The sequence below is a fragment of the Verrucosispora sp. WMMA2121 genome (genome assembly GCF_027460185.1).
Taxonomy (GTDB): domain Bacteria; phylum Actinomycetota; class Actinomycetes; order Mycobacteriales; family Micromonosporaceae; genus Micromonospora; species Micromonospora palythoicola.
On the sequence record NZ_JAPZBH010000004.1, the window covers coordinates 172,793 to 288,135 of the forward strand.

The following is a 115,343-nucleotide window of genomic DNA, read 5'->3' on the forward strand; positions in this document are numbered from 1 at the left end:
GCCAACCGCGCCTTCCTGCGCCGCGCCGTGCAGTTCCTCACCGACGCCGGCATCCGGCAGTTCCTGGACATCGGTTCCGGCATCCCCACCGTGGGCAACGTGCACGAGATCGCGCAACGGCACGCCCCCGACTCGCGGGTGGTCTACGTCGACGTCGACCCGGTCGCCGTGGCGCACAGCCGCGAGATCCTGGCCGGCAACGACCGTACGGCGGTGATCCAGGAGGACCTGCGCCATCCCGACCGGATCCTGGCCCATCCCGACGTGCGCGCGATGCTCGACTTCTCCCAGCCGATGGCGGTGCTGGTGGTGGCGGTGCTGCACTTCGTCTCCGACGACGACCGGCCGGCCGAGGTGCTGCGGACGCTGCGGGCGGCACTTGCCCCCGGCAGCTACCTGGTCCTGTCGCAGGCCAGCGACGACGGCCGGGACGAGGCCGAGCGGGCCGAGGCCGAGGAGGTCTACCGGCGCACCGACAACCCGCTGTGGATACGCAGCCGGGCCGAGCTGACCGGGTTCTTCGACGGCTTCGAGTTGGTCGAGCCCGGCGTGGTGTGGGTGCCGCAGTGGCGTCCGGAGACGCCGGAGAGCGCCGAGGACGCCGAACGGGCGGTCTTCCTCGGCGGGGTCGGGCGCCTCGGTGGGTAAGCCCGCGGACGGCCGGCCCTGCGTCGGCGTGTTCGCCCGCGCCTGGGCGAAGGCGGTATCGGGCACCAGCTATCTGCCGATGACCCACGCCCAGCTCGAGGTGCTGCTGCAACGGCTCACCGACCTGCTCGCCGAGGCGCTGCGGGCGGAGCCGCTCGACCTGCGGGTCGGGCACCGGGTCGCCGACGAGCTGGTCGCCGCGCACATCGTTTCCGCCGAGGCCCTCGGGCGGACCGTCGAGGTGATCCAGCTTCGACTGGTCCGCGACCTCGACCTGGTCGCCGACGACATCGAGGACCGGATGGCCCGCCTGCTGGGCGCGGTCGCCACCGGTTACGCCCGGGCGCTGCGGGACCGGACCCTCGACGAGCAGGAGTCCATCCGGCGGGCCGCGATGACCGCCCGCGCCGAGGCGGAGCAGGCTCTCCGGGCCAGCGAGGCCCGCTTCCGGCACCAGGCCACCCACGATCCGCTGACCGACCTGCCGAACCGCACGCTCTTCGCCGAACGCCTCGCCGCCGCCGTCGACGCGTCGGCCGGCAGCGGCCGCCGGGTCGGGTTGTGCTTTCTCGACCTCGACCGGTTCAAGCGGGTCAACGACTCCTTCGGACACCAGATCGGCGACCGCGCCCTGGTGGCGGCGGCGCGGCGACTGCGGCGGGCGGTCGAGCCGCACCTGGTCGCGCGGCTCGGCGGGGACGCCTTCGTCGTTCTCGTCGAACGGTCCACCGGCACCGGAGACGTGGTCGCCGTCGCCGAGGCGGCACTGGCCGCGCTCTCCGAGCCGGTGGTGGTCGACGGGCACGACGTGACCGTCACGGCGAGCGTGGGCATCGTGGAGCGACGGGTCGCCGGCACCTCACCCGACGACCTGATGCGGGCCGCGGGCAGCACGCTGCACTGGGCCAAGTCGGCCGGGGGCGCGGGATGGGCCCTGTACGACGCGGAGCGCGACGGCCGGGAACAGGCCCGCCAGGAGCTGTGCGCGGCCATCCCGGCGGGGCTGGAACGGGGTGAGTTCTTCCTCGACTACCAGCCGTTGACCTCGTTGCACGACGGTTCGCTGCTGGGCGTCGAGGCGCTGGTCCGGTGGCGCCACCCACGGCTCGGGGTGCTGCGCCCGGACAAGTTCATCGGTCTCGCCGAGGAGACCGGGTTGATCGTGCCGCTCGGCGGCTGGGTGCTCGCGGAGGCGTGCCGCGAGGCGGTCGGCTGGACGTCCACCTCGGGTGAGCCGCCGTACGTCAGCGTCAACCTGGCGGTGCGGCAGGTCCGCCGCCCCGGTCTGGTGCAGGAGGTGCGGGCCCTGCTGCGACGTACCGGCCTGCCGCCGAACCGGCTCCAACTGGAGATCACCGAGAGCACGATGATGACCACCTCCGAGGAGCCGGTACGCGCCCTTCGCGCCCTCGCCGACCTGGGCATCCGGATCGCCATCGACGACTTCGGTACCGGCTACAGCAACCTGGCCTATCTGCGGGACCTGCCGGTGACCGAGTTGAAGGTGGCCGGTGAGTTCGTGCGGGGCCTGCGCACCCCGGAGGCCCGCGCCGACGAGCGGATCCTGGCCTCGCTGGTCTCGCTGGCACACGCGCTGGACCTGACCGTGACCGCCGAGGGGGTGGAGACCGGCGGCCAGGCCGAGCGGCTGCGGGCGATCGGCTGCGACGCCGGTCAGGGCTGGCACTTCGGCCGCCCCGCCTCCCCCGACCACATCCTCGCCCGCATCCGCTGAGCCCGCCACCACACGGCAGCTGTTCGGCGGTCCGGACAGTGAGCCGTTACTCAGCCGTCGAGCAGCGTCGCCAGGCGTCGGGCCTGCGTCTCCCAGCGCCACTCCCGCTCCACCCAGGCGCGGCCGGCGGTGCCGAACTGCCGGGCCAGGTCCCGGTCGGCCAGCAGGGTGGCCACCCGGTCGGCGAGTTCGGCGAGATCCCGACCGTCCACCACGTAGCCCGTCTCGCCCTGGCGCACCGCGTCCGGGGCACCGCCGGAGTCGCCGGCGACCACCGGCAGACCGGTCGCCGACGCCTCCAGGTAGACGATGCCGAGCCCTTCGACGTCCAGGCCCCGGTTGCGGGTGCGGCACGGCATGGCGTACACGTCGCCGGCCGCGTAGTGGGCCGGCAGTTCTGCCGAGGGCACCGAACCGGTGAAGACCACGTCCCGCTCCACCCCCGACTGCCGGGCCAGCCGGGCCAGCGTGGTCCGGTACGGTCCACCGCCGACCACCAGCAACGCGGCGTCGGGCACCCGGCGGCGGATCAGCGGCATCGCCCGGATCAGCATGTCCTGGCCCTTGCGGGGCACCAGCCGCGACACGCAGACCACCACCGGCCGGTCGGCCAGGCCGAGCCGGTGCCGCACCGCGCCACCGTCGACCGACGGGTGGTAGACGTCGGTGTCCACGCCGGGCGCGAGCCGCCGCAGTTCGGTCAGGCCGTCCACCGCCCGGGCCAGCCGGGTGCGGGTGTACTCCCCCAGGTAGGTCACCACGTCGGTGTCCCGGGCGATGCGCCGCAGCGCCGTCCGGGCCATCGGCAACGCCGCCCAGCCGACCTCGTGACCGTGGGTCAGGGCGACCACCCGCCGGATCCCGGCCCGTCGGCGCAGCCCGGCGGCGAGCAGGCCGAGCGGAGCCGCCGCACCGAACCAGACCGTGTCGCAGCCGTACGACCGGGCCAGTCGGGCGGCCCGGCGCGCCACGAGGGGGGTGGGCAGCAACACCTTGGTGCGCTCCCGCACCACCTCGAACGGCTGGTCGGCGTCGAACTTGTCCGCCCCGGCCCAGCGTGACGCGTACACCACCACCGAACCGGCCGGCTGACGCACCGCGAGGTTGTGCACGAACGACTGGATGCCGCCCGGCCGGGGCGGAAAATCGTTCGTCACCAGCAACGTGCGGCTCACCGGGAAACCTTTCGGGCGTACGCGCGGGCGGCGGCGATCCGCTCCACGGTGGACGGGTGGGACGCCGAGTAGAGGTACTCCCAGCGGGGCGGGTCGGGGTCGGAGAGGTTGACCGCGGACAACCGCCGCTGCATCGACTCGAACGCGGCCGGGTCGCCGGTCAACGCCAGCGCGTGTGCGTCGGCGCGGGCCTCGACCCGCCGCGACATCAGCGCCTGCACCGGGGCGAAGACCAGCCCGGCCACCGTGACCAGGGCGAGCAACAGCGCAAACGCGCGGGGTTGCGCCACCGAGTCGACCCCGGCCAGGCGCAGCAGCGGCGGCCAGGAGCCGATCAGGTAGAGCGCCACCACCGCGGCGGCGGCGCCGAGCGCGCCGGTGAGCGTGCCGACCGGTACGTCCCGGTCCCGGGCATGGCCCAGTTCGTGCGCCACCACCGCGGTCACCTCGGCCGGCGTCGCCTCGCGCAGCAGATTGTCGTAGACCACCACCCGGCGGGTCGGTCCCAACCCGGAAACGTACGCGTTGACCGCCCGGGTGCGCCGGGAGGCGTCGGCGACCAGCACGTCGCGTACCGGCACTCCGTCCCGTTCGGCCAGCTCCATGAGCTGGCTGCGCAGCGGGGACGGCTCCATCGGACGGAACCGGTTGAAGACCGGCTCGACAAGCACCGGCAGCACGAAGGACAGCAGCGCCACCAGGGTGGCGGCACCGGCCGCGCCGAAGGCCCACCACCAGCGGGGGGCGAGTCGCACGACGGTGTAGAAGCCGAGCAGCGCCACCGCACCGATGACGGCGCTCACCGCGTACGACTTGAGCAGGTCCACCGCCCAGCCGCCCCAGCCGTTGGTGGCCAGCCCGTAACGGGTGAGCACGCTGTGCCGCCAGGCCGAGAACGGCAGGGTCACCAGGTCGGCGACCAGCACCACGGCCAGACCACCGAGGATCGCCTGTGCGATCCAGTGCCCGCCGAAGGGCCGCCCGGCCAACTCCACCAGTCGGCTGCCCAGCGGGGTCAACCCGAGTGCCAGGGCCACCAGCAGCCCGACGCCGAGCGCCGCCCACCCGCCGGGACGCAGCGCGGACCGGAACTGCCGGGCCCGCTCCACCTGCTCGGTCGGCAGATCACGCAGGGCGGCGAGCTGGTCCGCCCGGGGGGCCGGTGGACGCTGCCACGGGATCAGCACCAGCGCCGCCACGACCAGGGCGACACCCAGTCCGGCCAGGGTCAGCAGCGCCCATCCTCGCGGGCTCACCACGCCGTCCCGTCCGGCACCGGCGATCCGCCGCGGCGAACGCGAACCGTTCCGTCGCCCGCCGTGCGCCTCATGCCTGCCGCTCCTGTCGCCATGGGCGCCCATCCTATGTCCCGGGGTGGGTCCGCCCCACGCCCGTCGACCCACCGCAGGGCCGGCTCAGGACCACCGCGGCCGGGCTCAGGACCGCGACAGCCGGCGCACCAGCGAATCCGCCCCCAGCGGGTACGCGCCGTGCCGGCGTACCCCGTCGGCCACCTCGCGGTCGGAGGACACCACCACCACGGGACGGCCCGGTGGTTCGGCCCGCACCAGTCGGCGGATCAGCTCGTCGGCGGTCTCACCCTTGCGGGAGAACAGCACCCGCACGCCACGCGGGGTGGGTGGCAGGCCGTGCACCCGTTCGGCGCCGTCGAAGACCACCGTGACCTCGTCACCGGTCTGCGCGGCGATCCCGCCGAGGCCGCTCACCAGCCGCTTGCGCTGCTGTTCGAGCGACATCTCCCCGAAACCGCGTTTGGTCACGTTGTAGCCGTCGACCACCAGGTGCGCCCGGGGCAGCGCCAGGAGCTGGTCCAGCCGGGCCGGGTCGTCGGTGTCCTGGGCCCGGGCGGCGGCCCCGGTGGCGGCGGTGGGGGCATCGGTGAAGGAGTCGGCCACGAAGTCGGCGGGCAGCTTGTCGACCGGATCCAGGGCCAGCTCCCGGCGCAGCCCGACGGCGGCCTGACCGATCGTCTCCAGCAGCAGCCACAGTCGCGCGTCGTCGACCGAGCGCGCCTCCTTGGCGCTGCTGCGGGCCGCACCGGCCGCGGCCTCCGCCTCGGCCAGCCGGGCCCGGACCCGGCGCAGTTCAGCGTCCGCGTCGGCGGCGGCCCGGGTGGCCCGGCCGCGCTCGGTGGCCAGCAGCTCGTTGGTCCGACGCTCCCGGGCCTGGCTCTCCCGCAGCGTACGAGTCAGTTGCCGGGCCTCCTCGCGCAGTTGGCCCAGTTCCTCGCGTACCCGGGCCAGTTCGTCGCGCAGCTTGTCGGCCTCCACCCGGGCGACCGCCCGGTCGTGCTCGGCCCGGGTGGCCCGCTGTTCGGCCTGCCGGACCAGTTCGGCCACCACCGCCGTGTCCGCCTCGGCGCGAACCGCCGCCCCGCTGGCGTCGATCAGCTCCCGCCAGCCGCGCGGACGGGCCAGGTAGGCCAGGGCCGCCACCTCGACCGGATCGGCGGCGGCGGGCGCGGTGCCCTCCACCACGGCGGTGCCCAGGTCACCGGCGTCGGCCAGCACCCGTGCGGTGACCCGCTGCCGGAACAGCGGATCGGCGGTGAGTTGGGCGGCGATCGCCGGCGCGCCGAGCCGGGCGCGCCGATTCGGGGCGAACTTGGCGACCCGGCGCAGCGGCACGGGCACCTCGTCGGCGGGCAGACCGGGCAGCACGGCGGCGGTGAGCGAGACGATCCGCTGTCGCACCGGCTCGGGCAGGATCGGCTCCGGCTCCGGCTGCCCCGGGTCCGCCGGCCCGGGGTCCGGTGTCGGGTCGTCAGTGGCACCGTCACCGGCCGCGGGCACCGCGACGACCTGCTCCTCCTGCGGGAGGTTGTCGTCGTGCGGCTCGGTGAGGGGCATGTGGCAAGTCTCCCACCGGGACCGGGCCCACCGCCCGGTGAGTGAGCCGATCTCTCATCCTAGACCGGTGGTGACGTCTGGGGCCGGTGGGGCGCGAGTGTCGGACCGGACCGTTACGGTGCCGCGGATGGCAGCACAGGAGTTCCGGCAACCGCCGCTGGCCGGCCTCGACCCGACCGTCGACGGTGTCGACCCGGCGCTGCCGCTGTACGCGACGACGTTCGTGGTGGTCGACCTCGAGACCACCGGCGGCGCGCCCGACGGCGGCGGCATCACCGAGATCGGCGCGGTCAAGGTGCGCGGCGGCGAGGAGCTGGGGGTGCTGGCCACCCTGGTCAACCCCGGGGTGCCGATCCCACCCTTCATCACCGTGCTGACCGGCATCACCCAGGCGATGCTGCTGCCGGCGCCGCCGATCGAGCAGGTGCTGCCGAGCTTCCTGGAGTTCGTCGCGGACGCCGTGCTGGTCGCCCACAACGCGCCGTACGACGTCGGCTTCCTCAAGGCGGCCTGCGCGAAGCACGGCTACCGCTGGCCGAACCCACGGGTGCTGGACACCGCGGCGCTGGCCCGACGGGTGCTGCTGCGCGACGAGGTGCCCAACCGTAAGCTCGGCACGCTCGCCGCGTACTTCCGGGCGGCCACGCAGCCGACCCACCGGGCCCTGGACGACGCCCGGGCGACCGTGGACGTGCTGCACGGGCTGATCGGCCGCCTCGGCGGGCACCGGGTCGACACCATCGGCGACGCCATCGAGTTCGCCCGCGCGGTCACCCCGACGCAGCGTCGCAAGCGGCATCTGGCCGACGGCCTGCCCCGCTCCCCCGGGGTCTACATCTTCCGGGCCGCCGACGAGCGGCCACTCTACGTCGGCACCTCCCGGGACATCGCCACCCGGGTACGCAGCTACTTCACCGCCGCGGAGAAACGCGCCCGGATCTCGGAGATGCTGGCCGCCGCCGAACGGGTGGAGGCGGTGGAGTGTGCGCACTCGTTGGAGGCCGAGGTGCGTGAGCTGCGGCTGATCGCGGCGCACGCGCCGCCGTACAACCGACGGTCGAAGTACCCGGAGCGGGTGGTCTGGCTGAAGCTGACCGACGGGCCGTACCCCAGGTTGTCGGTGGTCCGGGAGATCTCCCCGGGTGACCGCGCCTACCTCGGCCCGTTCACCTCGCGGCGGGCCGCCGAGCTGGCCGCCGCCGGCTTCCACGACGCGGTGCCGCTACGGCAGTGCACCCACCGGTTGTCGCTGCGTACCGTCACGCCGGCCTGCGCGCTGGCCGAGCTGGGCCGCTGCCCGGCACCCTGCGAGCACCGGATCTCACCCGAGGAGTACGACGCCCGGGCGGTCACGCCGTTCGCCACCGCCACCACCGGCGACCCGCAGCCGGTGGTGGACGCCCTGCTCGCACGGATCGAGGCGCTCTCGGCCGGCCAGCGCTACGAGGAGGCGGCCGTGCTGCGCTCCCGCCTCGCGGCGGTGCTGCGGGCCGCCGTACGCATGCAGCGCCTCGCCGCGTTGAGTGGGCTCGCCGAGGTGGCCGCCGCGCACCCCGCGGCCGGCGGCGGCTGGGAGCTGGCGCTGGTACGTCACGGCCGGCTCGCCGGTGCCGGCGTGTCACCGCCCGGGGTCCATCCCCGACCGACGTTGACCGCCATCCGGGCCACCGCCGAGACGGTGCCGGCCGGGCACGGCCCGGTCCCGGCGGCCAGCCCGGAGGAGTCGGAGCGGATCCTGTCCTGGTTGGAGCGACCGGAGACCCGACTGGTCGAGATGTCCGCCGGTTGGTCCTCGCCGGTGGCCGGCGCGGCACGGTTCCGCGACCTGTTGACCAAGGCGGAGAGCGCGGCGTCCCGGCAACTCTGGTCCGAACGCTCATGAGCAACTGTCCGATCGGACTACGTCGACTCACTTACTCTGTTAAGGAAGTGCAGTCCTGCCCGTTTCGAGGGTCTGCTCCCGCTTGCCGGATTCCGGTGGTGGTGCAGCAGGCGTGAGGGGGTGTCCCAGGTGGACGTCAACGCCGGCCACGGCGGCGCCCTGGGCGGTGCGCTCCCGACACAGCCCGGCGAGCTGCCCCTGACCAGACGACTCCGATCGCTGCTGACCTGGCCGACCACCGAGACCGAGCCGGTCGGCCAACTGGTACGCACCCACCGCGCCATCCACTCCGGTGCCGACCCGGCGGTGCTGCGCCGGGCGTACACCATCGCCGACAACATGCACCGGGGGCAGTTCCGCAAGAGCGGGGAACCGTTCATCACCCACCCGCTGGCGGTCGCCCAGATCTGCGCGGAACTCGGCATGGACACCACCACTCTGGTCGCGGCGCTGCTGCACGACACGGTGGAGGACACCCGCTACACGTTGCAGGCCCTCGCGGAGGACTTCGGCCACGAGGTCGCCCACCTGGTCGACGGGGTGACCAAGTTCGACAAGGCGTTCTACGGGCAGGCCGCCGAGGCGGAGACCATCCGCAAGATGATCATCGCGGCCGGCAAGGACGTCCGGGTGCTGATCATCAAGCTCGCCGACCGGCTGCACAACATGCGCACCCTGGGCGTGCGCTCGGCCGCCTCCCGCGAGCGGATCGCCCGCAAGACCCAGGAGGTGCTGGTACCGCTCTGCGACCGGCTGGGTATCCAGACCCTCAAACGGGAGCTGGACGACGTGGTGCTGCTGCACCTCGAGCCCGACGAGCACGCCCGCATCGCGCGACACGTGCACGACCGGCCCGGCTGGGACAGCTACCTCGCCGAGGTGGTCGCCCAGGCCAGGGTGGCGCTACGGCGCAGCCGGGTCGACGCGGAGGTGAACCCACGTCCCCGGCACCTCTACTCGATCTGGAAGGACACCGTGGCCGGCGGCCACACCGCCCCGTTCGACCTGCCCCGGATCACCATCGTGGTCGACGGTCCGCCGACCGACTGTTACGCGGCGCTCGGTGCCGTGCACGGCCTCTGGCGGCCGGTGCCGGGCCGGTTCAAGGACTTCATCGCCTCACCGAAGAACAACCTCTACCGGTCGCTGCACACGAGCGTCTGCGGACCGAAGAACCGCACCGTCGAGGTGCTGATCCGCACCACGGAGATGCACCGCGCGGCCGAGTACGGGGTGGCGGCCGACTTCCGCTTCCCCCGCTCCGGCGGGGCCACGGCCCGCTCGGGGCAGCTCGACTGGCTGCGCCGGGTGCTGGACTGGGAGCAGGATGCCGCCGACCCGGCCCAGTTCCTGCACTCGCTGCGCTGCGACCTGTCCGAGGCGCAGATCCAGGTGGTCGCCGAGGGGCGGCAGATCGTGCTGCCGGCCGGTGCCACCCCCGTCGACCTGGCCTATGAGCTGGGTACCGATCGGGGTGACCGGTGTCTGGCGGCCCGGATCAACGGTCGGCTGGTCCCGCTCTCCTCCGAGCTCGAGGAGGGTGACGTGGTGGAGATCTTCACCGAGACCGACGAGGAGAGCAGCCTCGACGCCGAGGTGGCCCCGCGTGGGCCGCGTCGTGAGTGGCTGGGGTTCGTCAAGTCACCACACGCCCAGATGCAGATCAACAGGTGGTTCGCCGAGCACAGCGAGCCGGGGATCTCGATCAGCGACAAGGTCCGCCTGGGCCGAGCCACCATCGGGCTGGCCCTGCGCCAGCACAACCGGGGGCTGGCCAGCGATCTGCCGCTGCTGCGCCTGTCGGAGGAACTCGGCTACCCGGACCTGGAAACCCTGCTGGTCGCGGTCTTCGACCGGGTCATCGAGCCGGACGCCGTGGTGCGTCAACTCATCGACCTCGTCGACCACCGTCAGTGACCGACCCGGCTCCGCCCGGTACTCGGCGTGGTCCTCGTGGCGCGGGCGAGCCGCACGGCCACTAGCCTGGAGTCATGATCCCCCGTACCCGCCGCACCGGTCGCGCCGTCGCGTACCAGGTCTTCTACCGGCTGCCGCTGCCGGTCCGACGCCGGCTGGTCCGGATGGCCGTGCCGAAGTACATCGTCGGTGCCGTCACCCTGCTCCGCGACAGTGAGGCGTCGGGCGCGGGCCGGTTGCTGCTGCTGCGGCAGCCGCCGGGCCGGGGGTGGACCCTGCCGGCGGGCTTGCTGCAACGCGGCGAGAACCCGGCGGTCGGCGCCGCCCGTGAGTTGTACGAGGAGACCGGGGTCCGGCTCTCCCCGGCCCGACTCACCCCGGCGGCACCCAACGCCATCGTGCACGCCAAGGGATGGGTGGACGTGGTGTTCACCGCCGAGGTGCCGGCCTCGCGCACCGAGCTGACCGTCGACGGTGCCGAGGTCTTCGAGGCCGCCTGGCATCCGCTGGACGACCTGCCGAAGCTGACCTGGCCGACCGCCCGCCTGCTGGCCTACTACGACATCGGTCCGCTGGCCGGGCAGTTCCCGCCGCCGCTGCCCGACACGACGCCGTGACCCGGCCCGAGGGCGCGGCAGGCGACAGTCGGCCCACCGCGCCCGCTGACGGCATCTGCGCGGTGGTGCTCGCCGCCGGCGAGGGCACCCGGCTGCGTCCACTCACCGAACGGGTACCCAAGGCGCTCTGCCCGGTGGGCAACGTGCCGCTGCTGGACCGGGCGCTGGCCCGGCTCGCCGGTCTCGGCCTGACCGGCCCGGCCTCGGTCGCGGTGAACGCCTGCTACCTGGGCGACCAGGTGGTGCGGCGGGTGGGTGCGCGGGCGCACCTGTCGGTGGAGCCGGGCAGCCCGCTCGGCACCGCGGGCGGCGTGGGGCGGCTGCGGGACTGGATCGACGGCCGCGGCGTGCTGGTCGGCAACGCCGACGCCTACCTGTCCGACCCGGCGACCCCACCCGGCCCCGACATCGCCGCGCTGCTGGCCGGCTGGGACGGCGAGTCGGTGCGCCTGCTCGGGCAGCCGGCCGCCGACCCGAAAGCGCCGGGCACCTTCGACGGGCACGTCTTCACCGGTTTCTCCCTGTTGCCGTGGCGGCTGGTCCGCGACCTGCCCGCCACCTTCGGCGACCTGGTACGCGCGGTGTGGCGTCCGGCCGAGGCCGCCGGCCGGCTGACCGTGGTCGGCTACCGGGGCACCTTCATCGACACGGGCACCCCGGCCGACTACCTCGCCGCGAACCTGCACGCCGCGGGCGACGGCTGCCTGATCGATCCGACGGCCACCGTCACCGGTCACAGTCGCCGGTCCGTCGTCGGCGCGGGCGCCACCGTCAGGGGAACGGTCACCCGCTGCGTGATCTGGCCGGACGCCCTCGTCGACAGCGACGAGGACCTGCGCGACGTGATCCGTGTCGACGCCGACCTGACCGTCCCGGCGGCCTGATCCGGCAGATCAACCACCGGACGTCACCGTGGGTAAGGATCAGGCCGGTCGCCCCCTTCTCCCCCGCCGCCTTTGCTCTGCTTCACCATACGCAAAAGTCACCCTCCGCAAACCGGCGGCAGCGATCATGGCAACGTCGTGTTGATGTCGCCGCTGCAAGACGGCCATTGCGTCGGTTGAAGCAGAGCAAAGCGTCGGCATAGGAGACTGGTCGGGTGGCGTCGGACAGGAACCACCGTCACTCTACGTACTAGTCACCGAGAGTTGTCGTCCCCGATGGAGCGACGGATCGCCACAGCGCACCGCATCGGCACCGCACGACTAGCATGGGCTGCGAAGCCGACGAACGGAGAACCCTCCAGTGATCACCGCGATCGTGCTGATCGACTGCGCCACCGACTCGATCCCCGAGGTGGCCGAGGCACTGGCCAACCTGCCGGGGGTGAGCGAGGTCTACTCGGTGGCCGGGCACGTCGACCTGATCGCCATGGTCCGGGTCCGCGAGTTCGAGGAGATCGCCCAGATCATCGCGGGCAGCATCTCGAAGGTGCCCGGCGTGCTCAACACCGAGTCGCACATCGCCTTCCGCGCGTACTCCCGGCACGACCTGGAGGAAGCCTTCGCCATCGGGCTGGGCAGCACCGACTGAGCCGGCCCACCCCAACCGGGGTGGACCGGCTCGGCTCGTACCGCCGGGTCAGCTCTGCTGCGGCACCGGGGTCTCGGTGACGGTGCCACCGGGGACCGGCGCCTCCTCGGTGAAGGTCTCACCCGGGGTCGGCGTGGTGCCGCCCGGAGCCGGGACGGTGCCACCCGGGCTGGCCGTGCCGCTCGGGCTGGTCTCCGGGACCGGGATGCCGAGTTCCTCGGCCAGCATCACCAGGGCGTCGTAGTGCGCCTGCAGGACCGGCAGCGCGGTCTGCGCGAGCTGGACCACCTGCGGCTCGGTGCCCTGCGAGATCTCCGTCTGGGTCGCCTGGATGGCCTGGACGTGGCCGGCCAGTTCCTGGGTCACCCAGAGCCGGTCGAACTCCTCACCGCTGGCGTTGTTGAGCTGGTCGAGACCGGCCTGCTGTTCCGTGGTGGGTTCGCTCGGCAGGTCGACGTTCAGCTGTCCGGCCAGCTCCTGCACCGACTGGTCCAGTTCGGTGTGGTCCGTGACGAACTGCTGCCCCAGCTCCTTGACCTGCTGGTTCTGGCCCTTCTCCTGGGCCAGTTCACCGGCGGCGATCTCGTACAGGTTGACCTGGTGGACCGCCTGCAGGTACTGGGTGTCCTGTTCCGACGGCTGCGCCGCCGCCTGCGCCGCCGCGGCGGGTGCGACCCCCACCAGCACCAGCGCGGCCAGCAGGCCGAGGCGTTTGATACCCAACATGCTTCCTCCCCGTTGAGACGTTGGACCGCACGGATACCCGGCTGACCGGGGTTATTCCTGCGATCCGCGACGGCGGGGAAGCGGTGACGACGTCCGGATGCGGTGAAACGGGCGTGGCGCCCGCCGGAGCAGGTCCGACGGGCGCCACGTCACGTTGCGACGGATCAGGGGCGGGTGTCCCCGCTGGTGATCTCCTCCCGCTCCGGCCGCGGCTCGACCGGGGGGTGCCCCGGCGAGACCGGTGCCTCGGCCGGCCGCTCGATCGGGTAGAAGAAGCCCCGGATGGCCGGGCCGAGGGCACCGAGCCGGTTCATCTTCTTCGGTACCACCCAACCGGCGTAATCCAGCTCGCCGTGCCCGTCGGACCCGCCGAGCGGCTGGTGCACCTCGACGAACCGCCCGTCCGGCAGCCGCCGGATGATGCCGGTCTCCACGCCGTGCGCGAGGACCTCCCGGTCGTGCTGTTGCAGGCCGAGACAGATCCGGTAGGTGACGTAGTAGGCCAGCGGCGGCAGCAGCAGCAGACCTATCCGGCCGGCCCAGGTCATCGCGTTCAGGCTGATCTGGAACTTGTCGGCGATGACGTCGTTCGCGCCCGACAGGGTCAGGATCACGTAGAACGTGAGGGCCATGACGCCCAGGCCGGTGCGGAACGGGACGTCGCGGGGACGCTGGAGCAGGTTGTGGCTGCGGTAGTCCTTCAGGTGGCGGGCCTCCATGAAGGGATAGAGCAGGGATATCGCCACCAGGATGCCGGGTAGCACCACTGTCGGCCAGAACAGCGGCGGGATCACGTAACCCTCACCGATGGGTATGGTGATCTCCCAGTCGGGCATCAACCGGGTCGAGCCGTCGAGGAACATGACGTACCAGTCGGGCTGGCTGGCGGCCGAGACCACCCACGCCTCGTACGGACCGAACAGCCAGACCGGGTTGATCTGGAACAGACCGCCCATCAGCGCGATCACGCCGAAGACGACCATGAAGAAGCCGCCCTGCTTGATCGCGTAGCGCGGGAACATCCGCTCGCCGACCACGTTGCCGTTGGTCCGGCCCGGCCCCGGCCACTGGGTGTGCTTCTGCTTGAACACCAGGCCCAGGTGGACGGTGATCAACGCGACAAGCAGACCCGGGATGAGCAGCACGTGGGCGATGAAGAACCGGCTGATGATGATCGTGCCGGGGAACTCGCCGTTGAAGACCGCCGCGGTCACCCAGGAACCGATCACCGGGATGGACAGCATGATCGCCGAGGCGATCCGCAGGCCGGTGCCGGACAGACCGTCGTCCGGCAGCGAGTAACCGGTGAAGCCGGCCAGGAAGCCGACCCAGAACAGCAGCGAGCCGATGATCCAGTTGGTCTCCCGCGGCTTGCGGAACGCGCCGGTGAAGAAGACCCGCAGCATGTGCACCACGATCGCGGCCATGAACAGCAGCGCCGCCCAGTGGTGCATCTGGCGCATGATCAGGCCGCCGCGGACGTCGAAGGAGATGTCCAGCGTCGAGGCGTACGCGGCCGACATCGGCGTGCCCCGCAGCGGGGCGTAGCTGCCGTTGTAGATGACCTCCGTCATCGCCGGCTCGAAGAAGAAGGTCAGGAAGACCCCGGTCAGCAGCAGGACGATGAACGAGAAGAGCGCGATCTCGCCGAGCAGGAAGGACCAGTGGTCCGGAAAGACCTTGTTGAGCAGTCGGCGCAGCGGGGTCGCCACCTGGAAGCGGTCGTCGACCGCTCGGGCGGTGTTGCCCGGCACCGCTGCCACGTCAAACTTTCGCCGCTTCACGGCCGCTCCCAGAAGTCGGGCCCGACAGCCTCGGTGTAGTCGGACGTCGCCACGAAGTAACCCTCAGCGTCCACCTCGATGGGCAGTTGAGGCAACCGCCGGCTGGCCGGACCGAAGATCGGCTTGGCGTTGTCGGTGATCAGGAACTGTGACTGGTGGCACGGGCAGAGCAGCCGGTTGGTCTGCTGCTCGTACAGGCTCGCCGGGCAGCCGGCGTGCGTGCAGACCTTCGAGTAGGCGGCGTAGTTGCCCCACATGTAGCCACCGTGTCCGGCCCGCTCGTTGTTGCGCCGCGATTCCACGGCGTCGTCCTCGCGCAGGTGGATCAGCAGGGTGGGCGAGTCGGCGTACCGGTTGCTCACCCCGTGCTCCACGCCCGGGAAGACGGTGATCTGACCACCGGCGCTGATGTCGGCCGGCCGGATCGGCCGACCGTCCTCGCGGACCAGGCGGATCTTCTGACCGTCCCGGGGGGCGAACCCGGTGGTCAACATCTGGTCGTCCTTGTGCGGGTCGGAGATCAGCCCGCCGACCAGCGGCGCGGCGGCGACGGCACCGACGGGCAGCAGACCGGCCAGCAGCGAGACGCCGAGCAGCGGCCGACGCTTCACGCCCAGCTCGTCGGCCATGTACGCCATGGTCTCGCCGGTGATCCGCTGGTCCTCGGCGGGCGGGGCACCCTCGTGCCGATCCTGGATCGACACCTCCTTGGGCAGCAGCTTCTTGCCCCAGGTGAGGATGCCGAAGCCGATGCCGAGCAGGGCGACGCCGAGGGTGACGCCGAGCAGCGGGGTGTAGAGCTTGTCGCCGCCGCGACCCGGCTCGTACTCCCAGGGCCACCAGATGTAGATCGCCAGGAAGGCCGTCGCCGCCAGCCCGGTCAGCAGGAAGAAGCCCGCGACCGTGCGGACCAGTCGCCGTTCGGCCTTGGTGCCCGGGGCCACCTGCGGCTCGTAGTGGACGATCTCGATGTCGTCGCGCCGAGCGCCTTCCCGGACGATGTCGAACCGGCTGAGCCGGGGGTCGTTCACGTCGAGCGGTTCCCCGCCCGGCAGCGTCGGCTGCCCGGTCTGGCTGCTCATGGTCCCCCCGCTCACGACTTGCCCGCGATCCACAGGCTGGCGAAGACCAGCGCGACGATACCGACGAGGAAGATCGCCACCCCCTCGGTGGAGGGTCCGTACCGGCCGAGGTTGAACAGGCCGCCCGGGTCGCCGTCGTCCTTCAGCGTCTGCTGGATGTAGGCGATGATGTCCGCCTTCTGCTCCGGCGTGATCTGGTTGTCACCGAAGACCGGCATGTTCTGCGGACCGCTGAGCATCGCCGCGTAGATCTGCCGGTCGGTGGCCGGCCGCAGGCTCGGCGCGTACTTGCCGGAGGAGAGGGCACCGCCGCCACCGCTGAACGCGTGACACTGCGAGCAGTTGATCCGGTAGAGCTCGCCGCCGATCGCGACGTTGCCGTCGGCGTGCAGGTTGTCGCCGGCCGGCACCACCGGGCCACCGCCGAGTTCCTGGACGTACGCCGCGAGCTGGTCGATCTCGTCGCGGGTGAACACCTCGGGCTTGCGCGCCGCCTGGGCCTCCTGCCGCGCCATCGGCATCCGACCGGTGCTCACCTGGAACTCCACCGAGGCGGCACCGACGCCGATGAGGCTCGGCCCGCGCCCCTCGACTCCCTGCGCGTTGCGACCGTGGCAGCTCACACAGCTCACGTCGAACAGCGCCTTGCCGTCGGCGGCGGCGCTGCTCAGCGGCGGGTTCTCCTGGGCGGCGGCGCCGGGGGCGAGCACGGTGTAGGCGCCGCCGGCCAGCATCAGCGCGGCGACCAGCCGGACCGCAGCACCCAGCCGGCGGCGGCCCCTGCTGGGCGCCCCGGGCCGCCCGCGCAGCCGCGCGAACAGACCGCGTCGGCGGTCGTTGTGAGAAGTCATGACCTGTGTCCTTAACCGGTTGGACCTTGTGTTGCGGGGGGTGGAGCAGCGGCAAGGCGGCTGGTGCGCGCCAAGATCACTGAAGCCAGTAGATCATGGCGTAAAGCGCGATCCACACGACGTCGACGAAGTGCCAGTAGTACGACACCACGATCGCCGAGGTGGCCTGAGCCGGGGTGAACCGGCCCATGGTGGTGCGGATCATGAAGATCACGAAGGCGATCAGACCACCGGTGACGTGCAAGCCGTGGAAGCCGGTGGTCAGGTAGAACATCGACCCGTAGCCGTCGCTGTTGATTTTGACGCCGTGGTGCACCAGCTCGCGGTACTCGTTGAGCTGGCCGAGCACGAAGATCAGGCCCATCACGAAGGTGATCGTGAACCAGCGCCGCAGCGCGTGGACGTCACCCTTCTCGGCGGCGAACACGCCGAGCTGGCAGGTCACCGAGGACAACACCAGGATCACCGTGAAGGTGGTCGCGTACGGGATGTTGAGGACCTCGGTGTGCTCCGCCCACTGCTCCGGTGCCGCCGCGCGGATGGAGAAGTACATCGCGAACAGCGCCGCGAAGAACATGAGTTCGCTGGAGAGCCAGACGATCGTCCCGACGCTGACCATGTTCGGCCGCGTCAGAGAGTGGATCCGGCTCTTGTCAATGGCTGGGGCCGCAGTCACGCGGTCATTATTGCCGTTCACCACGGCCGGCGATCAGCGGGGGGTGAAACCCGGGTCGGTAGTGGCCCGATCGGTACCGTCCGGTTCGCCTGACCTAGGCTGATTGGTGTGCTGCACGTCGATCCGATCTCCCTGGCCGCCGCGACCGCGCCGCTGCTCACCACGGCCGCGACCGGCTCGGCCGCCACCGAGGTGACGACGAGCGCCGGGAGTCTGGCGGCCCCGGCCACTGTGCCGCCGTTCTCCATCACCGCCGTGTTCACCGAGGCGCGGCTGGACAGCTGGCTCGCCGTCGGCCTGGTCCTCGCGGCCGGCCTCTACCTCTACGGGGTGTACCGGCTGCGGCTGCGTGGGGACCGCTGGCCGATCACCCGGACCATCTTCTTCCTCGGCCCCGGCCTCGGCGGCATCGCCTCGGTGACGGTCAGCGGGCTGGAGACGTACGACACCACGCTGCTGTCGGTGCACATGGTGCAGCACATGGTGCTGTCCATGGTCGCGCCGATCTTCCTGGCCCTGGGCGCGCCGGTGACCCTGGCCCTGCGCACCGTGCCTTCCGGCCCCCGCAAGCGGCTGCTCGCGGTGGTGCACAGTCGCATCGCCCGGATCTACACCTTCCCGCTGGTGGCGTTCGCCATCTTCGTGGTGAACCCGTTCGCGCTCTACTTCACCGATCTGTACCGCTACACGCTCGAACACGCCTGGGCGCACGAACTGGTGCACGCGCACTTCATCATGACCGGCTGCGTCTTCTTCTGGCCGCTGCTCGGGCTGGATCCGCTGCCCGGACGCTGGCCGTACCCCGGGCGGGCGCTGCTGATGCTGCTGTCGGTGCCGTTCCACACCGTGCTCGGGCTGACCATCATGCAGAGCACCACCCTCTTCGGCGGCGACTGGTACCCCTCGCTCGGGCTGAGCTGGGCCGACCCCTGGGAGGACCAGGTGCTCGCCGGCGGCATCCTGTGGGCCGGCGGCGAGTTCGTCAGCGTGACGATGCTCGCGGTCCTGGTCGTGCAGTGGATGCGGCAGGCCGAGCGGGAGGCCCGCCGGATCGACCGCGAGCTGGACCGCCAGGAGGCCCGCCGACGGGCGGAGTCCACCGCCTGAGACCAGCCCGGCGGACCGGCCGGGGCGGCGTGTCACGGGCACCACACCGGCCGGTACGATCGGCCACGCAGCTAGGAAGTGGGAGCCGTTGGGAGCCATGAGCGAGCACAGCGAGCGGGTCACGCTCGGTGCGATGGCACCTCAGGACGGCACGAGGCGAAGCGGAGTGTCGGCATGAGTGACCGTCTGTGCACCGTCCTGCTCTACAGCGACGACCCGCAGGTACGGGACCGGATGCGGCTCGCCGTCGGCACCCGACCCGCGGCCGACCTGCGAGTCGAGTTCGTCGAGGCGTCCAGCTACGCCGAGTGCATCCGACTGGTCGACGACTACGAGATCGACCTGATGCTGCTCGACGGTGAGGCCACCCCCGGCGGCGGCATCGGCATCGCCCGGCAGATCAAGGACGACCGCGACGACGCCCCGCCGACCTGCGTGGTGATCGCCCGCGCCGCCGACCGCTGGCTGGCGTCCTTCGCCGAGGTCGACGCCACCCTGGTGCACCCGCTCGACCCGGTCACCACCGCCGCCACGGTGACCGAGCTGCTGCGCACGAGCGCACCCGCCTGACGTCCCACTCCGGCACCGCCACGGCGCCGGGCGAGCCGGCGCCGGTCCCGTCCCACCCGTAACCGTCTGCTCGGGAGGCCCGCCATGGGCGATCGGACCTGGCCACACCTGCTCACCGCGCTGCTGCGTGGCGAGGAACTGTCCGCCGCCGACACCGCCTGGGCGATGGGCGAGATCATGTCCGGGTCGGCCGCGCCGGCCCAGATCGCCGGCTTCGCCGTCGCGCTGCGGGCCAAGGGCGAGACCCCGGCCGAGGTGACCGGGCTGGTCGAGGCGATGCTGAGCCGGGCCGTCCCGGTCGAGCTGCCCGAGGAGGTACGCGCCGAGGCGCTCGACGTGGTCGGCACCGGTGGCGACCTCGCCCACACGGTGAACATCTCCACGATGACGGCGCTGGTCGTGGCCGGGGCCGGCGTACGCGTGGTCAAGCACGGCAACCGGGCCGCCTCGTCCTCCTGCGGCACCGCCGATCTGCTGGAGTTCCTCGGCATCCCACTTGATCTCGGGCCCGAGCAGGTGGCCCGGTGCGTCGCCGAGGCCGGCATCGGCTTCTGCTTCGCCGCCCGGTTCCACCCCGGCATGCGCCACGCCGGTCCGGTCCGCCGGGAGCTGGGGGTGCCGACCGCGTTCAACTTCCTCGGCCCGCTGACCAATCCCGGCCGCCCCCGCTCCGGAGCCGTCGGCTGCTTCGACGCGACGATGGCGCCGGTGATGGCGGCCGTCTTCGCGGCCCGGGGCGACTCGGTGCTGGTGATGCGCGGCGAGGACGGGCTGGACGAGTTCACCACCGCCGCCGCGACCCGGTTCTGGATCGCCCAGAACGGGGCCGTCAGGGAGACCGTGGTGGACGCGGTCGACCTCGGCGTACCCCGGGCCACCCTCGCTGAACTGCGTGGCGGCGACGCGGCCCACAACGCCGACGTGGCCCGACGCCTGCTCGCCGGCGAGCCGGGGCCGGTGCGCGACGCCGTCCTGGTCAACGCGGCGGCGGCGCTGGCCACCCAGGGTCCGCTGGACGGCGACCTGACCGAGGCGCTCCGCGCCGGTCTGGGCCGGGCCGCCGAGTCGATCGACTCCGGCGCGGCCGCCCGCACCCTCGACCGCTGGATCGAGGTCACCCGCACCGCCTGACCTCGCCCGTGCCGCGCGGCGCGGCACGTCGGAGGGTCGTGGGAAACTACAACCGAGTAGTTCCGGCGATGTCCGACGATCGGCCGCCCCGAGCGAAAGGAGAGGTCCGTGTCGGAGCGCGAGCTTCACTGCGACATCTGCGGCAGCATCCAGCCGTTCGAGGCACCGCCCTGTGTCGACGGCCACGGCGCCGACTGCCCCGAACGAGCCTGCGCCGGCTGCGGCGCGGCGATCATGATGTTCGTCAGCACCGCACCGCGCCGGTCGACCCGCCGCCGGGCGGCCGTCCACCACCGCGCCGCCTGAACCAACCCCGCCCACTCCACGACGACAGGGCCCGCCCCGGTGGGGGCGGGCCCTGTCGCGTTGCGAGGCTCAGTGCTCGGCGGTACGCCGAGTGCCGCTGTAGTACTCGAACAGCAGGCCGCAGGCGGCCAGGATCACGGCCACCGCACCGAGGCCGAGCAGCCAGAACTGCCAGAACACCAGGCCCAGGCCGGCGATCGCGGCGGCCAGGGCCAGGCCGAACGGCCAGTAGCTGCCCGGGCTGAAGAAGCCGATCTCACCCGCTCCGTCGGCGATCTCGGCGTCCGGGCGGTCCTCCGGGCGCAGGTCGATGCGGCGGGAGACGAACCAGAAGAAGCCGCCGCACATCGCGCAGAGCAGGAACGACAGCAGCAGGGCCACGGTGCCGATCCACTCGACCCGACCGTCCGAGTCGGCCCACGTCCAGCCGCCGTAGAGGACGGTCGCGAAGAGCAGGAACCCGGCGATGATCAGGAAGATACGCCACTCGGTCTTCATGCCGGTTGCCTCAGCTTCCCGTGCCGGCCGGAGCGGTGTCCGGGTTGAAGTTGCTCTCGTCACGCCGCGTCTCGAACGGCCTCGTGGTGACCGCGTACGGCTCCTCGCCGATGGAGGTCAACGCCTCCTGGGTCGAGGCGCCGCCCTGCTTGGCGGCGAGGAAGCGGTCGAAGTTCTCCGGCGAGACGACCCGCAGCTCGAAGTTCATGAAGGCGTGGTAGCTGCCGCACAGCTCGGCGCAGCGCCCCACGTAGGCCCCCTCGGTCTCCAGCGAGGAGACCTCGAACACGTTACGGATGCTGCCGGGGAAGACGTCCCGCTTGAACAGCATCTCCGGCACCCAGAAGGAGTGGATGACGTCGCGGCTGGTCTCCTCGAACCGGATGGACCGGTCGGTCGGCAGCACCAGGATCGGGATGACCTCGCTGGTGCCGAGCACCGACGCGGTGGTCTCGGCGTCGACGCCCTGGCCGTCGCGGTAGTTGAACTGCCAGTTCCACTTGAAGGCCACCACCTCGACGGTCACGTCGGGGTTGTTGGTGGTCTTCACCACGTCGGTCTGCACCACGGCGGTGTAGTAGAAGAGCACCGAGACGATCAGCACCGGCGCGATGGTGTAGAGGAACTCCATCGGCAGGTTGTAGCGGGTCTGCACCGGCAGTTCGTTGCCGCGCTTGCGGTAGCGCACGATGCACCAGAAGATCAGGCCCCAGACGAAGAAGCCGACCGCGAGCGCCGCGACGCACGAGGCGATCCACAGGTCGTACATCCGTCGGGCCTCGGGAGTGATGCCGCCCTGCGGCCAGCCGAAGCCGCCGAACGCCGCTCCGACGTCACAGCCCGTGAGCAGGACCAGCAGCGCCGCCCCACTGAATCCGAGCCCGGCGAGACGCCCGGCACGCCGCCCCCGCCGCCCACCGGCTCGCGAGGATGCGCTGTGCCGTACGGCCGTCGGCCGTACCTCCGAACTCCTTGCGACCACCTGGTCCTGCCTCCCTAGCGCGCCGCGGTGTCCTCGTTTCGGCCGGCTCCGCCGAGCGGAGCCGCCGCACCGGCGGCAAAGGCGTCACCGACGGTCGCAGATTACTCGACCATGACGGGCTGGACCCGGTTGGGGTCGTTGTCCGCACCCGACGGGGGATCGGGTGCCGACCGGGGCGCTAGCGTGGGCAGACGTGACTGCCTCCCCCGTCTACCTGGACGCGGCCACCGCCGCGCCGCTGCATCCGGTCGCCCGGCAGGCGCTGCTGGCCGCGCTCGACGACGGCTGGGCCGACCCGGACCGGCTCTACTCGCCGGCCCGCCGCGCGCGTCAGTTGCTCGACGCCGCGCGCGAGGCCACGGCCGAGACGCTCGGCGTACGCCCCGACGAGCTGTCCTTCACCGCCAACGGCACCACCGCCGCGCACGCCGCCGTGCTCGGTGGCCTGCGGGGACGCCGGCGGGCCGGCCGGGTGCTGGTGCACTCGGCGATCGAACACTCGGCCGTGCTGCACGCCGCCGAGCAGCACGTCGCCGGCGGCGGCACGGCCGTCGAGGTGCCGGTCGACCGCCTCGGCCGGCTGGACCTGGACGCCTGGTCGACGGCGGTCGCCGGGGCCGAGGTGGCGTCGGCCGCGCTGATCGCGGCCAGTCACGAGGTGGGCACCGTGCAGCCGGTCGAGGCCGCCGCCGCGGCCTGCGCCCGGGTCGGCGTGCCGCTCTACGTCGACGCCGCGCAGGTGGTGGGCCGGGTGCCGGTGCCGCCCGGCTGGTCGGTGCTGACCGCGAGTGCCCGCAAATGGGGCGGTCCGCCCGGCGTGGGACTGCTCGTGGTGCGCAAGGGCACCCGCTGGGAGTCGCCCTGGCCGACCGACGAGCGGGAATCGGGGCGTACGCCGGGCACGCTCAACCTACCGGCGGTGGTCGCGGCGGCGGCGAGCCTGCGGGCGGTGGCGGCCGACGCGGCGGCCCAGGCGGCGCGGCTGTCCGCGCTGGTGGACCGGATCCGGGCCCGGGTGGCGGCCGAGGTGCCGGACGTGGAGGTGGTCGGCGATCCCGAGCGCCGGCTACCGCATCTGGTCACCTTCTCCTGCCTGTACGTCGACGGGGAGGCGCTGCTGCACGCGCTGGACCGGCGGGGTTTCGCCGTCTCGTCGGGCTCGTCCTGCACCTCGTCCACCCTGCGCCCGTCGCACGTGCTGGAGGCGATGGGGGTGCTCTCGCACGGCAACGTCCGGGTCTCGCTGCACCCCGGCAGCACCGAGGCCGACGTGGAGCGTTTCCTCACCGAGCTGCCCGGCATCGTCGCCGACCTGCGGGAACAGGCGGGGGTGGTGGGGCTGTGACCATCCCCGACGACCAGCCCGACGAGGTGCTCGACTGCCTCGGCCAGCGCTGCCCGCTACCGGTGATCGCCCTGGCCCGCCGGCTGCCGGAGCTGCCGGTGGGCTCGGTGGTCCGGGTGCTCGCCGACGATCCGGCGGCGGCGGTCGACATCCCGGCCTGGTGCCGCATGCGCCAGCAGGAGTTTCTGGGCGACGCCCCCGGACCCGGCTACGACGTGCGCCGCTCCCGTTGACCGACCGGCACGGCAGTGGTGTGGGTGTCGAGCTGACAGCGCAGCCGGGTCACGGCCGGTGGGCAGTCAGCTGAGCAGGTGGGGGCGGATCTCGTCGGCGGCGTGGTCGCCGTAGGACTCGGCGAGGCGCTTGACGAAGGCGTCCCGGCGCACCTGGTACTCCTGGGTGCCGACGGTTTCCAGCACCAGCGTGGCGAGCAGCGAGCCCACCTGCGCGGCCCGCTCCAGCCCGACCCCCCAGGACAGCGCGGTGAAGAAGCCGGCGCGGAAGCCGTCGCCGACGCCGGTCGGATCGACCGCCTGGGTCTCCCGGGCGATCGGCACGTGAATCGTCTCGATCTCCCGCCCAGCGATCTCCACCCCGTGCTTGCCCAGCGTGGTGACCCGGATCTTCACCCGGTCCAGCAGCTGCGCGTCGGAGAGGCCGGCCTTGCTCTGCAACAGCGACTTCTCGTAGTCGTTGGTCATCAGGTAGTCGGCACCGTCGATCAGGGCCACCACGTCCTCGCCGGGCATCCGGGCGAGCTGCTGCGACGGGTCGGCGGCGAACGGGTAGCCACGCTCACGGCACTCGGCGGAGTGGCGCAGCATCGCCTCCGGGTCGTTGGCGCCGACCAGCACCAGGTCCAGCCCGCCGAGACGCCGGGCGACCGGGTGCAGCTCGATGTTGCGGGCCTCGCTCATCGCCCCGGCGTAGAACGAGGCGATCTGGCACATGTCGGTGTCGGTGGTGCACACGAAGCGGGCGGTGTGCGCGATCTCGCTGACGTGCACCGAGTCGCAGTCCACGCCGTGCCGCTCCAACCAGGATCGGTAGTCGGCGAAGTCGGCACCGACGGCGCCGAGCAGCACCGGTTGGAGACCGAGCTGACCCATGCCGAACGCGATGTTGGCCGCCACCCCGCCCCGGCGCAGCACCAGATCGTCCACCAGGAAGGAGAGCGAGACCTTGTGCAGCTGGTCGGCGATGAGCTGGTCGGCGAACCGACCGGGGAAGCTCATCAGATGGTCGGTGGCGATCGAGCCGGTCACGGCGATCTTCATGGCAACCCTCGGATTCGGCGGCGGAGCCCGGTCAGCCTACCGGCACCGCGATCCCCCGAGCGACCACCCGACGCCATCCCGCCCGCCCCACCCACCGACCCCACCCCGCACAGATGATCAAGAAGTTCTGGCCGCGCCGCTGCGCGTGTCGCGACCAGAACTTCTTGATCAACGCCGTTGGGCGCGGCGGCCGGAAGCGGAGACGCGGACGGCGGTACGGCCGTGAGGCCGTACCGCCGTCCGCGTGGCGAACCGGGGCTCAGCTGAAGGAGTCTCCGCAGGCGCAGGAGTTGCCCGCGTTGGGGTTGTCGATCGTGAAGCCCTGGGCGTCGATCCGGTCGGCGAAGTCGATGGTGGCGCCGGCCAGGTAGGGGGCGCTCATCCGGTCGACGACGACCTCGACACCGTCGTAGTCGGTGACGATGTCACCGTCGAGCGAACGCTCGTCGAAGAAGAGCTGGTACCGCAGGCCGGAGCAGCCGCCCGGCTGCACGGCGACCCGGAGTCGCAGGTCGTCGCGGCCCTCCTGCTCGATCAGGGCCTTGACCTTCTGCGCCGCGACGTCGGTGAGGACGACGGACGTGGGGGCCTTGGCCTCGGTCGACTCGGTCTGCGCTGGCGTGGTCACGTGGAATTCTCCCTGCGGCGCGTCGGTGTGGTCCTCCCCTGGCCAACGTCAGCCGCCGGTCAGCGATTCCCACAGTGGTCCAGTTTCTGATTGTAGGCCGCCGGTGGCCGCGGCACCCGGCGGCGTGACCAGGCACTCGGCGCGAACCGGGTCAGCGGCTCCACTGCCGGGCCAGCCGGGCGCCGAGCTCACGCAGCCCCTGCGCCGGGCGCTCCAGCGCGGCGGCCAACCCGCCGCGCTCCTCACCGCCGAAGTGCTCCACCAGGCTGTACGCGTCGGTCACCCCGACCGACGCCGCCTCGCGCCGCCCGGTGCTGACCTGCCCGGCGAGCACGACACAGGGTACGCCCCGGTCGCGCGCGGCCCCGGCCACTCCGGCCACCACCTTGCCGCGCAGCGACTGATGGTCGAATCGGCCCTCCCCGGTGACCACCAGATCGACCTCGTCGAGCACGGTGTCCAGTTCGACGGCCCGGCTGACCAGCCCGATGCCGGACTCGCACCGCCCGCCCAGGGCGAGCAGCCCGGCACCGACACCGCCGGCGGCGCCACCACCGGGCAGTGCGCCCAGCCCACTGGGGCAGCCGGGCAGGTCCCGCTCCAGCACCTCGGCCCAGCGCCCGAGCGCGGCATCGAGCAGCAGCACGTCGGCCCGGTCGGCGCCCTTCTGCGGGCCGAAGACGTTGCTCGCGCCGTGCAGCCCGAGCAGCGGGTTGTCGACGTCGGTCGCCGCGATCAGCCGGGCGTCCCGCAACCGGGGCGTCCCGTCGAGTTTCGCCGCCGCGGTCAGCGCCGCACCGCCGTACGGCAGGGCCGCGCCGGTGCCGTCCAACACCACCGCGCCAAGGGCGGTGAACATTCCCGCGCCACCGTCGTTCGTCGCCGAGCCGCCGAGCCCGACCACCACCGTGCGTGCGCCGGCCTCCACCGCGGCGGCGATCAACAGACCCAGGCCGTACGACGTGGTGGCCAGCGGGTCGCGCTCGGCGGCGGAGAGCAGGTGCAGCCCGCAGGCCTGCGCGCTCTCCAGCCAGGCGACCGCGCCCCCGTCGGTGAGCAGCATCTCACCGGTGACCGGGCGGCCCAGTGGATCTGTCGTCGGCACCGGCACCCGCTGGCCGGGCAGCGCCTCGGCGAGCACGTCGAGGAAGCCCGGCCCTCCGTCGGCCAACGGCCTGACCAGCAGGTCGTCGCCGGGTGCCACCTCCCGCCAGCCCTCCGCCACGGCGGCGGCGACCTGCGGGGCCGGGAGCGTACCGGCGAACTTGTCCGGGCAGAGCAGTACGCGCATGCCTGGCAGTGTGGCAGCCCACACCGGCACGGGCGGCAGGGCGGTCGTGCTGTGGGACCATGGAGGGCGTGACGTCGACCTGGGTTGAGCCCTCCAACACCGCCACTGCGCTGCTGCTCCTCGGCCGCGGCAGCGACCCCGCCACCGAACGTGGCGTGGAGTGTCCGGGTGACCTGCCGGCACCGAGCGATCCCGACCTGGTGGCCCGCGCGACGGCGGCCAAGGCCGCCCTCGGTGACCGGGTCTTCGTGCTGGGCCACCACTACCAGCGCGACGAGGTGATCCAGTTCGCCGACGTGACCGGCGACTCGTTCAAGCTGGCCCGCGAGGCCGCGGCCCGGCCGCAGGCCGAGTTCATCGTCTTCTGCGGCGTGCACTTCATGGCCGAGAGCGCGGACATCCTCACCTCGGACGCGCAGCAGGTGGTACTGCCCGACCTGGCCGCCGGCTGCTCGATGGCGGACATGGCCGCGCTGCCACAGGTCGAGAACGCCTGGGAGGTGCTCACCGAGCTGGGCCTGGCGGAGCACACCGTCCCGGTCACCTACATGAACTCCTCGGCGGACATCAAGGGCTTCGTCGGGCGCAACGGTGGGGTGGTCTGCACCTCGTCGAACGCGAAGCGGGCCCTGGAGTGGGCGTACCAGCAGGGCGAGAAGGTGCTCTTCCTGCCCGACCAGCACCTGGGCCGCAACACCGCCGTGCTGGAGATGGGCTTCTCCCTCGACGACTGCGTGCTGTACGACCCGCACAAGCCGGGCGGCGGGCTCACCGCCGAGCAGCTGCGCGAGGCGAAGATGATCCTCTGGCGCGGGCACTGCTCGGTGCACGGCCGGTTCACCCTCGACAGCGTCAACGACGTCCGGCAGCGGGTGCCCGGGGTGACCGTGCTGGTGCACCCCGAGTGCCGGCACGAGGTGGTGCAGGCGGCCGACCTGGTCGGGTCGACGGAGTACATCATCAGGACCATCGAGGCCGCCCCGGCCGGCTCCGCGTGGGCCGTCGGGACCGAGCTGAACCTGGTCCGCCGGCTCGCGCTGGCGCACCCCGACAAGCAGATCATGTTTCTGGACCGGGCGGTCTGCTACTGCTCGACGATGAACCGCATCGATCTGCCGCACCTGGTCTGGGCCCTGGAGGAGCTGGTCGCCGGGCGGGTGGTCAACCGGATCACGGTCGACCCCGACACCGCGCACCACGCCCGGGTGGCGCTGGACCAGATGCTCGCGCTACCCGGAGCCTGACCTCGACCGGGCCTCACGCTCAGTGACGTCCGGTGTACGCGAAAGTGCCGGATCACCGATAAATGCCCTCCGAGGCGGTGTGACCGGATCCATTCTCATCACGGAGGGCTATGCTGCCGGGCGACGACACACGTGGGCGCGGGCGTTTGCGCGCGGTCCCACCCCGGGTAGCGAGACCGGTGGTGTCCATCCATCGAAACGGCAGCACGCACGCGCTGGAGGTTGCGTTGACCGACGACATCCTGGTCGTACACGGAGGCACGCCGCTGCAAGGGCGGATCCGCGTGCGCGGCGCGAAGAACCTGGTCTCCAAGGCGATGGTCGCCGCCCTGCTCGGCGACAGTCCGAGCCGGCTGTTCGACGTGCCGAAGATCCGCGATGTCGAGGTCGTCCGGGGTCTGCTCGGGCTGCACGGTGTCAAGGTCACCGACGGCGACGAGGATGGCGAGCTGGTCTTCGACCCGGCCAACGTGGAGAGCGCCAGCACCGACCAGATCAACGTGCACGCCGGCTCCAGCCGGATCCCGATCCTGTTCTGCGGGCCACTGCTGCACCGCCTCGGGCACGCCTTCATTCCGGACCTGGGCGGCTGCCACATCGGGCCCCGGCCGATCGACTTCCACCTGCAGGCGCTGCGGGAGTTCGGTGCCACCGTCGAGAAGACCCCCGAAGGGCTGCACCTGTCCGCACCGAACGGGCTGCACGGCACCAAGTTCGCGCTGCCCTACCCGAGTGTGGGCGCGACCGAGCAGGTGCTGCTGACCGCGGTGATGGCCGAGGGCGTCACCGAGCTGCGCAACGCGGCAGTGGAGCCGGAGATCGTCGATCTGATCTGCGTCCTGCAGAAGATGGGCGCGATCATCAAGGTGCACACCGACCGGGTGATCGAGATCCAGGGCGTCCCGAAACTGCACGGCTACACCCACCGGCCGATCCCGGACCGGATCGAGGCGGCGAGCTGGGCGGCTGCGGCACTTGCCACCCGGGGTCACGTCGAGGTGCTCGGCGCCGAGCAGGCCGACATGATGACCTTCCTGAACGTCTTCCGTTCGGTCGGCGGCGAGTACGAGGTGACCGACACCCGTCCCCCTCGGCTGGGACAGCCGGGGCAGGAGGGCGGCATCCGCTTCTGGCACCCGGGCGGCGAACTCCAGGCCACCGCGCTGGAGACCGACGTGCACCCGGGGTTCATGACCGACTGGCAGCAACCGCTGGTGGTCGCCCTGACCCAGGCTCGCGGCCTGTCCATCGTCCACGAGACGGTCTACGAGCAGCGACTCGGCTACACCGAGGCGCTGAACTCGATGGGCGCGAACATCCAGGTCTACCGCGACTGCCTGGGCGGCACCCCGTGCCGCTTCGGCCGACGCAACTTCAAGCACTCCGCGGTGATCGCCGGCCCGAGCAAGTTGCACGCCGCCGACCTGGTCATTCCCGACCTGCGGGCGGGCTTCAGCCACCTGATCGCCGCGCTGGCCGCCGAGGGCACCTCCCGGGTCTACGGCGTCGACCTGATCAACCGGGGCTACGAGGACTTCGAGGCCAAGCTCGCCGACCTCGGCGCGCACGTGGAACGACCGTAGTCGGCCCGAGGCGCCACCCGCCGCGCGTTCGCCGCACCGCGATGTGCGGCGGGCGCGCGGCGTTGGCTACCCTTGCCGCGTGCCGTCGCTGTTTCGTCGCAAGTCCGCCGACCTCGCCGATCCCGCCACCGAGCCGCTGACCCCGGCGCAGGAGGAGGCGGCCGAGGCGGCTCGGTCCCGTGCCTACACCCCGGCCAAGGGCCGGGAGACGCCCAAGCGGCCCGTGACCGGGCGTCGACCCGCCGGGGCGACGAAGCCGCTGAGCAAGGACGAGGCGAAGGCGGTACGCCGGCAGCGTCGAGCCGAGGCGGCCGCGGAGTTCCGGCGGGAGGGTGGCCCACGCGACCGGGGGCCGGAGCGGCTGCTGGCCCGCAACGTGGTCGACTCCCGGCGTACCGTCGGCACCTGGTTCTTCGGTGGCGCGCTGGTGGTGCTGATCGGCTCGAACCAGGCGATGCCCCCGGTGATCCGGCTGGCCTCCAACCTGCTCTGGGGTGCGCTGGCGCTGGGCGTGGTCGTCGACTCGGTGCTCATCTCGCGCAAGATCAAGAAGCTGGTCCGCGAGCGGTTCCCGAAGTCCACCCAGCGGATGGGTTCGCTGTACCTCTACGCGATCATGCGGGCGATCACCTTCCGCAAGCTGCGTTCGCCGGAGCCACGGGTCGCCATCGGCGATCAGGTCTGACCGCGGGTCCGGCCCGCGCCGTACGCCCGGCCCGGCGACGAGCGGCTGACGGTGGGTGTGGCAGCGTCGGAAGTCCGATACCGGCATAGGGATAAATGTCCGGATCAATAGGATAACGTTTGGGTTGACGAGGGTGCCGCAGTGGCGGTGACCGAGCCCGCGCCGTTACCCTCCATGCGCAGCCATCCGGTGCCCGGACAAGCGATTTTGTCGGCCTCCGGGGTGCCCAGCGCGACCATTTCCGACGAGGTGACATCGCCGTGAGCGAGCGGACGCGAGCCGACCACCGGGGCGCGACCGTGAGCGGGCGGGCGCCGGCCCTGGGCTCCGGCACGGGCCGTGGTGCACGGCTCGGTCGTCGCGGTTCCGTCGGACGGGCTCCCGCGCCGCGTGTCGCGACATGCGGCGCCTGCCCGCGGCGTCCCGTCCGCAGCGACAGGTCCGAAGGATGAGTCGCGGCTACGCCGACCGGTGGCACGATCCCGCCGAGCCGTCCTGGGTCGTCGAGCCGACGAGCGAATGGCAGCCGCAGTTCCCCGGCCAGCGTTACCCGGGTGACATCGGTGTCGAGCACCAGCCACCGCCCCCACGAGGTCGGGCGAGCGCCGTCGGACGCGCCGAGGTGCCGCCGCTCGCGCCGACCCGGCCCGACGGCACCTACGTCGGCCGGTCCTGGGACGACGAGCCGGACGGCTGGCCGGGCCGGCACGACGTCCCCGACCGTCGACCCACCGGGAGCCCGAACGGTGCGCAACCGTACGAGCGGTCGGTGCCACCCGGCTCCCGGTCCGAGGGGCGGCGTTCGTACGACGATGCTCCCCGCAGCCGTGACGGGGTCGTCTGGTCGGACTTCGGGCCGCAGGCCTCGGGCGCCGGCGCGCCGCCGCGCCGCGACCGGCGTGACCCGGACCGGTACGTGGATCGCCGGGACCCGCGCGAGTCCGACCGACGCGACCCGGACCGCGCCCGCGACCAGCGCGATCCCGACCGGTACGCGCGACGCGACCCGCAGCGGTACGCCGGCCGGGAGCCCGAACGACGTGACCCGGATCGGCGCGACGACCGGTACCCGCGACCCGAACCGGAGCGACGGGGCCAGCGCGAGCCCGAGTCGTACCCGGATCGGCCGCGCCGCCGCGCCGAACCGACCGGCCGCGACGAGTACCGGCGTGGGACACCGGTGTCCCCGGCCGCCCGCCCGGAGCCCGGCTGGGTGGCGGAGACGGACGAGGAGCGTCGGCCCGCCGCCGCACACCGCCCGGCCGACGGCGTCGACCGCCGGCCGCCCGGGGACGTCTCCCAACGTCCCCGCTACCAGTGGAGTCACCACCCCGGGCAGCCGGCCCGCGCCGACGGCCCGGTGGTCGACGGTTACCGCGGTGACTTCGTCGGCGGCGGCGACCCGGACGCCGCGCCGTACCCGGACGGCTACGTCGACGACGAACCGGTCCGCACCGCGTCCGACGAGTGGGCCCGCCCGGACCGCAACCGCCGGTGGGGTGGCCCGCAGCCGTCGACGTCGGATCCGCAGGAGTACGGCGCTCCGCCGCGCGGCGACCTGCCCTGGCCGGCGCCCGGACCCTTGCGGCCGAGCAGCGGTCGGGACCATCGCGAGTACCAGCGGCCGACTCCGCAGGAGCGGGATGCCGACCGGCGGGCGGGCGGCCCACCGGACGGCCCCGAACCGGAGCGGTTCGTCGACCGGCCAGCCGCCGCGCTGCCCGACCCCGAGCGCCCGGTCTCCGGGGCACCCGACCAGGATCCGCGCCGCCGTCACCTGTCGGTGGTGCCGGACCATCCCGTCTCTCCCGCCCCGGAGCGGGACCGTCCCGTCTCACCCGCAGCCGGCCGGGCCCGGCCCGTCTCCCCCGCTCCGCAGCACCTTCAGCCGGGGGTCGACCCCGCGCCACACCGTCGTGCTGCCGCACCGGTCGAAGACCTGAAGCCGGACCGGGCACCGGTCGGCCGCCCCGACCGCAACCGGACCGACCTTCCCGGCCAGGACCGGGAACGGCCGGCGGCCGCCGCCGCTGCCGACCGGGCACCGACGGGGGACGCCGTCCGACCGGCACCGCTGCACCAGCACGAGGTACGTCCCGCGCCGTTGCACGAGCACCAGGTACGTCCCGCTCCCCTGCACGATCAGCCGGTCGTCGCCTCGCCACCACCGACACCGGCACCCTCGGTGGCCGCCGTACCACCCGTCGCTCCGCCCCCGGCCCGTCCGGTCTCCGCACCACCAACTCACCGACCGGTCTCCGCACCACCCACCCAGCCACCCGTACCCGCACCACCCAGCCACCGACCGGTCTCCGCACCACCCAGCCACCCCGCTGTGCCCGCACCGTCGGGGCGGATGTCCGGGGCCGTCGCCGATCCGGCACCGGTGGGACCGCCGCCGGGGGTGCGACCCGATCTCGCCGGCAGCTCTTCCGAGGTGCCGACCGCACCGCCGGCCCGCCAGCCCACCCGGTACGTTCCGCCAGCGCCCGAGCCGTCGACGCCCGGACCCACCCGTCCCCCCGCCGATGGTCCGCAGAGCTGGTTCGGGCCCACCACCGAGCCGCCCGCCGCGACGCAGGCCTCGTCCACCGCAGCGCCGCCAAGGGCGGAGCCCGCACCACCCGGCCCCGAGCCGCTCGCCGAACCCGTGTCGGCACCACCCGGCCCCGAGCGGCTCGCCGAACCCGTGTCGGCACCAGGCGGCTACGCCGCGCCGGACCGGCCGGTGCCACCCCACCTCGTACCGCCCGACGTCGCGGCGTCCGCGCCGCCGGTCTCGGCCCCTCCGGGCCCGGCACCGTCCGCACCGCCACCGCCCGATCGCCCGGCCGCCACACCACCGGCACCGGCGACCCCGGTCTCGGCACCGCCCGCGTCGCCACCGCCGGTCCCGGAGCCGCCGGTCTCCGCACCCGCCGCCGTCTCGCAGCCACCGGTCACCACGCCGGCTGCCGGGACACCGCCCACGGCGCCCCCGGTGTCGGCGCCGCCGGTCTCCGGGGCTCCCGGCGGGCCCGACCTCGGTGCGCCGGTCTCGGCCGTGCCGGTGTCGACGCCGCCGGCTCCCCCTCCGACCGGTGACCCTGAGCCAGCGGACGACCAGGCTCAGCTCGGTTACCCCACCGGGCCCACCGGCGCGGCGGACGGTGACACCCGGCGCTCCGGCGAGGCCGTCGAGGGTGCTGCCGGCACCGCGTCGGATGACGTCGGCAATGGCAGCGGCCCGGTCGACGCGATGCTCGACCCCTCGGCCGACTCCGGGCTCCCGGCCGCCGACGAGCCGGACGCCGCGGACGCGACCGACGACGAGCCGGCACCGGAACCACCGGCCGATCCCGAACAGGTGCTGGCCCGCTTCCGCTGGCGTCTCGACCCGGTGACCCTGCGGGAGACCGTCGACGACCCGGCGGAGCTGCGCGAGGTCCGGGAGCGGCTCACCGAGAAACTCGCCTCGGCGCTGGACAACCGGTCCCGCGCCCGGCTGCTGAGCCTGCGCGCGGTCGCCTCGCGGGTCCTCAACGACCTGGACGACGCGCTGGCCGACGGCCGGATGGCGCTGACCTACGCCGAGGCGACCGGTGAGTTGCGCCGGGCCGCGCTCGCCCAGGCCCGGCTGGCCCACGTCCTGCGCTGGCGGGGCGAATTCGCCGAGGCCGACCGGCTGTTCGCGGAGGCCAACTCGATCGAGCTGCCCGACCGGCTCCGCGCGGCGCTGCACGAGCACGCCGCCCGCTGCTGTTACGACCAGGGCCGGCTGATCGAGGCCTGCCATCACTTCGAGCGAGCTCTCGACCTGCGCGGCGAGCAGGACGCCGAGTTGCTGGACCGGGTCCGGACCGGCCTCGACGCGGTCGCCAGCCGAGCCGAGGAGGGCGGCTTCGGGCCGTACCCGCGCAGTTGGGACGAGGTGTTGGAGCGCGACCGCACTCCGGTGCCGGCGCGCGACGGCGGCCAGGGCCTGTGGGGCTACGCGGACGCCGAGGGCGACATGGTGGTGCCCGCCCGGTACGCGGAGGCGCAGCCGTTCCGGGACGGTCTGGCCTGGGTACGCGGACCGCAGACCGACCGCTGGTCATTGATCAACGTGGCCGGCGAGACGGTGCTCGAACCGACCTACCTGGCGGCTCGGCCGTTCTCCGACGGCCTGGCCTGGGTGGTGCGCGACGAGAGCGGTTGGCACGCCGTCGATGCCACCGGCACGGTGGCGGTGCCGCCCGGCTTCGCCGACGTGCGGCCGTTCCACAAGGGTGTGGCGGTGGTCCGTCGGGAGGGCTGGGGCGCCGTCGACCGCACCGGCCGGATCGTGGTCCCGACCCGCTACCACGGCTTCCACACCACCCTGGCCGACGGCCACCACGTCGACGGCTTCACCGAGGAGGGGCTGGCCGTGGTGGACCTGACGGGCCGCAAGGGCGTGGTGGACCGGAGCGGCCAGGTGATCGTCGCGCCGGCACATCCGGCGTTGCTGATCCACCCGGTCGCCTTCCTGGCCACCAACAGCGCCGGGAACTGGGGTGCCCTGGACCGGCGCGGCGAGTCGTTGATCGACCCGATGTTCCACCACCCGGGCGCGGTGGTCGCCGAGATCGACGGACTGCTCGCCGACGCCAACCCGGTGCTCTGAGGTCGGCGACCCGACCGCCTGGCGCCGCACGGCCACCGGCGGTCGCGTCCCGGCGCGGGATCAGGCCGACGCCACCGGCCGCGTCCGGGCCTGACCGGTCTTGGGTCCCACCCGGCACGGGTGGCGGCGTCCGGTGCGGGGACCCGGCACGCCCCGGCGGTGCGCGGAGGCGCCGGTGCCGGGAGTGCGCTCGTATCCGGGGATGCGGAGGACGGTCCTCCGGCGCCGCGCGCCGTCACCGGCGCTACCGGTCCTCGACCCCTCCGAACGTGCGCCCGAGGCGGTCACGGTACTGGCCGGTGGGTCGGTTGGTGGGCCGGGCCCGTCGGTTGGTGGCCGGGTGGCGGACCCAGCAGTTCGATCCCGTGCCGCGCGGAGGCGTGCCCGAGCGCGGCCGGGTCGACCGGTGCCGGGTCGGGCAGCCGACGCTCCGCCGCCGGCACCCCGACCTCGGCGACGTACTCCTCGAAGCCGGCGGGGGTGGTCAGTTGCAGCACCCGCAGCGGTTCGTCCGGACCGACCACGAAGGTGTGCGGCAGGCCCGCCGGTAGCAGCACGAAATCGCCGGGTGCGGCGGTCAGCACCGCGTCGTCGCAGTAGAACGTGGCGGTGCCGGACAGCAGGTAGAACATCTCGTCCTCGACCTGGTGCCGGTGCAGTGGCGGGGCGAAGCCGGGCGGGTTGACGAACTCGACAGCGGTGAGCCGACCGCCGGTCTGCGCGCCGGCCGCCTTGACGGTGACCAGGTTGCCCAGGAACCAGTACGCCTCCCCCTCGTCGGGCCGACGTACGAACGGATGGACGGACATGGGTGCCTCCCCGGTGACGACGAAACTTCGCTGGACATCGAGCTATTGGATAGTCGGTTGCTATTCGATAGCTGCGAGTATAGTGAATACATTGCTAGTATGACGACGCCATGGATGAAGTCAAGGACGGAAAACCGACCAGGCCGTACCGGTCCCGGATCCGCGAGGAGAACGCCCGTCGTACCCGACAGGCCGTGGTCGCGGCGGCGACCGAACTCTTCGTCGCCCGCGGCTACACAGGCACCTCGCTGGCCGACGTGGCAGCCGCGGCCGGGGTGGCCCGACCCACCGTGTTCGCCGCGTTCGGCTCGAAGGCGGCGCTGCTGCGCCAGGTGCTCGACGAGGCGCTCGCCGGCGACGACGAGCCGGTGCCGGTGGCGCAACGCCCCTGGTACCGGCCGGTGTGGGAGGCCACCACCGGTGGTGCGGTACTCGACGCGTACGCCGGGGTCTGCACCCTGATCGGCGCGCGGACCACCCGGGTGTTCGAGACCGTCCGGCGGGCCGCCGACGGCAGCCCCGAGGTGGCCGAGGTCTGGCGGACGCTGCTGCGCAACCGCCGGCTCGGCGCGACGATGGTCATCGAGCGGATGGGCGCCCTGGACGCGCGGTTGCGCCAGGGCTCCGACGTCGAGACCGCCATCGACGAGGTGTGGTTCTACAACGACCCGGCGCACTACGGCGCGCTGGTGCTGGAACGCGGGTGGCGCGAGGACACCTTCCGCCGCTGGCTCGGCCGCAGCCTGCGCCACGCCCTGCTGTCCGACCCCGACTGATCACCGTCGCCTGCCGGGTCCACCAGGGCGGGCTAGGGTCAGAGCATGGAATTCCGACACCTGGGCCGCTCCGGCCTCATGGTCAGTGAGATCTCGTACGGCAACTGGATCACCCACGGTTCGCAGGTCGAGGAGGAAGCGGCGTTCGCCTGCGTGCGAGCCGCCCTCGACGCCGGCATCACCACCTTCGACACCGCCGACGTCTACGCCGGCACCCGCGCCGAGGACGTCCTCGGCCGGGCGCTCCAGCAGGAGCGGCGCGAGGGTCTGGAGATCTTCACCAAGGTGTACTGGCCCACCGGGCCGGGTCGCAACGACCGGGGCCTGTCCCGGAAGCACATCATGGAGTCGATCAACGGATCGCTGCGTCGGCTGCGTACCGACTACGTGGACCTCTACCAGGCCCACCGGTACGACTACAGCACCCCGCTGGAAGAGACGATGGAGGCCTTCGCCGACGTCGTGCACTCCGGCAAGGCGCACTACATCGGCGTCTCCGAGTGGAAGGCATCGCAGATCCGCGAGGCGCACGGCCTCGCCCGGGAGCTGCGCATCCCGCTGGTGTCCAGCCAGCCGCAGTACTCGATGCTCTGGCGGGTCATCGAGAGCGAGGTCATCCCCACCAGCGAGGAGCTGGGCCTCGGGCAGATCGTCTGGTCGCCGATGGCCCAGGGGGTGCTCTCCGGCAAGTACCTGCCCGGCCAGCCACCGCCGGCCGGTTCCCGGGCCACCGACGAGAAGTCAGGTGCCGGCTTCATCGCCAAGTGGCTGACCGACGACGTGCTGACCCGGGTGCAGCAGCTCAAGCCGCTGGCCGACCAGGCCGGGCTGACCATGCCCCAGCTGGCCATCGCCTGGGTGCTGCAGAACCCCAACGTGTCGTCGGCCATCATCGGCGCCTCGCGTCCCGAGCAGGTGCACGACAACGTCAAGGCGGCCGGTGTCAAGCTCGACGCCGGCCTGCTCAAGGCGATCGACGAGATCGTCGAGCCGGTGACCGAGCGGGACCCGGCGCGCACCGAGTCGCCGGCCGAACGGCCCTGACCCGTCCCGCCCGGCCGGCGTAGCGCACGTCGGCCGGGCGGACGCCTCCGCCGGGCCGTGCTCAGCCCTGCCAGAAGCGGACCAGGTCCAGACCGGTCGCGTACAGCCACGGCGGCAGGCCGAGCAGGTCGCCGATGGCGAAGACGGCGGTGAAGAACCAGCCACCGATCGTCGGGTTCCACAGCAACGCGAAGAGCAGGATGAACCCGTACGGCGCGAACAGGTCGTACATCCGCCGGTACGGCGAGGTCAGCCACGGCTGGATCATGTTTCCACCGTCCAACCCGGGCACCGGCAGCAGGTTGAGCAGGCTCGCGGTGACCTGGAGGAAGGCCAGCAGGGCCACCGCCGCCCAGAACTCCACCGGTCCACCACCGCCCGCGCCGAGCCGCAGCACCGCCACCAGCACGAGTGCGAACAGCACGTTCGTGGCGGGTCCGGCGAGGCTGACCAGGGTGTGCCGCAACCGCCCCGGGATGACGTGCCGGTCCACCCAGACCGCGCCACCGGGCAGACCGATGCCGCCGAGCAGCACGACCACCACCGGCAGCGCGATGGACAACAACGGGTGGCTGTACTTCAACGGGTTCAGGGTCAGGTAGCCGCGGTGGGCCACCCCCCGGTCACCGCTGCGGTACGCCACCACCGCGTGGGCGTACTCGTGCAGACACAACGAGACCAGCCAGCCGGAGACGACGAAGCCGAACACGGTGAGCCGGACGTTGCCGATCCCGTGCCAGGTCAGCACGGCGCTGGTCACCAGCAGGGCGACCAGCGCCAGGAAGACCGGGCTGGGCCGGAAGGCCGCCCGGGGCACCCCGAGCACCAGCGGCTCGGAGTCCCGGGGCGTCATCACTCGGCCACGGGCTGCAGGCTCATCCGGTACTCCACCCGATCGTCCTCCAGGAGCGCGACCGAGGTGACGCCGGACGCCGCGAGTTCCCGCCAGGTCTGACCGATCCAGGACTCGGCATCCGCCTGGCTGGCGAACGACTCGGCCGGCCCCTCGACCGACTCGCCGTTCGCGCCCTCGTACCGCCAGCTCCACGCCATGTGCGCGTCTCCCCTCGCCGCTGCTGCCCCTTGGGGCGGACCTCCGCCAGCGTAGTCGTACCGCAGCGCCGCCGACCGGGCCACGGGCGGCGATCGGCGGCCCGGACGACGCCCGGGCGAGACTGAGCCTGCCGCGGCCGGGTATGTCGTTCGGGAACCCGACGCACAGGAGGCGACAATGACGACACCGATCCCGCAGATGGACACGGCGGAACTGCGCGACATCGCGATGCGCGGCGGCATCGAAGGCGCGCGGGAGATGGACCGGGAGGAACTCATCGACGCCCTGCAGGCCCGCCCCGGCGAGGGGGCCTGGCAGGAGGATCCGAAGCCGGCGGACGTCAACCCCAACGACGTCAGGTACCAGTCCCCCGACCGGCGCTGACCGCATCGCGGGCCGGCGGCGCGCTGCCCTACCTGCGGTCCGCCGACCCGCCCGCTGGACGTAAGGTACGCAGCATGTCCCTTGACGGGTGGAACACGCTTCTGGTCCTCGGCGGCATCCGGTCCGGCAAGTCGGAGTTCGCCGAGTCCCTGGTCGCCGACGCGTCCACGGTCCGCTACCTGGCGACCGCCGCCGACCGGGGGGACGACCCCGAGTGGGCCGCGCGCCTCGCCGCGCACCGCGCCCGCCGGCCCGCGACCTGGAGCACCGAGGAGACCGCGACCGACCCACGTCGACTCGCCGACGTGATCTCCACCGCCCGGCCGGAGGACACCCTGCTCGTCGACGACCTCGGCGGCTGGGTGACGGTCCTGCTCGACCCGGCGCACCAGCCGGCCGACGACACCGCCACCATCGACGAACTGGCCGCCGCCGTGCGGTCCTGCGCCGCGCGGTTGGTGCTGGTCAGCCCCGAGGTCGGGCTCTCCCTGGTACCCACCACACCGCTGGGCCGGGCGTTCACCGACGCCCTCGGCGCGGTCAACCGCGCGGTCGCCGACGCCTGCGACACGGTGGTCCTGGTGGTCGCCGGCCAGCCGTGCCGGTTGAAGCCCGCCGCCGTACCACCCGCGCTCTCCGACGCGCCACCTGCCGCTTCCGCCCCGTCGGCCGTAGCCGCCACGGTGCCCGCTCAGGCCGGGCCGACCGGTGAGTCGTCGGAGACCCCCGACGCTCCGCCGCCGCCCGACTCGCCGCCGGTGACCAGGCCGCAGCTCCCCGACTCGCCGCCGGTGACCTTGCCGCAGCTGCCCGCCGAGCCCGCTGCCGAGACCGTCGGCACCGGCTGGACAGCGCCCACCACGGCCCTCCCGCTGGTCGCGACCGGCCTGGTCATCCAGCCCGGCATGGAACTGCCCATGCCCGACGAGTACGCCGGGCCGCAGGCCGTCGACCGGCTGGCGAGCCTGGACGTGCCGGGCGCCGGGCTCGGTGCGCTGGAGCAGGTCGTCTTGTTCGCCGCCGCCACCCAGGGCACCCCCACCCCGGCCCCGTGGCGGTCGGTGCGGGTGCTGCTGATGCACGGCGACCACGCGGGCGGCGTCGCCGCCGGCACGACGGCCGGTGAGTCGGCCCGCCGCGCCGAGCAGGCCCGAGCCGGGCAGGGCGTGCTCGCCCGGCTGGCCGCCGAGAGCGGCGCGAGCCTACAGGTGGTGGACGCCCCCGCCGCCGCGCCCATCGAGCACGGCCCGGCGCTGGACGTCGATCAGGTGGACTCGGCCCTGCGCCACGGCTGGCGGCTGGCCGAGGAGGCGGCGGACGCCGGCGTACAACTGCTGGTGCTGGCCGCGTGCGGCGCCGGCACCGAGGCCACGGCCGCGGCGGTGCTGGCCGCGACCGCCGGCGCCGAACCGCCCGCGGTGCTGGCCCGGGTGGTCACCGCGGGCGGCGAGATCGACGACGCGGCCTGGATGGCCCGCTGCGCAGCGGTCCGCGACGCCCTGCACCGCACCCGTCGTTCCGCCCGCAACGCCATGGACGTGCTCGCCGAGTTGGGCGGTGGGGACATCGCCGTCGCCACCGGCATCCTGCTGGGCGCGACCGCCCGCCGGCTGCCGGTGCTGCTGGACGGCCCCGTCGGGGTGGCCGCCGCGCTGATCAGCCGGGACCTGGCCGGACAGGCCCGGCACTGGTGCCTGCTGGCCGACGACGGCGGTCACCCGGCCGTCCGGCTCGCCGCCGACGTGCTCGGCCTGGATCCGCTGACCCGGTTGCGGCTCGATCTCGGCGAGGGGGCGAACGCGCTCACCGTGCTGCCGCTGCTGCGGTCGGCGCTGGCGTTGGCCGCCGCGTTGCCGTCCCGTGCCGAGGGCGACGACAGCGGGGAGGGCGACGAGCCGGGCCCGATCGAGGAGACGGAGCCCGACTTCCACGAGCCGGAGCCCGAGGGTCCCGGCCCGACCACCACCGCGCCGGCCGCGGAGCCGGCGGAGACCTCCGCCGCACGTGCCGGCTGAGCTGCGGCTCGGCGACGGGGCGCGGCTGGCGCTGACCACCCTCACCATCCTGCCGCTGGGCGTCGGCCGGGTCGACCGGGCCACCGCCGGCACGGCGATGACGCTCGCCCCGGCGGTCGGCGCGCTGCTCGGTGTGCCGCTGGCCGGCATCCTGCTGCTGTTGGCCGCCGGCACCGCGCCGCTGGTCGCCGCCGGAGTCACCGTTGCGGCGGCGGCGGTGCTCACCCGGGGGCTGCACCTGGACGGGCTGGCCGACACCGTGGACGCGCTCGGGTCGTACCGGCGCGGACCGGCCGCCCTGGAGATCATGAAGAAGCCAGACGTCGGGCCCTTCGGCGTGGTCGCCCTGGTGCTCGTCCTGCTGGTGCAGGCCGCCGCGCTGGCCGAGCTGGCCGGCCGGTCCCGCCCGGCGGTGTTCGCGGCCGTGCTGACGGCCACGGCGGCGGGGCGGCTCGGGGTGACGCTGGCCTGCCGCCGAGGGGTGCCGGCGGCGCGACCGGAGGGGCTGGGTGCGCTCGTCGCCGGCACCGTCGGCCCTGTCGCGCTGGTCGTCGCCACCGCCGCCGTCGCGCTGCTGGCGGTCGCGGCGGTGCCGCAACAGCCGTGGCAGGGCCCGCTGGTCGTGCTGACGGCGCTCGCCGTCGCGGCCGGGCTGCTGCGGCACGTGGTACGCCGCCTCGGCGGGATCACCGGCGACGTGCTCGGCGCCACCGTCGAGCTGGTCACCACGCTCGTCTACCTGGGACTGGTGCTGTCCGCCTGAGTCGGTGGCCCGGCGCCGGGTAGCGTACCTGCGACGACAGCACCGGCGCGGCCATCCGGGGGACGACATGCTCATCACCGACGACTTCCTGCCCGTTCCGGTTCCGGAGTCGCTGAGCGCGACCTATCTGGTGCCGACGGCCGGGCTGCCGTCGGTGACCGCCCGCACGGCCGTGGGAAAGTTGGCCGGCCGGCTCGCCGAGCCGGTGTACGGGCTGGCCCGGCAGATGCTTGACAGTCCGCTGATGAGCGTCGACATCCGGCCCGTCGGCGAGTTCCCTGAGCTGCCGCCGGACCTGCTCACCGCGTTCGGGGCCAGCGAGGCGCAGCTGGACCGGCTGGCCTCCGCGAGCCACCTGGTGGTGGTGCAGGCGGAGTACCGGCCGGGCTGGCCACCCGCTCACGAGTGGGCCGCGCGGGCGGTCGCCGCGGCGGTCGCCGAGGCGGTGGGCGGCGACGTGGTGGACGTCTTCGGCCTGCAGTTCCTCGACCCGGCCGCGGCGCTGCGCTCGCTGCCCGACGCGCAGGGCCGGGTCCGGCTGGTCGACTGGGTGCTGGTGCCCTACTCGTCGGACGCCGAGGGGCTCTGGTTCACCACCAAGGGGCTGCGCCGCTTCGGCCTGCTGGAGTTGCAGACCCAGGGGGTGCCGGACCATCTCACCCGGGCCTGGGGCGCGGTGATGACCGGTGCCGCCCGGCGCCTGCTGCGGGACTGGACCGACGGGTTGGCCGGCGAGGAGATCCCGGCGTTCGTGCAGCTGCCGGTGCTGGCCACGGTGACCGGCCACGACATCGCGGTGGCGTACGGCAATCCGGAGCAGCACGGGGCGACCGCACCGGTCCTGCTCCGCCTGGAGCTGGACCCGGCCACCGACCCGGACGCCGACTCCTTCCTCAGCCTGCGCCCGCCGGCCGGGCACCCCGGTCCCGCCGGGCGATACTTCGCCAACGCCTGCGCCACCCTCTTCTCCGGGATCCAGCCCGACGTGCGGTACGCCCGCTCCGGTGACGCGATGAGCCGGGCGATCGCCACCGCCCGCGCCGGGCTGGCGGACATCCGGGTCCGGTTCCGCGACGGTCAGCTGCCGCCGGAGACGCAGCTGGTGGTCAAGTACGGGCTGCCGAGCGACGACGGCCCGGAGTACGTCTGGGCCGGGGTGACGGACTGGGACTCCCCGGACCGGATCGTCGGTGCCAGCGCCAGCGACGCCAACACCGACCCCACCGTACGCATCGGCGCACCCGTCGTCGTGGCGGTCACCGACATCGTCGACTGGGCGGTCCTGAACGCCGACGGCGTCATCGAGGGCGGCTGGACCCAGGCCGTCCTCGACGCCGGCCAACCCCCCGAACCACCTCGTTGATCATGAGGTTAGCGGCACTTGTCGATCTTCAAGCTGCCGCCAACCTCATGATCAACGCGAGCCAAAGGGGTTCGGGTGGGGTTATTTGACGGAGGGGTGGATGAAGGGGGGGCGGGTCAGGTGGGCGGGGGTGCGGCGGTTGCGGATGTCGACGTGCAGCTCGGCGCCGTCGGTGAGGGCGGGGGCGGTGTCGATCAGAGCCAGGGCGATGCCCTGCTTGCGGGTTGGGCTGAAGGTGCCGCTGGTCACCGTGCCGACCCGGGTGTCGCCGGCGTAGACCGCCATGCCGGGGCGGGGGATGGCACGTTCGGCGGCGACCAGGCCGCGCAGCGTACGCGCCGGACCGGCGGCCTTCTCCGCGACCAGCGCGTCGCGGCCCCAGAAGGCCGGCTTGTCCCAGCCGACCGCCCAACCGGAGCGGGCCTGCACCGGCGTGATCTCCAGCGAGAGGTCCTGTCCGTGCAGCGGATACCCCATCTCGGTGCGCAGCGTGTCCCGTGCGGCCAGCCCGCACGCCTGCGGCGCCGGCTCGGCGGCGAACAACGCGTCCCACACCGCGACCGCGTCACCGGCCGGCACCACCAGCTCGTAGCCCAGCTCGCCGGTGTAGCCGGTACGGCACACGGTCAGCTCGACCGGGCCGAGCGCCGCCGGCGAGAAACTCATGTACCCGTGCCCGGTGGGCAGGCCGAGCGCGCCCAGCAGGTCCGCCGACCGGGGCCCCTGCACCGCCAGTACGGCGTACCCCTCGTGCTCGTCGGTGACCGTGACCTGCGGCGGCGCGGCGGCGCGCAGCCGGCGTACCACTTCGGCACTGTTCGCCGCGTTCGGGATGAGGAAGACGTGGTCGTCGGCGTGCAGGTAGGCGATGATGTCGTCCACCACGCCGCCGGTCGCCTCGTCGCAGCACAGGGTGTACTGCGCCCGCCCCGGCCCGATGCGCCCCAGGTCGTTGCTGAGGCAGGCGTTGACGAACTCCGCCGCTCCCGGCCCGGTCACCCGCACCTTGCCCAGGTGTGACACGTCGAACACGCCGACGCCGGTACGCACCGCGGTGTGCTCGCGCAGCACCCCGCCGCCGGCGTACTCCAGGGGCATCTCCCAGCCACCGAACGGAGCGAACTTGGCGCCGAGCGCGGTGTGCCGGCCGGCCAGCGGAGAACGACGCAGCCGGGTCGCGGCGGCGTCGGTGGTCACCTCGGTCATGGGTGGCAACTTACCGGGACGCACCGGGCTGGTTAGCATCGGCGGGACCGCCGGATCACCCGGCGGGGCAGCAATGACGTCCGGCGGGTAAATCATCCGCCGGGGAACTCCACCGCCGGTACGCCACCACGCGACCGGCCCGGCCCGCCCGGGAGCAGCCTCCGTGACATCGCCCAGCACCACCCTGAGCCTGGTCGACACCGACCCCGCCGAACTCGCCGTCGACGCGATCGTGATCGGCGTGCACAGTACGACCGGCGAGCAGGACGCCACCCGCGGCCTCGCCGGCACCCTGCTGCTCGCCAGCGGCGCCGAGAGCATCGCCGCCGCGTTCGACGGCAAGCTGACCGAGACGCTGGCGCTGCTCGGCGCGACCGGCGGTCCCGGCGAGGTGATCAAGTTGGCGACGCTGGGCACGGTCACCGCGCCGGTGCTGGCCGCTGTCGGCCTCGGCCCGGAGCCCAGCGGCGCGGCGCCCGCCCCGGAGACGCTGCGCCGGGCGGCGGGCGCCGCCGTGCGGGCCCTGGCCGGCGCCTCCCGGGTGGCGATGACGCTGCCGCTGCCGGACGACGCCGACGCCGCCGACGCGCTGCGCGCGGTCGCCGAGGGCGCGCTGCTGGGTGGTTACCGCTTCGCCGGGTACAAGACCCGGCCGCAGCCGACCCGCCGCGAGCCGGTCGCCGAGGTGCTCGTCGCCGTGCCGGACGCCGCGGACGCGGCAGCGCAGGCCGAGGTGACCCGGGCCGGCACGGTGGCCGGCGCGGTCCGGCGTACCCGCGACTGGGTCAACATCGCCCCGAACGAGCTGCGCCCGCCGGCCTTCGCCGACGCGGTGGCCGAGGCCGGCCGGGCGGCCGGGCTGGCGGTCGAGGTGCTCGACGAGGTCGCCCTGCGCGAGGGCGGCTACGGCGGCATCATCGCCGTCGGTCAGGGCTCGGAGGCTCCGCCGCGACTGGTCAAACTGACCTACACCCCGGCCGGTGGCGGCACCGGCAAGCGGGTCGCGCTGGTCGGCAAGGGGATCACCTTCGACACGGGTGGCATCTCGATCAAGCCGGCCCAGGGCATGTGGGAGATGAAGTCCGACATGGCCGGTGCGGCGGCGGTGGCGGCCACCATGCTGGCGGTGGCCGAGCTGAAGCCGTCGGTGACGGTGACCGGGTACGTGCCGATGGCGGAGAACATGCCGTCGGGCACCTCGTACCGGCCGGGTGACGTGGTCACCATGTTCAACGGCAAGAAGGTGGAGGTGCTCAACACCGACGCCGAGGGCCGGATGATCCTCGGTGACGCGATGGCCCGGGCCTGCGCCGACGGCTGCGACTACCTGTTCGAGACCTCCACCCTGACCGGCGGTCAGGTCGTCTCGCTGGGCAAGCGGATCTCCGGCGTGATGGGTACCGCCGAGCTGTGCGAGCGGGTCCGTGATGCCGGTGACGCGGTCGGCGAGCCGGCCTGGCCGATGCCGTTGCCGGACGACGTGCGCAAGGGCATGGACTCCGACGTCGCGGACATCTCACAGGTCAACGCGGGCATGGACCGGGCCGGTCACATGCTCCAGGGCGGTGTCTTCCTGCGCGAGTTCGTCACCGACGACGTCGCCTGGGCACACATCGACATCGCCGGCCCGTCGTACCACACGGGCGAGGCGACCGGCTACTGGACCAAGGGCGGCACCGGCGTCCCGGTCCGCACCCTGCTGCACCTGATCGACGACGTGGCCGCCAACGGCTGAGCCCTGCGCGGGCTGCGCAAGGTTCGATCAGTTTCGGGGAAGTTGCTGTGTCCACGCGACGGGAGGCGGCAACTTCCCCGAAGCTGCCGCCCGCCGGCGACAGCGCGCGGCGCGGGAGCGGGTCAGTACTGCTCGGGGCGGCGTTTGCGGCGCTCGTTGTAGTCGCGCATCCGTTGCGGGTAGCCCATCAGCGCCACGTCGTAGATCGGGATGCTCAGCCGGAACGCGAACCGCCGCGCGCCGTCCGGCCCGTCGATCCGGCGTCGGGTCCACTCCCCGTCGTCGGCGATCAGGATCACGGTCGTCTCGGTGACGGTGGTACGCGGCTCGATGTACGCCTCGACGCCCTTACGGGTCCGGACGAAGTTCTCAAGGTGCTCCAGATCGGCACGATTGGCCGTACGGTCAGGGTCAGCCGCGCGTGGTCGCTTGCTTCGCCGGAACAGTCCCACCGAGCCGTCTCCCCAGTCGTGGCGTATCGAAGGCAGAGCCAAGGGTACGTGGCGGCGACGTGTCGTTGGGCACCTCGGTACGCGGGTGCGACGCGGTGGTGACAAGATGGCCGAGGTGGGGTGTGTCCGTGTTACCCCGCCGTGACCCCCGATGCAGCGAAGCGACCTGGGAGTTGGACGTGAGCGAGCCGAACGACGCAACCTTCGACATCGTCATCCTCGGAGGTGGTAGCGGCGGTTACGCGACCGCCCTGCGCGCCGCCCAGTTGGACCTTTCCGTGGCGTTGGTGGAGAAGGGCAAGCTCGGGGGCACCTGCCTGCACAACGGATGCATCCCGACCAAGGCGCTGCTGCACGCGGCCGAGATCGCCGACCAGACCCGCGAGTCGGAGCAGTTCGGCATCAAGGCCGAGCTGGTCGGCATCGACATGGCCGGGGTCAACTCGTACAAGGACGGCGTGATCTCGCGGCTCTACAAGGGCCTGCAGGGCATGCTCAAGGGCAACAAGTCGATCACCATCGTCGAGGGGCACGGCAAGCTGGTCGCGCCCAACGCGGTCGAGGTGGACGGCAAGCGGTACACCGGCCGCAACGTGGTGCTGGCCTCCGGGTCGTACGCCAAGAGCCTGCCGGGCCTGGAGATCGACGGCGAGCGGGTCATCACCAGCGACCACGCCCTGACCCTGGACCGGGTCCCCGCCTCGGCGATCGTGCTCGGCGGCGGGGTGATCGGCGTCGAGTTCGCCAGCGTGTGGAAGTCCTTCGGGGTGGACGTGACGATCATCGAGGCGCTGCCCCGGCTCGTCGCCGCCGAGGACGAGGAGTCGTCGAAGGCGCTGGAGCGGGCCTTCCGCAAGCGGAAGATCAACTTCAAGGTCGGCAAGCCGTTCGAGAAGGTCGAGAAGACCGACAGCGGCGTGAAGGTGACCATCGCCGGTGGCGACACCGTCGAGGCCGAGCTGCTGCTGGTCGCGGTCGGCCGGGGCCCGAACACCGCCGACCTCGGCTACGAGGAGCAGGGCGTCAAGGTCGACCGGGGCTACGTGCTGACCGACGAGCGGCTGCGCACCAACGTGCCGAACGTCTACGCCGTGGGCGACATCGTGCCCGGCCTCCAGCTCGCCCACCGCGGCTTCCAGCAGGGCATCTTCGTCGCCGAGGAGATCGCCGGCCAGAACCCGGCGGTGATCGACGAGGCGGGCATCCCCCGGGTCACCTACAGCGACCCGGAGCTGGCGTCGGTCGGCCTCACCGAGGCGAAGGCCAAGGAGCAGTACGGCGCGGACAAGATCAAGACTTACAACTACAACCTCGGCGGCAACGGCAAGAGCCAGATCCTCAAGACGGCCGGTTTCGTGAAGCTGGTGCGGGTCGAGGACGGTCCGGTGGTCGGCGTGCACATGGTCGGCGCGCGGGTCGGCGAGCTGGTCGGCGAGGCGCAGCTGATCTACAACTGGGAGGCGTACCCGGGCGAGGTGGCGCAGCTCGTGCACGCCCACCCGACGCAGAACGAGGCCCTGGGCGAGGCGCACCTCGCTCTTGCCGGCAAGCCGCTGCACGCGCACGCCTGATCACGACGTATCCGCGGCGTCCGGCGACGGGCGGCGCTCCCCCCACCAGGGAAATGAAGGAGTCTGGAGAACATGCCGGTATCGGTCACCATGCCCCGGCTCGGCGAGAGCGTCACCGAGGGCACCGTCACGCGCTGGCTCAAGCAGGAGGGTGACACCGTCGAGGTCGACGAGCCGCTGCTCGAGGTGTCCACCGACAAGGTCGACACCGAGATCCCGTCCCCGGCGGCCGGGGTGCTGACCCGGATCGTGGTGGGCGAGGACGAGACGGCCGAGGTCGGCAGCGAGCTGGCGGTGATCTCCGGCGAGGGCGAGTCGGCCGGCGGTGGAGCCGCCCCGCAGCAGCAGGAGGAGGCTCCCGCCGAGCAGGCCGCCGAGGCGGCGGCGGAGCCGCAGGCCGAGGCGGAGCAGTCGGCCGTCGAGGAGCCCGCCGAGCAGCCGGCGCAGGCGGCCCCGTCGGGCGAGGGCACCCCGGTGCAGATGCCGGCCCTGGGCGAGAGCGTCACCGAGGGTACGGTCACCCGCTGGCTCAAGCAGGTCGGCGAGAACGTCGAGGTCGACGAGCCGCTGCTGGAGGTCTCCACCGACAAGGTCGACACGGAGATCCCCTCGCCGGTCGCCGGCACCGTGCTGGAGATCAAGGTCGCCGAGGACGAGACCGCCGAGGTCGGCGCGACCCTGGCCGTGGTCGGTGCCGCCGGTGGCGCCCCGGCCGAGTCGAAGCCGGAGCCGAAGCCCGAAGCGGAGGCGGAGCCCGAGCCGCAGGCCAAGCCGGAGCCCGAGGCCAAGCCGGAGCCGAAGCCCGAGCCCGAGGCGAAGCCGGAGCCGCAGGTGTCCGAACCGACGCCGGGCATGTCGTACAACGAGCCGGCCGCCGAGGCCGAGACGGCGCAGGAACCGGTCAAGACGGAGCAGGCGGCGCAGCCGGCGGCTCCGGCACCGCAACGCGCGGCGGCACCGTCCAACGGTGGCGAGCAGGCGGCCGGTTACGTGACCCCGCTGGTACGCAAGCTGGCCAGCCAGCACAACGTGGACCTCGCCTCGGTCAACGGCACCGGGGTCGGCGGCCGGATCCGCAAGCAGGACGTGCTGGACGCGGCGGAGCAGGCCAAGGCCGCCAAGGCCGCGCCGGCTCCGGCGGCCCAGCCGACGGCCGGAGCCCCGGCCAAGCCGGCCGCCAAGCCGCAGCCGAGCGCCAAGCGGGGCACCACCGAGAAGCTGCCCCGCATCCGCGCGGCCATCGCCAAGCGGATGCTGTCGTCGCTGCACGAGATGGCGCAGCTGACCACGGTGGTCGAGGTGGACGTCACCAAGATCGCCAAGCTGCGGGCGCAGGCCAAGGAGTCGTTCCAGCAGCGGCACGGCGTCAAGCTGTCGTTCCTGCCGTTCTTCGCCCTCGCGGCCATCGAGGCGCTCCAGGCGTACCCGATCGTCAACGCCAGCATGGACCTGGACGGCGGGACGATCACCTACCCGGACGCCGAGAACCTCGGCATCGCGGTGGACACCGAGCGGGGCCTGCTGGTGCCGGTCATCCACAACGCCGGTGACCTCAACCTGGGCGGCATCGCCAAGCGGGTCGCCGACCTGGCCGAGCGGACCCGGACCAACAAGATCAGCCCGGACGAGATCGCCGGTGCGACCTTCACGCTGACCAACACCGGCAGCCGGGGCGCCCTCTTCGACACCCCGATCGTGCCGTCGCCGCAGTCGGCGATGCTGGGTACGGGTGCCGTGGTCAAGCGTCCGGTCGTGGTCAACGACCCGGAGCTGGGTGAGGTCATCGCCGTACGCCAGATGGTCTACCTGGCGCTGTCCTACGACCACCGACTGATCGACGGCGCCGACGCGGCCCGCTTCCTGACCGCGGTCAAGGAGCGCCTGGAGGCCGGCAACTTCGAAGCCGAACTGGGCCTCTAACCCTCCCAACGCACCCAAACAGGGCGCCCCGGTCCCCCGGACCGGGGCGCCCTACCGTCCCGCCCCCACCCCCACCGCCCCGCCCCCTCGGAGCGTTGATCATGAAGTTGTTGTCGCCGGGTTCGGGGCGGATTCTAGGGTTCAGTGCAACTGATCTTGGTTGTGCTGGAGGTGTTGGTGGCCAGGCCGGGTGTGGTGACGTTCGGGCATCGGCAGGTGTTGGAGCATTTGTGGGGGTCGGGGCGAACGATCTCGCAGATCGCGGGGCTGTTAGGCGTGCCGGTGTGCACGGTGTCGCGGGAGGTCGCGCGGTATCACAGTGCGCGGCACGGGACGAAGAATCCGCTCGGGCGGTCGTTGCCGCCCGGGCGGGCTCGTCGGCCGTATCGGTGGGGGTATCAGGCGCAGTGGGCGCAGCGGCGGGCTGACGCGGCTCGGCGGCGGCCGCAGGCGTCGAAGCTTCGGCCGGGCACGCGGCTGCGGCACACGGTGGCGGGGAAACTGGCGCGTAGGTGGTCTCCGAAGCAGATCGCCGCGTGGTTGCGGGCCACGTACGCCGACCGTCCGGAGTCACAGGTGTCCCACGAGACGATCTACCAGGCGATCTACGTGCAGTCGCGGGGCAACCTGCGCGCGGAGTTGGGTCGGCAGGTGGCGCTGCGTTCGGGTCGTACCCAGCGGCGCCCGCAGTCACGCGCCGCGGGTGCCGCCCGTCGCCGGCGGCCCTGGATCGGGGATCTGCACATCAGCACCCGGCCCGCGGAGGCCGCTGACCGGGCCGTGCCCGGGCACTGGGAAGGTGACCTGGTCATCGGCAAGGCCGGCGCCTCGGCGATCGTGACCCTGGTCGAACGCAGCACCCGCTACGTGATGCTCGGCGCCCTACCCAACGGCCGTGACAGCGAAGCCGTCATCGCCGTGCTCACCACCCTGGCCACCCGGATGCCGGCACACCTGCGCCGGTCACTGACCTGGGACCAAGGCACCGAGATGGCCACCCACCCGAGATTCACCGTCGCCACCGGCTGCCCGGTCTACTTCTGCGACCCCCACAGCCCCTGGCAACGCGGCAGCAACGAAAACACCAACGGCCTACTGCGCCAGTACTTCCCCAAAAGCAGCTACGACTTCCGCACCATCGACCAGACCGGCCTGGACGAGGTCGCCCACGAACTCAACACCCGACCCCGCGAAACGCTGGACTGGGACACCCCAGCCCAACGCCTCGCGCACCTCATCGCTCCCTAACGATTGCACTCACCCCTTGACCCCAAGCGGCGTGGCCCGACAACAACTTCATGATCAACGGGGAGATCCGGGGTCAGGGGATCAGGGGGTGAGGGTTTGGGTGCTGAGGGTCCAGAGGCGGTTGGCAGAGTCGGGGTCTAGGGCGTAGTCGGCTACGCCGGTGCGGGTGCCGGGCTGGTTGGGACCGGCCTGCTGGCAGTCCTCGAAGTAGCGGCCGCCGACGCCGTCGAGCAGGGGCGAGGTGGCGACCAGGATCGAGGTGGCGGCACCCTGCTCCGGGGTCTTCCAGGATGCCGTGGCCGGGCCGCTCTGGGCGCGCATCCGGGCCAGTTCCTCCTCGGTCACGTAGCGCTGGAGGTTGGTGCGGATCGCGCCGGGGTGCAGGGCGTTGGCCAGGATGCCGTCGTCCGCCCAGCGCCGGCTCGCCTCGACGGCGAAGAGGACGTTCGCGGTCTTGGACTGCCCGTACGCGGCCCACGGCTCGTAGGGCCGGCGCTCGAAGTTGATGTCGTCGAAGACGACCGGCGAGCGCAGGTGTGCCGCCGAGCTGACCGAGACGATCCGGGCGCCCTGCGCGGCGGCGAGGGCCGGGTGCAGCCCGGTGGCGAGCGCGAAGTGCCCGAGGTGGTTGGTGGCGAACTGCATCTCCCAGCCCTGCGGGGTACGCATCTCGGGCGAGGCCATGATGCCGGCGTTGTCGACCAGGATGTGCAGCGGGCCGTCCCAGTTCGCCACGAAGGCCGCCACCGAGGCCGGGTCGGCCAGGTCGAGCGGGGCGACGCTGACCCGGTCGTTGCCGGTCGTACCGATGATCTCCGACGCCGCTCGCTCCCCCTGCTCGGGCTTGCGGACGGCGAGGGTGACGTCGGCACCGGCGGACGCGAGCGCCCGGGCGGTCTCCACACCGATGCCCGACCCGCCGCCGGTGACGACGGCTCGACGACCGGTGAGGTCGATGCCCGCGACGACCTCCAGCGCGGTGGACTCGGCGGTGAACGGGGTGCTGACAGGTGTGCCGATGGTCATGATCCATCCTTGTCTCAGGTGTGCGGCGACTCTGTCCGCCACTACGATGAGAAGCGGAGGCTCCTCCGTTACCGCCAGGCTAACCGGAGGGTCCTCCGTTTGCCAACCGGACGGAGGCCGACCGTCAGGAGGAGTACGTGCCGGAGCAGCCATCCCGACCGTTGCGTGCCGACGCGCTGCGCAACCGCCAGCGGTTGCTGGAGGCGGCCGTCCGGGCGTTTTCCCGGTCCGGTGCGGAGGTAACCCTGGAACAGATCGCCCGCGACGCCGGAGTCGGCATCGGCACGCTCTACCGGCACTTCCCCACCCGCGAGGCGTTGGTCGAGGCCGCCTACCGCAACGAGTTGGAGCGGCTCTGCGACTCGGCCGCGGAGTTGCTCGACCAACTGCCGCCGGAGGCGGCGATCCGGGCCTGGATGGACCGCTTCATCGACTACCTCGCCACCAAGCGGGAGATGGCCGACGCGCTGCGCCTGGTGATCGCCGCCGGCACCAACCCGTTCGCGCAGAGCCGGGACCGACTGCTCGCCGCCCTGGACCGGCTGCTGGCGGCGGGCGCGGCGGCCGGCACCGTCCGATCGGACGTGGACCCCGGTGACGTCCTCGCCGGGCTCAGCGGAGTCTCGCTCGCCGCCGGTGGCCGGGAACAGCGCGACCAGGCCCGCCGCCTGCTCGACCTGCTGATGGACGGCCTGCGGTACCGCCGGCCGGACTGATCGGAAACGGGCGTACGTCCAGGTCGGCGCTGCCAGACTCAGCCCGTGGGCGACGTGGGCTGGCGGGGGCGGCTCGGGCCGGCCGTCGGCATCGCGCCCGGCGCCCGGGTCGACAAGTTCGAGATCTTCTTCGACCTGGTCTTCGTCTTCTCGTTCTTCATCATCACCCGCGCCACCGCCGCCAACATCAACGGCCGCCAACTGCTGCACGCCGCACTGGTGCTGGCCGTGCTCTGGTGGTGCTGGGTGGTGCACACGGTTGTGGCCACCCGGATCCGCATCGGCGAGGGTTTCGTGCCGGTGCTGATGGTCGTCGGGATGGCCGCGCTGTTCTGCTTCGCCCTGTCCCTGCCGCAGGCGTTCATGGACCACAAGGAGGAGGCGGGTCCGGTCGTGGTCGCGGTCAGCTACGTGGTCATCCGGGCCATCCATCTGATCCTGTTCCTGCACGTCGTGCGCGACAACCCGACCGAACGCCGACAACTGCTCCGGTACGCCCCCGAGTTGGCGCTGAGCACCGCGCTGCTGCTGGTGGCCGCCCTGCTACCCACCCACATCGCCGATGCCGGGACCGCCGCGCTCGTCCGCGACGCACTCTGGGTGAGCGTGGTGCTGCTCCAGTACGGCACCGGTCTGCTGGCCCGTACCTGGGGCTGGCAGGTCACCTCGGCGGAGCACTGGACCGAACGGTACGACCTGATCCTGATCATCGCGCTCGGCGAGTCGGTGATCTCCGTCGGCGTCGGCAGCAACCTGCTCGGCCAGGCGCCGACCTGGCCCGGGGTGACCGCCGCGGTGCTCGGCATCTTCTTCACCGCCGCCCTGTGGTGGGTGCACTACGACCTGATCGGCCCGGCCGCCCGGATCGCCCTGCACGCCAGCCTGGGTCGCGCCCGGGTGCTGATGGCCCGCGACGCCTACGCCTACCTCTACCTGCCGATGATCGCCGGGATCATCCTGTTCGCCCTCGGCGCCGAGGGCATCGTGCACGACGTCGCCGAACCCGGCGTGCCGGTCGCCGAGCGGGCCCACGGGGCGAACGTGCCGATGCTGTTCGGCGGGGTGTTCCTCTACCTGCTCGGCAACATGGCCTTCCAGCTCCGTACCCTGCACACGCTGAGCTGGACCCGGGTCGCCACCCTGGTCGTCCTGCTCGCCGCCATCCCGGTCGCCATGCCGCTGCCCGGGCTGGTCGCCCTCGGCCTGCTCACCGCGATCTGCGTCGGCCTGGTCTTCGCCGAGGTCGTCTTCATGGCCGAAGCCCGGCACACGCTGCGCGCGGTGGTCTTCGAGGAGCGGACCGCCCACGAGACCCACGAGGCCGCCTACCGCGCCCGCTGGCACGGCCAACCCCCCGGCACGACGTGACCGCCGACATGGCCGGTCGCAGCGGCTGAGCGGTGCTGCGCTTGACTTCGAGTGCGCTCCAAGCGCGACGCTTGCCCGCATGACGACGACACGGAAACTGGGTCGCAGCGGCATCGAGGTCAGCGCCATCGGCATGGGCTGCTGGGCGATCGGCGGGCCACTGTGGGGTGACTACCGGCAGCCGCTGGGCTGGGGCGAGGTGGACGACGAGGAGTCGGTGCGGGCCGTGCACGCGGCGATCGAGCACGGGGTGACCTTCTTCGACACGGCCAGCAACTACGGGGCCGGCCACAGCGAGCGGGTGCTGGGCCGGGCGCTCGCCGGCCGTCGCGACCAGGTGGTGCTCGCCACCAAGTTCGGCTACACCGCCGAGGAGGCGACCCGCCGGGCCACCGGCGAGGACCACCGTCCCGAATACGCGGTGGCCAGCCTGGAGGCGTCGCTGCGCCGCCTCGGCACCGATCACGTCGACCTGTTGCAACTGCACCTGAACGACCTGGCGCCGGCGCTCGCACTCGACCTGGTCGACACGCTGGAGAGCATGGTCACCCAGGGCAAGATCCGGGCGTACGGGTGGAGCACCGACCACCCCGCCTCGGCTGCCGCCTTCGCCCCGGCCGCCCCGCACTGCACGGCGATCCAGCACGACCAGTCCGTGCTGCGGGACAACGCCGAGATGCTCGCGGTCTGCGACACGTACGACCTGGCCAGCATCAACCGGGGGCCGCTGGCGATGGGGCTGCTCACCGCCGCCACCCGGTCGCTGGGCGACGACGACGTGCGGGGGCGGGCACCGGAGTGGTTGCCCTGGTTCACCGACGGCCAGCCGGCACCGCAGTGGGCGCAGCGGGTGGCTCGGGTACGCGAGGCGCTCACCGTCGACGGCCGTACCCTCGCCCAGGGCGCGCTCGGCTGGCTGCTGGCGCGCAGCCCGCGTACGGTGCCGATTCCCGGGTTCCGCACGGTGGCCCAGGTGCAGGAGAACACCCGGGTGCTCACCCTCGGGCCGCTGCCCGCCGACGCCTACGACGAGGTGGAGCGGCACCTGTCGGCGCTTCGCTCGAACGGGGCCGTCACGCCGGCGTGACCGACTCGACCGGGCCGGGTCGTCGCGCGTACCCGAAGATGGAGGGCATGCGGATCCTCATGGCCGGCGCGTCCGGCTTCCTCGGCACCCGGCTGGTCGACCTGCTCGTGGCCGACGGGCACCAGGTGACCCGGCTGGTACGACGCCCGCCGCGCGCCGCCGACGAGCGACAGTGGTCGCCGTCGGCGGCGCAGTTGGACCCGGCGGTGGTCGCCGAGGCCGACGCGGTGATCAACCTGGCCGGCGCGGGCGTCGGCGACCGGCGTTGGAACGACAGGTACCGGCAGTTGATCCGGTCCAGCCGGGTGGACACCACCACCACCCTGGCCACCACGATCGCCGGTCTGCCCGTCGCGGACCGACCGGAGGTGCTGCTGAACTCCTCGGCGATCGGCTGGTACGGCAACACCGGTGACCGGGTGGTGGAGGAGGACGCGCCGGCCGGCGAGGGTTTCCTCGCCGACGTGGCCCGGGTGTGGGAGGCGGCCACCCGGCCGGCCGAGGACGCCGGGGTGCGGGTGGTGCGACTGCGTACCGGGCTGCCGCTGCACCGCGACGGTGGCCTGCTCAAGCCGCAACTGCTGCCGTTCAAGCTGGGTATCGCCGGTCGGCTCGGCAGCGGCCGGCAGTGGATTCCGTGGATCTCGATGACCGACTGGCTCAACGCGACCACGTTCCTGCTGGCCCGGGCCGACCTCGCCGGACCGGTGAACGTGGTCGGCCCGGCCCCGGTCACCAACGCCGAGTTCACCCGTGAGTTGGCCCGCCAATTGAACCGCCCCGCGGTCATCCCGATCCCGGCGCTGGCCCTGAAGGTGGCCCTGGGCGGCTTCGCCCAGGAGGCGTTGACCAGCACCCGAGTCCTCCCCGGCGTCCTCAACCGCGCCCAGTTCACCTTCCGCCACCCCGACCTCCGCACCGCCCTCCACGCCGCCCTCCACGCCGCCCTCCACGACTGACCGCCCGCCCCTCTCCGTGCACGCGTTGATCATGAGGTTGGCGGCGAAGATGATCTCCAGGACTGCCGCCAACCTCATGATCAACGGGGTGGGGGTGGGGTTAGCAGCCGATCACCCAGTGGTTGGGGGCGGTTTGGCGCAGGGTGGTGGTGTAGAAGGTGTTGTACAGGCCCATGCGCTGGTTGGAGCCGGTGGCGTAGGCGTAGCCGCCGGAGTGGTAGGCGCGGCCGGCGGTGACGTGGGCGTAGTTGCTGGCGGTGACGCAGGTCGGGGCGGCGGTGGGGGTCGGGCTCGCCGTCGGGGTGGGGCTCGCGGTCGGGGTCGGGCTCGGGGTCGGGGTCGTCGTGGGGGGCGGGGTGGTGCCGCCGTTCAGGCCGAAGAAGAGCGCGTCGTGGTACGTCGAGCAGATGGTGTCCAGGAAGTACGCGGCAGCGGTGCCGCACTGCTCCGCGCCCGAGCCCGGGTCGACGGGGGTGCCGTGACCCATCCCGGATACCCGGTGCACCCGGACCACGTCGTTGCCGTACACCTCGACGCTGGTGCCGGCCGGCAGTTGCCGGGTGCTGGTGGGCGTCTGCGAGACACCGAGCACGTTCGTCCACTGGTCACGGGACTCGGTGGCGTTCGCCGTCGCCACCGTGTAGTCGCTGGTCCCGTGCCAGATGGCCACCTTCGGACGGGCACCGGAGTATCCGGGGTAAGCGTTGCGGACCAGGTCGCCCCACTGCGCGGGAGTCTTGTCCACACCCGGGCTCATGCAGGAGAAGGCGTTGACCATGCTGGTGGCGCAGCGGTGCGGCAGCCCGGCGATGACCGAACCACCGGCGAAGACGTCCGGGTAGGTCGCGAGCATGGTGGCGCTCATCGCCCCGCCGGCCGACAGCCCGCTGACGTAGACCCGGTTGGCGGCCGTGCCGTACGCCGACCGCGCGTGGTCGACCATCTGCTTGATGGAGAGCGCCTCGCCCTGCCCCCGGGTCGTGTCGCCGGTCTCGAACCAGTTGAAGCAGGAACTGGAGTTGTTGGCCGACCGCTGCTCGGGCACGATCAGCGCGAACCGCCACTGGTCGGCGTACTTCTGCCAGCCGGAGTTGGTGAAGTAGCCGCTGGCGTTCTGGGCGCAGCCGTGCAGCAGCACCACGGCCGGGGCACCGGAGGGCAGGTTGTCCGGCCGGTACGCGTACATGGCGAGGTTGCCGGGGTTCGAACCGAAGCCGGTGACCTGGGTCAGGGTTGCGGCCTGGGCGGGCGCGGCGACGGCCACCAGCGCGGTGGCGGCCAGGGCCAGCCCGGCCAGCGCACCGGCGAGCCGGGTACGGGTGCGGCGCACGAGAGCCTCCATAGGGTGTGAGCTGGGTCACCAATGATTGCCGCGACGTTACGCAGTTGTGTCGCACCGATGACATGGTGGCCGTGCACACATTCGTCGATGCCCGGGTGTGGCACGGCGGGCCGGCGGCTACCTGCCGGGTCTGACCGGCGTGTACCGGTGCGGTTGGTAACGTCCGCTAGGTGCCCACCTCCCCGTCCGTGGCGTCCGCGCCCGCCTCACCGTCGCCGTCGCGGGTCGCCCGCGACCGCCGTACCGACCTGATCGTGGTGCTGGTCGCGTTGGCGCTGGCCGGTTGGGTGACCAGCGGGCTGTGGATCGACCCGAACGGACGGACGATCACCGTCAACTCCAGCGACCAGGCGCTGTTCGAGTGGCTGCTGGCCTTCGGCGGGCACGCGCTGACCCACGGGGACAACCCGCTCTACACCTATCTGATCAACGTCCCCGACGGGGTCAACCTCGCGGTCAACACCTCGATCACGGTGTACGCGGCGGTCTTCGCCCCGCTGACGTACCTGATCGGCCCGCCGGCCACCTTCCTGGTGATCCTCACCCTGAACCTGGCCGCCACCGCCATCGCCTGGTACTGGCTGCTCTCCCGGCACATGGTCCGCAGCCCGCTCGCCGCCGCGGTCGGCGGGCTGTTCATCGGCTTCTCCCCCGGGATGGTCTCGCACGCCAACGCCCACCTGAACTGGACCGCCGGCTGGCTGGTACCACTGCTGGTGTGGCGGCTGTTCGCGTTGCGCCGCCCTGGCCACTGGCTGCGCGACGGCGCCATCCTCGGCGTACTCGTCGCGGTCGCCTTCTCGATCGCCGCCGAGGGCCTGTTCTTCACCGCGCTGGCGCTCGGTCTCTTCGTCGCGGTCTGGGCGCTGCATCCGGCCAACCGGGCGGAGGCCCGCGCCGTCCTGCCGTCGTTCCTGCGCGGGCTGGTGGTCACCGCGGTGGTGGCCGGGGTGTTGCTGGCGTACCCGCTGTGGCTGCACTTCGCCGGACCGCAGCGGTTCCACGGCACCGGCTTCGACGCGGTGATCCACTCCGAGGACATCGCCGCGTACGCCGCCTACCCGCGCCGCTCGCTGGCGGGCGAGGCCGGGTTCGGCACCTCGCTGGCACCGAACCCGACCGAGGAGAACTCCTTCTTCGGGCTGCCGCTGCTGGTGCTGGCCATCGGCTGTTTCGTGCTGCTGTGGCGGGGCGGTGACGCACGCCGGCGGGCGACCCTGTGGGCCCTCGGGATCCTCGCGGTGGTGTTCACCGCGCTCTCCTTCGGGCCGGTGGCCAAGGTCGAGGGCCGGCGCACCGACCTGCCGATGCCCTTCGACCTGCTCGGGCACCTGCCGGTGGTGAACGCCGCGCTGCCCGCCCGGTTCGCGCTCGTGGTGACGCCGGTGATCGGCCTGCTGCTGGCGTACGCGGTGGACCAGTTGCGGCGCCGCCCGCCGTCGCGCCCGGCGGCGGTGGCGTGGACCGTCGGCTTCGCGGTGGCCCTGGTGCCCCTGTTCCCCACCCCGCTGCTGACCAGCGAACGCGAGCCGATTCCCCGTTTCATCACCTCCGGCGCCTGGCGGGACCACGTCTCCCCCGGCGGGGTGCTGACCCCGGCACCGCTCACCCTCGACGTCTACCCCGACGGTCAACGCTGGCAGGCGTACGCGCTGGCGCACCGGCAGGGCGAGTTCGCCATCCCGTCCGGGTTCTTCCTCGGCCCCGGCGGTCCCGACGACCGGGGCCGCATCGGTCCGGTGCCGCGCCCGTTCGGCGCGCTGCTGGACCAGGCCGCCCGCACCGGGCTGCCGCCGATCGTCACCGAGGGCACCCGCGAGGAGGTGCGCGCCGACCTGGAGCACTGGCGGATCGAGACGGTGGTGCTCGCCGACGAGGTGCACGGTGCCAAGTGGCCGGTCGACGAGGAGGCCGTCCGCCGCACCCTGGTCCTGCTCTTCGGCGAGCCGGAACGGGTCGAGGACGTCTGGGTGTGGCGGGTCCGCCGGTGACCGCGGCGGGTCCGGCGGCCAACGCGGCGGGTCCGGCGGTGAGCCGGCTCACCACTGGTGACCAGCGGGTACGGGTCTAGGCTGGACGGGTGACCGTGACGACCTCCGGCCTGACGGCCGTACGCGCCGGTGTCCTCGACTACGCCGCCGCCTGGGACGAACAGCGTCGCCTGCACGAGGCGGTGGTCACCGGCGGGCAGAATGACACCGTGCTGCTGCTGGAACATCCGAGCGTCTACACCGCGGGCAAGCGCACCGAGCCGTGGGACCGTCCGGTCGACGGCACCCCGGTGATCGACGTGGACCGGGGCGGCAAGATCACCTGGCACGGCCCGGGCCAGCTGGTGGGCTACCCGATCGTCCGCCTGCCCGACCCGGTCGACGTGGTCGCGTACGTGCGCCGGGTCGAGCAGTTGCTGATCGACGTCTGCGCCGAGTTCGGCCTGACCGCCGGCCGGGTCGAGGGACGCAGCGGGGTCTGGGTGCCGGCCGACGACCGCGGCCCGGAGCGTAAGGTCGCCGCGATCGGCATCCGGGTCGCCCGGGGTGTCACCCTGCACGGCTTCTCGATCAACTGCGACTGCGACCTGACCGCCTTCGACCGGATCGTGCCCTGCGGCATCCGCGACGCCGGCGTCACCTCGCTGACCGCCGAACTGAACCGCCCCGTCACCGTCACCGACGTCCTCCCCACAGTCGAACGCCACCTCCCCACCCTGCACCCCACCCCCTGAACCACCCCACCCACCAGACCCTTGGTTGATCAAGAAGTTTGCGTCGGGCCAGGGCGCGGATCCGGACGCAAACTTCTTGGTCAACTCCTCGTGCGACCGAGCCCGAGCAGCACTCCGAAGAGCGCCGCCGGCGGTGGTGGTCCCGTCGGACGTTGAAGGGTCAGGGGGTCAGGGGGTCAGGCGGTGGAGGTCGCGGGGGAAGGGGGTCACCTCGCGGATGTTGGGGGCGCCGGTGAGGCGGGCGACGAGGCGTTCCAGGCCGATGGCGAAGCCGCCGTGCGGGGGCATGCCGTGGCGGAAGGCGTCGACGTAGCCGGCGTACGGCTCCACCGGCTCACCTCGGGCGGTCAGCGCGGCCAGATAGTCGGCGTGCCGGTGCAGCCGCTGTCCGCCGGTGACCAGCTCGAGGCCCCGGAACAGCAGGTCGAAGCCGTTGGAGTAGCCCGGCCGTGCCGGGTCCGGATGGGTGTAGAAGGGCCGCTTCGCCATCGGGTACCCGGTGACGAAGAGGAACTCCGACCCGTGTTCGCGCCGGGCCCACTCCCCCAGCGCCCGTTCGTGCGCCGGGGCCAGGTCCGGTTCGTCGGCCGGCGCGCCGGCGATCCGCAGCGCGTCGGTGAAGTGCACCGCCGGGATCTGGTCCGGCACCGGTGGGGGCGTGACGCCGAGGGCGGCCAGCGCGGCACCGGCCCGGTCACCGACCGCGTCGAGCATCCCGGCGAGGGTGTCCCGCAGCACCGCCATCACGTCCCGGTGGTCGGTGACGAAACCCAGCTCGACGTCGAGCGAGGTGTACTGCGCCAGGTGTCGCACGGTGTCGTGCGGTTCGGCGCGGAACACCGGCCCGACCTCGTACACCCGCTCGAAGACCCCGACCATCAGCTGCTTGTAGAACTGCGGCGACTGGGCCAGGAACGCGGGCCGACCGAACCAGTCCAGGGCGAAGACGTTCGCCCCGCTCTCGGTTGCGGAGGCGACCACCTTCGGCGTCTGGATCTCCACGAAGCGGCGGGCGTCCAGGGCGGCCCGGAAGCCGGCCACCGCAGCGGCCGAGATCCGCAACGCGGCCGACCGGGTCGGGTGGCGCAGGGCGAGCGGGGCGTGGTCCAGCTGGGTCGGCAGGGTGGCGGTCAGGTCGGGTCGGTAGAGGTCGAACGGCGGTGTGTCGGCGGGCGGGCCGAGCGGCCGTACCGTCGGCTCGGTCAGCTCCAACCCGCCGGGGGCCGCCGCGTTCGCGACCACGGTGGCCACCACCTCGACGACGGTCTCCTCCGGCAGCGCCGCGACCTCGGCGCGCACCGCGGGGTCGGTGACGACCACCTGCGCGAGCCCGGCGGCGTCCCGGACGATCAGGAAGGCCACCGACTTGAGCAGCCGGCGGCGGTGGACCCAGCCGGCAACCCGGACGGTGCGCCCGGTGTACGGCGTGAGCTGGTCGGACAGGATGCGTTGCATGGCTACCTCCTCGATCAATCGCAACGCGATCCCCGGGAGGTGTGGGCGAGCGGGAAACCTCGCGGTGCCACCACACCTTCGCTCCCGACGGGACGGGAGCCTCGTTCGTCGCCTTTTCACCGGGGCCAGCCGGGCGGGGTCTACTGGGCGGCCGGGGTGACCCCGCTCCACCAGGGCCGGCACCGTACGCCGTTCTTCCCGCGGCTCGGGAGGGTCTTCGCGGGCCGGCGCCAGACCGCCTCGCAGCAACCGGCGGCTCTCTTCAACTGGCGGGTCGGTGCGCTACTCGGCTCCGTCGTCGCTGTTCGTCGGGCACCGTAACACCTCGCCGGACCGTCCTGTTACGTGGTTTTCCCGGCTCCGGTGTCCGGCGTCACAGCATTTCCGGGGTGACGGCCGTCGCCCGCCGTTCATCGACCGCCGCCGTCCGGCGTAGGCTCGTTTTGTGACGATCGAGCACTCCGCGCCGACGACCGGCCAGGCCGCGAGTACCGCGACGCCCGCACCCGAGGGGCGGCGACTGCTGCGGATCGAGGCACGCAACGCCGAGACGCCGATCGAGCGCAAACCGCCGTGGATCAAGGTCAAGGCCAAGATGGGCCCGGAGTACACCCAGCTGCGCGGGTTGGTCTCGCGCGAAGGGCTGCACACGGTGTGCCAGGAGGCCGGCTGTCCCAACATCTACGAATGCTGGGAGGACCGCGAGGCCACCTTCCTCATCGGCGGTGACCAGTGCACCCGCCGCTGCGACTTCTGCCAGATCGACACCGGCAAGCCGGCCGAGTTCGACGCCGACGAGCCGCGTCGGGTCGCCGAGTCGGTGGTCTCGATGGGGCTGCGGTACGCCACCATCACCGGCGTCGCCCGCGACGACCTGCCCGACGGCGGGGCCTGGCTCTACGCCGAGACGGTCCGGCAGATCCACGCCCTGCAGCCGGGCTGTGGCGTCGAGCTGTTGATCCCCGACTTCAACGCGGTACCCGAGCAGCTCGCCGAGGTCTTCGGCGCCCGGCCCGAGGTGCTCGCGCACAACGTGGAGACGGTCCCCCGGATCTTCAAGCGGATCCGGCCGGCCTTCCGCTACGAACGGTCCCTGGACGTCATCCGGCAGGCCCGCGCCGACGGCCTGGTCACCAAGAGCAACCTGATCCTCGGGATGGGCGAGGAGCGGGCCGAGATCTCCCAGGCTCTGCGCGACCTGCACGCCGCCGGCTGCGAGCTGATCACCATCACCCAGTACCTGCGCCCCTCCCCCCGGCACCACCCGGTGGAACGCTGGGTCAAGCCGGAGGAGTTCGTCGAGCTGCGCGAGGAGGCCGAGGAGATCGGCTTCGCCGGTGTGATGAGCGGCCCCCTGGTCCGCTCCTCCTACCGCGCCGGCCGCCTCTACCAGCAGGCGCTCGCCGCCCGCGAACACGCACCCCTCCCCACCCGCTGACCACCCCTGACCCCGTCGATCTCGCGGTCTTGGTCGCCGTCCTGCGGCTTGTGCGGCATTCGCACCGACCGGACGTGCAAGATCGACTAGGTCTGGGGTGAGGTCAGGGTTTGTCGGTGAGCAGGTTGAGGCGGTGGGCGAGGGCGGCGGCCTCCACCCGGTTGGTCACGTCCAGCTTGGCGATGATCCGGGAGACGTGCACGCTCGCGGTCTTGGGCGAGATGAACAACTGCTCGGCGATGCGGCTGTTGCTGTGTCCTGCGGCGACCAGGCGCAACACCTCGCGTTCCCGCTCGGTCAGCGGATCCGCGCCGGGCCGGCCCCGGCCCACGGCACGCAGGCCGACCCGGCGGGCGAGGGTGGCCGCCCGCTCGGCGAGCCGGACCGCGCCGAGCCCGTCGGCGAGCCCGGCCGCCTCGCTCACCGCCGCACCCACCGCGTCCCGCTGTCCCGCCCCCGCCGCGGCCTCGGCGTAACTGAGGAGCACCCGGGCCAGTTCCCCGGGCTGACCGGCGGTCCGCCAGGCCGCGACCGCCGTCCGCCAGGCGGCCAGCGCCTCGGTGTCGGACGCCTCGGCACCAGATCCCACGATGGCGATCACCTCGGCGGCGTACGCCTTCTCGGCGGGGAAGCGGGCCGCGACGCCGCCGGCCAACGCGGCGACCTCGGCGGCCGTGGCCTCGGCGGCGACGTGTCGGGCGACCCGCGCCGTCGCCGCCAGCAGCGGCCAGCTGTAGCGGGGACAGTCGACGATCGCCGGGTCGGTCAGGCTCGCCCGCGCCGCCCCCAGCGCCTCGGCCCGGTCGTCGGCCACGAGCGCCGCCTCCAGCCGCAGCAGGTGCAGCGGAAGCCGGTTGTGCGGATGCAGGTACGGCTTGCTGAGGAAGCTCAGCGCCCGGGCGACCGTCTCGTCGGCGCGGGGATGCCCCTGTGCCAGTCGCAGTGCCGCCCGCAGTTGCAGCCAGTGCAGCCCGGAGACACCTGGCGGGTCGAGCCGGGCCGCCTCGGCGCACACCTGGTCGGCCTCCGCCCAACGGCCCAGCGCCAGCAGCGCCTCCGCCCGGTTGGAGAGCAGGTACGCCCCGGTGGAGCGGCTGATGCCGACCCGACGCGCCTCGCTCACCCCGTCGGCGGCGGCCTGTGCCGACTCGTCGTACCGACCCAGCTCGTACAGCACGTCGGAGATGTGCACCAGCGCGCTGACCAGCGCCGGAGCGTCCCCGGCGGCCCGCGCCAGCGCCTCGCAGCGGCGCAGCTCGGCCAGCCCCAGATCCGCCGCGCCCTCCCGGCGTTTCAGCACCGCCAACTGCACCTGCAGCAGGGCACCGTCAGCGCCGGCCGCCTGCGCCGCGGTCACCACCTCGACGGCGATCCGGGCCGCGTCGGCGTGGTCGATGCGGGCCAGGTGATCGGCGAGGTCGGCGAGCAGCCGCAGCCGGTCCGGGCCGTCCGACACCCCGGACACCAGCCGGTACGCCTCCCGCAGCTCGGTGGCGCCGTCGCTCTTGCCGAGCATGGCCAGCATCCGGCCGCGCCGATCCAGCAACCGCGCCGCGCGCAGCGGCTCCGCACCGGTGTCGACCTCGTCCAGCGCGGCCCGGGTCAGGGTCAGGGCACGCTGGTAGTCACCGGCCGTGGTCGCCGCGCCGAGCGTCTCCTCCACCAGCGCGAGGTGGTCCATGCCGAGCCGGTCGGCGGCGTCGGGCACCAACTCCCACAGTTCCAGCACCCGTTCCAGCAGCCGGGTCTGCTCGGCGTACGCGTACCGGTCGGCGGCGGCGTCGGCGGCCGCCCGGGCGGCCACCAGGGCCCGGGGGTGGTCATGGGCGGCGTACCAGTGGTGGGCGATCTCGGCCGGTGCCCGGCCGGCGGCGACCAGGTGCGGCTGCGCCTCGATGGCCGCGGCGAACCGGGCGTGCAGCCGGGCGTGTTCGCCGGGCAGCAACTCGTCGTGGACCGCCTCACGGACCAGCGCGTGGCGGAACTCGTAGTCACCGTCCGGGTCGGCGACCAGCAGCTGCGCGGCGACGGCGGCCCGTACCGCGTCGTCCAGCTCCGCCTCGGGCAGTCCGGCGACCTCGGCGAGCAGTTGGTGTGCCAGTCGGTTGCCGCCGGCGGCGGCGATCCGCAGCACCCGCTGGGCCGACTCGGGCAGCCGGTCGACCCGGGCCAGCAGCAGATCGCGCAGTGTCTCCGGCAGCGCGGCGCAGCCGATCGGACTGCCGGCGGCGGCGAGTTCCTCGATGAACAGGGGGTTTCCCTGCGTACGGTCGTGGATGTCGTCGACCGCCCGGGCGGCCGGCTCGGCGCCCAGCAGCCCGGCGAGGACCGCCCCGGTGCCGTCCCGCTCCAGCCGGGACAGCTCGACCCGTTCGACGCCCCGGGCCCGGTCCAGCTCGGCCAGGAAGGGCCGCAACGGGTGGCCCCGGTGCAGCTCGTCGGTGCGATAGGTGCAGATCAGCAGCAGCGGGCCGGGGTGGCCCGCCCGCACCAGGAAACCGATGAGATCGCGGGTCGACCGGTCCGCCCAGTGCAGATCCTCGATCGCCACGATCAGTGGTCGCGCGGCGGCGAGCCGGCCGAACAGCTGGGCGACCAGGTCGAACAGGTAACCCCGGGGGGCGTCCGAGGGGTGCGCCACGGCGGGTGCGGTGGCGCCGGCCGGACGGGCCAGCTCCGGCAGCAGGCGGGCGAACTCGGCGTCGTACCCGTCGAGGACGCCGGTCCCGTCGCGGCGCAGCACCGCCCGCAGGACCGCGGCGAACGGGGCGAACGGCAGGCCGGCCTCGCCGAGTTCGAGGCACTGCCCGACCAGCAGGCGGGCGTCGTCACCGACGGCGCGGCCGAACTCCTCCAGCAGGCGGGTCTTGCCGACCCCGGCCTCGCCGCCGACCAGGAGGGTGACCGGCTCCCCGGCGCGGACGCGGGCGACCGCTTCGCGTAGCCGGGTCATCTCCCGCTGGCGGCCGACGAGGACGGTACTGGTGGGGCGGACGGTCACGGCACCGAGCATGCCACGCCCGGCCTCGCCGCCCCGCCGGCCGTTCCCCCCGGCCCCGTCCGCCGGGCCGCTGCTGGTGCCTGTCGCGCTGCCCGTGATCGTGCCGGCCCCGGTGGTCGTGCCGGTGGCGGTGCCTCCGCCGGTGACCGTACTCCCGCCGGCCCCGACACCGGTGGTGGTGTCGGGGCGGGAACGGTGCGGTTGGTCCTCCCCCACGGCTCAGTGGCGGGCCTCGTCGGTGTGCGTCCGATGCTGCCGGCGGTGCAGCCAACCGCGTGCCGAGCGGTGCGGCAGCGACCGCGCCAGCCGGTCCCGGGCGGCGTCGGCCCGCAGCTCCGCCGCGTGCGTACGGTAGAGGGTGAGCATGAGATTGGCGTCGTGACCGAACATGTCGCGCTCCCTGCGATCGTCGTCAACCGATGACACCGACTCTGCTCGCGAAGGTGCCGCCGGGGCATGGGCACGGTGCCTGATCTGTGCCCGCTCGCCCTCCTTACGCCGGGTCGCTGGCGGCGGGTCGGGGTCGTAAGGTACTCAGCCGGCCGCGGATCAACTGTGCGGCGGGCGCCCACTAGACTCGACGTCATGGCAAAGCCCCAGGAGAAGGTCTCGTTCGGCCAGCGGCTGAAGCAGATCGGGTTGGTGTTCCGGTTCACCGCCAAGCAGGACAAGTGGTTCGCCCCCTTGGCCACCGGTGCGGTGCTGATCCCGCTCGCGTTGACCGTGGTCGCGGTCGCGCTCTGGGGCTGGCTCTGGTTGCCGCTGGGCATCCTGTTCGCCCTGCTCTGCCTGTTGATCGTGCTCAACCTGCGGTCGAACCGGGCGATGATGAACGCGGCCGAGGGGCAGCCGGGTGCCGCCGCCCAGATCATGGAGAACATGCGCGGTGACTGGCGGGTGTCCCCGGCGGTCAGCTCGACCACCCAGATGGACATGGTGCACCTGGTCATCGGGCGACCCGGCGTGATCCTGCTGGCGGAGGGCAATCCGCAGCGGGTCCGCGGCCTGCTCGGCCAGGAGAAGCGGCGGCTGGCCAAGGTGATCGGCAATGCCCCGCTCTACGACTACGTCATCGGGCAGGACGAGGGCGAGCTGCCGATCCGCAAGCTGCGGATGACGCTGATGCGGCTGCCCCGCAACCTGAGCGGCAAGGACGTCAACTCCCTGGACAAGCGCCTCAAGGCGCTCACCTCTCGCCCGCAGATGCCCAAGGGAGCCATCCCGAAGAACCTCCGCCCGCCGCGCGGCGCGTCCCGCCAGATGCGCGGCCGCTGAGCCGGCACACCGGGGAGCGGGTCAGCGCGGGACGGGGGTGACGACCGAGCCGGTGAGGCGGTCGTGCAGACCGCGCCGGTGCTGGTCCATCAGCAGGGCGGGGACGACCAGGGCCAGCAGCACCCCCCGTAGCAGCGCCCGGAGCAGACCGATCCGGCCGCCGTCGGTCCAGTCGACGCACCGGATCCTGGTCAGGTACATGCCGGGTGTCTGGGCGAACAGCCCCAGGAAGACCCCGTACAGCAGGATCAGCACCAGCACCGGTGCCCACGCGTCCCGGGTGGGGCTGGCGAACAGGCCCGACGCGAGAAGGCAGAGAATCCAGTCGACGACCAGGGCCCCGAACCGACGCCCGAGGTCGGCCGGGACGAAGTCGGGGTCCGTGGCGGGGGGCGGTGACGGGCGCGGCTGGGTGGTCACCCGGACGAGCCTAGTCAGCGCCGGAGCCGCGCCGAGTGCGGGCCCGACGCACGGTGCGAGGCGAACCGGATCGGTGCCGGGCCGCGCCGACGCGTGGTGCCAAAAAGGACCAATCTCATCAAGGTTCACTACACTGGCACAGCCGGACCCGTCCCTCGGGTTGAGGTGCCCGGGTCAGGCACCGAGGTGACCGAACGCGAGGGACGTAACACGGCAGAAACACTGGAGACATGGCCGGGCAACCGCACGGCCATAGCGTCGCCAGGAGCCTAGCTATCCGTGGACGTGCCAGGAGGACGAGTGTTCGCCAATCCCGAGGAACTCCTGCGTTACCTCAAGAACGAGGACGTGAAGTTCGTCGACGTTCGTTTCTGTGACCTGCCCGGCGTCATGCAGCACTTCAACCTGCCGGTGGAGTCCGTCGACGACGACTTCTTCACCAACGGTCTCGCTTTCGACGGGTCGTCGATCCGCGGCTTCCAGGCGATCCACGAGTCGGACATGCTCCTGCTCCCGGACGTCGCCACCGCCTTCATCGACCCGTTCCGCGCGCAGAAGACCCTCGCGCTGAACTTCTTCATCCACGACCCGTTCACCCGCGAGGCGTACTCGCGTGACCCGCGCAACGTGGCGAAGAAGGCCGAGGCCTACCTCGCCGCCAGCGGCATCGCCGACACCGCCTACTTCGGTCCGGAGGCGGAGTTCTACATCTTCGACTCCATCCGTCACGAGACCTCCGCGCACCAGGCGTACTACTACATCGACTCGATCGAGGGCGCCTGGAACACCGGTCGTGAGGAGGAGGGCGGCAACCGCGGCTACAAGACCGCGTACAAGGGTGGCTACTTCCCGGTGCCGCCGGTCGACCACTACGCCGACCTGCGTGACCAGATCGTCCGCCGGCTGATCGACACCGGTTTCACCGTGGAACGCTCGCACCACGAGGTCGGCACCGCTGGCCAGGCGGAGATCAACTACAAGTTCTCCACCCTGCTGCACGCCGGTGACCAGCTCCAGCTCTTCAAGTACATCGTGAAGAACACCGCCTGGGCCGCCGGCAAGACCGCCACCTTCATGCCGAAGCCGCTCTTCGGCGACAACGGCTCCGGCATGCACACCCACCAGAGCCTCTGGCTGGGCGGCGAGCCGCTGTTCTACGACGAGACCGGCTACGCCGGCCTGTCCGACACCGCCCGCTGGTACATCGGCGGTCTGCTGCACCACGCGCCGTCGCTGCTGGCCTTCACCAACCCGACGGTCAACTCGTACCGTCGCCTGGTGCCGGGCTTCGAGGCGCCGGTCAACCTGGTCTACTCGCAGCGCAACCGCTCCGCCTGCACCCGCATCCCGGTCACCGGCAGCAACCCGAAGGCCAAGCGGGTCGAGTTCCGGGTGCCGGACCCGTCGGCGAACGTCTACCTCGCCTTCTCGGCGATGCTGATGGCCGGCCTGGACGGCATCAAGAGCAAGATCGAGCCGCCGGCGCCGATCGACAAGGACCTCTACGACCTTCCGCCGGAGGAGTGGGGCGACGTCAAGCAGGTGCCGGGCTCGCTGCCGGCCGTGCTGGACTCGCTCGAGGCCGACCACGACTACCTGCTCGACGGCGGCGTCTTCACCCCCGACCTGATCTCCACCTGGATCGACTGGAAGCGGGCCAACGAGGTCGACCCGGTGCGTCTGCGCCCGACCCCGCACGAGTTCGCGATGTACTTCGACTGCTGAGCCTGAACAAGGCACTGACCTGGGCCAACAGGATCACCACTGATCTTGGGTACAGGTCGGGTACAACCTGACGGACGGCGGTCATGCCCGGCTCACAGCTGGCATGGCCGCCGTTCCGCGTTGGCCGAAGCGCGCCGTCGATGAGCAGCCGAGTCCGGTCGAGCACGTCCGGCCACTCGTGGACGTAGGTGTTGAGCGTGACGGTCGGCGTGCTGTGCCCGAGCGCGAGCTGGACCGTCTTAACCGATGCGCCCGCGTGGATCAGCACCGTCGCGTAGTGCCGCAGTCCGTGTATCCCCCACCGCGCCGGAAGGCTCGGGGCGCGCAGCGCCTGCCGCTTCGCTCCCGGCGGTGGCCACGCGAGCCCGGCGGACACGCCGGAGCCTCGGCGCTCCATCGCTGGAGTTCCGAGGCTTGCGGTCGCCAACTGCTATCGAAGCTCGTAAGTGAACCGGTCGTTCCACCCGAACCGTTCGTCCTGCTCGACAACGCGGTCCAGCACATCACGGATGCGGTCGAACTCCGTCGCGCCGAGCTGGCGTCGGCTGACACTCGCGTCGTGCCAGAGGAGCTGCACCGGTCGATCGATGTCGGTGGAGAGTCGATCCCAGAGGGCGTCAAGGTTGCGGCCGTAGTAGGGGCCGAAGTCGAGCTGGCTCTCCAAGATTCGGTGGAAGTCCTGCTCCGACCGCACATCCGCCCCATGAACCTCGACCAGCATTCCGCCCCCATCGCCTTCGCAATGCGCCTCATTATCGGGGCAACGACACTCGCCGAACGATGCGATCATCGGCGAGGTCGCGGCCCTCTCCGACGGCCGGCTCTCGCTGCGCCCCGGCACCCTCTACGGCGCGCTGGACCGGCTCACCGACGCGGGCCTGGTCGAACTCGACCGGGAGGAGACCGTCGAAGGGCGGCTGCATGAGCACCCTGCCCCACCTGCGGCACCCGCCGCTGACCGGGCCCGCCCCCTCACCCGACGAGCCCACTCCACCAGCCCCTCACCAGTCACCCGGCGCCGTGAGAGGCCCGGCAACTGTGGCAGTGCAGGTGCCTTCCCACCGGCGTGTCGAGCACCTTTGCTGCCACGCTTCGGCCGCGCAGCCGCGCGCCGCAAGGGGGCGGACGGGCGGGTCAGTCACGACTCGGTGGAGGACCGGGCGGCGGCGCAGCGCCGACGACCAGTGCGGGCGACCGCCAGGCTTGGCGGCGGAACAGGGCCCAGACGAGCGCGGCGAGGACCAGTGCTGTCATCGCGATCGCGCCCGGGGCCTTGGTGAGCCGGGCCAGACTGGTGCCGTCCGGCAGAGCGAGGAACGAGGCCAGCGCACACGGCAGCACGAACCAGGTGGTCCGGGTCGCGGCCACCGCGAGCACCGCCAGCGGCCACGTCGCGTACCATGGATGAAACACCGGCGCGAGCACCACCGTGGCCACCAACCCCACCCCCGCACCCCCCAACACCACCCGCCACCGCCACCCCGCCGCCTCAGATGCGTTGATCATGAGGTTAGCGTCCCGGCAAGCGCTTACCGGTGCCGCTAACCTCATGATCAACGCGTCCGGGCGGGGGGCGGTGGGTGGGGGTGGGGGGCGCAGGGTGCGGTAGGTGTGGTGGAAGAGGAGGAGGAGTAGGACGGCCAGGAGGGCCAGCCCGGCGGTGCGGGTCAGTGGGACGGCGTTGGGGTGGCGGGCGAATAGTTCGCCGACGTAGTCGATGAGCATGCCGATGGCGGTCGGTGGCGAGGTCCACTGCACGGTGTCGCCGCTGCGGCCCAACCCGCCGAGCCAGCCGAGCCCGAGACCGGTCAGCAGCGACAGGACCAGCAGCCCTCCGACGGCGCCGACGGCCAGCAGGCCACCGTCGCGCAGCAGCGTCCGCACGCCGGGCCGACCCCGCACGGCGGCCAGCGCCGCGAACGGCAACACCACCACGGCGGTCGCCTTCACCGACACCGCCAGTCCGAGCAGCACCCCGGCGAGCAACAGCACACCGACCGGGCGCAGCGACCCGAGCCGGCCCGGAGGATCGGCGAGGAGCAGCGACCCGAGCCGGCCCGGACGGTGGACGAGGATCAGCAGGGCCGGCAGGAGCAGGCCGAGCATCACCGCGTCGTTGTGCGCCCCGGCCACCAGGTGCACCCCGACCAGCGGGCAGGCCAGCAGCAGCCAGGTCGCCCGCCGAGGCGGCACGCCGGCCGCCCGGGCCAGGCCGGGCAGGCAGGCCGCCGCCGCCAGCACGCCCGCGAGCGCCAGCAGCCGCAGCAGCACCACCGTGCCGATCAACCCGCCGCCGAGCACCACGGCCAGCGCGGCGAGCAGGACGAACAACGGCCCGTACGGCGCCGGGGTGTCCCGCCAGACCGGCGCGACCGCCTCGGCCCAGGGGCAGCCGGCCGCGGCCACCCCGATGGCGTACGGGTCACCCCCGTCGGCGTAGATCCAGCCCTGGCAGGCGTACGAATAGACGTCCCGGCTGCCCAGCGGGGCGGTGACCAGCAGCGGCAGTGCCCACGACCCGGCGGTGACGTACGCCCACCTCGTCGACGGCGCACCGGCGCGCAAAGCCCACCAGGCACCCACCATGGCGGTGGTGCCGAGCAACCACGACGTGACGGTCAGCGGGCCACCGTCGGAGCCGGTGCCGGCGTCCGGCAGAGCACCACCGAGGTAGCCGGCGACCGCCAGCAGCAGCGCGCCCACCAGTCCTGCGTACCGGGCGATCCGGTCCCGCGTACCTACGGGCCGGGCATCAGGATCGCGGCCGAGACTCCGATCGCGCCCGCGACCCGGATCACTACGGTCGCCGGACGCGGAGCGGGGATCGAGGGGGGAACGGGCGCCGGGCTCGCTCACCGGCGGTACCTCTCCTCCAGTGCGGTGTCCAACAACGCCGCCGGGACTGGCCTACTCGACCGGCACCGGTTGACGGTCCGCCGTCCGGGCCTGCTGCGCCGACCGTACCAAGCGGACCGCCACCACGATCACGAACAGCGTCATCAGCGGTGCACCGACCGTCTTGGTGTAGCGGGGCAGGCCGGTGCCGTCGGCCAGCACCAGGAACGCGGCGTAGACGGTCACCGCGCTGAACCACCAGGTGCGCCGCGCGGTGGCGGCCAGCAGGGTCAGCGGCCAGAACCAGTACCAGGGGTGGAAGAGCGGGGCGAGCGCCACCGTCGCGGTCAATGCAAGCGCGGCGTGCCAGAGCGGTTCCCGGTGCCGGGCCCGGAACCACAGCCACACCAGCAACGCCGCCAACACCAGCACCGCGATGCCCCGGGTCACCGGCAGCGCGTCGATGTGCAGGCCGAACGGCAGCACCAGGTAACCGACGGTCTGCCCGACGGCGGTCGGCGGCGAGGTCCAGGCGACCACCTCGTTGCCGTGTGACAGCCCGGTGATCCAACCGAGGTCCAGCCCGGCGGCCAGGGTCACCCCGAACAGTGTGGCCACGGCGCCGCCGACCACCGGCGTACCGTGGCGCAGCAGCGCGCGCAGCGAGAAGCCGCCGGTGATCGCGGCGAGTGCCGCGAACGGCACCACCACGAGCGCGGTCACCTTGATGCCGGCGGCCAGGCCGAGCACGACGCCGCCGGCCAGCAGCGGCCAGGGCCGGCCGGGACGACTCACCACCACGGCCAGCCCGGCCACCAGCAGGCCGACCATCAGCGCGTCGTTGTGCACCCCGGAGATCAGGTGCACTCCGACCAGTGGGCTGGCCAGGGCGAGCCAGAGGGCCCGGCCGACCGGCACGCCGCTGCGGCGGGCCAGCACCGGCAGGCAGGCCGCCGTCAGCACCACGCCGGCCACCGCGAGCACCCGGAACAACGCGATGCTGCCGATCAGGGAACCGGTCGCCGCGACCACCGCGCCGGAGAGCACCACGAACAGGGGCCCGTACGGTGCCGGGGTGTCCCGCCAGATGTACGACATGGTGTCCAGCCACGGGCAGGGCAGCGTGGAGACGCCGTACTCGTACGGGCTGATGCCGTTGGCGTAGCTCGCCCCCTGGCAGGCGTACGCGTAGGCGTCCCGGCTGCCCAGCGGCGGGGTGAACAGGAACGGCAGCACCCACAGCCCGGCGGTGACCAGGGCCCATCGCGCCGACGGCACCCGGTCCCGCAGCGTCCACCAGGCCACCGCCATGGCCGCGGTGCCCACCAACCACAGCCCGATGATCAGCGGTCCGTTCGGGCCCAACCAGATCTTGACCGGGTTGGGTCGCAGGTCGCCGTCGGGCAGGGCGCCGCCGAGGAACGCCGCCACGGAGAGCATGATCGATCCGGCCAGTCCGGTCCAGCGCACGAGGTGATGGGGCACCTCGCCATGCTGCCAGTACCGCCGATCGCGGTACGGAGGTGGGCATCGTCCGGCCGTCGACGGGGCTCAGTCGGGCGGACAGTGTCCGGACGGTCGCAGGCTGCTGGTGACGTCGAAGGTTCCCGCGCTGCGGGCCCGTACCGTGACCCATTCGTCCAGGTCGGCGCGCAGGCACCCGTCCCCCGCGGACAGCGACAGCCAGCGGGACCAACGGACCCGGACGAGCACGTCGCCGGGCGCGTCGACGGTGAACCGCACCCTCGCGTCGTCGGAACTGACCAGCCGAGCCGGAGCGGAGACCAGGGGTGCCGGGTCGAGCACCTGGTACAGCCGCCACTGCCCGGGACGACCCACCTCCCGCAGGTACGGCTGGCCGGCCAGCACGAGCGTCGCCTCGTCCCGGCCGTACCGGTCGAGAGCCGCGTCCGGTGCGACGGCGACGAAGCTGACGGCGTTGCGGCGCAGCCACTCGCCGTACCGGCCGGCATCGAGGCCGCCGTCGTAGAACAGCGGGTTACGGCCCACGTCGACCTGCCGCTCCCAGCCCCGGGCCAGTGGCACCGCGGCGGCCACGAAGGCGCTCTCCCAGTGGTCCCGCAGCGGCACCACTTCGATCCGGCCCACCGGTGCCCGCCGCGCCAGGTCGTCCAGCAGTGGTTCGTGGAAGGCGGCGTACGCCGGTGCCGAGCCCCGGCGGGCGATGTCGTTGGTCATCACCGGGGACTGCCACCAGAACAGCGCGACGAGCAGCGCGGCCAGCCACCGCCGGCCGAGCCCGGCGTAGGCCGCGACGATCGGCAGGGCGAAGAGCATCGGCAGGCGCAGCGCGTTCGAGCCGACCGGGCTGGGCAGGTGGTAGGCCGCGACCAGGAGCAGCGCGGTCAGCGCGGCACCGACCCGCAGCGCCCGGACCGGTACGAGCGCGAGCACCACCACGGCCAGGGCGAGGTTGATCCGCAGTGATTCGGCGGTGAACGGCTGCCGCCCACCGTTGCCGAAGAGCATGGCCATCGGCGCCACCGTCACCAGCGGGGCCAGGCAGAGGACCAGCGCGGCGGCTCCGGGTCGCCGGTGTCGCCAGCTGTCGAGGATCAGCAGGGTGCCGCCGGCCAGGCCGACGAAGAGGCCGGCCACCGGGCTGGCGGCCGTCGCGAGCACCGCCGCCACACCGGCCGCCGCCAGCCGCCACCGACGCGCTCCCTTGGGCAGCGCCACCAGGCAGAGCGCGAGCAGCGCCCACATCAGGCCGACGGCGAAGGTGATCCGGCCGCTGGCCAGGTTGCCCACCAGGACGACCGCACCCAGCAGGCCGCCGAGCAGCGGACGACGGGCCTTGGTCAGCACCAGCAGCCAGGCCAGCGCCCCGGCGGAGACGACCGCCGCGACCGCACCGACCGGACGCACCCCCACCAGCGCGCCGAGCAGCTGGGTGTAGAGGCTGTAGCCGAACTGGTTGACCCCGCCGTACCACGAGAAATCGAGCGGAGCGAGCCCGTTGCGCGCCGCGAAGCCCGCGCGGGCCACCTGCGCGGAGAGGTCGGTTCCCATGGGCGGGGCCAGCAGGAACGCGACGGCCAGCAGCAGCGACAGCACCAGCGCGCCGAGGACCGGGTAGCCCGGCCAGGGCGCGCCAGCATCCTCGGCGGCCTTCCCGTCGGGAACGGCAGCGTGGGTCGATGTCGGCACCGAGCAGTCCTACCACGATCAGCGACCGGCCCCGGTGGCGGGTCGCCGGGAAGCCCGCGCTACATCTCCAGGACGCGTTCGGTGGCGGCGCGGGAGCGGCGGCCGGTGCGCAGGTACTCGTCGAGGAACTCGCCCGGGTCGTCGCGGCCGAGCAGCCGGACCACGCCGGCCAACTCCACGCCGTGCCGGGGCAACTGGTCGCCGGCCCGACCCCGGACCAGCATCAGCGCGTTGCGGACCTGCGCGGCGAGCGTCCACCCGGCCACCATCGCCTCGGCGTCCGCCGGGTCGACCAGGCCCGCGTCCCGGGCCGCCGCGAGCGCGTCGAGGGTACGCGTGCCGCGCAGTTGCGGGTACGCGCCGGCATGCCGCAGCTGCAGCAGCTGCACCGCCCACTCCACGTCGGCCAGGCCGCCCCGGCCCAGCTTGGTGTGGGTGGCCGGATCGGCGCCCCGGGGCAGTCGTTCGGTCTCCACCCGCACCTTGATCCGACGGATCTCGATGACCTGCTCCCGGGTCAGCCCGTCGGCCGGGTACCGGATCGGGTCGACCATCTGCTCGAACCGGGTGCCCAGGTCGGCGTCGCCGCAGACGCAGCGGGCGCGCAGCAGCGCCTGCGCCTCCCACACCCGCGACCAGCGGGCGTAGTACTGCTGGTAGGCGGCGAGACTACGGACCAGTGGCCCCTGCCGGCCCTCGGGACGCAGGTCGGCGTCGACGCCGAGCGGCGGGTCGGGTGCGGGCATGCCGAGCAGCCGCCGCAGTTCCTCGGCGATGGCGTGCGCGGCGGCGCTGGCCGCGCTCTCGCTCACCCCCTCCGGCGGGTCGTAGACGAAGAGCACGTCGGCGTCGGAGAGGTAGTTCGACTCGTACCCGCCGAGGCGGCCCATTCCGATCACCGCGAACGTCAGTCCCGGCATGGCCGGCTGGGCGGCCCGGGCGGTGCGCAGCGCGGCGGCGAGGGTCGCGTCGGTGACGTCGGAGAGTGCGGTGCCGACCGCCGTGATGTCGGACAGCGCGGGCGTGCTCCGGCCGCCGTCGGGGCGGGCCGGGGCCAGCGAGCCGGCCCGGCTGAGCACGTCGGCGCAGGCGAGGCGGAGCAGTTCCCGGCGGCGCAGTGCGCGTACCGCCCGGGTCGCCTCGACCGGGTCGGTGTGCCGGGCCGCGGCGGCGGTGAGCCCGTCGAAGAGCACCTCCCGTGGCCGCGGGCTCAGCTCGCTCTCCTCGGCCAACAGGCGCAGCGCCTCCGGCTCCCGCTTCAGCAGGTCCGCCACGTACCGGGAGGCGGAGAGCACCCGGGCCAGCCGGCGGGCCACCGGACCGGAGTCGCGCAGCAGCCGCAGATACCAGGGGGTGCTGCCGAGGGAATCGGAGACCTGGCGGTAGTTGAGCAGACCCCGGTCCGGCTCGGGCGCGTCGGCGAACTCGCTGAGCAGCACCGGCAGCAGGGTGCGTTGGATGGCGGCGGTCCGGCTCACCCCGCCGGTGAGCGCCTGCAGGTGACGAAGCGCCCCGGCCGGATCGGCGAAGCCGAGGATCTCCAGCCGGTTGCGGGCCGCCTGCGGGGTCAGCCGCAGCCCGTCGGCCGGTACCCGGGCCACCGACTCCAGCAACGGCCGGTAGAGCAGCTTGGCGTGCAGTCGGCGTACCTCGGTGGCGTGGGTGACCCACTCGGCGCGGAACTCCTCGACGGCGCTGCGGCCGGGCCCGGCGGTGTAGCCGAGCGCGGTGGCGAGCCAGCGCAACGCGCCCGGCTCGGTCGGCACGGTGTGGGTGCGTCGCAGGCCCTGAAGTTGCAGCCGGTGCTCGACGCTGCGCAGGAACCGGTAGCCGCGCAGCAGCGCCTCGCCGTCGGCCCGGCCGACGTAGCCGCCGGTGACCAGCGCCCGCAGGGCGGGGATGGTGCCGGCCGCCCGCAACGTCTCGTCGCCCCGGCCGTGCACCAGCTGCAGCAACTGCACCGCGAACTCGATGTCGCGCAGCCCACCGGGACCGCGTTTGATCTCGCGTTCCAGCTCCTTCGGCGGAATGTGATCGATGATCTTGCGCCGCATCGCCCGGACGTCCTCGACCGCCTCGGGGCGTTCGGCCGCCTGCCAGAGCAGCGGCGCCAACGCGTCGATCCACTCCTGGCCGAGCGCCAGGTCGCCGGCGGCCGGGCGGGCCTTGAGCAGCGCCTGGAACTCCCAGGTCCGCGCCCAGCGCCGGTAGTAGGCCAGGTGGCTGGCCAGCGTCCGCACCAGCGGCCCCCGGTTGCCCTCGGGGCGCAGGGCCGCGTCGACCGGCCAGGCGACCAGGCCGCAAATGTGGATCAGCCGGGTGGCCACGGTGGTGGCGGTGGTCAGGTCGTCGTCCTCGGCCGCCACGAAGATCACGTCGACGTCGGAGACGTAGTTCAGCTCGCCGCCACCGCACTTGCCCATGGCGACCACGCCCAGGCGCGGCTCCCGGGTGCCCTCCGGCAGCTCCGCCACGGCGATCCGGTACGCGGCCGACAGGGTGGCGTCGGCAAGTGCCGACAGGGCGGCCATCGTCTGTTCCAGGCCGCGCCCGCCGGTCAGGTCGGCCGCCGCGATCCGCAGCAGGGCCAGCCGGTACGCCCGCCGCAGCACCGCGACGGGGTTGCCGTCGCCGGACAGGTCGAGCCGGCCGTCCGCGGTCGGTGCGAGGCCGTCCGGCTCGGTACGCAGCACCGGCCACTGGTCGGGGTTGGCCACCAGATGGTCACCGAGCGCCGAGGAGGCGCCCAGCACGGCGAGCAGCCGGCGACGCAGACCCGGGTCGTCGTGCAGCGCGGCGAGCAGCGCCGAGCCCGCGCCGATGCCGCCGACGGCCGCGGTGGTGCCCTGGCTCCCGGCGACACCGTCGCCTCCGGTGCTGCCACCGTCGCCGGTCGCGCCCTCGCTCGCGGCGGCACCGCTACCGGTGGTGCCGCCCTGGCCGGCGGCGGTCGCCGTGACGCGCCCGGGCCCCGCACCCCGTTGCCGCAGCGCCGCACCCGACCCGGCGGTGCCGTTCGGGCCGGCCATCGTACGGCGCTCCGCCTCCACCAGCCGGTGCAGCTGACGCAGCGCGAGATCCGGGTCGGCGGCCCGGGACAGCGCGGTGAGCAGTTCCTGAGCCTGCTCGCCGGTGGGCTCCTGAGTCTGCGGACGCCACAGGTCGAGCCCGTCCGGCCCGAGCAGGTCGGCGGCGCGGGCACCCGCCTCGTCGTCGGTGACGCCGAAGCCGTAGCGGGCGAGGCGGCCCGTGGCGCTGGTCGGCCGGCCCATCAGTGCCCGAGCAGCGGCAGGCTGCGCCGCGACCCCTCGTCCAGCTCGCCGAGGGCGAGTGCGGCGAACCGCGCCGCGAACGGCTGCCAGACATCCTCGACGTCGGCCATCACCGCGTCGCACGCGGAGATCACCAGCTGCGGGTCGTAGCCCAGCTCGGCCAGCAGCACCGAGTCGGTGGCCCACTCGGCGATCATCGCGGTGTCGCACTCGATGTGGAACTGCAGCCCCCAGGCCCGGTCGCCGAGGCGGAACGCCTGGTGCGGATAGCGGGTGGAGGCGGCCAGCAGGGTGGCACCGGCGGGCAGCTCGGTGATCTCGTCGGCGTGCCACTGCAACACGTCGGGGATCAGCGGCACGTACCGGAAGAGCGGATCGGACTCGGCCGCGTCCCGCCGGCCGACCACGGCGGGCCCCACCTCCGGCCCGGACGGGCTGCGCACGACCGTGCCGGCGTGGGCGGTGGCGAGCAGCTGCGCACCGAGGCAGACGCCCAGGGTCGGCAGCCGGTGTCGCACCGCCTTGCGGAGCAGCTTCTCCACCGCCGGAAACCAGGGCGCCGCCGGCACCCCGTCGACGAGCGGGTAGGCCTGCTGGTCACCGCCGAGCACCACCAGGGCGGCGTACCCGTCCAGGTCGGTGGGAAGGGTCTCGCCCGCGTGCGGGCGGACCACCGCCAGCTCCAGCCCGGCCTCGGTCAGCCACTCCCCCAGCCGGCGCGGGTCGTCGGTCGGGTCGTTCTCGATCACCAACGCGGTTGCCACATCGTCGAGGCTATCCGGTCCCGCCGATTCGGCCGACCAGCGGGACCGGGAGCGCCGGAACGTGCCTGGCCACCGCAACTAAGCTGCCGCTGTGTCCGACCACATCGCGCCCGACGACGTCGTACGCCCGCCCGCCCTGCGTCCCGGGGACACGGTGATGCTGGTGTCGCCGTCCGGACCGACCCGCCCCGAGCGGGTGGCCCGGGGCGTGGAACTGCTCACCGGCTGGGGGCTACGGCCGGTGCTCGCGCCCAACGCCTACGCCCGGCAGGGCTACCTGGCGGGGACCGACGCGCTGCGGGCGGCCGACCTCAACACCGCGTTCACCGATCCACGGGTGCGCGGGGTGATCTGCACCCGGGGCGGCTACGGCGCGCAGCGGGTGGTCGACGCGATCGACATGGCGGCGGTACGCCGCGACCCGAAGGTGGTGGCCGGGTTCTCCGACATCACCGCGCTGCAACTGGCGCTCTGGCGGGGCGCCCGGTTGGCCGGGGTGCACGGTCCCGGGGCGGCCTGGCGCGACGAGCGCACCCCGCTGTCCTCGGCCGAGTCCCTGCACGCGGCGATGACCAGCACCGAGCCGGTCACCGTACGCGCCGTGCAGGGCGAGGAGACCTTCGGCGTCCGCGTCGCCGGGCGAGCCACCGGCCGGCTGCTGGGCGGCAACCTCTGCCTGGTCGTGGCCTCCCTCGGCACCCCGGACATGCCCGACCTGACCGGTGCGGTGCTGCTGCTGGAGGACGTGCAGGAGCCGCCGTACAAGGTCGACCGGATGTTGACCCAGCTCCGCCGGGCCGGCGCGCTGGACGGGCTGGCCGGGGTGGCGGTGGGGCAGTTCACCGACTGCGCCGACGGCTGGGACACCACGGTGGCCGACGTGCTCGGTGAGCGCCTCGGCGACCTGGGCGTACCGGTGCTGGGTGGCCTGCCGATCGGTCACGGCCCCGGTCAGCTCACCGTCCCGGTCGGTACCCGGGCGAGCCTCGACGCCGACGCCGGCACCCTCACGGTGGTCGCCGCCGTCCGCTGAACCCTTGTCGGGACTGTCCGTCTTCGGGGTCCGGATTGCCAGCTCACTGACAGCTTCGCCATGGTCCACGCCCAGCCAGGCTCGTCACTGTCGGTGACGTCATCGCATCACCGACGAGTTGGAGGAACGATGTCCCGCACGATTTCGAAGAAGCACCTGCTGGCCGGCCTGGCCGCGGCGGGCGTGCTCGGCGTGGGGATCGCCGCTCCCACCGTGGCGCTCGCCGACGACAAGGTCACCCCGAGCGCCAGCGCCAGTAGCGAGCCGCAGGGTGACCGTCAGGAGCAGCGGGCCGCGCGGCACGCGCAGTTCGCCGAGGCGCTGGCCGAGGAGTTGGGCGTGCCGACCGAGCAGGTGACCGAGGCGCTGGAGAAGCTCCGCGAGCAGCACCAGCCGCAGGGTCGGCCGGACCGCGAGGGCCACCGGGGATTCATGGGGCGTGGCGACGGTGCCGGCGAGGGCCGCAAGGGCGGCGACGGTGCCGCCGAGGGTGGCGCGGGCGAGCGGCGGACGCCGCCGTCGGCCGAGGAGCGCAAGGAGGCGCTGGCCGAGCGGCTCGCGCAGGCGGTCGAGGACGGCAAGCTCACCCAGGAGCAGGCCGACGCCATCACCGCCGCCGTCGAGGCCGGTGTGTTCGGCGGCTGGGGCGGCCCGGGCGCTCGCGGCGAGGGCGACACCGCCGGCAAGTGACACCCCGGCCGGCCTCACGCACGCGCACCGCGTGCCGAGCGGTCCCGGCTCATCCGCCGGCCCGGGCTGACGTACCACGCCGCGTGGGCGGCCCCGCTCCACTCCTGCGGGGCCGCCCACGCGGCTGTATCCGACCCACCGCCACGACCGGCCCACCCCCACGCGGCAAGTCGCGGTATCCGGGAGCCCGGGAAGGCCCGACTTGCCGCATCCGGCGACCGCCGGCGGCGCGGGCCCGGGAACCGGGTCGTGGGCGGACCGGGTGCGGTCAGGCGATGCAGGCGCAGACGATGAGCGCGGCGCCGAAGTGGCTGGCGGCGCTCACCCGGGCCACCGGGTGCGGCTCGTCGGCGCAGATGACCTCGCCGAGCTTGCCCGGCGTGATCAGGTCCAGCACGAAGAAGGCGAGCGCCATGATGCCGAGACCGATCAGCCCGAAGATCACCGTCGAGGCCAGTCCCTTGGCGAAGTCGCTGTAGCTGGTCAGGATCGCGGTGAAGACGATGCCGGCGACGCCGAGCTGATTCGCGGCGAGCAGCAGGCCGGCGTTGGCGTTGCGGTTTACCCAGATCAGGTCCCGCAGTTTGCCCGGGGTGAGCAGGTCGACCAGGACGAAGCCGGCGGCCATCAGGCCCACTCCGACGACCCCGAACACCACACTCTGCCAGGCTCCGCTGAGCAGATCCTCCAGCACCGACTGCCTCCCGACGGTCTCCGGCCGGCGGGTGCCGGCACGGTGATCGAGACGATAGCGGCACCGGGCAACGCTCGGCAGCCCGGCAGCGGCGGCTACAGCGACAGGTAGTGCTGGCGCTCGTAGGGGGTGACCTCGCGGCGGTACTGCTCCCACTCGGCCCGCTTGTTACGCAGGAAGAAGTCGAAGACGTGCTCGCCGAGCACCTCGGCGACCAGTTCCGAACCCGCCATCACGTCGATCGCCTCGGACAGGTTCTCCGGCAGCGGTTCGTACCCCATCGCCCGCCGCTCGGCGCTGGTCAGCGCCCACACGTCGTCCTCCGCGCCCGGCGGCAGCTCGTACCCCTCCTCGATGCCCTTCATCCCGGCGCCGAGCAGCACCGCGAAGGCGAGGTACGGGTTGGCGGCCGAGTCGGGCGAACGGATCTCCACCCGGGCCGAGTTCGGCTTGCCGTACGCCGGCACCCGGACCAGCGCGGAACGGTTCAGGTGCCCCCAGCAGACGTACGCGGGGCTCTCGGTGACCCGGTCCGGCAGCGCCTGCGGGAACAGGCGCTTGTACGAGTTGACCCACTGGTTGGTGACCGCGGTGTACTCCCGGGCGTGGGCCAGCAGCCCGGCGATGAACGCCCGCGCCACCTTGGACAGCTTCATCGGGTCGCTGGCGTCGTGGAACGCGTTGCGCTCGCCCTCGAACAGCGACAGGTGGGTGTGCATCCCACTGCCCGGCTGGTCGGTGAAGGGCTTGGGCATGAAGGTGGCCTGCACGCCGGTGGAGAGCGCCACCTCCTTGACCACGTGCCGGAACGTCATGATGTTGTCGGCGGTGGTGAGCGCGTCGGCGTAGCGCAGGTCGATCTCCTGCTGGCCGGGGGCGACCTCGTGGTGGCTGAACTCCACCGAGATGCCGATCCGCTCCAGCGACAGCACCGCCTGACGGCGGAAGTCCCGGGCCACGGCGTGGGTGGTGTGCTCGAAGTAGCCGCCGGTGTCCACCGGCACCGGCACCGAGCCGTCCATCGGCCCGTTCTCCAGCAGGAAGAACTCGATCTCGGGGTGGGTGTAGAAGGTGAAGCCCTTCTCCGCCGCCCGGGACAGCGCCCGACGCAGCACGTGACGGGGGTCGGCCCAGGACGGGCCGCCGTCGGGCAGCAGGATGTCGCAGAACATCCGGGCGCTCTCGCCGCTGACCCCACCCTCGAACGGGAAGACCTGGAAGGTGGTCGGATCGGGCATGGCGACCATGTCCGACTCGAAGACCCGGGCGAACCCTTCGATCGCCGAGCCGTCGAAGCCGATGCCCTCCTCGAAGGCGGCCTCCAGCTCGGCGGGGGCGACCGACACGCTCTTGAGCGTGCCGAGCACGTCGGTGAACCACAGCCGGACGAAACGGATGTCCCGCTCTTCCAGCGTACGGAGGACGAACTCCTGCTGACGGTCCACTTCCCCAACCTTCCGCGACACGCTATGTCCGCCTTCGGTCGGACTCTGCCCGACCTGACCGACCAGTCTCCACCGACCCGATTACGCAGACGTTAACCGAACCTCGGCCGTTGCGTCCCGTCCCGTCCCGAGCGGCGGTCCGACCCGGCCGGACCACGCCACGCCGACGTGTCGAGCCCGTACGGCTGGGGCAAGATGAGGACATGCCCACCCTGCGTCTCGCGCTGTGCCAGGTCAACCCCAGTGTCGGTGACCTCACCGGCAACGCCGGTCTCGTCCGCGCCTGGACCCGCCGGGCCGCCGACTCCGGCGCCCAGCTCGTCCTGTTCCCCGAGATGATGCTGACCGGGTACCCGGTGGAGGATCTGGTCTTCCGGCGGTCCTTCGTGGCCGCCTCCCAGGCGGCACTCACCCGGCTCGCCGCCGATCTGGCCGCCGACGGCCTCGGTGACCTGCCGGTCGTGGTGGGCTACCTGGACGCCGACGGGCCGCCGCAGGTCAGCGCGGACGCCGAGCCGGGCCGGGGAGCGCGCAACGCCGCCGCGCTGCTGCACCGCGGCGAGGTGGTCGCCACCTACTTCAAGCACCACCTGCCCAACTACGGCGTCTTCGACGAGGACCGCTACTTCGTGCCCGGCGACATGCTCACCGTGGTCCGGCTGGGTGGGGTGGACGTGGCACTGACCATCTGCGAGGACCTGTGGCAGGCCGGGGGGCCGTTCGCCGCCGCCCGGCGGGCCGGGGTCGGGCTGGTGGTCAACATCAACGGCTCGCCGTACGAGCTGAACAAGGACGACCTGCGAATGCCGCTGGTCCGCCGGCGGGCCGCCGAGGCCGGCGCCGCCGTCGCCTACGTCAACATGATCGGCGGTCAGGACGAGCTGGTCTTCGAGGGCGACTCGATGATCGTCGCGCCGGACGGGACGGTGCTGACCCGGGCGCCGCAGTTCGTCACCCACCTGCTCGTGCACGACGTCGACCTACCCGCCGCCACCGATGCCGGTGCCGACGGCGACCAGGTGGCCGACGGGCTGCGGGTGGTGCGGCGTACGGTCGAGGCGATCCCGCCCTCGCCCAGCGGGCCGGCGGCGACCGGCGGCCTCATCGAGCCGGTGGCCGACGAGGCCGAGGTGTGGCAGGCGCTGGTGCTCGGCCTGCGGGACTACGTCGAGAAGAACCGCTTCCCCTCGGTGGTGCTCGGGCTCTCCGGCGGCATCGACTCGGCGGTGGTGGCGGCCATCGCGGTGGACGCCCTCGGCGGCGACCGGGTGGTCGGGGTCTCCCTGCCCAGCCAGCACTCCTCGGAGCACAGCCGCTCCGACGCGGCCGACCTGGCCAAACGGACCGGCCTGGACTACCGGGTGGAGCCGATCCAGCCGATGGTGGACACCTTCCTGGCGAACATGTCGCTGTCCGGGGTCGCGGTGGAGAACCTCCAGGCCCGGGTACGCGGCGTCATCCTGATGGCGTTGTCGAACCAGGAGGGGCACCTGGTGCTGACCACCGGCAACAAGAGCGAGCTGGCGGTCGGCTACTCGACCCTGTACGGCGACTCGGTCGGCGGCTTCAACCCGATCAAGGACGTGTGGAAGACGCTGGTCTGGCGGCTGGCCAAGTGGCGCAACACCGAGGCCACCCGGCTGGGCGTGACCCCACCGATCCCGGAGAACTCGATCGGCAAGCCACCGAGCGCCGAGCTGAGCCCGGGGCAGCTCGACAGCGACTCGCTGCCCGACTACGACGTGCTCGACCCGATCCTGATCGGCTACATCGACGGTGACCTGGGCCGGGAAGGGCTGATCGCCGACGGTCACGACCCGGCCGTGGTGGACAAGGTGCTGCGGTTGGTGGATACCGCCGAGTACAAGCGCCGCCAGTCCGCGCCGGGTACGAAGATCTCCATGAAGGCGTTCGGCCGGGACCGGCGGCTCCCGATCACCAACCGGTGGCGCGAGAACGGCTGACCGGGCCGCACGAGCGGCTGGCTCGTGACGTCGGGCCGGAGTGACATCCTCCACTGCGCCCTGCCGCCGACCGCCCGCACGGTGGGACGATCGCGGCAGAACCCGGGGACCGCGCACGCGGCCTCGAGGAAGGAGAACATCGTGGAATCCACTCCGGCCGAGGTGACCGCCCTCTACGGCGGTCCGGCCACCCGCCGGGTCCGTACCCGTGACCTGCTCGCCGCCAAGGAGCGCGGCGAGAAATGGTCGATGCTCACCTCGTACGACCAGTACACGGCCTCGATCTTCGACGCCGCCGGGATCCCGGTGCTGCTGGTCGGCGACTCGGCGGCGAACAACGTGTACGGCTACGAGACGACCCTGCCGGTGACCGCCGAGGAGCTGCTGCCACTGGTACGCGCGGTCGTCCGGGCCACCCGGCAGACCCTGGTCGTCGGTGACCTGCCGTTCGGCTCGTACGAGGAGGGGCCGACCCAGGCGCTGCGGACCGCCGTCCGGTTCATGAAGGAGGGCGGCTGTCACGCGGTGAAGCTGGAGGGCGGCCAGCGCTGCGCCGCGCAGATCGAGGCGATCGTCGGTGCCGGCATCCCGGTGATGGCGCACATCGGCTTCACCCCGCAACGGGAGCACACCATCGGCGGATACCGGGTGCAGGGCCGTGGCGAGACCGCCGACGAGGTGCTGGCCGACGCGCGGGCGGTCGCCGCGGCGGGCGCCTTCGCGGTGGTGCTCGAAATGGTGCCCGGTGACGTCGCCAAGCGGGTCACCGCCGAACTGCCGATCCCCACGGTGGGCATCGGCGCCGGCCCGGACACCGACGCCCAGGTGCTGGTCTGGCAGGACATGGCGGGCCTGCGCACCGGCAAGGCGCCACGCTTCGTGAAGCGCTACGCCGCCCTGGCCGACGCGCTCGACGAGGCCACCCGCCGTTTCGCCGACGAGGTCCGCTCCGGCCAGTTCCCCGCCGCCGAACACACCTTCTGACCGCACCTCGCGCCCGCCGCCGCGAGCGCGGCGGCGGGCACCGGTCGCGGGTGGACGCGAGCTGCGACGATGTGGCGGACAGGGCGAGCGGGATTTCCCGAAAGCCGCTACGGTTCTCGCTCGTGAACCGGATTCGTGCTTCTTTCTCTGTCCTGGCCTGCGCCTCGCTGCTGGCGCTGGCCGCCTGTAGTGGCGAGGAGGCGGCTCCGACGGCCGCATCACCGTCGGCCACCCTGCCATCCGCCACCGCCACCACCGCCTCGCCGACCCCGGCAGCGCCCACCGCCGACGCCGCGGACGTGGTGAGCGACAAGCAGCTCTGCCAGTCGGCGAAGCAGGCCAGCGACAAGATGCGGGAGGACCTCATCGCCGCCGTGAGTTCCGGCAGCGAGCCGTCACCGGCACTGTTCCAGAAGATCCTGTCCGGGTTGCAGAACGAGATGACGCGGGTGGCCGCCACCGGCGCCACCGACAGCAAGGTGGTTGCCGCGTTGGAGGAGTTCGGCGCGGAGGCCGGCGACGCCGCCAACGCCACCGACCCGGCGACGGCCGCCGACAACCCCGCCTTCGAGAAGGCCGGCGCTTCCCTCAGCAAGGCCTGCAAGTCCGCCGGCGTCACCGTCACCTTCTGACCGCCTGCCGCCCGACCCGAGCATCCGGATCCGTGGCAGCCGCGGTAGCGGACACGCCGACCGGCTGACGCTTCAACTGCCACGGATCCGGCTGCTCGTCGGCGGCGTCGTCACCGTTGGCGCCACGGCTCCGCAGGCTGGCAGGCAGGGCCGGGGTCGCCGTAGACGACCACGCCGGCCGGGTCCACGTAACAGCGACCGAGCTGGTCGAACGGTGTGAACAACGGCCGCCGATCTATCTCGACGCCGGCCCGGTCGGAGGCGACGAGGGCGGCTCCGCCGTCCTCGCTGATGCCCTCACCGACGAGGCCGAACGCACCGTTCGCGATCCGGGCCGGCGTGATCGTGCCGTCGGCCTGTTGCAGGACCAGCCGGTGCACGCGGTCGCTCACCCGCCCGATGGCCACCACCTCACCGCCGTCGGGGTCGGTCGAGGTGAGCAGGAGCCGCTGGACCGGGCCGGGCAGCCACGCCTCCCGCCAGGTCGGATCGTCCACGGAGGTCGCCGTGCCACCGGACCACGACTGGTGGGGCGGACCCCAGAGGTCACACGCGACGTAGTGGCCATCGGCGAGGAACATCAACGCCGCGTGGTCGCCGTGTTCCACGGCGACGGCCAGGTCGGCGACGGTCGCCGAGGCTCGGGCCCGCTCGTCGCCAAGGGCCAGGCACCGCTCGGCGGACTGCCGCAACGTCGGTGACAGTTCGTCCGGCCCGAAGGCGAGGACCACGGCGCCTCGTTCCGGGTGCGGCCAGGTGACCACCCCGACAGTGGCGATCATCGCCGTCGCGATGAGCGCGACGGCGACGCGGCGACGTCGCAGCGCAGGGCCCGGCACCGTCCGAGCCTCCGTCAGGAGTCGCGCCCGTATCTCGGCCGCCCGCCTGGCGGGCAGGTCACGCTCGGCGGGCGGATCCAGTAGCTCGGTCATCGGTCCTCCGCATCGTCGACAAGGTGACTGGCCAACCGGGCGCGGGCCCGGCTGACCCGGGAGCGAACGGAACTCTCACTGATGTCCAGCGCGGCCGCCGCGTCGGCGTAGGACACGCCGGCCCACAGGCACAGCGCGACCGCCTCCCGCTCGGCACGGGGCAGCCGGCGAACCGCCGCAAGAATCACCCGCATCCGCCGCTCGTCGTCGACCCGCCCGACCGCGTCCTCGGCGACGTCGCGTTCCGTGGCGCGCTCAAGCGGTATCCGCCGCAGCAACGCACGCCAACGCCGCGCCGAGCGGGCCTCACCGCGCGCGGTGTTGGTGGTGATGACGAGCAGCCAGGGCAGTATCGAGCCGTCGACCAGACGGGCGTCGTCGCGACGGCGCCAAGCGACCAGGAAGGCCGACTGGGTGACATCCTCGGCCAGTGACCAGGAGCCGGTGAGCCGGAACGCGTGGTTGTAGACGGTCCGCGCGTACCGGTCGAACAGCAGCGCGAACCGCACCTCGTCGCCGGCCACCGTCGCCGCCCACAGTTCCTGGTCGGTCGGCTCTATCCGGATCGTCACACCACACTATGGCCGGCAGAGCCGGCGGCGTTGCGTCGGCAACGACGAGAGGGATCAGAGGTCGGTGACCCGGACGCCCGCGTGCGCCTTGTAGCGCTTGTTGATGGCGATCAGGTTGGCGGTGAACGCCTCGACCTGGTGCGCGTTGCGCAGCCGCCCGGCGTAGATGCCCCGCATGCCGGGAATGTGGGCGGCGAGCGCGCCGACGATGCCGACCAGTTCCCGCTCCTCGGTGCAGATCAGCACGTCCAGCTCGATGCGGTCGATCTCGGGGTCGGCCAGCAGCGGGGCGCTGACGTGGTTGAAGGCGGCACAGACCCGGGAGTCGGGCAGCAGCGCGGCGGCCTGCTGAACGGCGCTGCCCTCGGGCACCGGCAGCGCGTACGGGCCCTGCTTGTCGAAGCCGAGCGGGTTGACGCAGTCCACGACGATCTTGCCGGCGAGCGGTTCGGCCAGCGCGCCGACGGTGGCGGCGTGCCCGTCCCAGGGCACCGCGATGATCACCACGTCACTGCGCCGGGCCACCTCGTCGTTGTCGGCACCGGTGACACCGCCGCCGGTCGGCACGCCGGGCAGCGCGGCGATCTCGGCGGCCGACTCCGCCGCCCGCTGCGCGGAACGGGAACCGATCAGCACCGTCAGGCCCGCCCGGGCGAACCGGTAGGCGAGCCCACGGCCCTGGTCGCCGGTGCCACCGATGATGCCGATGGTGAGCCCGGAAACGTCGGGCAGGGTGCTCGGGTCGTATGCCATGGTCGTCATCCTCGCAAATCAGCCCGGGCGGCAGCACCGAGCAGGGCTGTGAGAATGCCCGCTGCGGGGGTCGCCATCCATCGCACCGGCAGCGGGAAACGGGACGCCGACCCCGCCATGCTGACAGTCAGGCGAGTTCGAAGGCGACCGAGCGGTTGGCCGGATCGGCGGCGACCAGCCGGACCCGGACCCGGGTGCCCAGTGGCAGCTCACCGAGGCAGCGGGCGCGTACCGGCGGGTCGTCCAGGGCCACCGTGCCGCCGGGCGGGCGAGTGCGTGCCTTGCCGTTCGACGGCGCGTCGACGTCGAGCACTGCGGCGTCGAAGGTTTCGCCGACCCGGTGGGCCAGCAGCACCGCCTCGGCCAGGTCGATCGCGCCCCGGCTCGCCGCGGACGCGGCGCGGTCCGTGGCCGCCATCACCGCCGGCAGCCGGGGCAGCGCCGCGCGGGCCCAGTCGGGCACCGCACGGCCGTCGTGCAACGCCAGGCAGACCTCCGTGGCGTACCGGTCGGCGAGTCGTCGCAGCGGCGCCGTGACATGGGCGTACGCGGCCGCGACCCCGCCGTGCGCCGGTTGCTCCGGCGGTTCGCCGTCGAACGAGGTGTACGCGGCCGACCGCATCAACTCCGCCGCCTGGTCGATGAACGCGGCGGCCCGGGGCTGGCCCGGGTCCAACCGGAGCAGCAGTTCACCCACGCCCACGCCGTCCGGCCAGTGCACGCCCAGCGGGGCGGCGGCGGCCCGCAGTCGCTGCACCGCCTCCGGCTTCGGCGCGGGCATCGTCCGCAGCAGGCCGATCCCACCGGCCAGCATCAGGTCGGCGGCGACCATCCCGGTGAGCAGGGAGATCTGCGCGTTGTGCTCCTCCATCGGCACCGGTGCCCGCAGGACCAGCCGCCAACCGTCACCGTCGGCCTCCACGTCCTGTTCGGGGATCGGCAGGTTGACCGCGCCCCGACGCAACCCTCGGGCGGTGAGCAGCGCACCGATCTCGGGCAGCAGGGCGATCGGCTCGGGCAGCCGGCCCGCGTCGGCGTCGGCCTGCACCTGCGGGTAGGCCAGTTGGGCCCGGCTGCGGACCAGGGCACGCTGCACCACCACCGCGTCGGTGCCACCGTCGGCGTCCAGGTCGATGGTCCACAGCACAGCCGCCCGGTCGACGTCCGGCAGCAGGCTCGCCGCGCCTTCGCCGAGGGAGCGCGGGTGCAGCGGCACGTTGCCGTCCGGCAGGTAGACGGTCTGCCCTCGGCGCCAGGTCTCGTCCTCCAGCGCACCGCCCGCGCGTACGTGGGCGGCGACGTCGGCTATCGCGTACCGCACCCGGTAGCCGCCGGCGCGACGGCTGAGGTGCATCGCCTGGTCCAGGTCGCGCGAGCCGGGCGGGTCGACCGTGACCAGTGGGATGTCCGTGCGGTCGACGGCCGGCCCGGGCGGTGCCGCGGCTGCCTCGTCGGCCTCCCGCTGCGCCGCCTCCGGGTAGGTCTCGGGCAGACCCAGTTCTCGGCGCAGCGCCCCGAAGTCGATGCGTGGTGCCAGCACACGTCGGATGACCATGCGCCCATCCTGACAGCGCCGAACGCACCTCGCCCTCCACCGAGCGACGGGTCGTCGGCGTACGCCGGGTCAGCCGGCCGTCCTGCGCGCGGTGCCGGACGTCGCGGCCGGCGTTGCGGGCGGCGGCCGTCGACGCGGGTGCTTACCGCGCCGCCGTCCTCGACGCGGGAGCCTTCTTCGCGGCCGTCTTCCTCGCGGCCGTCTTCTTCGCAGGAGCCTTCTTCGCCGCCGTCCTCGACGCGGAAGCCTTCTTCGCGGCCGTCTTCTTCGCGGGGGCCCTCTTCGCCGTCGTCTTCGACGCGGGAGCCTTCTTCGCCGTCGCCTTCGACGCGGGAGCCTTCTTCGCGGCCGTCTTCTTCGCGGGGGCCCGCGACGTGGCCGTCTTCTTCGCCGCCGTCGCCCGGCTCGCCACCGTCGTACTCTTCCGGGCGGGCGCCTTCTTGGCCGCCACCGTCTTCGCGGGGGCCTTCTTCGCCGCCGCCTTCCGCGCCGTGGTCGACGTTCCCGTACGCGCCGCCGCCTTCTTCACCGCCGACGTCGCGGTCTTCGCGGGTGCCTTCCGCGCGGCCGACGTGCTCCGGGTACCCGTCGTCTTCTTCGCGGGAGCGGTCTTGCGGGCCGGGGCCGCCTTTCTCGCGGACGCCGCCTTCTTCGCGGGCGCCTTCGCCGCCGTGCCCCGCGCGGACGCCGCCTTCTTCGCCGGGGCCGTCTTGCGGGCCGGGGTCGCCTTCTTCGCGGGCGCCTTCGCCGCCGTACCCCCCGACGCCTTCTTCGCGGTGGCCCGCTGCGCCGTGGTCGTGGTCTTGCGTGGACCGGTCCGCGCCGACGCCGAGGTGGTCCGCGCGGCGGGCGCCTTCGTCGGCGCGGTCTTGGCCGACACCGTCTTCTTCGCGGGTGCCGTCTTCCTGGCCGCGGCGGTCTTCCGCGCCAGGGTGGCCGCCCTGGTCTCGGGGGTCGCGCGCTTCGCCGCCGACCCGGCGCCGCCGGTCGCCTTACGAGCGGCCGGCGCGGTCCCGGACGCGCGGCGGGTGGACGGGGTACGGGCGACGCCGGCGGTGCGTTCCGTCGCGGCGGTCTTCCTCGCGGGCGTACGCTTCGCGGCCGGGCGGGTGGCCTGTTGCGCTTCGGCCATCTCGGTTCCCTTCATGGGGACGTGCCGCCGCCCTCGCGACGCACGCAGTGCCTCGGCGCGGGAGGCGTCCCGCGCCGTCTACCTGTCCTCCCCGGTCCAGCGAGCGTCCTCGGCCTCCCACGCCTCGTTGCGGTCCCGCACCTGTTGCAGGGCGTTCTCCGCGTCGGCAGCCGAGTCGTACGGGCCGAGAACGTGCCGCGCCGGGCACATGTCGGCACCGGACTCGACCCGGTGGTGTCGGGTACACCAGTAATAACGTCCACGTCCGCTGTCGCTCATGGCCCTCACTGTGCACCGGGTGACGACCGACCGCCACCGGAACACGGCAAGTCACCAGCCTCTTCCACAGTAGACGTGTTCCCTGGCCTGCGGACCTGAACTGCGAAAATGCTCGTTCCGACCGCCGCCGCCGCCCTATCGCCGAACCCTTCGGCGTGCGCCGTTGCGTGGCGGACCGCGGCAGCGAGTCGCTCGCCGCCGCCGCGCACCGGCTACCACACCTTCGGCAACTCTCCGTACGCGAGGAGTCGTCGTTGTTCGCCACCCACCCGCCAGATCAGTCAGTCGTGACCCGGCGCAGGGCGCGGACACCTCGGCCGGTTAAGGTCACCGGATGGGCGTACCGGACTACATCCTGCGGATGCGCAAGCACGTCGGCCACGACCTGCTGTGGCTACCCAGCGTGAGCGCGATCGTCCGCAACGACGCGGGCGAGCTACTGCTCGCCCAACGGGCCGACGACGGTCGCTGGTCGGTGGTCAGCGGCTTCGTCGAGCCGGGTGAGCAGCCGGCCACCGCCGTCGTGCGTGAGGTGCTGGAGGAGACCGGTCTGGCGGTCGAACCGCTGCGGCTCAGCAGCGCCGTGTCGCACCCGCACACCTACCCGAACGGCGACCACTGCGAGTACCTCAACCTCGGTTTCCACTGCCGGCTGCTGGGCGGCGAGGCACGGGTCAACGACGACGAGTCGTTGGACGTCCGGTGGTTCCCCCCGGGACGGCTGCCGGACCTCGACGAGCACGCCCGGCTGGTCATCCGGCACGCTCTCGGCGGGGAGACCTCGGCGTTCTTCCTGCCCGCCGGGACCCAGTGGGGCGAGCCCGGTGAGCTGGAGTACGCCTGAGCCCCTACGGCGGTACCTGAGCGACCTGGTCACGGTCGCCGACGAGGTGCTCGGTACCGAGCTGTGCGGTGCGTACGCGGCGGGTTCGGTGGGGCTGGCCGCGTACCAACCTGGACGCAGCGACGTGGACGTGGCACTGGTCTGCGCCGGCCCGCTGGACCACGGTGTCGCCGAGGAGTTGGTGGCCCGGCTGCGGCACGAGGCCCTGCCCTGCCCGGCGCGCGGCCTGGAGCTGGTCGTGTACCGACAGGCGGTGGCCCGGTCCGGCAGCCCCGAGCCGGGTTTCGAGGTCGAGCTGAACACCGGCGCCCGGATGGACTTCCGGGTGTCGTACGGCCCGGCGCAGCGCCCGAGCGCGGACGGTCTGTTCTGGTACGGCCTGGACCGCAGCATCCTGCACCAGAGCGGACGGGTCCTGCTCGGTCCGCCCGCCGCCGACGCCTTCGCCGACCTGGCCCCCGACGACCTGCGCCGACTGGTCCTGGACGCGCTGCGCTGGTGGTTGGCGCGACCGGTGCCCGCGGGAGAGGTGCCCGCACCCGGAGCGGAGGACGCGGTGCTCGGCGCCTGCCGTTCCTGGGTACGCCTGCGCACCGGGGTGTGGCTGCCCAAGGTGGCCGCCGGCCGGCGGCTGTTGGACGAGGCCGGAGCGCTCGTCGACGCCGACACCGCCGACCTGGTCCAGCGGTCGGTGGCCGCCCGCGACGGCGGTGTGCCACCGACCGGGGCGGCCGCCCGCGCCTTCCAGCGACGCGTGCTCGCCGACCTCGCCGCCGCACCGACCTGATCTCGTTGGACGTGCCGCCCGGCCGTCCGGATGGTCCGACGACGCACGTGCCCAGGTAGCAGACGGGTCCGGTGACCTGGCATCAGCCGCTGCGGCGGTTGTGGGCCGCCCCGGTGGTCACCCACCGTGGTCCGCTCAGCCTGTTCACGCTGCACAAGATGCGAATAGGAGGTCGCATGTGCGAGTCTCATCCGAGCTTTCCTCACCCGGCACGATCCGGTACCGGGGCGCAGTTGCCCAGCAGAACCTGGAGAGGCACGTGGCAAACCTCGACACCGCCCTGAAGGACGCCATGACGATCGACGGTGCCATCGGCGCCGCCCTCGTCGACTACACGAGCGGGATGACCCTCGGCGTCGCCGGTGGTACCCCGGAGATCGACCTCACCGTCGCCGCCGCCGGCAACACCGACGTGGTACGCGCCAAGATGCGCACCATCGAGATGCTCAAGCTGAACGACGAGATCGAGGACATGCTCATCACCCTCGGCGGTCAGTACCACATCATCCGGCCGCTCGCCGGTCCCAACGGCAAGGGGCTGTTCCTCTACCTGATGCTCAGCAAGACCCGGTCCAACCTGGCGCTCGCCCGGCACCAGCTGCGCACCATCGAGGAGCAGCTGGAACTGTGAGCACCGGCGACACCTTCCTCCCCCGCCGAACCGCGCAGCAGCCGAAGCTCCCACCGCCGGTCAAGCTCCCCCCGTCGCTGGCCGGTGACCCGTCGCTGCCGTACCCGTCGATCGGTACCGAGCTGCACGAACTGCGCCTGCAGATCCCGGGGGTGCAGGGCAGTGTTCTCGGCGGAGTCGACGGCCTGCTCATCACCCACGACGTGCCCGACACCCTGGACCCGGACGACCTGGCCGCGATGGCGGCGGCGACCTTCGGCCTCGGCCGCCAGGTCAGCCTCCGCCTCGGTCAGGGCGACTTCCGCCAGTCCACCGTCCGCAACGAGGCCGGCTACTTCTCCGTGTACGCCGTCGGCCCGCACGCGCTGCTGTCGGTGGTCGGCGCCGACGCGATAAACGTCGCTCGACTGCACCTGCACGCCCCACCGGTCGCCGAGCGCCTCGCGAAACTGCTCACCCCCGCCTGATCCCACCGGTCGAAGGTGAGCACCAGGGTCAGATGGCGCCGGTCGAGCCGTCGGTCAGCTCACGGAGAATGTCGGCATGGCCGACGTGCCGGGCCGTCTCCTCGATCAGGTGCACCAGGATCCAGCGCACGGAAACCTCCCCGAGCTGCGGGTGGGGCACCACATGGTCGAGGTCGAACCGGGCCGCCACCTCCCGCGACCGGGCGCACTCGGCCTCGTACGCCGCCGACAACCGCTCGACGGTGTCATCCGTCGCCAGCGTGAAGCTGGCCGTCGCGTCCTCCTCCGAGGTGAGATAGACGTCCCCCGGGCCGGGCGCGAGCAGGCACCGGAACCAGTTCTTCTCCACCAGTGTCAGGTGCTTGACCAGGCCGGCGAGGGTGGTCGCCGACGGCACCAGCCGGCGGGCAGCCTCGACGTCGGAGATCCCCCGCAGCTTGCGCAGCAACATGGCGCGATGAAAGTCGAGAAACGAGTCGAGCACGGCGCGTTCGTCTGCCGTGGTCGACATCATCGCCACGGCCACAGGGTCGGGTCGGCTCTCCACCATCCTCGGACCCTATCGGCGGCCGACCCACCCCGCCGCCCCGCGAACCCCGCCAGCGCCTCCGGGCGGACATTCCGCCCCAGCTATCCGCCACGCTCCTCCGTCTCACGGAACTGCGCGCACGGCTGCTCGGTCCGCGCCTGCCAGACGCTCCCCACCAGGGCGACCGGATAGTCGATCTCTCTGATCTGGCGATCGCTGGTCTCGACCGAGAACCGCATCGACAACATCTCGCTCTCGAACGCGGTCGCACAGTCGAGGCGCAGCTTGACATCGAGCAATCCGGTATGGCCGGGACTCAGCGAGGGGAAGGCGCCGACGTCCTGGACCACGGCACCCGGTCCCTGCCCGGTCGCCGCACGAACCGTGACCGACGCTTGGCCAGCGTTCGTCACCGCCAGTTGCCCGTCCAGCTGGAGAACTCCCGGGACGTCCGAACCTCCACCGGAGATGGACACCGGAACGGCCACGAGTGCGATCGAGGCGTTGCGCTCCCGCTGCTCCCGCGAATCCCGCAACTCGTTCACGCCAAGCCCGCCAAGCACCCCGCCGACGACGAACGCGGCGACGAGCCGGACAGTCATCTTCCGCCTGGCCAGAAGGCGATCGGGAACCAGGGCGCCGGCCGGTCGGTCATGCTCATCCAGGTCGATCACTTCACGCCGCGTCGACATGCTGGCCAGCCTAGGGCGTAGCCCGACCGCGAGGCGCCGTGCGTGCGGCGCGCGGCCGTGGGTACTGACCGGTCATGGCACGCGACCACATGTCGGTAGACGACGAGCACTCCCGCCCGGAGGGGGTCGACGACACCACCGTCGAAGCGCTCGGAGAGCTGAGCAAGGCCCTGGAAACCATCCATCGCGTACGCGGGCACCTCTACTCGGCCCATCAACTGGTGGGTGGTGCGGACCTGACGCTTGATCGGGTGGTCGAGCTGCTCCGGCAGGCGGGACACGACGAGGTGGCCAACCGGGTCGAGCGGGAGTTGCTGGGCCGCAACGTCCTACCGGGCCGCTGGACGTTCCAGATCATGGAGGAGTTCGACGACGGGTACTACGCCACGTTCCAGGAGGTCGAGCGGTACGCGCGGGAGACCTTGGCCGATGGCCGACGGCACCTCTACGAGGCGGAGATGAAGCAGCGTCGGCGTACCCGTGGGATGCCGGGGCATGAAGCTACGCCACAGGAGTGACCGGCAGCCCGTCCGGGAGCATGGTGGCCAGAGTCTGCCCGTCTTCTTGGACGAGCCGTTGCCAGCCCACCCGTCGGGCAGGTCCTGATGGAACGAGTCGTGGGCGACGGACGAGTCGACCTGTACGCCGGATTATGAACGTGAGACGTGCCCTGAACAGGCGTTTCGTTCGCCAGGCACCCGCTCAGGGCGTCGCCAGGGCTTAGGGCATTTCGTCTGGGCTGAACAGGTTGTCGATCGCGTTGCGGGTGCGCTCCTCGCTGGCCGGCATGAGGTGGGTGTAGACCCGGAGCGTGAAGCCGGGGTCGGCGTGCCCGAGGTATGACGCGAGGGCCTTGATGCTCTCCCCAGCGTCGAGCAGCGACGAGGCGTAGAAGTGGCGTAGCGCGTGCATCCCGGTGGCACGGGTCGGCGTGATGCCGGCCGCCACGACAGCGGGCCGCCAGCTCTTGTTGTCGAAGGTGCGCCGGTTGATCGCACCGCGCCGGGTGGTGGTGAACAGCAGCGGCACCGTGACCCGCTCGTCGCTGGCCGGGTCCTCCCACGGCAGAGTGAGCGACACCGGGGCGAAGTCGTCGATGTGCTGGCGTAGTACCTGGGCGACGGAGTCGGGCAGCGGTATCCGGCGGTCCCGGTCGTTCTTGGGCAGCCCGAAGACGAGTCGAGAGCGGACGAGCTTGACCTGACGGCAGACGTGCACCCAGCCCGCGTCAAGGTCGATGTCGTCGACCCCGAGGCCGAGGATCTCCCCCTGCCGCAGACCGCAACCGGCCCCGAGGTCGACCATCGGGCGGTACCGCTGGGCGAGGCCACCGCGGATTGCCGAAACCTGTTCGTACCGCCACGGCACCACTCGGCGCTGCACCGGTCGCGGAGGCTTGACCGACTTTGCCGAACAGGGATTCTTGGCGATCCGCTCGTCGTCGACCGCCGCGCCGAGGATGGTCCGCAGGTGGGCGAAGACCACGGCCCGGGTCGCCGGGGCAAGCTTGCCGACCATGTCCGCGTCCCATGCCCGGATATGGCCCGGCTTGATCTCGGCCAGCTTCCGAGAGCCGAAGAACGGCAGCAGATGCTTGCGTACCCGAAACTCGGTGCTCTCCCGGGTCGACTCGTCGAACGAGCGCGTCCGTAGCCAGGTCTCCGCGTACTCCGCGAAGGTCATCCGACCGGCGACCGGGTCGACGTACGAGCCGCGCAGCTTGTCCGATTCGGTCGAAACGAGGAACGCCTCAGCCTCTCGCTTGGCCCGGTCCGGAAACGACTTCTTGCGTTCCTTGCCATCCGGGCCGATGTACCGCACCCGGTAGCGCAGTCCCTTGCCGAACAGGTCCGTCTTGACCCGCTCCCGTTGCCCGCCCGGGTGACGAAGCGTCTTGTACCAGCGATCCTCTACGTGTCCCATCAGGCCGCCGCCTGCTCACGCACCCAGGACCGGACCGCTTCCGGCTCATACCGCAGGTGTCGGCCGACCCGAGCCGCCGGCGGACCGTACTTGACCTTGCGCCAGCGGTACAGCGTCTCGGTCGGCACCCGCAGGTACGCCGCCACGTCCCGGATCGTCCAGAGCCCATCGTTTCCCGCCGTCACAGCTTCTCCCCCGTCGTGCCATCCGTTCCCGTCGTCGATGCAGGGTCGGGAAGCTGGGCGGCGCGATCCTTGGCGGCGAGGAGTTCGGAGCGCCAGCGGGCACGTTCGCCGATCGCCCGCAGCAGCCGGTGCGCCATCGGGCCGATGTCGGGATCGTCGGGTCGGGCGAGTTCCCAGGCGTAGCGGACCGGTTCGACGGTGGCGCCCTGGTCGTCGACGCCCTCCAGGCCGACACTCACGCCGAGCAGCGCCCGCACCCAGGCCCGGACATCGTGCTTGTGGTCGCTCAGGGTTTTGCCGGACCAGTCGCGGGAGATGAGGATGCGCCGGCCGCCGATGCCGAGGGTGTCTCGCTGGTGGACTTTGCCCTTGCAGCGGCCCGGCTTGAGTTTCGCGTGCGCCCGCTTCGGTTGGATGCCGTAGAGCAGCCAGTTCGCGCACCGGTCGGTGCAGGGGGTGATCTGGAGTTCCTGCCAGAGCCGGTCGAGGTGTCTGCGTTGCCGGTCGGTGGTCGCCTTGTGGACGTCGCCGGTGTGCTTGGTGATGTACTTCGTGACGTAGCGGATGGTCCGCTCCGCATCCTCGGTGCCGGGCATGACGCCGCGTGCATCGACCTGGGCGCCGAAGCGCACGACGTGCACCGGTTCCGCGTCGGGGTCGGCGTCGATGGCGTCGAGGGCTTCCGTCCAGGTGGTCAGCGGCGCGTGGGTGTCCGGGTCGACCCACGCGGAAGCCTGCTCGTCCCAGACCGGGAGCCGGTCGAGGGTGTACCGCTGCACATCCATCGCCGGCCACCACACCTGGTGATAGGTGGCCGCCGCCACGGTGCGGAGCACATCGCGCGGGATGGTGCCCCGGATGGCGAAGTGTGCGTGTGGGGCGAGGCGGCGTTGGGGCTCGACGCAGCCGGCGTACTGGACGTTCCAGCCCTCGCAGCGGCGCAGGTTCTGCCAGAACCGATCGAGCAGTCGGGGGAAGTGCACGGCGTCCCAGGCGGCTCGGCGGTAGTCATAGCGGTCGGGGTTGAGCGGGGTGCCGTCGGGGCGGACCGGGCCGTAGGAGTCGAGGGTGAGCGTGAGCCACATCGACGGGCGGTAGGTGGTGCCGTCGGGGGCGGTGTAGGTCTTGCCGACGGTGCGGCGCTCGACCTTGCGGCGAGGTAGGTCGGGGGCGTCCTGGCGACGGCGGGTGGAGCGCTTGCGGCGCCGACCGTTGTCCTCGTCGCCCTGGCCGTCGTCGCCGGTCGTGTGTGGCGGGGCGACGCGGCCCCGGAGTCCTTCGGCCGTGATCGCCTCTTCTACTTCGCGGATTGCGTCGTCGAGATCTTCTACCTGGTCCCACTGGCTGGCTCGGGATGCTTCGTCCCGGGAGAACTCCAGGTGACCGCGCAGCAGGATCAGCGCCTTCTGTTCCTCGGTCGCCGGTTCCGGTGGCGGTAGCGGTTCGTCGTCGCGGTGCCAGCCCTCCCGGATCTGGGCCTGCCGCAGCCGGCGGTTCTTCTTCGCGCACGGCCCGCACTTGTCCTCCCGGGTCGCGCCGCAGGGCAGGTCGATGACCTCGGTCAGCCCGGTGTTCAGGTCCGTGCGGCGCATCGCCAGGGGACGGACGCAGACGCCGTACTCAGCCGCGATCTCCTTGAGGACGTCGACCGAGCGGGGCAGCGCCATGCGGGCCGCCCGCGACCCCGGCCGAGGTGGCGCAGCCGGGGTCGGGACGGGTTCGAGGCCGGGCAGGGTGGGGACGGTCATCGGATGATCCCCACCACCTGACGTCGGTCGGGCTGGACGACGCCGCGCGGTGGCATCACCGAGACTGATGCCGGCGGCATCACCGCAGCAGGCTCGCCCTGCTCGGGTTCGTCGTACCGGTCGGCCTGCGGTGGGGACGGCTCCGGTGCCGGCGCGGTGGCGGGTGCGCTGGACAGGACGACCTTGACCAGGGCGAGGAACGCCAACGACGGGACGGCGGCGACGATCCAGCCCCACACGGAGGGTTCAGCTTCGGCGACCTGGGCGGCGAGGGAGAGCAGGGCGAAGGCGACCAGGAGGACGCCAACGAAGCCGACCGGTCGACCGCTGCGGCGACGGGCGCGGATCTCCAGGCCGAGGTAGATCGCCATCAGTTCGACGGCTACGGCGTTGGCCCATCCGATCCAGTGTGGTTGGCCGTGGGCGACGGACAGATCGTGGACGTGGGTGAAGGCGGCGGCGCCGGCCATGGTGCCGATGGCGAGCAGGATGGTCAGGCGTACGGCGGATTCGATGCGGTCGCGGGTCACCGGCGGCTCCCGGTATCGCGGACGGTGAGGGTGATGCGGATGCTCTGGCCGTCGAGGTCGCGGCGGCGGTTGACCATGTGGGCGAGGCCGTGCAGGGCGGCGGCGAGCCGGTCCGGGGTGCCGTCCAGTTCGATGTGCAGGGGCTTGATCCGGTGGGTGCCGAGGAAGAAGCGTTTGAGGGACATCGGTTACCTCCGGGCCGGGGCGACGCGGGTACGGATGTGCTCGGGTGGTTCGCCGAGGGAGGCGACGGCTTCGGAGAGGCAGCGCCACAGCGCCCACGCCTCGTCGGGGGTGAGGTGCATGCGACGCCGGCCGCCACCGACGGCGAGACAGACGGGGTACGGGTCGGGCCGCTCGCGGTCGACGCGGACGGACACGGCGGTGCTGGCCGTGCCGTCGGGGTGCGGGGCGCGGAGCCGGTAGAAGGTCGGGGTGGTCACCGCGGCTCACCCCCGTCGGTGTCGCGCAGGATGTTGAGCAGGGAGTCCGGCAGCAGCGGCCCGCGTGGGCGGGGCACCGGCGGCCGGTGGGTGGGTTCGGGGGCGGTTTCCCGGCCGACCTGGGCGAGGATGTCCGCCGCGTCAGCCGGCGCCGGATGGGTGGCGGCGAGCTGGCGGATGTCGTCGTCGGTGATGTGGGAGAAGCGGACCCGGGCGGGTTCGGGGGTGCCGTCGAGGATCACGTACCCGACGCCCTTGGCCCATCGGGGCATCTGGTCGGCCAGGGCGCCCCGGTTGCGGGCACCGTCGCCAAGGACGAGGTCGACCTGAGCGGCCTCGGTCAGGCCGAGCGCGATGCGGGTCGGGAACAGGTCCCGGAACGGCAGTACCTCCTTGCGCGGGTCCTGCAACGCGGCTACCACGAGGACGCCCACGCCGGCCCCCTGGGACAGCAGCAGCCCCAGCGACGAGGCGATGCGCTTACGCAGCTCGACATCCTGGAGATACGCCGTGAGCGCGGCCATCTCGTCGATGACGACCACGACCAGGGGGTCAGCCTCGGTCGGCGTGTGCACCCGGACGGTGCCGGCAAGCCGGGTCTGCCGCTCGCGCAGCACGGTGACGGCCTCGTCGAGGAGGTCGGCCATGGCCTCGAAGGACTTGCCGGCGAACCGGGCGAACAGCGGTCGGCCCATGGCGAACTCCATGCCGCCCTTGGGGTCGATCACCCACAGCCGCACCAGCCCCGACGAGATCCCACCCGCCAGGGAGCGAACCAGCGACCACAGCACCGAGCCCTTCCCGGAGCGGGTCGCTCCACCGATCAGGACATGGGTTGCCAGCAGGTGCAGGGACCAGTGCCGCAGGTCTTCCCGCCGGGCCAGAGGCAGCGCGGTGAGGTCCGGGACTGCCGGCACGTCGAACGGCTTCACGACCGGGCGCAGCGCATCGGTACGGACCACGACCAGGTAAACCAGCGACGGCCGATCCCGGTACCGCAGCCGATCCACCCAGCCCAGCACCAACGCCCAATAGCCAGTCCGAGCCGGCGGATCGCCAGGACGCTCCGAGTAGACGCGGGCGTGACGGCGACCGAACGCGTACGCCAGGTTCGCCGTGACCTTCTGGAACTCCTCCGGTGTCTGCCCGCGCACCATGCGAACCGTCAGCACGTCCAGCGCCTGATCCGACCGCACCCGCAGCAGCTGCGGCATCACCGGTCGATGGTCGTAGGTGCGGGTCAGCCCGCACAGCGTCATGGCTTCCCGCCAGGCCCGCCGGTAGACGAACACCTGACGGAACCAGCCCAGCACCGGCCCCGCGCACCAGGTCCACCACGATGTTTCGTGCTTCCACCGCCACAGCGCCGACACCAGGCCGGCCAGGACCAGCGGCACGATCAGCCCGGCCCGGCCGAACTCGGCGTAGAGCCACGCTCCGGCCACCACCAGGCCCACGATCACCGGATGCCGCACACACCAGACAGCAGCCCGGAACAGCCACCGCAGCAGCATGCCGAGCGCGATCAGCCACAGCGGCAGCTCCAGCCGACGCGGGCGGATCACCATCAGATCCCCGGCCGTGGTCATCACGACCTCACCACGCGGCCGGCGGATCATCGAACACCCCGCACGACCGCTACCAGCACCCGCGTAGACGCGGGCATACCCTTGGACACGTCACGACCTCTCTCGACAGAGCAGGGGAAGAGACACCAGGGGGCGGGGCTGCCGTCCGCCAAGACCAGACAGCCCCGCCCCCACCAACAGCGGCTACGCCGCCACCTTCTTGCCGCCGACCACCGGAGCCCGCAGCCCGGTCGCCCGCAGCGAATACGCCATCCGACCGTTGTTCGCCACGTACGGCGTCACCGTCATCCCGTCGAACTCCACCGCCTCGAACGGCGCACCCGACGGCGGCACCGGCTGGTAGTCAGCCGAGATCTTCACCGTCGTCTCGCGGGACCGCTTGCCCAGCTCAGGGTCAAGGTCCATCACCCGGACCTGCCACACCCGCTGACCGGTCACCTTGTCCTTCGCCGGGGACCGCCGACCCGTCTTCTCGTCGTAGTCCTCCACCTCACCCAGCGACTCGGGCACCAACGCGCACCCCGCCGGGAACACGTCCTCGAAGCGCACGGCGAACCTCGTACCGCCACGCAGAGCCATCGCTCACCCTCCAACTTGTTGACTTGTCTGCCAAGCTGCGGTCCAAGGTAGACGGCACTTGGCAGACAAGTCAACAAGTTCTGGAGATCCTCACCAGGAGATGGCGCGGCGGCGAGCGCACCGACACCGGCGCGCACGCGTGCGCAGCGTCGCGCGTAATAACATGTGTGAGGTAATGTTTGAGGAAACAAGAGGGCGACCCCCAACCTTTGGCCTGTGAAGCTTCGAGGTTGGAGGCCGCCATCAGGTGGCGTGATGTAGCACCTTTTTGCAAGGGGCTACGTCACGCTCCCGCCGGAACTGATCTGTTCCATCAAGAACAAGACCTGCTCCGCGTTCCTCAACACAAGACCCGCCATCCGACCCAGCTTCCGCAATCGCGCCTGGTTGACGCGGCGCCGAAGCCGAATCCCAGCTGCGCCTTCTGTCGACATGCCATCACCTCCTCCCGGAGCAGTGCAGACTCTCCACATCCGCCCCCCGACATCACGGAGCTTGAGGGTCACCACTGACCGCTTAGAGGTGCGCGGCATAGCGATATCGAAGTTAGCCGCTACAGGCCAGGCGAGCCTTGCATTGTGATCCCGGACACACCGAAAAGTGTCACGAACTCCTGATATCGGCTGCACGATGTCACGAACGTTCCAATGAGCAGGATTCGCTAATCGTTATTTATCAGGTCGACAGGTACTAATCTGGCGTCGGCGGGTATGACTCAGTCATGGCAAGTCAAAATCACGAGCCTCTGCAGACAGTGGATGATGTGCACTCACGACCGTCGGGGCTTGACGACTCGACCGTCGAGGCGCTCGGGGAGCTGAGCAAGGCGCTGGAGACGATCCATCGTGTACGCGGTCACCTGTACTCCGCGCATCAGCTCGTCGGCGGCGCGGATCTCACTCTTGACCGTGTGGTCGAGCTGCTGCGGCAGGCAGGGCACGACGAGGTGGCCGACCGGGTGGAGCGGGAGCTGCTGGGCCGGAACGTCCTACCGGGCCGGTGGACCTTCCAGATCATGGAGGAGTTCGACGATGGCTACTACGCGGCGTTCCAGGAGGTCGAGCGGTACGCGCGGGAGACGTTGGCCGGCGGTCGGCGGCACATCTATGAGGCGGAGATGAAGGAGCGTCGGCGTACCCATGGGATGCCGGGGCATGAGGCTACGCCGCAGGAGTGACCGGCAACCCGTTCGGGAGCATCGAGGCCAGGGCTACGGCTCTGGCCTCGATGATTTTCATGCGGCCTTCATACTCGACGGGTTCGCGGTGGGCGGCTTGGCTGGTGACCTGTCCGGGCCACTTTCGGTAGAGCAGGCCGTGTTCCCGGGTGAAGTAGCCCTCGCTTACCGCGCTGGCAGCCAGTAGTAGGCCGGTGTCCTCCGAGGCAGGCAGTGCCATCCAGCCGCCGAGGGCCAGCAGCAGATCTCGGCGGATGCAGAGGGTGGCGGGGTGGACCTGGGCGCGGTAGCCGTTGGCTTGCCAGAAGGCCAGGACGGCACCGCGGCTAACGGGTCCGCCGTCCGGGTCCATGTCCCATCCGACGGTTGACCCGTCGGGCATCAGATCCAGAACCCGCGAAGTCGTCCATCCGATCTGCGGGTGGGCGTCAAAGGCGGCGATGTCCCGGGCGAGAGCGCCGGCCATGAGTTGGTCGTCTGCGTCGAGCACCTTCACCAGGTCGCCGGTGACGCGGGACAGGGCGAGGGTGCGGGCGACACCGGGGCCGCCGGGACGACCGCCGCCGATGCTGATGCGAGGGTCGTCCGGCAGCACCTGGGTCAGTGTTCCGGTCTGCCCGTCCTCTTGGACGAGCCACTGCCAGTCCCACCCGTCGGGCATGTCCTGCTTGACCAACGAGTCGAACGCGCCGGCCAGGTACTCAACGCTGGGCGCGTGGACCGGGGTGATGACCGAGACGAGCTGCGTCACGTTTTCCACCGTTGCAGTTTGTGGGAGTAGACCAGTTCCGTCCGGTCCCCCGGCATCACCACGTCGGCCACCTCGACGACCCGGCCGGCGGTGTCGATGGAGGTCTTGCGCACGGTCAGCACGGAGACGCCGGGGTCGATGTCGAGCAGTTCGGCCTCATCCGGTGACGGCGGGCGTGCGCGGACCTCTTCGTCGATGCGGTCCAGCTCGACGCCGATCGTGTAGAGCTGGTGCTGTGAGCCGCCGGGCCAGGGCTCGTTGCTGGCGTCGAGCAGGTCCGGGTTCGCGGCCACCAGGTCATAGGGCAGGTACGAGTACGACATGGTCAGCGGCGCGTTCTCATGCCGCGACGACGTCCAGTAGACCCGTCGCAGCAGCGGCGTACCCGGCTCGACGTGCAGGGCCTCCGCCATGTCCGCATCGGCTTCCACGCGGGTGTACTCGGCGTGGAACTTGAGATCATCGACCGTCAGGCCGGTGTCATGCTCGGTCGCGCCCGTCTTGAGCCGCTCGTCCTGGTCGAGCAGGACCCGGTCCTTCTCCCACTGGTACCGCTCCGCGTTACGACGCCGTACCCGCTGGCGGGGTGCCCGTACGTAGGTGCCGCGCCCCTGCTCCGCGCGGACCAGGCCCCACTCACGGAGCTGGCGGATGGCGTTGCGGACGCTGGTTCGTGACAGGCCCGAGGTATCGGCCAACTCCGTCTCGGACGGCATCAGGGTGCCGGGGGCGAGTTCCCCGCTCGTGATCTTGACCCGCAACTCTTCGGCGAGTTGCAGGTAACGAGGGCGCCAGTCCCGGCCATACACACCGGTCACCGTACCCCCTAGACGTTCCAACGACTGCCAGGTGGTCCCACCCGCCGGCCGCTCCGGCACCGCATCCACCGCCACCACCGGCCGACGCGAACGCTGAGCAGCGACCGGAGTACGGCGGGAGCTGCGGTCAGTGGCGGTCATAGTGTCCCTCCAACGGTTGTCCCTTGGCCATCACCCGCCACCGGGCGTAGGTCAGTTCGTAGATCAGCCGATCGAGCTGGCCACGCGACAGCAGCAGCACCGATTGCGACGCCCCGTAGCGGGTCGCGTCGACCTTGACTACCGGGTCGCGGCGCCGGAAGCGGTCCAGGAGCAGTTGCACGCTCACCCAGCCGCTCCGCTCGCTGCCGATCGTGGCGAGCAGCCCCCGATGCATCGGATCGTCCGGCCCGCAGCCACGACACCAGTCGGGACACGACCCTTCGTCGGCGGTGTTGGCCGCCTGGGTGCCGGTCGGCTCGTCACTGTCGCCCACGCTCGCCCTCCCCTGGTTCACCGGCTTGCGCCATCAGTGCGCCGAGTTGGCCGACCAGTTGCGCCGCTTGCGGGAGGGTGAGTTCGGCCCAGCCGGCGCCGGCCCGGCAGGAGGCGTGCACCACGACCGTCGGCGGTGCGTCGTCGGACCCGATGAGGTACGACACGATCAGGCCGGACGACCGGACCTCACCGACCCGCAGCAGTACGCCCCGATGGCGTCGCGCCATGTGCGCCAGCACGGGCGGCACCAGATGCCCACACCGATCCGGAGCGCACCACGCCGGATGCCTCGCCACGGCGGGACGGCGGTCCGTCTGACTCATCGCGGCCACCGCCCACCATTGCCCCGGAAGATCTGCCCCCGGGTCAGCAGCGGCGCATGACGCAGCGCCGGCAATTCACGGGTCCGCTCCACCGCCCAACGCAGCGGACCGGCGTTACGAGCAGGGGCGAAAGCGTCGGAGCGGCTTCCGACTCCGGATGTGACCCGGTTCGGCCGTCGGCGGGACCGCCAGGACAGGAACCAGGGACGTCGACGATGAGAGCCCGGCATCGCACCTCCAGGTGTAGGAGAGCCGGTGACCGATCAGGGGGATTGACCAGCCACCGGCCCGACAGAGGGCACGGCGCACCGTCCGACACCGGACGGGTCGGATATCGCCGAACCACCTTGTACGCGCGGCTACCGCAACCGGCCCACCAGGACGCCGCGCCTCACACACGACCAGGCCGACGCAGCACCACCCCTGATACACACCGTCAACCCAGCCGCACACCGGGAAACGTACCTACAAGTAGACGACTTGTCTATAAGTCGAAACGGCCACTTGGTTGGCACTTGGTAAGACAAGTGCCAGGTACGGTGAGCCGGTGCCCACCCCGCACTATGGACAGCCCCGCTACCGCGCCATCGCAGACGAACTGAGGAACCGGATCGAAGGCGGCATCATTCCGCCCGGAACACTCCTGCCAGCCGAAAGCAAGCTCACCGCGGAGTTCAGAGCAAGCCGAGGAACAATCAGACAGGCTATAGCCATACTCCGAGAGGAAGGTTTAACCGCCACCGAACATGGAAGAGGAACCTACGTAAAAACGGATATGCGCAGCAGCAGCGCTCATCGGCAGACTGGATCCGACGTCCAACAAAGCATAATTAGTGCCGACGCATATCTGGCAGCCCTGTTTCAGGTAGATATGGGAGCGGAGATAATCGAAACGGAAGTTATCAGTCGAACAGCGGATAAAGTCGTTTCAGTAACCAGAACTTACCGTCTCCCGCGATAGCCATACCCGAGCCGCCAGCGTGAGACCCGTATCCCCGCACTCTGGTCGGCAGTGGCGAAGTACAGCTCGTTGGACAGAATCGCAAATCGCAAACAATCACTAACGCTGGCGATACTCCGAGTAGTGGCGGTTCGGTGCATGCCCAATTGGACCGAGGCTGACAGCGAAGTTGCCGGGTCGGATAGCAACGTCGCCGGTCGGTCCGGAGGTAATTTGCCCCAAACCCGCTTGGAGGTCGGCCTCCAGGCCGGGCAGCTTCAGACGGATGAGTGATGGCAGAAGGACAGCAATAGCGACGAGGCCTACTAGGATCGGTGTGATTGTAGTAATCATTACCACAGTGACGCGGGTGGACAGAAAAAACGCCGTCCAAAGAACAGAAAGCAGAATCATGGCAACGGCAGCAACGGTTACGGTACCCAGCGCGGCCGTGCGGGCAGTCCGGCCCTCCCGTTCGAGCAGCTGCACTATTCTTTGCGCGTCCACATGGCCATGGTCGAGGCTCAAGCAGCGACGCAGGTGACGGAGTGACTGACGACGCGAGTAGGTGTCGCTCAAAGCGGTATGGGTAGCGCGACCAAGCCGAATCTTGCAAACGCCAGCGACATAATGAGGATCTGGCTCATTCGCCGGCGCATGCTTGATCGCCTCTATCGCTTCCGCGTAAGCCTCGGCAAAGACATCGTCGTTCTGCGTTGCGTCAGCCTGATCGAACAGTAGTCGCGCCAAAGCAAGGTGCAGCCGCCAGGGCTTGGCCGCCGTGCGGAGCCCTTCCCGAAGCACGTCCTCTGCCTCGCGTGACTCACCTAGCGCGGTCAAGGCGGTCGCCAGGCCCAGCGCCGCTACCTGCATCGATGGGTCGGTCCGCAGCACGCTGCGGAATTGCCTCGCTGCCTCATGCCATTCGTTGGTCACTAAGCGCAGATGGCCCAGCTCCACCCGCGCGGAGCTGTTGAATGAGTCTTGGGCAATCGCCAGTCGCAGGTGAGTATCTGCCTCCTCGTACCGGCCCAACTGTGTGTATAGCGCCCCAAGATCCGTATGACTACCTTTATATGAATCGACCTCAAGCGCTTGTTGAAGGTGATGCTCGGCCGCAGGTAGCCGGCCCATCCGATAGTCTATAATTCCGAGGCAGACCAGCACTGCGGCATCTTGCTCCTCATTAAGCACCTCAAAGCAAATATCTTCGGCTCTCTCCCACTGGCTTTGTTCATCCTGTCGCATCAGCGCCCACGCGACTGCAAGCCGATATTCACGATTATGCGGCAGCAGGGCAACCGCCTGGCTGAAGTGCTCGGAAGCCGCCACATAATCGCCGCAGGCAAAGTCGACCCAGCCCTGCCCTGCAATCGATGCAGCACGCTCCTCATCCGCGATCGCCGTAGATTCTAACCGAACGAAGCTCGCTCGCGACTCAGCAAGTCGCCCCGCATCGTGCCGAATCCACGCCAACTCCATGGATAGAGTTCGCTCATTCGGCTGCATCTGAAGCATTGATGCAACCAGACGCTCAGCCTCAGCGCAACTGCGCAAGGACCGCAAGGCCGCTGATTGGCCCACTATCACACGTGGATTACGCGGGTTGAAACGCGCTGCGGACCGATAATGGATAAGCGCCTCTTGCGGCTGCAATCGGTCCTCGAAAACAAGCCCCAAGTTGATGTAATTCGATTCGTTCGTGGGACGTAGCGCAATTGCCTCACGGGCACACCTCTCGGCATCTGCATGCCTTTGCAGCCGCCGGAGAACTGCCACACGGTATTCGACTGCACGGAGCCGGCCGGCGTCAATCGCGAGAACACGTTCAAACATTTCCAACGCACGCTGGTACTCACGCCTATCGACGTATACCTGCCCCAGCTCAATGAGCACATCGACGCTGTCGGGGCGGATTTTGACCGCCTCGTGCGCGACTTCCAGCGCCCCTGAAAAGTTGCGCAGTTGCCGCATCACGCGAATTCGCGCGGCCAATGCAGCTTCGTCACGCGGGCTGATGGAGAGCGCTGCCAGCACCGCGTCAAGGACATCTTCGTACCTACCTCGATCCTCAGCGATATTTGCCAGTTCCAGAAGCGGGGCAGACGAGGTGGGGTGTTTGGTGGCAGCATCGCGGGCAGCCTCTTCTGCTTCCTCGAAACGCCGCAACAAGCGCAAGGAGTTGCTCCGCCCAACCAACGCCCATTCGTTCCGCGAGTCGATAGTCAATGCCCGCTCGAACGACTCTAACGCCGATGCGTGCTCGTACCGATCGTCATGAAGATAGCCGAGCTCGACATACAGACTAGCCGCATCAGGCCGCCTCACGATTGCATCCCGGACCGCCTGTTCAGCCTCCTCAAAGCGTCGTAACCGACGTAAGGCCGTGATCCGCCACTCAAGCGCATCAGCGTCGTCCGGATCAATCGCTAGCGCCTGCTCAAACGCCTTCAACGCTGCCACTTCTTCATATTGATCATAGTGAACGAAACCGAGTTGAACACGCAGGTTCGGGACGTCAGGCCGCCTCACGATCGCATCCCGGACCACCTTCCCAGCCTCATCGAAACGCCGCAGCCGACGCAGAGCAATAACCCGCCAACGCAGTGCATGAGCATCGCTCGGATCGATCGCTAACGCCTGGTCAAACGCCTCCAACGCAGCAACATAGTCATACTGGGCGATATAAACATGACCCAGGCTGATACGCAGGTTCGGCATATCGGGCCGCCTCACGATCGCATCCCGGACCACCTCCTCAGCCTCATCGAAACGCCGCATGTTGCACAGGGTGCCGACCCGCGACTCAAGTGCATCAGCGTCGCTCGGGTCGATCGCTAACGCCTGCTCAAACGCCTCCAACGCAGCAACAAAGTCATATCGATCGTCATGAAGGTAGCCGAGTGCGACACGCAGGTTCGGCGCATCAGGCCGCCGGGCAATCGCATCCCGCACCGCCTCCCCAGCCTCATCAAAACGCCGCAACCGACGCAGGGCAACAACCCGCCACTCAAGCGCATCGACATCACTCGGATCAATCGCTAACGCCTGCTCAAACGCCTCCAACGCCGAACCATAGTCATGCAGACTAAACTGGAGGTAACCGAGTGCGACACGCAGGTTCGGCGCATCAGGCCGCCGGGCAATCGCATCCCGCACCGCCTCCCCAGCCTCATCAAAACGCCGCAACCGACGCAGGGCAACAACCCGCCACTCAAGCGCCTTGGCATCACTCGGATCAATCGCTAACGCCTGCTCAAACGCCTCCAACGCAGCAACAAAGTCATATCGATCGTCATGAAGGTAGCCGAGCTCGACACGCAGGTTCGGCGCATCAGGCCGCCGGGCAATCGCATCCCGCACCGCCTCCTCAGCCTCATCGAAGCGCCGCAAATCACGCAGGGCAACAACCCGCCACTCAAGCGCCTTGGCATCACTCGGATCAATCGCTAACGCCTGCTCAAACGCCTCCAACGCCGAACCATACTCATGCAGACTAAACTGGAGGTAACCGAGTTGACTACGCAGGCTCGGCGCATCAGGCCGCCGGGCAATCGCATCCCGCACCGCCTCCCCAGCCTCATCAAAACGCCGCAACCGACGCAGGGCAACAACCCGCCACTCAAGCGCATCGACATCACTCGGATCAATCGCTAACGCCTGCTCAAACGCCTCCAACGCCGAACCATACTCATGCAGGCTAAACTGGAGGTAACCGAGTTGACTACGCAGGTTCGGCGCATCAGGCCGCCGGGCAATCGCATCCCGCACCGCCTCCTCAGCCTCATCGAAGCGCCGCAAATCACGCAGGGCCGTAACCCGCCACTCAAGCGCATCGGCATCACTCGGATCAATCGCTAACGCCTGCTCAAACGCCTCCAACGCCGAACCATAGTCATGCAGACTAAACTGGAGGTAACCGAGTGCGACACGCAGGTTCGGCGCATCAGGCCGCCGGGCAATCGCATCCCGCACCGCCTCCCCAGCCTCATCAAAACGCCGCAACCGACGCAGGGCAACAACCCGCCACTCAAGCGCCTTGGCATCACTCGGATCAATCGCTAACGCCTGCTCAAACGCCTCCAACGCAGCAACAAAGTCATATCGATCGTCATGAAGGTAGCCGAGCTCGACACGCAGGTTCGGCGCATCAGGCCGCCGGGCAATCGCATCCCGCACCGCCTCCTCAGCCTCATCGAAGCGCCGCAAATCACGCAGGGCCGTAACCCGCCACTCAAGCGCATCGGCATCCCTGGGGTCAATCGACAACGCCTCGTTGAACGCTGCTAAACCACGTTCTGGCTGGTAACGGTCGAGCAGACTTTTGCCCCACTCTAAGCCATGCTTCGAGGAACTTAATTCATTAGCTACTATTAGGGCTTCTATCTCATCATGTCGCCGCAAGTCTCGCAGTCCACGCAGCAGCCACGTCAATCCTGTCAGATTTGACTCATCAATCGAATTCGCCTCACGAAACCGTGACAATGCCTCTTCGAACTGGTACTGGTCTGTCGATACACGCCCGGTTGAAATGCGGACAAGTACGCTCTCTGGAAACCTCTTACACGCTTCGATGGCAACGGCCGTAGCATCCTTGTAGTTACGAGAGCGGCTCAAGCTCGCGATCAGCCAAGCAGACACGTCAGGATCGGTGTGCAGCTCATACGCCTGCCACAAGACAGCGGCTGCATCGCTAGGCCGATACAGGGCCAGTAGCAACCGCGCCTGCTCAATGAACAACTCCGGCGGTTGCTTGGACCATCCAGCCGTCGAATCTATCAACAGGCGCAACCCTGCAGCTGGCCGATGGGCGCGTCGCAATCTGCCGACGTTCTCTAGCAAGTTGCGAACCTGACCGCGAGGCCTAGGGGCTCCGGACAACACTCCGGCGTCAGTGCCGACGATCCGTGCTTGATCATCCCAGTCCTCATCAACAGGCTTTTCGGCCATTGCGTACTCCCTTGCCCTTGCGGAGAACTGATCCTCCAGGATGAGTGAATGCTGCCGCTGTCAGATACACGACCGACACAGCTGGCACGGGTGCGTGGATCTGCGTTGCGGATGTCGATTGTCTGCTGAAAGGGACGGGGCAAAGGGCAGAGGCGCAACTGCGATCCGTCAGCTGTTGGGTGACGCATTGCCGATTTCGTCTGGTCTGGATCAAGGCACCGCGCTCCGCGCGGCGCAGGGCGGCAAGCCCGGCCGGCGGCAAGCCGCCCCGGCCGCCTACGGCGCCGGGGCGGTGAGCCACCGACAGCCGCCGGGACACCGCCCCACGGGTCGGAATCTCAGCCCAGCGCGAGTTCGTCCGGGAAGCGCTCATGAAGCGCGGCAACCGCATGCTTCAGGCAGTAGTCGAGGCTGTGGCCGTCGACCCTGATCGACGCACCATCGAGCCGCTGGCCCGAGATCACCACGGTCCAGGGCCTGCGCTCCCGCTCCCCGTCAATCTTGACCAGCCCGACCAGGCCCATCTCCCCCAGGTGCTCCAGCAGCTCCGGCACGCACTCATCCCACCTCATCCAAGAATGGGATCACCGGGGCCGCTACGGAAGCCAGCGGGTCGGCCTGGTCGTGCGTCGGGGCTTCCGTCTGCCGCGCCAGTCCAACCCCGGGACTGGCTTGCCACCGGCTCATCGGGTCGCGGCACCAGCTCCACCGCCAGGACGTGCCCGACCCTCCCCACAGCCGCCGGCCCCGCTCCGGAACCATCGATCGCAGGCCCGGAGACGGCCTACAGCGGCACAGCCAGCCCGACCCGAGAAGAGGTCAACTGAGCCCGCGCTCAGGGCGTCTCCAGGGCGTGAGGGCGTCCCCAGGGCGTCAAACGCCGACCAATGTTGACCAACGACGACCATCGACACCCGAACATAGGACCAGCACAGAGCCTTGATCAGGTCTCTGAGCTGGTGGGCGACGGACGAGTCGACCTGTACGCCGGATTCTGTGCGCGACGCGCACCCTGGGGTGCGTGTCGGCGGCGGCCATCCATCTCGGCCTGCCGTTGCCGGCAGGCTCGTGCGGCCTACCCGCAGACATCGGGCGGGCCGCCCTCAAGCGTCTGCGCGGGCGTCATCCTGCGATGACGGCCCATTCTTGGCCTTGCTCCGGGTGGGGTTTACCGAGCCACCCCGGTCACCCGGGGTGCTGGTGGGCTCTTACCCCACCGTTTCACCCTTACCGTCCCCGTTGGGGCCGGCGGTCTGTTTTCTGTGGCACTGTCCCGCGGGTCGCCCCGGGTTGCCGTTAGCAACCACCCTGCCCTGTGGAGTCCGGACGTTCCTCGGCGACGGGCCGGAACCCGCCGACGCGACCGCCCGGTCGACTCGTCCGTCGCGTACCCATCCTAACGATCCCCGGTCCGCGCCTATTGCCGCACCGGGCCTCAGGGGGCTCCGTGGCAGTGGAGGTGGCTCGTGGCCGGCGTGTCGTGCGTCTTCACTGCCACGGTTCAGGCATACCGGACAGTGGCCGTGGGCCGGGGAGGTGGGGTGGGGAAAGGGCGTACGCATAATGGGGCGGTGACGATGCCGCCGTTTCCCGAACCGACGGTGCCGGCCGACGGGCGAGCCGAGGTGTTCCTGCGCTACCTCGATTATTTTCGGGACAGCGTGGTGGAGAAGGTGGCCGGGCTGGCCGAGGAGGAACGGCGGGGTAGCCGGCTGCCGTCCGGCTGGACTCCGTTGGAGCTGCTCAAGCACCTGCGCTATGTGGAACTCCGCTGGATCGAGTGGGGGTTTCAGGGCCGCGACGTCGCGGACCCGTGGGGCGACCAGCGCGACGATGGGTGGTACGTGGCGCCGGAGGAGAGTTTCGCGGAGTTGACGGCCGCGTTGCGGGCTCAGGGCGCGCACACCCGGGCGGTGGTCGAGGGCACCGATCTGGCCGCGCGCGGCGCGCCGGGGCCGCGGTGGGAGGGCGCGGAGCCGGCGTCGCTGGAGCGGGTGATGTTCCACCTCGTGCAGGAGTACGCCCGTCATCTCGGGCACCTCGACATCGTGGCCGAGTTGGCCGGTGGCCCGGTCGGCGAGTAGCCGGGGAGGGCGACCGGTGCGCGTTCCGGACCGCTAGCCTGCGGATCATGGAACTCGCCGAAGCCGCCCTGCTGGTCGCGGCCGGTCTCGCCGCGGGCACGGTCAACGCGGTGGCCGGCGGTGGTTCGCTGATCACGTTTCCGGCGTTGCTCGCGATCGGGTTGCCGCCGGTCTCGGCGAACGTCACGAACTCCCTGTCGGTCTCCCCCGGGTACGTCGCGGCAGTGGCGGGCAGTCGGGTGGATCTGCCTCGGTCGCGGTTGCTTGCCGCGCTGTTGCCCACCACCGTGGTCGGCGCGTTGGCCGGTGCCGGGCTGTTGCTGGTCACCCCCGCGCGGGCGTTCGAGGTGGTCGTACCCTTCCTGGTGCTGGGGGCGACCGCGCTGCTGGCGTTCCAGGATCCGCTGCGCCGGTTGGTCGGTCACCCGCGTGACCTGGCGCCGCGCCGCCGGGCCGTGACCGTTCAGGTGGTGGTGGCGGTGGCGGCGGTGTACGGCGGCTACTTCGGTGCCGCGGTCGGGG

The 115,343-nt window shown here is 71.7% G+C and carries 105 protein-coding genes, 1 other RNA gene and 1 pseudogene (2 of these 107 running past the window's edge); 51 read left to right on the plus strand and 56 right to left on the minus strand.

Annotated features, from left to right (window positions below):
• Both O7605_RS01395 and O7605_RS01400 read left to right on the plus strand, forming a co-directional pair.
• A protein-coding gene (locus O7605_RS01395; RefSeq protein ID WP_269738666.1) for an SAM-dependent methyltransferase crosses the window boundary here: on the plus strand, nt 1-648 show its 3' portion. It extends 162 nt beyond the left edge of the window; only the last 648 of its 810 coding nucleotides appear in the window; its start codon lies beyond the left edge, outside the window; the stop codon is at nt 646-648.
• A 79-nt stretch (nt 649-727) separates the two neighbouring features.
• Entirely contained in the window at nt 728-2,383 is a 1,656-nt protein-coding gene (locus O7605_RS01400) for a putative bifunctional diguanylate cyclase/phosphodiesterase (protein ID WP_269738667.1), read from the plus strand.
• A 50-nt stretch (nt 2,384-2,433) separates the two neighbouring features.
• On the opposite strand, the gene O7605_RS01405 is transcribed toward O7605_RS01400, so the two are convergent.
• From O7605_RS01405 to O7605_RS01415, 3 genes are all read right to left on the minus strand, one after another.
• Nucleotides 2,434-3,558 (minus strand): glycosyltransferase family 4 protein, encoded by a 1,125-nt coding sequence (locus O7605_RS01405; protein WP_269737528.1) that lies wholly within the window; start codon nt 3,556-3,558, stop codon nt 2,434-2,436.
• A complete protein-coding gene (locus tag O7605_RS01410; protein ID WP_269737529.1) occupies nt 3,555-4,814 on the minus strand; it encodes a M48 family metallopeptidase in 1,260 nt (419 codons plus the stop codon). The genes O7605_RS01405 and O7605_RS01410 overlap by 4 nt, the downstream gene beginning before the upstream one ends.
• Before the next feature lie 180 nt (nt 4,815-4,994).
• Nucleotides 4,995-6,428 carry an NYN domain-containing protein gene (locus O7605_RS01415; protein ID WP_269737530.1) on the minus strand — a complete coding sequence of 478 codons (1,434 nt, stop codon included), beginning with the start codon at nt 6,426-6,428 and terminating at the stop codon, nt 4,995-4,997.
• A gap of 127 nt (nt 6,429-6,555) precedes the next feature.
• On the opposite strand from O7605_RS01415, the gene O7605_RS01420 reads away from it, so the two are divergent.
• From O7605_RS01420 to O7605_RS01440, 5 genes are all read left to right on the plus strand, one after another.
• On the plus strand, nt 6,556-8,310 hold the full coding sequence (locus O7605_RS01420; protein WP_269737531.1) for a DEDD exonuclease domain-containing protein: 1,755 nt from the start codon (nt 6,556-6,558) through the stop codon (nt 8,308-8,310).
• Between the two features lie 129 nt (nt 8,311-8,439).
• A complete protein-coding gene (locus O7605_RS01425; protein WP_269737532.1) occupies nt 8,440-10,227 on the plus strand; it encodes a RelA/SpoT family protein in 1,788 nt (595 codons plus the stop codon).
• 74 nt (nt 10,228-10,301) lie between these two features.
• Nucleotides 10,302-10,844 carry an NUDIX hydrolase gene (locus O7605_RS01430; protein WP_269737533.1) on the plus strand — a complete coding sequence of 181 codons (543 nt, stop codon included), beginning with the start codon at nt 10,302-10,304 and terminating at the stop codon, nt 10,842-10,844.
• 53 nt (nt 10,845-10,897) lie between these two features.
• On the plus strand, nt 10,898-11,728 hold the full coding sequence (locus O7605_RS01435; RefSeq protein WP_332317112.1) for a nucleotidyltransferase family protein: 831 nt from the start codon (nt 10,898-10,900) through the stop codon (nt 11,726-11,728).
• Between the two features lie 361 nt (nt 11,729-12,089).
• Nucleotides 12,090-12,377, plus strand: coding sequence for an Lrp/AsnC family transcriptional regulator (locus O7605_RS01440; RefSeq protein ID WP_269737535.1), 288 nt, complete (start codon nt 12,090-12,092; stop codon nt 12,375-12,377).
• A gap of 48 nt (nt 12,378-12,425) precedes the next feature.
• On the opposite strand, the gene O7605_RS01445 is transcribed toward O7605_RS01440, so the two are convergent.
• The 5 genes from O7605_RS01445 to ctaE form a co-directional block, all read right to left on the minus strand.
• Entirely contained in the window at nt 12,426-13,103 is a 678-nt protein-coding gene (locus tag O7605_RS01445; protein WP_269737536.1) for a DUF4142 domain-containing protein, read from the minus strand.
• Between the two features lie 164 nt (nt 13,104-13,267).
• Nucleotides 13,268-14,887 carry a cytochrome bc1 complex cytochrome b subunit gene (qcrB, locus tag O7605_RS01450; protein ID WP_269737537.1) on the minus strand — a complete coding sequence of 540 codons (1,620 nt, stop codon included), beginning with the start codon at nt 14,885-14,887 and terminating at the stop codon, nt 13,268-13,270.
• Nucleotides 14,884-15,969: a cytochrome bc1 complex Rieske iron-sulfur subunit gene (gene qcrA, locus O7605_RS01455; RefSeq protein WP_269737538.1), complete on the minus strand. Its 1,086-nt coding sequence runs from the start codon at nt 15,967-15,969 to the stop codon at nt 14,884-14,886. Before qcrA ends, qcrB begins: the two co-directional genes overlap by 4 nt.
• An 11-nt stretch (nt 15,970-15,980) precedes the next feature.
• Complete coding sequence (gene qcrC / locus O7605_RS01460; RefSeq protein WP_269737539.1) at nt 15,981-16,820, minus strand: cytochrome bc1 complex diheme cytochrome c subunit; 840 nt, start codon at nt 16,818-16,820, stop codon at nt 15,981-15,983.
• A 76-nt stretch (nt 16,821-16,896) separates the two neighbouring features.
• On the minus strand, nt 16,897-17,496 hold the full coding sequence (gene ctaE / locus O7605_RS01465) for an aa3-type cytochrome oxidase subunit III (RefSeq protein ID WP_164449244.1): 600 nt from the start codon (nt 17,494-17,496) through the stop codon (nt 16,897-16,899).
• 108 nt (nt 17,497-17,604) lie between these two features.
• Between ctaE and O7605_RS01470 the strand changes: the two genes are divergently transcribed.
• From O7605_RS01470 to O7605_RS01485, 4 genes are all read left to right on the plus strand, one after another.
• Nucleotides 17,605-18,603, plus strand: a complete 999-nt coding sequence (locus tag O7605_RS01470) for a cytochrome c oxidase assembly protein (RefSeq protein ID WP_269737540.1) — start codon at nt 17,605-17,607, stop codon at nt 18,601-18,603.
• Nucleotides 18,604-18,777: 174 nt separating this feature from the next.
• The gene (locus O7605_RS01475; protein WP_269737541.1) at nt 18,778-19,173 is read left to right on the plus strand and encodes a hypothetical protein; all 396 of its coding nucleotides are present in this window, start codon (nt 18,778-18,780) and stop codon (nt 19,171-19,173) included.
• 84 nt (nt 19,174-19,257) lie between these two features.
• Entirely contained in the window at nt 19,258-20,304 is a 1,047-nt protein-coding gene (gene trpD, locus O7605_RS01480; protein ID WP_269737542.1) for an anthranilate phosphoribosyltransferase, read from the plus strand.
• A 108-nt stretch (nt 20,305-20,412) separates the two neighbouring features.
• Nucleotides 20,413-20,610, plus strand: a complete 198-nt coding sequence (locus tag O7605_RS01485; RefSeq protein WP_269737543.1) for a hypothetical protein — start codon at nt 20,413-20,415, stop codon at nt 20,608-20,610.
• Between the two features lie 69 nt (nt 20,611-20,679).
• Here the strand turns inward: O7605_RS01485 and O7605_RS01490 are convergent, their stop codons facing one another.
• Nucleotides 20,680-21,108 (minus strand): cytochrome c oxidase subunit 4, encoded by a 429-nt coding sequence (locus O7605_RS01490; RefSeq protein ID WP_269737544.1) that lies wholly within the window; start codon nt 21,106-21,108, stop codon nt 20,680-20,682.
• Nucleotides 21,109-21,118: 10 nt separating this feature from the next.
• Nucleotides 21,119-22,090, minus strand: a complete 972-nt coding sequence (gene ctaC / locus O7605_RS01495; RefSeq protein ID WP_269737545.1) for an aa3-type cytochrome oxidase subunit II — start codon at nt 22,088-22,090, stop codon at nt 21,119-21,121.
• 193 nt (nt 22,091-22,283) lie between these two features.
• Between ctaC and O7605_RS01500 the strand changes: the two genes are divergently transcribed.
• Nucleotides 22,284-23,435 (plus strand): cysteine desulfurase family protein, encoded by a 1,152-nt coding sequence (locus O7605_RS01500; RefSeq protein WP_269737546.1) that lies wholly within the window; start codon nt 22,284-22,286, stop codon nt 23,433-23,435.
• Between the two features lie 2 nt (nt 23,436-23,437).
• Nucleotides 23,438-23,668 (plus strand): sulfurtransferase TusA family protein, encoded by a 231-nt coding sequence (locus O7605_RS01505; protein ID WP_269738668.1) that lies wholly within the window; start codon nt 23,438-23,440, stop codon nt 23,666-23,668.
• 66 nt (nt 23,669-23,734) lie between these two features.
• On the opposite strand, the gene O7605_RS01510 is transcribed toward O7605_RS01505, so the two are convergent.
• The 3 genes from O7605_RS01510 to O7605_RS01520 all read right to left on the minus strand — a co-directional run bounded on the left by O7605_RS01510 (nt 23,735) and on the right by O7605_RS01520 (nt 26,631).
• Nucleotides 23,735-24,712, minus strand: coding sequence for a carbohydrate kinase family protein (locus O7605_RS01510; RefSeq protein ID WP_269737547.1), 978 nt, complete (start codon nt 24,710-24,712; stop codon nt 23,735-23,737).
• 259 nt (nt 24,713-24,971) lie between these two features.
• Nucleotides 24,972-25,340 (minus strand): iron-sulfur cluster insertion protein ErpA, encoded by a 369-nt coding sequence (gene erpA / locus O7605_RS01515; RefSeq protein ID WP_093401225.1) that lies wholly within the window; start codon nt 25,338-25,340, stop codon nt 24,972-24,974.
• A 151-nt stretch (nt 25,341-25,491) separates the two neighbouring features.
• Nucleotides 25,492-26,631, minus strand: coding sequence for a glycerate kinase family protein (locus O7605_RS01520; RefSeq protein WP_269737548.1), 1,140 nt, complete (start codon nt 26,629-26,631; stop codon nt 25,492-25,494).
• Between the two features lie 68 nt (nt 26,632-26,699).
• Here O7605_RS01520 and nadA point away from each other — a divergent pair, with 68 nt between their 5' ends.
• The 4 genes from nadA to O7605_RS01540 all read left to right on the plus strand — a co-directional run bounded on the left by nadA (nt 26,700) and on the right by O7605_RS01540 (nt 34,770).
• Nucleotides 26,700-27,875, plus strand: a complete 1,176-nt coding sequence (gene nadA / locus O7605_RS01525; protein ID WP_269737549.1) for a quinolinate synthase NadA — start codon at nt 26,700-26,702, stop codon at nt 27,873-27,875.
• Between the two features lie 227 nt (nt 27,876-28,102).
• Entirely contained in the window at nt 28,103-29,458 is a 1,356-nt protein-coding gene (gene murA / locus O7605_RS01530) for a UDP-N-acetylglucosamine 1-carboxyvinyltransferase (RefSeq protein ID WP_348650813.1), read from the plus strand.
• A 79-nt stretch (nt 29,459-29,537) separates the two neighbouring features.
• Nucleotides 29,538-30,143: a DUF3043 domain-containing protein gene (locus O7605_RS01535; protein WP_269737551.1), complete on the plus strand. Its 606-nt coding sequence runs from the start codon at nt 29,538-29,540 to the stop codon at nt 30,141-30,143.
• Nucleotides 30,144-30,591: 448 nt separating this feature from the next.
• Nucleotides 30,592-34,770 carry a WG repeat-containing protein gene (locus O7605_RS01540; RefSeq protein ID WP_269737552.1) on the plus strand — a complete coding sequence of 1,393 codons (4,179 nt, stop codon included), beginning with the start codon at nt 30,592-30,594 and terminating at the stop codon, nt 34,768-34,770.
• A 284-nt stretch (nt 34,771-35,054) separates the two neighbouring features.
• On the opposite strand, the gene O7605_RS01545 is transcribed toward O7605_RS01540, so the two are convergent.
• Nucleotides 35,055-35,579 (minus strand): quercetin 2,3-dioxygenase, encoded by a 525-nt coding sequence (locus O7605_RS01545; RefSeq protein ID WP_269737553.1) that lies wholly within the window; start codon nt 35,577-35,579, stop codon nt 35,055-35,057.
• Nucleotides 35,580-35,689: 110 nt separating this feature from the next.
• Here O7605_RS01545 and O7605_RS01550 point away from each other — a divergent pair, with 110 nt between their 5' ends.
• Nucleotides 35,690-36,355, plus strand: coding sequence for a TetR/AcrR family transcriptional regulator (locus tag O7605_RS01550; RefSeq protein WP_269737554.1), 666 nt, complete (start codon nt 35,690-35,692; stop codon nt 36,353-36,355).
• Between the two features lie 45 nt (nt 36,356-36,400).
• Nucleotides 36,401-37,399, plus strand: coding sequence for an aldo/keto reductase family protein (locus tag O7605_RS01555; protein ID WP_269737555.1), 999 nt, complete (start codon nt 36,401-36,403; stop codon nt 37,397-37,399).
• A gap of 61 nt (nt 37,400-37,460) precedes the next feature.
• On the opposite strand, the gene O7605_RS01560 is transcribed toward O7605_RS01555, so the two are convergent.
• Nucleotides 37,461-38,252, minus strand: coding sequence for a site-2 protease family protein (locus O7605_RS01560; protein ID WP_269737556.1), 792 nt, complete (start codon nt 38,250-38,252; stop codon nt 37,461-37,463).
• Nucleotides 38,252-38,452 carry a hypothetical protein gene (locus O7605_RS01565; protein WP_269737557.1) on the minus strand — a complete coding sequence of 67 codons (201 nt, stop codon included), beginning with the start codon at nt 38,450-38,452 and terminating at the stop codon, nt 38,252-38,254. The genes O7605_RS01560 and O7605_RS01565 overlap by 1 nt, the downstream gene beginning before the upstream one ends.
• Before the next feature lie 178 nt (nt 38,453-38,630).
• Between O7605_RS01565 and O7605_RS01570 the strand changes: the two genes are divergently transcribed.
• The 4 genes from O7605_RS01570 (at nt 38,631) to O7605_RS01585 (ending at nt 42,978) form a co-directional block, all read left to right on the plus strand.
• Nucleotides 38,631-38,837 carry a Rho termination factor N-terminal domain-containing protein gene (locus O7605_RS01570; RefSeq protein WP_269737558.1) on the plus strand — a complete coding sequence of 69 codons (207 nt, stop codon included), beginning with the start codon at nt 38,631-38,633 and terminating at the stop codon, nt 38,835-38,837.
• Between the two features lie 74 nt (nt 38,838-38,911).
• Nucleotides 38,912-40,852: a bifunctional adenosylcobinamide kinase/adenosylcobinamide-phosphate guanylyltransferase gene (gene cobU / locus O7605_RS01575; RefSeq protein WP_269737559.1), complete on the plus strand. Its 1,941-nt coding sequence runs from the start codon at nt 38,912-38,914 to the stop codon at nt 40,850-40,852.
• Nucleotides 40,842-41,615 (plus strand): adenosylcobinamide-GDP ribazoletransferase, encoded by a 774-nt coding sequence (locus O7605_RS01580; protein ID WP_269737560.1) that lies wholly within the window; start codon nt 40,842-40,844, stop codon nt 41,613-41,615. Before cobU ends, O7605_RS01580 begins: the two co-directional genes overlap by 11 nt.
• Before the next feature lie 67 nt (nt 41,616-41,682).
• Complete coding sequence (locus O7605_RS01585) at nt 41,683-42,978, plus strand: DUF2314 domain-containing protein (RefSeq protein WP_269737561.1); 1,296 nt, start codon at nt 41,683-41,685, stop codon at nt 42,976-42,978.
• Between the two features lie 81 nt (nt 42,979-43,059).
• On the opposite strand, the gene gcvT is transcribed toward O7605_RS01585, so the two are convergent.
• Nucleotides 43,060-44,184, minus strand: a complete 1,125-nt coding sequence (gcvT, locus tag O7605_RS01590; RefSeq protein WP_269737562.1) for a glycine cleavage system aminomethyltransferase GcvT — start codon at nt 44,182-44,184, stop codon at nt 43,060-43,062.
• A 163-nt stretch (nt 44,185-44,347) separates the two neighbouring features.
• On the opposite strand from gcvT, the gene O7605_RS01595 reads away from it, so the two are divergent.
• A complete protein-coding gene (locus O7605_RS01595) occupies nt 44,348-45,919 on the plus strand; it encodes a leucyl aminopeptidase (RefSeq protein WP_269737563.1) in 1,572 nt (523 codons plus the stop codon).
• 122 nt (nt 45,920-46,041) lie between these two features.
• Here the strand turns inward: O7605_RS01595 and O7605_RS01600 are convergent, their stop codons facing one another.
• The gene (locus O7605_RS01600; protein ID WP_269737564.1) at nt 46,042-46,371 is read right to left on the minus strand and encodes a hypothetical protein; all 330 of its coding nucleotides are present in this window, start codon (nt 46,369-46,371) and stop codon (nt 46,042-46,044) included.
• Nucleotides 46,372-46,550: 179 nt separating this feature from the next.
• Between O7605_RS01600 and lpdA the strand changes: the two genes are divergently transcribed.
• The 3 genes from lpdA (at nt 46,551) to O7605_RS01615 (ending at nt 51,110) form a co-directional block, all read left to right on the plus strand.
• Nucleotides 46,551-47,942 carry a dihydrolipoyl dehydrogenase gene (lpdA, locus tag O7605_RS01605; protein WP_269737565.1) on the plus strand — a complete coding sequence of 464 codons (1,392 nt, stop codon included), beginning with the start codon at nt 46,551-46,553 and terminating at the stop codon, nt 47,940-47,942.
• Between the two features lie 72 nt (nt 47,943-48,014).
• Nucleotides 48,015-49,862: a 2-oxoglutarate dehydrogenase, E2 component, dihydrolipoamide succinyltransferase gene (gene sucB / locus O7605_RS01610; RefSeq protein WP_269737566.1), complete on the plus strand. Its 1,848-nt coding sequence runs from the start codon at nt 48,015-48,017 to the stop codon at nt 49,860-49,862.
• A gap of 144 nt (nt 49,863-50,006) precedes the next feature.
• Entirely contained in the window at nt 50,007-51,110 is a 1,104-nt protein-coding gene (locus O7605_RS01615) for an IS30 family transposase (protein WP_269737567.1), read from the plus strand.
• An 81-nt stretch (nt 51,111-51,191) separates the two neighbouring features.
• Here O7605_RS01615 and O7605_RS01620 read toward each other — a convergent pair whose 3' ends face one another.
• Nucleotides 51,192-52,136, minus strand: coding sequence for an SDR family NAD(P)-dependent oxidoreductase (locus O7605_RS01620; RefSeq protein WP_269737568.1), 945 nt, complete (start codon nt 52,134-52,136; stop codon nt 51,192-51,194).
• Between the two features lie 137 nt (nt 52,137-52,273).
• Between O7605_RS01620 and O7605_RS01625 the strand changes: the two genes are divergently transcribed.
• From O7605_RS01625 to O7605_RS01640, 4 genes are all read left to right on the plus strand, one after another.
• The gene (locus tag O7605_RS01625) at nt 52,274-52,852 is read left to right on the plus strand and encodes a TetR/AcrR family transcriptional regulator (protein ID WP_269737569.1); all 579 of its coding nucleotides are present in this window, start codon (nt 52,274-52,276) and stop codon (nt 52,850-52,852) included.
• A 45-nt stretch (nt 52,853-52,897) separates the two neighbouring features.
• Nucleotides 52,898-54,220 carry a low temperature requirement protein A gene (locus O7605_RS01630; RefSeq protein ID WP_269737570.1) on the plus strand — a complete coding sequence of 441 codons (1,323 nt, stop codon included), beginning with the start codon at nt 52,898-52,900 and terminating at the stop codon, nt 54,218-54,220.
• A 79-nt stretch (nt 54,221-54,299) separates the two neighbouring features.
• The gene (locus O7605_RS01635) at nt 54,300-55,307 is read left to right on the plus strand and encodes an aldo/keto reductase (protein ID WP_269737571.1); all 1,008 of its coding nucleotides are present in this window, start codon (nt 54,300-54,302) and stop codon (nt 55,305-55,307) included.
• Between the two features lie 47 nt (nt 55,308-55,354).
• Nucleotides 55,355-56,266 carry a TIGR01777 family oxidoreductase gene (locus O7605_RS01640; RefSeq protein WP_269737572.1) on the plus strand — a complete coding sequence of 304 codons (912 nt, stop codon included), beginning with the start codon at nt 55,355-55,357 and terminating at the stop codon, nt 56,264-56,266.
• Nucleotides 56,267-56,366: 100 nt separating this feature from the next.
• Here the strand turns inward: O7605_RS01640 and O7605_RS01645 are convergent, their stop codons facing one another.
• Entirely contained in the window at nt 56,367-57,596 is a 1,230-nt protein-coding gene (locus O7605_RS01645) for an extracellular catalytic domain type 1 short-chain-length polyhydroxyalkanoate depolymerase (RefSeq protein WP_269737573.1), read from the minus strand.
• Between the two features lie 182 nt (nt 57,597-57,778).
• Here O7605_RS01645 and O7605_RS01650 point away from each other — a divergent pair, with 182 nt between their 5' ends.
• A complete protein-coding gene (locus O7605_RS01650; protein WP_269737574.1) occupies nt 57,779-59,599 on the plus strand; it encodes a DUF2079 domain-containing protein in 1,821 nt (606 codons plus the stop codon).
• 89 nt (nt 59,600-59,688) lie between these two features.
• A complete protein-coding gene (gene lipB, locus O7605_RS01655) occupies nt 59,689-60,333 on the plus strand; it encodes a lipoyl(octanoyl) transferase LipB (protein WP_269737575.1) in 645 nt (214 codons plus the stop codon).
• 168 nt (nt 60,334-60,501) lie between these two features.
• Here the strand turns inward: lipB and aspS are convergent, their stop codons facing one another.
• Nucleotides 60,502-61,788, minus strand: coding sequence for an aspartate--tRNA(Asn) ligase (aspS, locus tag O7605_RS01660; RefSeq protein WP_269737576.1), 1,287 nt, complete (start codon nt 61,786-61,788; stop codon nt 60,502-60,504).
• A 445-nt stretch (nt 61,789-62,233) separates the two neighbouring features.
• Between aspS and lipA the strand changes: the two genes are divergently transcribed.
• Complete coding sequence (gene lipA / locus O7605_RS01665) at nt 62,234-63,226, plus strand: lipoyl synthase (protein WP_269737577.1); 993 nt, start codon at nt 62,234-62,236, stop codon at nt 63,224-63,226.
• A gap of 103 nt (nt 63,227-63,329) precedes the next feature.
• Here the strand turns inward: lipA and O7605_RS01670 are convergent, their stop codons facing one another.
• Together O7605_RS01670 and O7605_RS01675 are read right to left on the minus strand one after the other, a co-directional pair.
• A complete protein-coding gene (locus tag O7605_RS01670; protein ID WP_269737578.1) occupies nt 63,330-66,227 on the minus strand; it encodes an ATP-binding protein in 2,898 nt (965 codons plus the stop codon).
• Nucleotides 66,228-66,446: 219 nt separating this feature from the next.
• Nucleotides 66,447-66,617 (minus strand): hypothetical protein, encoded by a 171-nt coding sequence (locus tag O7605_RS01675; RefSeq protein WP_269737579.1) that lies wholly within the window; start codon nt 66,615-66,617, stop codon nt 66,447-66,449.
• Nucleotides 66,618-66,812: 195 nt separating this feature from the next.
• On the opposite strand from O7605_RS01675, the gene O7605_RS01680 reads away from it, so the two are divergent.
• The gene (locus tag O7605_RS01680) at nt 66,813-67,502 is read left to right on the plus strand and encodes a DUF4191 domain-containing protein (protein ID WP_093401255.1); all 690 of its coding nucleotides are present in this window, start codon (nt 66,813-66,815) and stop codon (nt 67,500-67,502) included.
• A gap of 21 nt (nt 67,503-67,523) precedes the next feature.
• Here O7605_RS01680 and O7605_RS01685 read toward each other — a convergent pair whose 3' ends face one another.
• Nucleotides 67,524-67,922 (minus strand): RDD family protein, encoded by a 399-nt coding sequence (locus O7605_RS01685; protein ID WP_269737580.1) that lies wholly within the window; start codon nt 67,920-67,922, stop codon nt 67,524-67,526.
• Between the two features lie 300 nt (nt 67,923-68,222).
• Between O7605_RS01685 and glnA (O7605_RS01690) the strand changes: the two genes are divergently transcribed.
• A complete protein-coding gene (gene glnA / locus O7605_RS01690) occupies nt 68,223-69,647 on the plus strand; it encodes a type I glutamate--ammonia ligase (RefSeq protein WP_164449279.1) in 1,425 nt (474 codons plus the stop codon).
• On the opposite strand, the gene O7605_RS01695 is transcribed toward glnA (O7605_RS01690), so the two are convergent.
• The gene (locus O7605_RS01695; protein ID WP_269737581.1) at nt 69,538-70,044 is read right to left on the minus strand and encodes a tyrosine-type recombinase/integrase; all 507 of its coding nucleotides are present in this window, start codon (nt 70,042-70,044) and stop codon (nt 69,538-69,540) included. The genes glnA (O7605_RS01690) and O7605_RS01695 overlap by 110 nt on opposite strands.
• 33 nt (nt 70,045-70,077) lie before the next feature.
• Nucleotides 70,078-70,437, minus strand: a complete 360-nt coding sequence (locus O7605_RS01700) for a barstar family protein (protein ID WP_332317103.1) — start codon at nt 70,435-70,437, stop codon at nt 70,078-70,080.
• Here O7605_RS01700 and O7605_RS01705 point away from each other — a divergent pair.
• Nucleotides 70,433-70,576: pseudogene (locus tag O7605_RS01705) on the plus strand (helix-turn-helix transcriptional regulator); the annotation flags it as partial. The gene O7605_RS01700 and the pseudogene O7605_RS01705 overlap by 5 nt on opposite strands.
• 205 nt (nt 70,577-70,781) lie before the next feature.
• Here O7605_RS01705 and mptB (O7605_RS01710) read toward each other — a convergent pair.
• The 5 genes from mptB (O7605_RS01710) to O7605_RS01730 all read right to left on the minus strand — a co-directional run bounded on the left by mptB (O7605_RS01710) (nt 70,782) and on the right by O7605_RS01730 (nt 79,689).
• Complete coding sequence (gene mptB, locus O7605_RS01710) at nt 70,782-72,371, minus strand: polyprenol phosphomannose-dependent alpha 1,6 mannosyltransferase MptB (RefSeq protein WP_269738670.1); 1,590 nt, start codon at nt 72,369-72,371, stop codon at nt 70,782-70,784.
• Nucleotides 72,372-72,554: 183 nt separating this feature from the next.
• Nucleotides 72,555-73,967, minus strand: coding sequence for a polyprenol phosphomannose-dependent alpha 1,6 mannosyltransferase MptB (mptB, locus tag O7605_RS01715; RefSeq protein ID WP_269737582.1), 1,413 nt, complete (start codon nt 73,965-73,967; stop codon nt 72,555-72,557).
• Between the two features lie 66 nt (nt 73,968-74,033).
• On the minus strand, nt 74,034-75,653 hold the full coding sequence (locus O7605_RS01720) for a hypothetical protein (protein ID WP_269737583.1): 1,620 nt from the start codon (nt 75,651-75,653) through the stop codon (nt 74,034-74,036).
• A gap of 59 nt (nt 75,654-75,712) precedes the next feature.
• Complete coding sequence (locus O7605_RS01725; RefSeq protein ID WP_269737584.1) at nt 75,713-78,925, minus strand: bifunctional [glutamine synthetase] adenylyltransferase/[glutamine synthetase]-adenylyl-L-tyrosine phosphorylase; 3,213 nt, start codon at nt 78,923-78,925, stop codon at nt 75,713-75,715.
• Nucleotides 78,925-79,689, minus strand: a complete 765-nt coding sequence (locus O7605_RS01730) for a type 1 glutamine amidotransferase (protein ID WP_164449284.1) — start codon at nt 79,687-79,689, stop codon at nt 78,925-78,927. The genes O7605_RS01725 and O7605_RS01730 overlap by 1 nt, the downstream gene beginning before the upstream one ends.
• 157 nt (nt 79,690-79,846) lie before the next feature.
• Here O7605_RS01730 and O7605_RS01735 point away from each other — a divergent pair, with 157 nt between their 5' ends.
• Both O7605_RS01735 and O7605_RS01740 read left to right on the plus strand, forming a co-directional pair.
• Nucleotides 79,847-80,722 carry a S66 peptidase family protein gene (locus O7605_RS01735; RefSeq protein WP_443083891.1) on the plus strand — a complete coding sequence of 292 codons (876 nt, stop codon included), beginning with the start codon at nt 79,847-79,849 and terminating at the stop codon, nt 80,720-80,722.
• A gap of 129 nt (nt 80,723-80,851) precedes the next feature.
• Entirely contained in the window at nt 80,852-81,412 is a 561-nt protein-coding gene (locus O7605_RS01740) for a hypothetical protein (RefSeq protein WP_269737585.1), read from the plus strand.
• Nucleotides 81,413-81,680: 268 nt separating this feature from the next.
• Here O7605_RS01740 and O7605_RS01745 read toward each other — a convergent pair whose 3' ends face one another.
• Together O7605_RS01745 and glnA (O7605_RS01750) are read right to left on the minus strand one after the other, a co-directional pair.
• Nucleotides 81,681-82,106, minus strand: coding sequence for a DUF350 domain-containing protein (locus tag O7605_RS01745; RefSeq protein WP_269737586.1), 426 nt, complete (start codon nt 82,104-82,106; stop codon nt 81,681-81,683).
• Nucleotides 82,107-82,201: 95 nt separating this feature from the next.
• The gene (gene glnA / locus O7605_RS01750; protein ID WP_164449286.1) at nt 82,202-83,551 is read right to left on the minus strand and encodes a type I glutamate--ammonia ligase; all 1,350 of its coding nucleotides are present in this window, start codon (nt 83,549-83,551) and stop codon (nt 82,202-82,204) included.
• A 203-nt stretch (nt 83,552-83,754) separates the two neighbouring features.
• Between glnA (O7605_RS01750) and O7605_RS01755 the strand changes: the two genes are divergently transcribed.
• The 3 genes from O7605_RS01755 (at nt 83,755) to O7605_RS01765 (ending at nt 87,131) form a co-directional block, all read left to right on the plus strand.
• A complete protein-coding gene (locus O7605_RS01755) occupies nt 83,755-85,515 on the plus strand; it encodes an NAD+ synthase (protein WP_269737587.1) in 1,761 nt (586 codons plus the stop codon).
• Between the two features lie 138 nt (nt 85,516-85,653).
• A complete protein-coding gene (panB, locus tag O7605_RS01760; RefSeq protein WP_269738672.1) occupies nt 85,654-86,499 on the plus strand; it encodes a 3-methyl-2-oxobutanoate hydroxymethyltransferase in 846 nt (281 codons plus the stop codon).
• A 122-nt stretch (nt 86,500-86,621) separates the two neighbouring features.
• Nucleotides 86,622-87,131, plus strand: a complete 510-nt coding sequence (locus tag O7605_RS01765) for a hypothetical protein (RefSeq protein WP_269737588.1) — start codon at nt 86,622-86,624, stop codon at nt 87,129-87,131.
• Between the two features lie 110 nt (nt 87,132-87,241).
• Here O7605_RS01765 and O7605_RS01770 read toward each other — a convergent pair whose 3' ends face one another.
• The 6 genes from O7605_RS01770 to O7605_RS01795 all read right to left on the minus strand — a co-directional run bounded on the left by O7605_RS01770 (nt 87,242) and on the right by O7605_RS01795 (nt 92,285).
• A complete protein-coding gene (locus O7605_RS01770; RefSeq protein ID WP_269737589.1) occupies nt 87,242-88,063 on the minus strand; it encodes a hypothetical protein in 822 nt (273 codons plus the stop codon).
• Nucleotides 88,060-88,635, minus strand: a complete 576-nt coding sequence (locus O7605_RS01775) for an RNA polymerase sigma factor (RefSeq protein ID WP_269737590.1) — start codon at nt 88,633-88,635, stop codon at nt 88,060-88,062. The genes O7605_RS01770 and O7605_RS01775 overlap by 4 nt, the downstream gene beginning before the upstream one ends.
• A 54-nt stretch (nt 88,636-88,689) precedes the next feature.
• Nucleotides 88,690-89,388 (minus strand): NADPH-dependent F420 reductase, encoded by a 699-nt coding sequence (npdG, locus tag O7605_RS01780; RefSeq protein WP_269737591.1) that lies wholly within the window; start codon nt 89,386-89,388, stop codon nt 88,690-88,692.
• 127 nt (nt 89,389-89,515) lie between these two features.
• Nucleotides 89,516-90,943 (minus strand): RNB domain-containing ribonuclease, encoded by a 1,428-nt coding sequence (locus O7605_RS01785; protein WP_269737592.1) that lies wholly within the window; start codon nt 90,941-90,943, stop codon nt 89,516-89,518.
• 142 nt (nt 90,944-91,085) lie between these two features.
• Complete coding sequence (locus O7605_RS01790; protein ID WP_332317104.1) at nt 91,086-92,090, minus strand: histone H1-like repetitive region-containing protein; 1,005 nt, start codon at nt 92,088-92,090, stop codon at nt 91,086-91,088.
• 63 nt (nt 92,091-92,153) lie between these two features.
• Nucleotides 92,154-92,285: a hypothetical protein gene (locus O7605_RS01795; RefSeq protein ID WP_269737594.1), complete on the minus strand. Its 132-nt coding sequence runs from the start codon at nt 92,283-92,285 to the stop codon at nt 92,154-92,156.
• A gap of 403 nt (nt 92,286-92,688) precedes the next feature.
• Here O7605_RS01795 and O7605_RS01800 point away from each other — a divergent pair, with 403 nt between their 5' ends.
• The 4 genes from O7605_RS01800 (at nt 92,689) to O7605_RS01815 (ending at nt 95,083) form a co-directional block, all read left to right on the plus strand.
• Nucleotides 92,689-93,198, plus strand: a complete 510-nt coding sequence (locus O7605_RS01800; protein WP_269737595.1) for an NUDIX hydrolase — start codon at nt 92,689-92,691, stop codon at nt 93,196-93,198.
• A complete protein-coding gene (locus O7605_RS01805) occupies nt 93,179-93,985 on the plus strand; it encodes a nucleotidyltransferase domain-containing protein (protein ID WP_269737596.1) in 807 nt (268 codons plus the stop codon). Before O7605_RS01800 ends, O7605_RS01805 begins: the two co-directional genes overlap by 20 nt.
• A gap of 259 nt (nt 93,986-94,244) precedes the next feature.
• On the plus strand, nt 94,245-94,616 hold the full coding sequence (locus tag O7605_RS01810) for a hypothetical protein (RefSeq protein ID WP_269737597.1): 372 nt from the start codon (nt 94,245-94,247) through the stop codon (nt 94,614-94,616).
• Entirely contained in the window at nt 94,613-95,083 is a 471-nt protein-coding gene (locus tag O7605_RS01815; protein WP_269737598.1) for a roadblock/LC7 domain-containing protein, read from the plus strand. Before O7605_RS01810 ends, O7605_RS01815 begins: the two co-directional genes overlap by 4 nt.
• A 28-nt stretch (nt 95,084-95,111) precedes the next feature.
• Here O7605_RS01815 and O7605_RS01820 read toward each other — a convergent pair whose 3' ends face one another.
• Both O7605_RS01820 and O7605_RS01825 read right to left on the minus strand, forming a co-directional pair.
• Nucleotides 95,112-95,633, minus strand: a complete 522-nt coding sequence (locus tag O7605_RS01820) for a DinB family protein (RefSeq protein WP_269737599.1) — start codon at nt 95,631-95,633, stop codon at nt 95,112-95,114.
• Nucleotides 95,634-95,713: 80 nt separating this feature from the next.
• Entirely contained in the window at nt 95,714-96,304 is a 591-nt protein-coding gene (locus tag O7605_RS01825; protein WP_269737600.1) for a hypothetical protein, read from the minus strand.
• Between the two features lie 74 nt (nt 96,305-96,378).
• Here O7605_RS01825 and O7605_RS01830 point away from each other — a divergent pair, with 74 nt between their 5' ends.
• Entirely contained in the window at nt 96,379-96,822 is a 444-nt protein-coding gene (locus O7605_RS01830) for a hypothetical protein (protein WP_269737601.1), read from the plus strand.
• 202 nt (nt 96,823-97,024) lie between these two features.
• Here O7605_RS01830 and O7605_RS01835 read toward each other — a convergent pair whose 3' ends face one another.
• The 8 genes from O7605_RS01835 to O7605_RS01870 form a co-directional block, all read right to left on the minus strand.
• Nucleotides 97,025-98,227, minus strand: a complete 1,203-nt coding sequence (locus tag O7605_RS01835; RefSeq protein ID WP_269737602.1) for a tyrosine-type recombinase/integrase — start codon at nt 98,225-98,227, stop codon at nt 97,025-97,027.
• Nucleotides 98,227-98,412, minus strand: a complete 186-nt coding sequence (locus tag O7605_RS01840) for a helix-turn-helix transcriptional regulator (RefSeq protein ID WP_269737603.1) — start codon at nt 98,410-98,412, stop codon at nt 98,227-98,229. Before O7605_RS01840 ends, O7605_RS01835 begins: the two co-directional genes overlap by 1 nt.
• The gene (locus O7605_RS01845; RefSeq protein WP_269737604.1) at nt 98,409-100,160 is read right to left on the minus strand and encodes a replication initiator; all 1,752 of its coding nucleotides are present in this window, start codon (nt 100,158-100,160) and stop codon (nt 98,409-98,411) included. The genes O7605_RS01840 and O7605_RS01845 overlap by 4 nt, the downstream gene beginning before the upstream one ends.
• On the minus strand, nt 100,157-100,690 hold the full coding sequence (locus O7605_RS01850) for a DUF2637 domain-containing protein (RefSeq protein ID WP_269737605.1): 534 nt from the start codon (nt 100,688-100,690) through the stop codon (nt 100,157-100,159). The genes O7605_RS01845 and O7605_RS01850 overlap by 4 nt, the downstream gene beginning before the upstream one ends.
• Entirely contained in the window at nt 100,687-100,875 is a 189-nt protein-coding gene (locus O7605_RS01855; RefSeq protein ID WP_269737606.1) for a hypothetical protein, read from the minus strand. The genes O7605_RS01850 and O7605_RS01855 overlap by 4 nt, the downstream gene beginning before the upstream one ends.
• 3 nt (nt 100,876-100,878) lie before the next feature.
• On the minus strand, nt 100,879-101,133 hold the full coding sequence (locus O7605_RS01860) for a hypothetical protein (protein WP_269737607.1): 255 nt from the start codon (nt 101,131-101,133) through the stop codon (nt 100,879-100,881).
• Complete coding sequence (locus tag O7605_RS01865; RefSeq protein ID WP_269738673.1) at nt 101,130-102,722, minus strand: FtsK/SpoIIIE domain-containing protein; 1,593 nt, start codon at nt 102,720-102,722, stop codon at nt 101,130-101,132. Before O7605_RS01865 ends, O7605_RS01860 begins: the two co-directional genes overlap by 4 nt.
• A 183-nt stretch (nt 102,723-102,905) precedes the next feature.
• A complete protein-coding gene (locus tag O7605_RS01870; RefSeq protein WP_269737608.1) occupies nt 102,906-103,301 on the minus strand; it encodes a transcriptional regulator in 396 nt (131 codons plus the stop codon).
• Between the two features lie 721 nt (nt 103,302-104,022).
• On the opposite strand from O7605_RS01870, the gene O7605_RS01875 reads away from it, so the two are divergent.
• Nucleotides 104,023-104,478, plus strand: coding sequence for a hypothetical protein (locus O7605_RS01875; RefSeq protein ID WP_269737609.1), 456 nt, complete (start codon nt 104,023-104,025; stop codon nt 104,476-104,478).
• Here the strand turns inward: O7605_RS01875 and O7605_RS01880 are convergent.
• The 4 genes from O7605_RS01880 to O7605_RS01895 form a co-directional block, all read right to left on the minus strand.
• Nucleotides 104,462-105,238, minus strand: a complete 777-nt coding sequence (locus tag O7605_RS01880; protein ID WP_269737610.1) for a glycosyltransferase family 2 protein — start codon at nt 105,236-105,238, stop codon at nt 104,462-104,464. The genes O7605_RS01875 and O7605_RS01880 overlap by 17 nt on opposite strands.
• Nucleotides 105,226-106,047 (minus strand): GntR family transcriptional regulator, encoded by an 822-nt coding sequence (locus tag O7605_RS01885; protein ID WP_269737611.1) that lies wholly within the window; start codon nt 106,045-106,047, stop codon nt 105,226-105,228. Before O7605_RS01885 ends, O7605_RS01880 begins: the two co-directional genes overlap by 13 nt.
• A 127-nt stretch (nt 106,048-106,174) precedes the next feature.
• Entirely contained in the window at nt 106,175-106,522 is a 348-nt protein-coding gene (locus O7605_RS01890; RefSeq protein WP_269737612.1) for a hypothetical protein, read from the minus strand.
• Nucleotides 106,509-106,847, minus strand: a complete 339-nt coding sequence (locus O7605_RS01895; protein ID WP_269737613.1) for a hypothetical protein — start codon at nt 106,845-106,847, stop codon at nt 106,509-106,511. Before O7605_RS01895 ends, O7605_RS01890 begins: the two co-directional genes overlap by 14 nt.
• 547 nt (nt 106,848-107,394) lie before the next feature.
• Between O7605_RS01895 and O7605_RS32040 the strand changes: the two genes are divergently transcribed.
• Entirely contained in the window at nt 107,395-107,808 is a 414-nt protein-coding gene (locus tag O7605_RS32040) for a GntR family transcriptional regulator (RefSeq protein ID WP_443083857.1), read from the plus strand.
• A 99-nt stretch (nt 107,809-107,907) separates the two neighbouring features.
• On the opposite strand, the gene O7605_RS01900 is transcribed toward O7605_RS32040, so the two are convergent.
• From O7605_RS01900 to rnpB, 3 genes are all read right to left on the minus strand, one after another.
• On the minus strand, nt 107,908-112,527 hold the full coding sequence (locus O7605_RS01900) for a tetratricopeptide repeat protein (RefSeq protein WP_269737614.1): 4,620 nt from the start codon (nt 112,525-112,527) through the stop codon (nt 107,908-107,910).
• A gap of 548 nt (nt 112,528-113,075) precedes the next feature.
• Nucleotides 113,076-113,291 (minus strand): hypothetical protein, encoded by a 216-nt coding sequence (locus O7605_RS01905; RefSeq protein WP_269737615.1) that lies wholly within the window; start codon nt 113,289-113,291, stop codon nt 113,076-113,078.
• Nucleotides 113,292-113,704: 413 nt separating this feature from the next.
• An RNA gene (gene rnpB, locus O7605_RS01910) (RNase P RNA component class A) lies at nt 113,705-114,116 on the minus strand.
• A 198-nt stretch (nt 114,117-114,314) separates the two neighbouring features.
• Here rnpB and O7605_RS01915 point away from each other — a divergent pair.
• On the plus strand, nt 114,315-114,821 hold the full coding sequence (locus O7605_RS01915; protein ID WP_269738674.1) for a DinB family protein: 507 nt from the start codon (nt 114,315-114,317) through the stop codon (nt 114,819-114,821).
• Between the two features lie 47 nt (nt 114,822-114,868).
• Nucleotides 114,869-115,343 carry the 5' portion of a sulfite exporter TauE/SafE family protein gene (locus O7605_RS01920; protein ID WP_269737616.1) on the plus strand. It continues 287 nt past the right edge of the window, so the window shows 475 of its 762 coding nt (coding positions 1-475); the start codon lies at nt 114,869-114,871; its stop codon lies off the right edge, out of view.

Excerpts from the sequence above, each read along its gene's own strand:
- O7605_RS01400 (WP_269738667.1), top strand. The coding sequence starts at position 728 with ATGACCCACGCCCAGCTCGAGGTGCTGCTGCAACGGCTCACCGACCTG.
- O7605_RS01560 (WP_269737556.1), bottom strand. The coding sequence starts at position 38,252 with ATGACGCCCCGGGACTCCGAGCCGCTGGTGCTCGGGGTGCCCCGGGCG.
- O7605_RS01785 (WP_269737592.1), bottom strand. The coding sequence starts at position 90,943 with ATGGTCATCCGACGTGTGCTGGCACCACGCATCGACTTCGGGGCGCTG.
- O7605_RS01795 (WP_269737594.1), bottom strand. The coding sequence starts at position 92,285 with ATGTGCCCGGCGCGGCACGTTCTCGGCCCGTACGACTCGGCTGCCGAC.
- O7605_RS01620 (WP_269737568.1), bottom strand. The coding sequence starts at position 52,136 with ATGACCATCGGCACACCTGTCAGCACCCCGTTCACCGCCGAGTCCACC.
- O7605_RS01550 (WP_269737554.1), top strand. The coding sequence starts at position 35,690 with ATGGATGAAGTCAAGGACGGAAAACCGACCAGGCCGTACCGGTCCCGG.
- O7605_RS01555 (WP_269737555.1), top strand. The coding sequence starts at position 36,401 with ATGGAATTCCGACACCTGGGCCGCTCCGGCCTCATGGTCAGTGAGATC.
- O7605_RS01755 (WP_269737587.1), top strand. The coding sequence starts at position 83,755 with ATGCCCACCCTGCGTCTCGCGCTGTGCCAGGTCAACCCCAGTGTCGGT.
- O7605_RS01490 (WP_269737544.1), bottom strand. The coding sequence starts at position 21,108 with ATGAAGACCGAGTGGCGTATCTTCCTGATCATCGCCGGGTTCCTGCTC.
- O7605_RS01735 (WP_443083891.1), top strand. The coding sequence starts at position 79,847 with ATGCTGGTGTCGCCGTCCGGACCGACCCGCCCCGAGCGGGTGGCCCGG.
- O7605_RS01635 (WP_269737571.1), top strand. The coding sequence starts at position 54,300 with ATGACGACGACACGGAAACTGGGTCGCAGCGGCATCGAGGTCAGCGCC.
- O7605_RS01855 (WP_269737606.1), bottom strand. The coding sequence starts at position 100,875 with ATGTCCCTCAAACGCTTCTTCCTCGGCACCCACCGGATCAAGCCCCTG.
- O7605_RS01835 (WP_269737602.1), bottom strand. The coding sequence starts at position 98,227 with ATGGGACACGTAGAGGATCGCTGGTACAAGACGCTTCGTCACCCGGGC.
- O7605_RS01870 (WP_269737608.1), bottom strand. The coding sequence starts at position 103,301 with ATGGCTCTGCGTGGCGGTACGAGGTTCGCCGTGCGCTTCGAGGACGTG.
- O7605_RS01585 (WP_269737561.1), top strand. The coding sequence starts at position 41,683 with ATGCTCATCACCGACGACTTCCTGCCCGTTCCGGTTCCGGAGTCGCTG.
- cobU (WP_269737559.1), top strand. The coding sequence starts at position 38,912 with ATGTCCCTTGACGGGTGGAACACGCTTCTGGTCCTCGGCGGCATCCGG.
- npdG (WP_269737591.1), bottom strand. The coding sequence starts at position 89,388 with ATGGCATACGACCCGAGCACCCTGCCCGACGTTTCCGGGCTCACCATC.
- O7605_RS01415 (WP_269737530.1), bottom strand. The coding sequence starts at position 6,428 with ATGCCCCTCACCGAGCCGCACGACGACAACCTCCCGCAGGAGGAGCAG.
- sucB (WP_269737566.1), top strand. The coding sequence starts at position 48,015 with ATGCCGGTATCGGTCACCATGCCCCGGCTCGGCGAGAGCGTCACCGAG.
- O7605_RS01895 (WP_269737613.1), bottom strand. The coding sequence starts at position 106,847 with ATGAGTCAGACGGACCGCCGTCCCGCCGTGGCGAGGCATCCGGCGTGG.
- O7605_RS01545 (WP_269737553.1), bottom strand. The coding sequence starts at position 35,579 with ATGTCCGTCCATCCGTTCGTACGTCGGCCCGACGAGGGGGAGGCGTAC.
- O7605_RS01420 (WP_269737531.1), top strand. The coding sequence starts at position 6,556 with ATGGCAGCACAGGAGTTCCGGCAACCGCCGCTGGCCGGCCTCGACCCG.
- O7605_RS01540 (WP_269737552.1), top strand. The coding sequence starts at position 30,592 with ATGAGTCGCGGCTACGCCGACCGGTGGCACGATCCCGCCGAGCCGTCC.
- O7605_RS01570 (WP_269737558.1), top strand. The coding sequence starts at position 38,631 with ATGACGACACCGATCCCGCAGATGGACACGGCGGAACTGCGCGACATC.
- O7605_RS01510 (WP_269737547.1), bottom strand. The coding sequence starts at position 24,712 with ATGAAGATCGCCGTGACCGGCTCGATCGCCACCGACCATCTGATGAGC.
- O7605_RS01800 (WP_269737595.1), top strand. The coding sequence starts at position 92,689 with ATGGGCGTACCGGACTACATCCTGCGGATGCGCAAGCACGTCGGCCAC.
- O7605_RS01915 (WP_269738674.1), top strand. The coding sequence starts at position 114,315 with ATGCCGCCGTTTCCCGAACCGACGGTGCCGGCCGACGGGCGAGCCGAG.
- O7605_RS01475 (WP_269737541.1), top strand. The coding sequence starts at position 18,778 with ATGAGTGACCGTCTGTGCACCGTCCTGCTCTACAGCGACGACCCGCAG.
- O7605_RS01520 (WP_269737548.1), bottom strand. The coding sequence starts at position 26,631 with ATGCGCGTACTGCTCTGCCCGGACAAGTTCGCCGGTACGCTCCCGGCC.
- O7605_RS01680 (WP_093401255.1), top strand. The coding sequence starts at position 66,813 with ATGGCAAAGCCCCAGGAGAAGGTCTCGTTCGGCCAGCGGCTGAAGCAG.
- O7605_RS01770 (WP_269737589.1), bottom strand. The coding sequence starts at position 88,063 with ATGACCGAGCTACTGGATCCGCCCGCCGAGCGTGACCTGCCCGCCAGG.
- O7605_RS01725 (WP_269737584.1), bottom strand. The coding sequence starts at position 78,925 with ATGGGCCGGCCGACCAGCGCCACGGGCCGCCTCGCCCGCTACGGCTTC.
- O7605_RS01820 (WP_269737599.1), bottom strand. The coding sequence starts at position 95,633 with ATGGTGGAGAGCCGACCCGACCCTGTGGCCGTGGCGATGATGTCGACC.
- qcrC (WP_269737539.1), bottom strand. The coding sequence starts at position 16,820 with ATGACTTCTCACAACGACCGCCGACGCGGTCTGTTCGCGCGGCTGCGC.
- O7605_RS01445 (WP_269737536.1), bottom strand. The coding sequence starts at position 13,103 with ATGTTGGGTATCAAACGCCTCGGCCTGCTGGCCGCGCTGGTGCTGGTG.
- gcvT (WP_269737562.1), bottom strand. The coding sequence starts at position 44,184 with ATGACCGAGGTGACCACCGACGCCGCCGCGACCCGGCTGCGTCGTTCT.
- O7605_RS01875 (WP_269737609.1), top strand. The coding sequence starts at position 104,023 with ATGGCAAGTCAAAATCACGAGCCTCTGCAGACAGTGGATGATGTGCAC.
- aspS (WP_269737576.1), bottom strand. The coding sequence starts at position 61,788 with ATGCAACGCATCCTGTCCGACCAGCTCACGCCGTACACCGGGCGCACC.
- O7605_RS01830 (WP_269737601.1), top strand. The coding sequence starts at position 96,379 with ATGGCACGCGACCACATGTCGGTAGACGACGAGCACTCCCGCCCGGAG.
- qcrA (WP_269737538.1), bottom strand. The coding sequence starts at position 15,969 with ATGAGCAGCCAGACCGGGCAGCCGACGCTGCCGGGCGGGGAACCGCTC.
- O7605_RS01845 (WP_269737604.1), bottom strand. The coding sequence starts at position 100,160 with ATGACCGTCCCCACCCTGCCCGGCCTCGAACCCGTCCCGACCCCGGCT.
- O7605_RS01825 (WP_269737600.1), bottom strand. The coding sequence starts at position 96,304 with ATGTCGACGCGGCGTGAAGTGATCGACCTGGATGAGCATGACCGACCG.
- O7605_RS01430 (WP_269737533.1), top strand. The coding sequence starts at position 10,302 with ATGATCCCCCGTACCCGCCGCACCGGTCGCGCCGTCGCGTACCAGGTC.
- O7605_RS01700 (WP_332317103.1), bottom strand. The coding sequence starts at position 70,437 with ATGATCGCATCGTTCGGCGAGTGTCGTTGCCCCGATAATGAGGCGCAT.
- O7605_RS01695 (WP_269737581.1), bottom strand. The coding sequence starts at position 70,044 with ATGGAGCGCCGAGGCTCCGGCGTGTCCGCCGGGCTCGCGTGGCCACCG.
- O7605_RS01865 (WP_269738673.1), bottom strand. The coding sequence starts at position 102,722 with ATGACCACGGCCGGGGATCTGATGGTGATCCGCCCGCGTCGGCTGGAG.
- O7605_RS01565 (WP_269737557.1), bottom strand. The coding sequence starts at position 38,452 with ATGGCGTGGAGCTGGCGGTACGAGGGCGCGAACGGCGAGTCGGTCGAG.
- O7605_RS01640 (WP_269737572.1), top strand. The coding sequence starts at position 55,355 with ATGCGGATCCTCATGGCCGGCGCGTCCGGCTTCCTCGGCACCCGGCTG.
- O7605_RS01675 (WP_269737579.1), bottom strand. The coding sequence starts at position 66,617 with ATGTTCGGTCACGACGCCAATCTCATGCTCACCCTCTACCGTACGCAC.
- trpD (WP_269737542.1), top strand. The coding sequence starts at position 19,258 with ATGGGCGATCGGACCTGGCCACACCTGCTCACCGCGCTGCTGCGTGGC.
- O7605_RS01740 (WP_269737585.1), top strand. The coding sequence starts at position 80,852 with ATGTCCCGCACGATTTCGAAGAAGCACCTGCTGGCCGGCCTGGCCGCG.
- O7605_RS01790 (WP_332317104.1), bottom strand. The coding sequence starts at position 92,090 with ATGAAGGGAACCGAGATGGCCGAAGCGCAACAGGCCACCCGCCCGGCC.